108 protein-coding genes and 1 other annotated feature (2 of these 109 running past the window's edge) are annotated in these 115343 nt (G+C 37.3%); of the genes, 25 read left to right on the top strand and 83 right to left on the bottom strand.

The window, feature by feature from the left end:
* The 3 genes in view from rsmA to IGK70_RS03310 are tightly spaced (at most 18 nt apart) and all read right to left on the bottom strand, a layout consistent with a single transcriptional unit that may run on beyond the window.
* Positions 1–673, bottom strand: partial view of a 16S rRNA (adenine(1518)-N(6)/adenine(1519)-N(6))-dimethyltransferase RsmA gene (gene rsmA / locus IGK70_RS03320; protein WP_016614025.1) — the 5' portion only. 215 nt of this gene lie to the left of the window's left edge; 673 of the gene's 888 nt are visible here — the first part of the coding sequence; it begins with the start codon at positions 671–673; the stop codon falls past the left edge of the window.
* 18 nt (positions 674–691) lie between these two features.
* The gene (gene rnmV / locus IGK70_RS03315) at positions 692–1276 is read right to left on the bottom strand and encodes a ribonuclease M5 (RefSeq protein WP_002358848.1); all 585 of its coding nucleotides are present in this window, start codon (positions 1274–1276) and stop codon (positions 692–694) included.
* A complete protein-coding gene (locus IGK70_RS03310; protein WP_010827233.1) occupies positions 1273–2043 on the bottom strand; it encodes a TatD family hydrolase in 771 nt (256 codons plus the stop codon). Before IGK70_RS03310 ends, rnmV begins: the two co-directional genes overlap by 4 nt.
* 134 nt (positions 2044–2177) lie before the next feature.
* Between IGK70_RS03310 and IGK70_RS03305 the strand changes: the two genes are divergently transcribed.
* On the top strand, positions 2178–4400 hold the full coding sequence (locus IGK70_RS03305; RefSeq protein ID WP_025191095.1) for a HelD family protein: 2223 nt from the start codon (positions 2178–2180) through the stop codon (positions 4398–4400).
* 120 nt (positions 4401–4520) lie between these two features.
* Positions 4521–5126, top strand: coding sequence for a hypothetical protein (locus IGK70_RS03300; RefSeq protein WP_002383359.1), 606 nt, complete (start codon positions 4521–4523; stop codon positions 5124–5126).
* A gap of 58 nt (positions 5127–5184) precedes the next feature.
* Here the strand turns inward: IGK70_RS03300 and IGK70_RS03295 are convergent, their stop codons facing one another.
* The 9 genes from IGK70_RS03295 to IGK70_RS03255 form a co-directional block, all read right to left on the bottom strand.
* Positions 5185–5460 (bottom strand): hypothetical protein, encoded by a 276-nt coding sequence (locus IGK70_RS03295; RefSeq protein WP_002361374.1) that lies wholly within the window; start codon positions 5458–5460, stop codon positions 5185–5187.
* A gap of 99 nt (positions 5461–5559) precedes the next feature.
* On the bottom strand, positions 5560–7569 hold the full coding sequence (gene metG, locus IGK70_RS03290; protein WP_002355813.1) for a methionine--tRNA ligase: 2010 nt from the start codon (positions 7567–7569) through the stop codon (positions 5560–5562).
* A 187-nt stretch (positions 7570–7756) separates the two neighbouring features.
* Positions 7757–9148: an amino acid permease gene (locus IGK70_RS03285; protein ID WP_002361373.1), complete on the bottom strand. Its 1392-nt coding sequence runs from the start codon at positions 9146–9148 to the stop codon at positions 7757–7759.
* Positions 9149–9188: 40 nt separating this feature from the next.
* A complete protein-coding gene (locus tag IGK70_RS03280) occupies positions 9189–10052 on the bottom strand; it encodes a GRP family sugar transporter (RefSeq protein ID WP_002355811.1) in 864 nt (287 codons plus the stop codon).
* A gap of 147 nt (positions 10053–10199) precedes the next feature.
* Positions 10200–11225: a two-component system sensor histidine kinase SapS gene (gene sapS, locus IGK70_RS03275; protein ID WP_002361370.1), complete on the bottom strand. Its 1026-nt coding sequence runs from the start codon at positions 11223–11225 to the stop codon at positions 10200–10202.
* Positions 11226–11238: 13 nt separating this feature from the next.
* Complete coding sequence (gene sapR / locus IGK70_RS03270) at positions 11239–11913, bottom strand: two-component system response regulator SapR (protein ID WP_002355809.1); 675 nt, start codon at positions 11911–11913, stop codon at positions 11239–11241.
* A gap of 88 nt (positions 11914–12001) precedes the next feature.
* On the bottom strand, positions 12002–12226 hold the full coding sequence (locus tag IGK70_RS03265; protein WP_002355808.1) for a hypothetical protein: 225 nt from the start codon (positions 12224–12226) through the stop codon (positions 12002–12004).
* A gap of 273 nt (positions 12227–12499) precedes the next feature.
* Positions 12500–13372: a VOC family protein gene (locus IGK70_RS03260; RefSeq protein ID WP_048941495.1), complete on the bottom strand. Its 873-nt coding sequence runs from the start codon at positions 13370–13372 to the stop codon at positions 12500–12502.
* 64 nt (positions 13373–13436) lie between these two features.
* Positions 13437–14267, bottom strand: coding sequence for a LysR family transcriptional regulator (locus IGK70_RS03255; protein ID WP_104855813.1), 831 nt, complete (start codon positions 14265–14267; stop codon positions 13437–13439).
* 112 nt (positions 14268–14379) lie between these two features.
* On the opposite strand from IGK70_RS03255, the gene IGK70_RS03250 reads away from it, so the two are divergent.
* Positions 14380–15408 (top strand): YeiH family protein, encoded by a 1029-nt coding sequence (locus IGK70_RS03250; RefSeq protein WP_002355805.1) that lies wholly within the window; start codon positions 14380–14382, stop codon positions 15406–15408.
* Positions 15409–15501: 93 nt separating this feature from the next.
* Positions 15502–16677, top strand: coding sequence for a SulP family inorganic anion transporter (locus IGK70_RS03245; protein WP_002378096.1), 1176 nt, complete (start codon positions 15502–15504; stop codon positions 16675–16677).
* Positions 16678–16692: 15 nt separating this feature from the next.
* On the opposite strand, the gene IGK70_RS03240 is transcribed toward IGK70_RS03245, so the two are convergent.
* The 3 genes from IGK70_RS03240 to IGK70_RS03230 all read right to left on the bottom strand — a co-directional run bounded on the left by IGK70_RS03240 (position 16693) and on the right by IGK70_RS03230 (position 18147).
* Positions 16693–17208, bottom strand: a complete 516-nt coding sequence (locus tag IGK70_RS03240; protein WP_002394916.1) for a GrpB family protein — start codon at positions 17206–17208, stop codon at positions 16693–16695.
* Positions 17209–17225: 17 nt separating this feature from the next.
* Positions 17226–17720, bottom strand: a complete 495-nt coding sequence (locus tag IGK70_RS03235) for a GNAT family N-acetyltransferase (RefSeq protein ID WP_438775166.1) — start codon at positions 17718–17720, stop codon at positions 17226–17228.
* Between the two features lie 67 nt (positions 17721–17787).
* Entirely contained in the window at positions 17788–18147 is a 360-nt protein-coding gene (locus tag IGK70_RS03230; protein WP_002361363.1) for a DUF1304 domain-containing protein, read from the bottom strand.
* Positions 18148–18214: 67 nt separating this feature from the next.
* Between IGK70_RS03230 and IGK70_RS03225 the strand changes: the two genes are divergently transcribed.
* Entirely contained in the window at positions 18215–18595 is a 381-nt protein-coding gene (locus tag IGK70_RS03225; RefSeq protein WP_162783052.1) for an MmcQ/YjbR family DNA-binding protein, read from the top strand.
* A gap of 196 nt (positions 18596–18791) precedes the next feature.
* Here the strand turns inward: IGK70_RS03225 and rplT are convergent, their stop codons facing one another.
* The 8 genes from rplT to opp1B form a co-directional block, all read right to left on the bottom strand.
* Positions 18792–19151, bottom strand: a complete 360-nt coding sequence (gene rplT / locus IGK70_RS03220) for a 50S ribosomal protein L20 (RefSeq protein WP_002355799.1) — start codon at positions 19149–19151, stop codon at positions 18792–18794.
* A 60-nt stretch (positions 19152–19211) separates the two neighbouring features.
* Positions 19212–19412, bottom strand: coding sequence for a 50S ribosomal protein L35 (rpmI, locus tag IGK70_RS03215; protein WP_002355798.1), 201 nt, complete (start codon positions 19410–19412; stop codon positions 19212–19214).
* A 113-nt stretch (positions 19413–19525) separates the two neighbouring features.
* Entirely contained in the window at positions 19526–20047 is a 522-nt protein-coding gene (gene infC / locus IGK70_RS03210) for a translation initiation factor IF-3 (protein WP_002355797.1), read from the bottom strand.
* Positions 20048–20101: 54 nt separating this feature from the next.
* Positions 20102–20233, bottom strand: a sequence feature (ribosomal protein L20 leader region).
* A 213-nt stretch (positions 20234–20446) separates the two neighbouring features.
* Positions 20447–21517, bottom strand: a complete 1071-nt coding sequence (locus IGK70_RS03205) for an RNA-guided endonuclease TnpB family protein (protein ID WP_002355796.1) — start codon at positions 21515–21517, stop codon at positions 20447–20449.
* A 40-nt stretch (positions 21518–21557) separates the two neighbouring features.
* Positions 21558–22514: an oligopeptide ABC transporter ATP-binding protein Opp1F gene (gene opp1F / locus IGK70_RS03200; RefSeq protein WP_002361357.1), complete on the bottom strand. Its 957-nt coding sequence runs from the start codon at positions 22512–22514 to the stop codon at positions 21558–21560.
* A complete protein-coding gene (opp1D, locus tag IGK70_RS03195) occupies positions 22514–23572 on the bottom strand; it encodes an oligopeptide ABC transporter ATP-binding protein Opp1D (protein WP_002355794.1) in 1059 nt (352 codons plus the stop codon). Before opp1D ends, opp1F begins: the two co-directional genes overlap by 1 nt.
* Before the next feature lie 9 nt (positions 23573–23581).
* Positions 23582–24634 (bottom strand): oligopeptide ABC transporter permease Opp1C, encoded by a 1053-nt coding sequence (gene opp1C / locus IGK70_RS03190; protein WP_002355787.1) that lies wholly within the window; start codon positions 24632–24634, stop codon positions 23582–23584.
* Positions 24634–25575 carry an oligopeptide ABC transporter permease Opp1B gene (gene opp1B, locus IGK70_RS03185; RefSeq protein ID WP_002381304.1) on the bottom strand — a complete coding sequence of 314 codons (942 nt, stop codon included), beginning with the start codon at positions 25573–25575 and terminating at the stop codon, positions 24634–24636. The genes opp1C and opp1B overlap by 1 nt, the downstream gene beginning before the upstream one ends.
* Positions 25576–25665: 90 nt before the next feature.
* Between opp1B and IGK70_RS03180 the strand changes: the two genes are divergently transcribed.
* Complete coding sequence (locus IGK70_RS03180; RefSeq protein WP_002355784.1) at positions 25666–26016, top strand: DUF3899 domain-containing protein; 351 nt, start codon at positions 25666–25668, stop codon at positions 26014–26016.
* Between the two features lie 78 nt (positions 26017–26094).
* On the opposite strand, the gene opp1A is transcribed toward IGK70_RS03180, so the two are convergent.
* On the bottom strand, positions 26095–27765 hold the full coding sequence (gene opp1A / locus IGK70_RS03175; RefSeq protein ID WP_010816372.1) for an oligopeptide ABC transporter substrate-binding protein Opp1A: 1671 nt from the start codon (positions 27763–27765) through the stop codon (positions 26095–26097).
* A gap of 243 nt (positions 27766–28008) precedes the next feature.
* On the opposite strand from opp1A, the gene IGK70_RS03170 reads away from it, so the two are divergent.
* The 6 genes from IGK70_RS03170 (at position 28009) to fni (ending at position 34059) form a co-directional block, all read left to right on the top strand.
* Positions 28009–29082, top strand: coding sequence for an FUSC family protein (locus tag IGK70_RS03170; RefSeq protein WP_104855816.1), 1074 nt, complete (start codon positions 28009–28011; stop codon positions 29080–29082).
* Complete coding sequence (locus IGK70_RS03165) at positions 29079–29714, top strand: pentapeptide repeat-containing protein (protein ID WP_104855817.1); 636 nt, start codon at positions 29079–29081, stop codon at positions 29712–29714. The genes IGK70_RS03170 and IGK70_RS03165 overlap by 4 nt, the downstream gene beginning before the upstream one ends.
* 269 nt (positions 29715–29983) lie before the next feature.
* The gene (mvk, locus tag IGK70_RS03160; protein ID WP_002397947.1) at positions 29984–30928 is read left to right on the top strand and encodes a mevalonate kinase; all 945 of its coding nucleotides are present in this window, start codon (positions 29984–29986) and stop codon (positions 30926–30928) included.
* Positions 30928–31923, top strand: a complete 996-nt coding sequence (mvaD, locus tag IGK70_RS03155; RefSeq protein ID WP_002355778.1) for a diphosphomevalonate decarboxylase — start codon at positions 30928–30930, stop codon at positions 31921–31923. Before mvk ends, mvaD begins: the two co-directional genes overlap by 1 nt.
* Before the next feature lie 2 nt (positions 31924–31925).
* Entirely contained in the window at positions 31926–33032 is a 1107-nt protein-coding gene (locus IGK70_RS03150; RefSeq protein ID WP_002355777.1) for a phosphomevalonate kinase, read from the top strand.
* Positions 33016–34059, top strand: coding sequence for a type 2 isopentenyl-diphosphate Delta-isomerase (gene fni / locus IGK70_RS03145; RefSeq protein ID WP_104855818.1), 1044 nt, complete (start codon positions 33016–33018; stop codon positions 34057–34059). The genes IGK70_RS03150 and fni overlap by 17 nt, the downstream gene beginning before the upstream one ends.
* 44 nt (positions 34060–34103) lie before the next feature.
* On the opposite strand, the gene adhE is transcribed toward fni, so the two are convergent.
* The 5 genes from adhE to IGK70_RS03120 form a co-directional block, all read right to left on the bottom strand.
* A complete protein-coding gene (gene adhE / locus IGK70_RS03140) occupies positions 34104–36701 on the bottom strand; it encodes a bifunctional acetaldehyde-CoA/alcohol dehydrogenase (protein ID WP_002388933.1) in 2598 nt (865 codons plus the stop codon).
* A 157-nt stretch (positions 36702–36858) separates the two neighbouring features.
* Complete coding sequence (locus tag IGK70_RS03135; RefSeq protein WP_002355774.1) at positions 36859–37164, bottom strand: post-transcriptional regulator; 306 nt, start codon at positions 37162–37164, stop codon at positions 36859–36861.
* A 261-nt stretch (positions 37165–37425) separates the two neighbouring features.
* Complete coding sequence (gene yajC, locus IGK70_RS03130; protein WP_002409033.1) at positions 37426–37824, bottom strand: preprotein translocase subunit YajC; 399 nt, start codon at positions 37822–37824, stop codon at positions 37426–37428.
* 60 nt (positions 37825–37884) lie between these two features.
* Positions 37885–39030, bottom strand: a complete 1146-nt coding sequence (gene tgt, locus IGK70_RS03125; protein ID WP_002355772.1) for a tRNA guanosine(34) transglycosylase Tgt — start codon at positions 39028–39030, stop codon at positions 37885–37887.
* Between the two features lie 158 nt (positions 39031–39188).
* On the bottom strand, positions 39189–40295 hold the full coding sequence (locus IGK70_RS03120) for an iron-containing alcohol dehydrogenase family protein (RefSeq protein ID WP_002358821.1): 1107 nt from the start codon (positions 40293–40295) through the stop codon (positions 39189–39191).
* A 170-nt stretch (positions 40296–40465) separates the two neighbouring features.
* On the opposite strand from IGK70_RS03120, the gene IGK70_RS03115 reads away from it, so the two are divergent.
* From IGK70_RS03115 to IGK70_RS03105, 3 genes are read left to right on the top strand one after another with little or no spacing between them, the layout of a single operon-like run.
* Positions 40466–41929: an ABC transporter substrate-binding protein/permease gene (locus IGK70_RS03115; protein WP_104855819.1), complete on the top strand. Its 1464-nt coding sequence runs from the start codon at positions 40466–40468 to the stop codon at positions 41927–41929.
* Positions 41922–42644, top strand: a complete 723-nt coding sequence (locus IGK70_RS03110) for an amino acid ABC transporter ATP-binding protein (RefSeq protein ID WP_010710757.1) — start codon at positions 41922–41924, stop codon at positions 42642–42644. The genes IGK70_RS03115 and IGK70_RS03110 overlap by 8 nt, the downstream gene beginning before the upstream one ends.
* Positions 42645–42659: 15 nt before the next feature.
* On the top strand, positions 42660–43814 hold the full coding sequence (locus IGK70_RS03105) for a pyridoxal phosphate-dependent aminotransferase (RefSeq protein ID WP_002355768.1): 1155 nt from the start codon (positions 42660–42662) through the stop codon (positions 43812–43814).
* 46 nt (positions 43815–43860) lie between these two features.
* Here the strand turns inward: IGK70_RS03105 and IGK70_RS03100 are convergent, their stop codons facing one another.
* From IGK70_RS03100 to IGK70_RS03025, 16 genes are all read right to left on the bottom strand, one after another.
* Entirely contained in the window at positions 43861–44172 is a 312-nt protein-coding gene (locus IGK70_RS03100) for a hypothetical protein (protein WP_010710758.1), read from the bottom strand.
* A 15-nt stretch (positions 44173–44187) separates the two neighbouring features.
* Complete coding sequence (locus tag IGK70_RS03095) at positions 44188–45048, bottom strand: hypothetical protein (RefSeq protein ID WP_002419369.1); 861 nt, start codon at positions 45046–45048, stop codon at positions 44188–44190.
* Complete coding sequence (locus IGK70_RS03090) at positions 45038–47104, bottom strand: cellulose biosynthesis cyclic di-GMP-binding regulatory protein BcsB (RefSeq protein ID WP_104855491.1); 2067 nt, start codon at positions 47102–47104, stop codon at positions 45038–45040. Before IGK70_RS03090 ends, IGK70_RS03095 begins: the two co-directional genes overlap by 11 nt.
* Before the next feature lie 14 nt (positions 47105–47118).
* Complete coding sequence (locus IGK70_RS03085) at positions 47119–48381, bottom strand: glycosyltransferase (RefSeq protein WP_438775164.1); 1263 nt, start codon at positions 48379–48381, stop codon at positions 47119–47121.
* Positions 48378–49961 (bottom strand): hypothetical protein, encoded by a 1584-nt coding sequence (locus IGK70_RS03080; RefSeq protein WP_220421721.1) that lies wholly within the window; start codon positions 49959–49961, stop codon positions 48378–48380. Before IGK70_RS03080 ends, IGK70_RS03085 begins: the two co-directional genes overlap by 4 nt.
* Entirely contained in the window at positions 49951–51471 is a 1521-nt protein-coding gene (gene wsfD / locus IGK70_RS03075) for a glycan biosynthesis hexose transferase WsfD (protein ID WP_002385037.1), read from the bottom strand. Before wsfD ends, IGK70_RS03080 begins: the two co-directional genes overlap by 11 nt.
* Positions 51472–51484: 13 nt before the next feature.
* Positions 51485–52693: a hypothetical protein gene (locus IGK70_RS03070; protein WP_002385036.1), complete on the bottom strand. Its 1209-nt coding sequence runs from the start codon at positions 52691–52693 to the stop codon at positions 51485–51487.
* Positions 52694–52774: 81 nt separating this feature from the next.
* Complete coding sequence (gene dnaI, locus IGK70_RS03065; RefSeq protein ID WP_002355760.1) at positions 52775–53704, bottom strand: primosomal protein DnaI; 930 nt, start codon at positions 53702–53704, stop codon at positions 52775–52777.
* Complete coding sequence (locus IGK70_RS03060; protein WP_010818291.1) at positions 53704–55113, bottom strand: replication initiation and membrane attachment family protein; 1410 nt, start codon at positions 55111–55113, stop codon at positions 53704–53706. The genes dnaI and IGK70_RS03060 overlap by 1 nt, the downstream gene beginning before the upstream one ends.
* 15 nt (positions 55114–55128) lie before the next feature.
* Entirely contained in the window at positions 55129–55611 is a 483-nt protein-coding gene (gene nrdR / locus IGK70_RS03055) for a transcriptional regulator NrdR (RefSeq protein WP_002381296.1), read from the bottom strand.
* A 180-nt stretch (positions 55612–55791) separates the two neighbouring features.
* Positions 55792–56391, bottom strand: coding sequence for a dephospho-CoA kinase (coaE, locus tag IGK70_RS03050; protein ID WP_010823441.1), 600 nt, complete (start codon positions 56389–56391; stop codon positions 55792–55794).
* The gene (gene mutM / locus IGK70_RS03045; protein WP_002355756.1) at positions 56388–57230 is read right to left on the bottom strand and encodes a DNA-formamidopyrimidine glycosylase; all 843 of its coding nucleotides are present in this window, start codon (positions 57228–57230) and stop codon (positions 56388–56390) included. The genes coaE and mutM overlap by 4 nt, the downstream gene beginning before the upstream one ends.
* 99 nt (positions 57231–57329) lie before the next feature.
* The gene (gene polA / locus IGK70_RS03040) at positions 57330–59978 is read right to left on the bottom strand and encodes a DNA polymerase I (protein ID WP_104855494.1); all 2649 of its coding nucleotides are present in this window, start codon (positions 59976–59978) and stop codon (positions 57330–57332) included.
* Positions 59979–60165: 187 nt separating this feature from the next.
* Positions 60166–61077 (bottom strand): aldo/keto reductase, encoded by a 912-nt coding sequence (locus IGK70_RS03035; RefSeq protein WP_002355754.1) that lies wholly within the window; start codon positions 61075–61077, stop codon positions 60166–60168.
* Positions 61078–61145: 68 nt separating this feature from the next.
* Entirely contained in the window at positions 61146–62570 is a 1425-nt protein-coding gene (locus IGK70_RS03030; protein ID WP_220421720.1) for a helix-turn-helix domain-containing protein, read from the bottom strand.
* Between the two features lie 123 nt (positions 62571–62693).
* Entirely contained in the window at positions 62694–64838 is a 2145-nt protein-coding gene (locus IGK70_RS03025; protein WP_162783051.1) for a heavy metal translocating P-type ATPase, read from the bottom strand.
* Between the two features lie 125 nt (positions 64839–64963).
* On the opposite strand from IGK70_RS03025, the gene IGK70_RS03020 reads away from it, so the two are divergent.
* Entirely contained in the window at positions 64964–65662 is a 699-nt protein-coding gene (locus IGK70_RS03020; protein WP_104855496.1) for a helix-turn-helix domain-containing protein, read from the top strand.
* 69 nt (positions 65663–65731) lie between these two features.
* Here the strand turns inward: IGK70_RS03020 and IGK70_RS03015 are convergent, their stop codons facing one another.
* Both IGK70_RS03015 and IGK70_RS03010 read right to left on the bottom strand, forming a co-directional pair.
* Complete coding sequence (locus IGK70_RS03015) at positions 65732–67738, bottom strand: KUP/HAK/KT family potassium transporter (RefSeq protein WP_438775163.1); 2007 nt, start codon at positions 67736–67738, stop codon at positions 65732–65734.
* 333 nt (positions 67739–68071) lie between these two features.
* Entirely contained in the window at positions 68072–70717 is a 2646-nt protein-coding gene (locus IGK70_RS03010) for a calcium-translocating P-type ATPase, PMCA-type (RefSeq protein ID WP_438775162.1), read from the bottom strand.
* Between the two features lie 822 nt (positions 70718–71539).
* Between IGK70_RS03010 and IGK70_RS03005 the strand changes: the two genes are divergently transcribed.
* Positions 71540–71845 (top strand): helix-turn-helix transcriptional regulator, encoded by a 306-nt coding sequence (locus IGK70_RS03005; RefSeq protein ID WP_002355748.1) that lies wholly within the window; start codon positions 71540–71542, stop codon positions 71843–71845.
* 344 nt (positions 71846–72189) lie between these two features.
* On the opposite strand, the gene queA is transcribed toward IGK70_RS03005, so the two are convergent.
* Positions 72190–73221 carry a tRNA preQ1(34) S-adenosylmethionine ribosyltransferase-isomerase QueA gene (gene queA / locus IGK70_RS03000; protein ID WP_002355747.1) on the bottom strand — a complete coding sequence of 344 codons (1032 nt, stop codon included), beginning with the start codon at positions 73219–73221 and terminating at the stop codon, positions 72190–72192.
* Positions 73222–73386: 165 nt separating this feature from the next.
* Here queA and IGK70_RS02995 point away from each other — a divergent pair, with 165 nt between their 5' ends.
* From IGK70_RS02995 to IGK70_RS02970, 6 genes are all read left to right on the top strand, one after another.
* Complete coding sequence (locus IGK70_RS02995; protein WP_104874244.1) at positions 73387–74277, top strand: ring-cleaving dioxygenase; 891 nt, start codon at positions 73387–73389, stop codon at positions 74275–74277.
* Between the two features lie 626 nt (positions 74278–74903).
* On the top strand, positions 74904–76097 hold the full coding sequence (locus IGK70_RS02990) for a betaine/proline/choline family ABC transporter ATP-binding protein (protein ID WP_002355745.1): 1194 nt from the start codon (positions 74904–74906) through the stop codon (positions 76095–76097).
* Between the two features lie 3 nt (positions 76098–76100).
* A complete protein-coding gene (locus IGK70_RS02985) occupies positions 76101–76736 on the top strand; it encodes an ABC transporter permease (protein ID WP_002355744.1) in 636 nt (211 codons plus the stop codon).
* A gap of 2 nt (positions 76737–76738) precedes the next feature.
* Positions 76739–77659 (top strand): osmoprotectant ABC transporter substrate-binding protein, encoded by a 921-nt coding sequence (locus tag IGK70_RS02980; protein ID WP_002355743.1) that lies wholly within the window; start codon positions 76739–76741, stop codon positions 77657–77659.
* Between the two features lie 3 nt (positions 77660–77662).
* Positions 77663–78325, top strand: coding sequence for an ABC transporter permease (locus tag IGK70_RS02975; RefSeq protein ID WP_002363261.1), 663 nt, complete (start codon positions 77663–77665; stop codon positions 78323–78325).
* A gap of 71 nt (positions 78326–78396) precedes the next feature.
* The gene (locus tag IGK70_RS02970) at positions 78397–78861 is read left to right on the top strand and encodes a GNAT family N-acetyltransferase (protein ID WP_033601094.1); all 465 of its coding nucleotides are present in this window, start codon (positions 78397–78399) and stop codon (positions 78859–78861) included.
* A 35-nt stretch (positions 78862–78896) separates the two neighbouring features.
* Here IGK70_RS02970 and IGK70_RS02965 read toward each other — a convergent pair whose 3' ends face one another.
* The 5 genes from IGK70_RS02965 to IGK70_RS02945 all read right to left on the bottom strand — a co-directional run bounded on the left by IGK70_RS02965 (position 78897) and on the right by IGK70_RS02945 (position 86295).
* Positions 78897–80720 (bottom strand): APC family permease, encoded by a 1824-nt coding sequence (locus tag IGK70_RS02965; RefSeq protein ID WP_002379167.1) that lies wholly within the window; start codon positions 80718–80720, stop codon positions 78897–78899.
* Positions 80721–81017: 297 nt separating this feature from the next.
* Positions 81018–82187, bottom strand: coding sequence for a cation diffusion facilitator family transporter (locus IGK70_RS02960; RefSeq protein ID WP_002391646.1), 1170 nt, complete (start codon positions 82185–82187; stop codon positions 81018–81020).
* Between the two features lie 220 nt (positions 82188–82407).
* The gene (locus IGK70_RS02955; RefSeq protein ID WP_104855509.1) at positions 82408–85113 is read right to left on the bottom strand and encodes a YhgE/Pip domain-containing protein; all 2706 of its coding nucleotides are present in this window, start codon (positions 85111–85113) and stop codon (positions 82408–82410) included.
* A 120-nt stretch (positions 85114–85233) separates the two neighbouring features.
* Complete coding sequence (locus IGK70_RS02950) at positions 85234–85464, bottom strand: hypothetical protein (RefSeq protein WP_002355737.1); 231 nt, start codon at positions 85462–85464, stop codon at positions 85234–85236.
* Between the two features lie 78 nt (positions 85465–85542).
* Positions 85543–86295 (bottom strand): tyrosine-protein phosphatase, encoded by a 753-nt coding sequence (locus IGK70_RS02945; RefSeq protein WP_002407693.1) that lies wholly within the window; start codon positions 86293–86295, stop codon positions 85543–85545.
* 173 nt (positions 86296–86468) lie between these two features.
* On the opposite strand from IGK70_RS02945, the gene IGK70_RS02940 reads away from it, so the two are divergent.
* Positions 86469–87947: a helix-turn-helix domain-containing protein gene (locus tag IGK70_RS02940; RefSeq protein ID WP_104855501.1), complete on the top strand. Its 1479-nt coding sequence runs from the start codon at positions 86469–86471 to the stop codon at positions 87945–87947.
* 50 nt (positions 87948–87997) lie between these two features.
* On the opposite strand, the gene lepB is transcribed toward IGK70_RS02940, so the two are convergent.
* From lepB to udk, 28 genes are all read right to left on the bottom strand, one after another.
* Entirely contained in the window at positions 87998–88747 is a 750-nt protein-coding gene (lepB, locus tag IGK70_RS02935) for a signal peptidase I (RefSeq protein WP_162783049.1), read from the bottom strand.
* A gap of 58 nt (positions 88748–88805) precedes the next feature.
* Positions 88806–89132 (bottom strand): hypothetical protein, encoded by a 327-nt coding sequence (locus tag IGK70_RS02930; protein ID WP_104855502.1) that lies wholly within the window; start codon positions 89130–89132, stop codon positions 88806–88808.
* Positions 89113–90408, bottom strand: a complete 1296-nt coding sequence (locus IGK70_RS02925; protein WP_104855503.1) for a hypothetical protein — start codon at positions 90406–90408, stop codon at positions 89113–89115. The genes IGK70_RS02930 and IGK70_RS02925 overlap by 20 nt, the downstream gene beginning before the upstream one ends.
* A 24-nt stretch (positions 90409–90432) precedes the next feature.
* Complete coding sequence (locus tag IGK70_RS02920; RefSeq protein WP_104855504.1) at positions 90433–91128, bottom strand: hypothetical protein; 696 nt, start codon at positions 91126–91128, stop codon at positions 90433–90435.
* A gap of 321 nt (positions 91129–91449) precedes the next feature.
* Positions 91450–91827, bottom strand: a complete 378-nt coding sequence (locus tag IGK70_RS02915) for a type II toxin-antitoxin system PemK/MazF family toxin (protein ID WP_002355729.1) — start codon at positions 91825–91827, stop codon at positions 91450–91452.
* 15 nt (positions 91828–91842) lie between these two features.
* The gene (gene alr / locus IGK70_RS02910; RefSeq protein ID WP_002419384.1) at positions 91843–92958 is read right to left on the bottom strand and encodes an alanine racemase; all 1116 of its coding nucleotides are present in this window, start codon (positions 92956–92958) and stop codon (positions 91843–91845) included.
* Between the two features lie 29 nt (positions 92959–92987).
* Complete coding sequence (gene acpS / locus IGK70_RS02905; protein ID WP_002355727.1) at positions 92988–93341, bottom strand: holo-ACP synthase; 354 nt, start codon at positions 93339–93341, stop codon at positions 92988–92990.
* Positions 93342–93972: 631 nt separating this feature from the next.
* The gene (gene cshA / locus IGK70_RS02900) at positions 93973–95520 is read right to left on the bottom strand and encodes a degradosome RNA helicase CshA (RefSeq protein WP_162783048.1); all 1548 of its coding nucleotides are present in this window, start codon (positions 95518–95520) and stop codon (positions 93973–93975) included.
* 302 nt (positions 95521–95822) lie between these two features.
* Positions 95823–97196, bottom strand: coding sequence for a UDP-N-acetylmuramoyl-tripeptide--D-alanyl-D-alanine ligase (locus IGK70_RS02895; protein WP_002355722.1), 1374 nt, complete (start codon positions 97194–97196; stop codon positions 95823–95825).
* A 78-nt stretch (positions 97197–97274) separates the two neighbouring features.
* Positions 97275–98345, bottom strand: coding sequence for a D-alanine--D-alanine ligase (locus tag IGK70_RS02890; protein WP_002379157.1), 1071 nt, complete (start codon positions 98343–98345; stop codon positions 97275–97277).
* A gap of 140 nt (positions 98346–98485) precedes the next feature.
* Positions 98486–98932: a YaiI/YqxD family protein gene (locus IGK70_RS02885; protein ID WP_002358788.1), complete on the bottom strand. Its 447-nt coding sequence runs from the start codon at positions 98930–98932 to the stop codon at positions 98486–98488.
* On the bottom strand, positions 98929–99957 hold the full coding sequence (locus tag IGK70_RS02880) for a hypothetical protein (RefSeq protein WP_002355719.1): 1029 nt from the start codon (positions 99955–99957) through the stop codon (positions 98929–98931). The genes IGK70_RS02885 and IGK70_RS02880 overlap by 4 nt, the downstream gene beginning before the upstream one ends.
* Before the next feature lie 93 nt (positions 99958–100050).
* Positions 100051–101061: a sugar kinase gene (locus IGK70_RS02875; protein WP_220421718.1), complete on the bottom strand. Its 1011-nt coding sequence runs from the start codon at positions 101059–101061 to the stop codon at positions 100051–100053.
* A 9-nt stretch (positions 101062–101070) separates the two neighbouring features.
* Positions 101071–101814, bottom strand: a complete 744-nt coding sequence (gene dagF / locus IGK70_RS02870; protein WP_002361094.1) for a 2-dehydro-3-deoxy-phosphogluconate aldolase — start codon at positions 101812–101814, stop codon at positions 101071–101073.
* Positions 101815–101817: 3 nt separating this feature from the next.
* Complete coding sequence (locus tag IGK70_RS02865; protein ID WP_113793652.1) at positions 101818–102924, bottom strand: DgaE family pyridoxal phosphate-dependent ammonia lyase; 1107 nt, start codon at positions 102922–102924, stop codon at positions 101818–101820.
* A complete protein-coding gene (locus IGK70_RS02860) occupies positions 102914–104023 on the bottom strand; it encodes an amidohydrolase/deacetylase family metallohydrolase (RefSeq protein ID WP_002381282.1) in 1110 nt (369 codons plus the stop codon). The genes IGK70_RS02865 and IGK70_RS02860 overlap by 11 nt, the downstream gene beginning before the upstream one ends.
* An 8-nt stretch (positions 104024–104031) precedes the next feature.
* Positions 104032–105120 (bottom strand): DUF871 domain-containing protein, encoded by a 1089-nt coding sequence (locus IGK70_RS02855; RefSeq protein WP_002379152.1) that lies wholly within the window; start codon positions 105118–105120, stop codon positions 104032–104034.
* A gap of 8 nt (positions 105121–105128) precedes the next feature.
* Entirely contained in the window at positions 105129–105428 is a 300-nt protein-coding gene (locus IGK70_RS02850) for a hypothetical protein (protein ID WP_002363233.1), read from the bottom strand.
* Between the two features lie 25 nt (positions 105429–105453).
* A complete protein-coding gene (locus IGK70_RS02845) occupies positions 105454–106767 on the bottom strand; it encodes a PTS sugar transporter subunit IIC (RefSeq protein ID WP_002358780.1) in 1314 nt (437 codons plus the stop codon).
* 130 nt (positions 106768–106897) lie between these two features.
* Positions 106898–107593, bottom strand: coding sequence for a DUF4310 family protein (locus IGK70_RS02840; protein WP_002361314.1), 696 nt, complete (start codon positions 107591–107593; stop codon positions 106898–106900).
* Positions 107594–107612: 19 nt separating this feature from the next.
* A complete protein-coding gene (locus tag IGK70_RS02835) occupies positions 107613–108392 on the bottom strand; it encodes a DUF4311 domain-containing protein (RefSeq protein WP_002355709.1) in 780 nt (259 codons plus the stop codon).
* Positions 108393–108407: 15 nt separating this feature from the next.
* Positions 108408–108764, bottom strand: coding sequence for a DUF4312 family protein (locus IGK70_RS02830; protein ID WP_002355708.1), 357 nt, complete (start codon positions 108762–108764; stop codon positions 108408–108410).
* 30 nt (positions 108765–108794) lie between these two features.
* Positions 108795–109151, bottom strand: a complete 357-nt coding sequence (locus IGK70_RS02825; protein ID WP_002355707.1) for a glycine-rich SFCGS family protein — start codon at positions 109149–109151, stop codon at positions 108795–108797.
* A gap of 14 nt (positions 109152–109165) precedes the next feature.
* On the bottom strand, positions 109166–109489 hold the full coding sequence (locus tag IGK70_RS02820; protein ID WP_002386165.1) for a PRD domain-containing protein: 324 nt from the start codon (positions 109487–109489) through the stop codon (positions 109166–109168).
* Positions 109455–111374, bottom strand: coding sequence for a BglG family transcription antiterminator (locus IGK70_RS02815; protein WP_002388793.1), 1920 nt, complete (start codon positions 111372–111374; stop codon positions 109455–109457). Before IGK70_RS02815 ends, IGK70_RS02820 begins: the two co-directional genes overlap by 35 nt.
* A 369-nt stretch (positions 111375–111743) precedes the next feature.
* On the bottom strand, positions 111744–112709 hold the full coding sequence (locus IGK70_RS02810) for a Gfo/Idh/MocA family protein (RefSeq protein ID WP_010816352.1): 966 nt from the start codon (positions 112707–112709) through the stop codon (positions 111744–111746).
* A 102-nt stretch (positions 112710–112811) separates the two neighbouring features.
* Positions 112812–113153, bottom strand: a complete 342-nt coding sequence (locus tag IGK70_RS02805; RefSeq protein ID WP_002355703.1) for a type II toxin-antitoxin system PemK/MazF family toxin — start codon at positions 113151–113153, stop codon at positions 112812–112814.
* A gap of 168 nt (positions 113154–113321) precedes the next feature.
* Entirely contained in the window at positions 113322–113951 is a 630-nt protein-coding gene (gene udk / locus IGK70_RS02800) for a uridine kinase (RefSeq protein WP_002355702.1), read from the bottom strand.
* A gap of 174 nt (positions 113952–114125) precedes the next feature.
* On the opposite strand from udk, the gene IGK70_RS02795 reads away from it, so the two are divergent.
* Entirely contained in the window at positions 114126–114581 is a 456-nt protein-coding gene (locus IGK70_RS02795; RefSeq protein ID WP_220421689.1) for a GNAT family N-acetyltransferase, read from the top strand.
* Between the two features lie 34 nt (positions 114582–114615).
* Here the strand turns inward: IGK70_RS02795 and IGK70_RS02790 are convergent, their stop codons facing one another.
* Both IGK70_RS02790 and IGK70_RS02785 read right to left on the bottom strand, forming a co-directional pair.
* Complete coding sequence (locus tag IGK70_RS02790; protein ID WP_002378056.1) at positions 114616–115296, bottom strand: YjjG family noncanonical pyrimidine nucleotidase; 681 nt, start codon at positions 115294–115296, stop codon at positions 114616–114618.
* Positions 115293–115343 carry the 3' end of a 16S rRNA pseudouridine(516) synthase gene (locus IGK70_RS02785; RefSeq protein WP_002358774.1) on the bottom strand. Its footprint extends 732 nt past the window's final position, so the window shows 51 of its 783 coding nt (coding positions 733–783); its start codon lies off the right edge, out of view; it ends in the stop codon at positions 115293–115295. Before IGK70_RS02785 ends, IGK70_RS02790 begins: the two co-directional genes overlap by 4 nt.

The following is a 115343-nucleotide window of genomic DNA, read 5'->3' as shown; positions in this document are numbered from 1 at the left end:
CTTTTTCATTGGTCACTGTCACCGCTGGTGTAGCACGGCGCGTCAATTTAATAATCGCCGAGTCAACATTGGGTTGCGGCACAAAAACTGTTTTTGGCACAATAAAGGCGACACTTGCTTCCATAAAATATTGGACAGCAATTGATAATGAGCCATAAGCTTTCGTTCCTGGTTTAGCAGCAATTCGATCAGCGACCTCTTTTTGCATCATCACAACCATTTCGGCTACATCTAAAGAAGATTCTAAAAAATGCATCATAATTGGCGTAGTAATATAGTAAGGTAGGTTAGCTACCACTTTAATCGGATACTTCTCTTGAAAAACTTGGTTGGTTGTCTCGACCAAATTAGCTTTTAAAACATCCTGATGAACCACTGTCACATTATCATAGCGACTTAAGGTATCCGCTAAGACAGGAATCAAGCGATCATCAATCTCAAAAGCCACAACTTGTGCCGCGTTCATCGCTAATTGCTCTGTTAATGCACCAATTCCAGGTCCGACTTCGACAACATTTGTCTGCTGATTAATTCCCGCTGTTTCTACAATTTTTCTTAAAATATTAGGCTCTGTCAAAAAATTTTGACCTAAACTCTTTTTAAATGAAAATCCATGTTTTTTTAGTATTTCTTTGGTTCTGGATGGTGTGGCAATTTCTTTATAGTCCGTCACGCTTGTTCCTCCATGTAGTTATTCTTCGTTTGCAAGTTCTTTTAAAATACGTGTCATGCTTTCTTTCAATTCTGCTTCTGTAATCCGAAACATGCTTAACCGTTTGACTAACTGTTTGCTATTTGTATAGCCAATTCTTAGGTCATCTCCTAATAATTCACGGTATTTTTTGGCATTTGCTCCCGCTATTAAACCATATTCAACTAGTGTTTGTCTAGGAATTTCTTGATAGTCTTCATCAGCTTGAACAGGTGTTACGACTTTTTTTAATGCTTCAATAATTGCTTCATCACTAGCATGTTCAACCCCTAGGCTACCGCCATTTTTTTTAGGAACTGCGACTTTTCTTGATAAAAAAGCATGCTTTGCATCAGGAACGACTTCCATTATTGTTTTACGAATTTTTTCGCCCGAATAATCTGGATCTGTAAAAATAATCACGCCTCTCGTTTCTTGTGCGTGTTCAATTTGTGTCAAAATTTCATCATTGATAGCAGAGCCAATCGTTTCAATCGTATCCGCTGCAACTACCTCTTGAATGCGGCGTGTGTCATCTTTTCCTTCAACGACAATGATTTCTGCAACTTTCATTTTTTCTTTCATTTATCTATCCGAAACAAGCGATGAGCGTTGACTCTCGTTTGTTCTGCCACTTCTTCAAAGGTTAGTTGTCGTAATTCAGCAATTTTTTCCACTACGTATCGTGTATAGCCGGGTTCATTCCGTTTACCACGATAAGGAACAGGGGCTAAATAGGGTGCATCTGTTTCCACCAACATTCGTTCAAATGGTACCGCCATCGCCGCTTCTTGAACATCCAACGCTTTTTTAAACGTCACGACCCCACTAAAAGAAATATGCAGACCTAAATCTAAAAATTTCTTCATCCACTCAGCATCGCCACTGAAACTATGCATGATTCCACCAATATCTGAAATTTTTTCATCTTTTAAAATTCGATAGGTATCTTCTAGTGCCTCTCTCGTATGCACACTAAACGGTAAATTCATTTCCCGAGCAATCGCAATTTGACGGCGAAAAACTTTTTCTTGCACCTCTTTAGGATCCTCCATCCAGTAATAATCAAGACCGATTTCACCTAATGCGACAATTTTTGGCAACGTTAATTGTTCTTGTAATCGTCGTTCAACCTCTGGCGTATAGCTACCCGCTTCTGTTGGATGCCAACCAATGATACTATAAATATTGGCATATTCCTGACTAAGTAAAAGAGATTTTTCAATCGTTGGTTCATCAAAACCGACCACGGCCATCTCTGTAACACCCAATTCTTGGGCATGTGCAATCGTTTCTGGAATATCATCATTAAATTGTTCTGCATTCAAATGTGTATGTGTATCAAAAATCATTATGATTGCCTCCTTTATCTCCTCTCTACTTTATCATATTTCTTGAAAAATCTGAATGACTAGGCGACAAGATTCGCCATTTCCTCATAAACAGCGCTTGCATTTATGCTAAAAGTAACGTATACTATTCAGTCATGTTATTAAAAGGAGGAATCTCCATGACCGATGAAAAAATTTATGAACAACAGCATTTAACAACGGTTTATCATGAGCTGCAAGCGGCTAAAAAAGTTTACGAAGAGCAATTGGCGAACACAATGAAAGATGGCAAACATATGCTAGAGGAATTTGGTCGCGATTCTAAGCTGAATTTTGATAGTTATGCCGATAATCTAGAAACGTTTGCCATGTTGGAAATGAAGAACCGTGAAATTGATCAGTGGAACTTAAAAAATGAAGCAACGGCTAAAAATTTAGACAAAGTGAAACGCCTATTACAAGTTCCTTATTTTGGCAAAATTGGCGTGACTTTTGAAGACAGCCCTGAAGAGCCAGAAAACTTTTATATTGGCGTAAACGATTTTACTTCTTTAGAAGAAGAAACGCGCATTCACGATTGGCGCTCACCGATTGCTTCGTTATTTTATGACAATGTTTTAGGGAAAACAGCCTACATGGCACATCAACAAACCATTCCTGTACAACTTGATTTGAAAAGACAGTTAATTATTGAAAAAGATCAATTAATCAACTATTTTGACACAACCATTGCGATTCAAGATGATGTGTTATTGCATTCTTTAGAAGAAGATGCGTCTCCTTATATGAAGGACATTACGACAACCATTCAACAAGAACAAAATCAAATAATTCGTGACGAAACGCAGCCACTCCTACTAGTCAACGGGATTGCTGGTAGTGGGAAAACGTCTGCGATTATGCAACGGATTGCTTATTTACTTTATCAACATCGAGCAGAAATTACAGCGGATAATATTTTATTACTTTCACCAAATTCAACATTTATTGATTATATTTCTCAAGTTTTACCGAATTTAGGCGAACGAAATCCCTTGAATTTGACTCTTTTACAATTTTTGCGCTTCACTACCAAAGAATCATGGCCAATGGAAGAAGAAACGGACTATTTCGAACGCATTACTCGCTCTGAGGCAACGGAGCAAGAGCACGTTATTCGTTCAAAAGAATTTGCAACGTTTCTTTTAAGCAATCCTGAAAAAGCGGTTGTGCAGCCACATTTTTTCCGTCCTTTAACTTTTAAAAAGCAGACCTTATTTACTTCAGAAACAATTTTTAAACTTTATCAAGAAACACCAGCTGACTTGAGTATTCGCCAACGAATTTCAGCCACAAAAGAAAAATTAACCAGTCTTTGGACACGGTACTTATTAAAACAAGCCCATTCTAAAAAAATGTTGGATCAATTCCAAGATTTAACAGAAGCTGAACAAATTCGTTATTTTGGCACAGTGATTACCGAAGATAATGAAAAACATCTGGCTGATTTTGCTTTAAAACGTTTGAAGAAAAAATATCGCTCCATCACTGCCGCTATCAAAAATGATGCTTGGCTAGATCAATGGGCCTTTTTTGAAACGTTTTATTCTTTATTCACTGGAAAATCGTATCAAAAAGAGACAGCTGTTTTCACAGCCGATGAAATTGTGGCCCTTATTTTGGTGAAACATGCATTTATTGAAAACCTCGCCAACCAACAAATGGCTTTTATCCTAGTCGATGAAGTCCAAGATTATACAGAAGCCCAATTATTATTACTGCTGACACTTTTCCCTAAAGCTAGTTTTACTTTAGCTGGTGATGAAAATCAAGCCATTTTTAATACAGCCATTGAATTTTCTGAAGCTCATGATTTATTGGTTAACGAAACCAGCCGTTCTGTTGGAACGTATCAATTATTAAACAGTTACCGTTCAAGTAAAGAAATTACACGACTCTTCCAAACATTAGGCACTCAACCAGAGCAATTAACCATTGTGCCCATCCGGCATGATGGAGAAAAACCGACATTTATTCCTTGTGACTCTGCGTCTGACTATCTTAAAGCAATCGTCACTTCCATTGCAACTTTTGATCCGAAAGAAAGCACCGCCATCATTACTAAAACTTTTGCAGAAAAAGAACAATTAACAAAAGAACTCAGTGCTTCTCTTTCATTGGAAGAGCATCCGTCACTGCAAGTTTTATCAATTGATATGGCAAAAGGTCTAGAATTTGATAATGTAATTCTTCATAACCCAAATGTTAATCGTTATTCCGACAATAAACGAGATAAAAAAATCCTGTATACTGCTATTTCTCGTGGAATGAAACGGGTCGTTTTACCTTATACCGGCACACTTTCTGAATGGTTTACACCTTACTTGGCATCCCAGTAACTGAGACTTAAGGCGGATTTTATTTTTAGAAAAACCACTTATAATAGACGAGTAGGCACTGCTTTTTAATTAGCAGACCTACTCGTTTGTTGTCTCTTAAGTTGAGAGGAGCGTGATAAGGTGAAACAATCACCTGATTTAGAAAATTTTTTAAAAACCTCTATCCAAAAAAATGTAACTATTGAGCGAAAACAACAAAACCAAACCATTTGGCACTGGCTACTGCTTATTTTATTTGGCTTACTAACTTTTGGCTCACTGACACAGCAGTTACTCCTAATTGGCTTGTTTACACTTATTGCCGCTATTGTTAAAGGTCCCTTAATGCTCGTCTGGGGAACCATCTATTCGGCGTTAGTGGCTTTGTTTCCACCTTTTGCTTTAGTCCTATCTTTACTTTTTTTTATAATTAATTTAGGCACCGTTATGAAAAGTTGGCGGATTACTTTAACAAGTGCTTACTTTTATCTAATTCCTTTAGGTTTTAGTCTCTTGAAAACGACCGACTGGGTATCAACGCCTTATTTCCTGACAGGCTTGGCTTTGTTAAGTATTTTAGGACTGCATTTTATATTAGAGTGGCTCTATAAAAATAATAGCTTAGGCCGTTTACTCACGTGGCAAATTATTAGTGTCCCTTTTTCACTCTTACTGATCATTTTACCAAGTCGCCTAACGAAAGGCCGTTTTGGTAAAAAACGAATACCTAAAAAAGTGAAACTCTAAAATAGAAAAGCCTAGGAAAAATCGCAAATGATTTTTTCTAGGCCTTTCTTCGATTCTTTTAATTTAAAAATTCGTTGATTTTCGATTTTAGGACGTCGATAAAACTGGAGAAAGAGAGTTCATTTGTTTGTGAATATGTCCAATGAGCCAATAACAGAAAAACTAAAATAACCAGTATCGCAACCACTAAAAAGGTTCTAATTCTTGCCCTTCTTTTTCTACGTTGTACTGTTAGCCGTGCTTGTTCCCTTACTCTCATAGCTTCTAAATAATACGGACGCCATTTAGGATCATTTTTTCGTTGCTCATAAAATTTAAATTTATGATAAGCCATCAAACTTCCCCCACATCAAATCACTTTTCTTCTAGTATACAAAAAAAGTAGTAAAGATAAAAGGTTACAATTCACCTTTTATCTTTACTACTTATGCTTTTATGCAATTCCTGCACCATTTGGCATTTCTTTTGGTGCTTCAACAATTTGAAGTTTCCCTTCTGGTGATTCAGCTGAAAGAATCATTCCTTGGCTAATTTGACCACGCATTTTTCTTGGTTTTAAGTTAGCCACAATGACTACTTTTTTGCCAATTAGCGCAGCTGGATCTGGATAAAATTCAGCAATACCTGAAAGAATTTGACGATGGTTTTCATCTCCAGCATCTAAACGAAATTGCAATAATTTATCTGCTCCTTTGACTTTTTTACAGTCAATAACTTCGGCAACTTTTAATTCCACTTTATCGAAATCATCGTACTTAATTTGTTTTTCTTTCGTTGAAACCAACGTTGTTTCTTCTGGATTCCATTTAATATCCTCTTCTGTAGCACTTTCGCTTTGGGACATTTTCTTTTGAATATACGTTACTTCTGTTTCAATTTCTAAACGTGGGAAAATAGGTGTTCCTTTACTTGTTACTGTTACGTCTGTTGGGAACTCACCAAAATGAATATTTTCCATGTTCATTGTTTCTGGATCTAAGCCTAATTGTTCGAAAATTTTCCCTGGTGTTTCTGTCATGACTGGTTGCAATAAGATTGCCACAATTCGTAAGCTTTCCGCTAAATGGATCATGACACTTTCTAATTCGTTGCGTTTTTCTTCTTCTTTAGCCAATACCCAAGGCGCTGTTTCATCAATATATTTATTGGCACGAGAAACTAGCGTCCAGATTTCTGCAATGGCCGTGTTAAATTCCATTTTTTCCATTGCTTCATGATATTTTCCAATAACATTCGCCGCAGTTGTCGATAGTTCACTATCAAATGGGGTAACTTTTGAAGCATAGGCTGGTACTTTGCCATCACAATATTTATTAATCATCGCAATTGTTCGATTCAACAAGTTTCCTAAGTCATTAGCTAAATCATAATTTAAGCGAGAAACGAAATCTTCTGGTGTAAAGACGCCATCACTACCAAATGGAATTGCTCGTAATAAATAGTAACGTAACGCATCTAGACCGTAGCGTTCTACTAACATTTCAGGGTAAACAACATTTCCTTTAGATTTAGACATTTTTCCGTCTTTCATCAATAACCAACCATGTCCAAAGACTTTTTTCGGTAATGGTAAATCCAAGGCCATTAACATAATTGGCCAATAAATCGTATGGAAACGCACGATTTCTTTCCCAACCATTTGCACGTTCGCAGGCCAATATTTTTGGAATAATGAATCATCTTCTGAGCCATAACCTAGTGCTGTAATATAGTTTGATAACGCATCAATCCATACGTAAACCACATGTTTTGGATCATTTTTTAATGGAATTCCCCAAGAGAAAGTCGTTCTTGAAACGGCTAAATCTTCTAATCCTGGTTTGATAAAGTTATTTAGCATCTCATTTTTACGAGATTCTGGTTGAATAAATTCTGGATGTTCTTCGTAATATTGTACCAAGCGATCCGCATATTTACTCATGCGGAAGAAATAGGATTCTTCTTTAACTAATTCGACTTCGTGACCACTTGGTGCTTTCCCACCAATGACATTGCCTTCATCGTCACGATATACTTCAGCTAATTGTGTTTCAGTGAAAAATTCTTCATCAGAAACTGAATACCAACCTTCATATTCTCCAAGGTAGATATCTCCTTGTTCTACTAAACGGTCAAAAATTTGTTGCACGGCTGCCATGTGATAATCATCCGTTGTCCGAATAAATTTATCATAGCTGATATCTAATGTTTTCCATAATTTTTGAACATCTGCTGCCATTTTATCAACGTACTCTTTTGGTGTCACATTCAACTCAGCAGCTTTTTTTTCAATTTTTTGGCCATGTTCATCCACACCTGTTAAATAAAATACATCAAAACCCATTAAACGCTTGTAACGGGCCATTGCATCGCAGGCGATTGTTGTATATGAATTCCCAATATGTAACTTCCCACTTGGGTAATAAATTGGGGTGGTAATATAAAATGTTTCTTTCTGTGACATACAGAAAAAACCTCCTTTAGTCATTTTCCTAAACCCTCAGGATTTACTCCTAAACAGTATACCATAATTAGACATTATTAAACTATATTTCTTGTCGGTTTTCTCTTGAAAATGAAGAAAATGCCAGAAAGAAAAGAGAGAAACACCTGTCTATTTGACAAGTATTCCTCTCTTTTTTCGTTCATTTTTATTCTTTTGTCTCAAAACGAACGATACTATGGTGACGTCCATAAAAGAAATAAATAGCCAAACCAATCACTACGGCTACGCCAAATACTTGCCAAGTAGCTAAAGACAATTGGAACATCAGAGCGGCGCAAACCACGATTGAAATTAATGGTAGAACCGGCACAAGCGGTACTTTAAATTCACCTGCTTGCGGTTCTCCTTTCATTGTCCGTAATTTGATAATTCCTAAAGCGAGAAACATCAGATAAAAGAGTGTCACGATATTTGTAAGTTCAGCCAACATCTCCATTGGAACAACACCAGCAAAAACCATTGCTAAAAATCCAGCTACATAGGTTGCATTCTTAGGTGTGTGCCGCTTCTCATCGATTTTGCTCATAAACTGCGGCAATAATCCGTCTTTACTAATCGCATAAATCACACGGGCTAAACTGTACATCATCGCAATCGTCACTGTTAATAAGGTTAAAATAGCACCAACTGAAATGATTGTCGCAATTGCGCCATGATTAATGAAGCGCATCGCAAAAGCCACCGGATCCTTGACCCCTAAATCCGTAAATGGAACAATCCCAGTTAAAACTAACGTAACAACAATATATAACAATGTTGAAATAATAATGGAACCAATAATCCCTTTTGGAATATCTTTTTTCGGATTCTTCACTTCCTCCGCGGCCATGCTGACCGCATCAAACCCTAGAAAGGCAAAGAAAACTAAAGCAGCACCACTGAAAACGCCTGAAAAACCATAAGGAATAAATGGTTGCCAGTTCGTTGGTTTCACATAAAAGATTCCCACGAGAACAAATAATAAAATAATCCCAAACTTCACGAAAACCATTAAGTTATTTAAACGTAACGCTGTTTTCGCTTCTAAAGATACCCAAAAAGTTACGGCTACAACGACCAACATGGCAATCAAATCAATATATGTACCATTTGTTGGATTATAAGCGCCACTTAACGCTTGCGGCAAAGAAAAACCTAAGCTATCCAAAAAGCCATGGACATAGCCTGACCAACCTGAAGCAACGGATGAAACCGCCAAGAAAAACTCACAAATAATCATCCAACCAGTCATCCAAGCCACAATTTCTCCAAAGACCACATACATGTAGGCATACGGCCCACCAATGACCGGAATACGTGATGCAAATTCTGCATAGCATAAACCAGATAAAATAATCGCGGCTGCTGCTACCAGAAATGATAAGACGAGCCCTGGACCTGCATAGCGTTCCGCTGCGACACCTGTCACAACAAAAATCCCTGTTCCTACTACAGCCCCAATTCCTAGAAAAATTAAGTCCATCGTCTTAAGATTTTTTTTCATCCCACCACTGTCATTGACAGGCACAGTGATTTCTTTTTTTCTGAAAATAGACATGTGTTTACCCCCGTAAAAAAAATAAGCGTAAATAAACTATTTACGCTTTCATATACCCTAAAAGAATACCACCTAGAATAACAAAAATGCAACCAAAAATAACATAAAACATTTCTTTTTTTGATTTTCTTTCGCCTAAAAGGAAGATGCCCCCAAGAGTCGAAATAATAATCCCCATTTGTGATAAAGAGAAGCTAATAGCTAAGCCAATTTCACGCATGGTTAATAACATACAAATATTTCCTAAGCCCCAAAGCAGACCCGTCGTCATATTCATCCAAACAAAACGATCAACTTTGACTTTTTTGAAGGCAAAGAAACTAGCCCCCACTAACATACCAATACTTTGTGGCAAAATAATTCCCCACGGATCTAAACCAGTGGCATTAATAATGATGGTATAGACACCATACCCAACTGTTGAGAAAATCAAGGCCCGAATCCCTTTATTAAAATCTAACATACTGTTTGAGGTTTTCGGTTGACTGTCATCATCTTGTCGAGCTGTTAAATACACCCCAAAAACTAAAAAGGCTAAAGCGATAAAGCCTACAACAAAGTCTTTTGTTTTTGTCCATTCATGGAAAAAAACAGCCCCTGCAACGGTATTAACAACTAACTGCATCCCAGTTGAAATTGGTAAGCCAACTGAAACGCCCATATATTTCATGCTATGAAATTGTTGATTCTGTCCCAAACTCCAGAATAAACCAGATATAAATCCAACAATTAATGTGGCTGTCGTCAACGTAGGCTGGATGACAAAAAAGACAACAATTGAAAATAGTAATGCGCCGATTGTCATACCTAACGTTTGTTGATTGGCGCTTCCACCAATTTTACCGCTGACTAAACCAATACTGCCCCACGCAATCATGGGCACTAAAGCGATAAGTAAACTCATAATATTCTCCTAACAAATTTATTTCATTTCATTCTAACAATAAAAACGTTTTCTAAACAACTAAGAAGAGTAAGAGAAGTTAGCAAGAAAGTTTTAATAAATAAAAAAAGGCCTATCACCTCTTTAGTTTGCTGATAGACCTACTTTTTATTTCACTTCATTATAATAACTGAGGGAAGGGAAAAACAATGTCATCGTCGTACCTTGCCCTTCTGTCGATTCGACTGTTAAATCATGACCTAACTTTTTCGCTAAGCTATGGGCCAAATACAGGCCAAGACCAGTCGAATGCTGTTCACTTTTCCGCCCGTTTTCACCAGTAAATCCTTTATCGAAAATGCGTCGTTGATCTTGTGTCGGAATGCCAATCCCAGAATCTTTTAAAGATAAATAAATACCTTGTTTATTTTTGGAAATTAGGACCGTAATCGTGCCGCCTTCTGGCGTATACTTGACTGCATTACTTAATAATTGGCGGAAAATAAAAATGACCCATTTTCGGTCGGTTAAAACCGCTTCATCTTCCCCTTCAATTGAGAATTGCAATCTTTTTTGGATAAAATAATTTGCTTGCGTACGAACAACAGATTGCACAATTTCTTTTAAAGAATATTCTTGGAGTAAATAATCTCGAGAAAAGCTGTCCAGTCTAGCATAATATAGGACTTGCTCGACATATTCATCAATTTTACCTAACTCATTTTCCAATAGATAATATTTTTTCTCTGGAATATCATCTTCGACAGATTGTACCAGTAACGTGATAGCCGCTAGGGGGACTTTGATTTCATGAACCCAAGAGTCAATGTAATCTTTTTGGTCCTGTTGGTTGTTAATTGCTTGCTGCATGGTTTGTTGGTGCTCTTGCAATAAACCGTTAATATACGTTTGGACAAGTAGTTCTTCTTCTTTTTCTGCTGTATTCAAATATTCTTGTAAAGAAGGCGGCTCTTTTTCCGTTGCCAACGAAAGCCACCACTTACGTTTTAAATAATAATCAATTGTTAAAAATAGCGATAAAAAAACACTTTGCAGTAAAAAGATATAGCCAACCACTGTCCAATCTAAGCGGACATTAGGAGCCAACCATAAAATAAAACAAGTTAAGAACAGAAAAAATAACCAACCAATTAGTAATAACCAGCGATCTTTTAAATACTTTAGAATGGTCATTGTCTACTCCTATCTAGGGCACCATATAACCGACGCCCACTTTGGTTTCAATATAGCCAGCAATGCCTGCTTGCTCAATTTTTTTTCGTAAACGATTGATATTTACCGTCAACGTATTGTCATCCACAAAACGTTCATCGTCCCATAAAGCGCGCAATAGTTTTTCACGTGTTAAAATTTTTCCGTGCTTTTTCATTAAAAGATACAGTAATCGGTATTCATTTTTACTTAAATCGATCATTTCGCCTTTGATTTCCATTCGTCCATTGTCCACATTTAAAGTAATGCCATTATGTGAAAGCACTTCACTATCCGTATCGGAATAGTTATAAGAGCGGCGCAACAAAGCATTGATTTTAGCAATTAAAACATCTATCTGGAACGGTTTTGTAACAAAATCATCCGCGCCCATGTTCATCGCCATAATCATATCCATATTGGTACTACGACTCGAAATAAAAATAATTGGTACTTTAGAAACTTCACGAATTTTTTGACACCAATAGTACCCATCGTAAACAGGTAAATTAATATCCATCAAGACTAATTGGGGATTCTCCTCTTGAAAATCATCCAATACATCATTAAAATCGGTTGTTCCAATCGTTTCAAATTGCCATTTTTGTAATTCCTCGCTAATTAATTCTCGAATGGTTGTTTCATCTTCGACAATCATGATTTTAGCCATGCAATCCCACCTCTTTTATTTCTAAATTTTCATCTTTCTTATCCTAACAAACTTCATTCTTTTTGGATATAGGACTTTATGATGATTTTTACACTATTTCAAAAATAGGCGCTAATAATTCCCATTCTGATAACATGATGAATTTGCCAACGAAAGCAAAAATACCATCTAATAATAACACAGACATATTAATTCCTAATACAATAGAAGCTTTTTCGACAATTGGCATGGACTTTTTATTTTTCAAAATAAGATATAAAACAAAGTTCGTTCCATAAGTAAAAACTGTTAACAACACAATTAACTCAATCATTTTACCACTTCCTATTTTGGACTTTTCATTTTTCCTTCAATAATTTACTACTCTTAATTATAGCATAATCTTATAAAAAAATCGGCAGAGTCCTAACCATTAAGTAAACAACAAAATAGAAGTAGCCTCTTTGGAACTCGCAAGAATCGAGCCTTTTTTAAGAGTTGAAAGTCTTGATCCTTAAAAGACAAGCCCTTCAACTCTAGTATGTTCCATGTATTGGAATTGATACCAACGTAACGAAGTGTAGTCGATCAGACAACCTCAGTTTTTCTAATGATTATATTTGTCATACACTTCTTTTAACTGGTTTAAATCTATTTTTTTCATTTGGTACAATTTTTTGGTCACTTCATTTGCTCTAGCTGGATTTGAGTCAGATAAATAACGTTTCAGTTCAGGATTGCCTGTTTGCCAACTGACCCCAAATTGATCTTCCATCCAGCCACACGGCCATTCTTTCCCTTTAACAGTCACTTGTTGCCATAGCCGATCTATTTCCTCCTGATTTTCACAATCAATATAAATGGAGAAGGCCATGGTAAAATCAAAGTCATGTTTATCTCGTGCATCCATTACTCGAAACGGTTGCTCCTGTAATGTGAAAAGTGCTTGCGCAATGTTCCCATCTTCATATTCAACTTTTTCAATTATTTCGCCTGGACCGAAAATCGCCAACCATTCTGATAGAGCTTTGGCTGCTTCGCCATATTTTTCATTAGCAAACATAAAGGTTGGTACAATTGTTTGTTCTTTTCCTGAAAAAGACACTTGCCAAGAGACACCAAATTTGTCCACTACCCAACCATATAAAGGACTAAAAGGATATTCCCCAAAAGGCATCAATATCTGTCCATCTGTTGTTAAATTTTTCCACAACGTTTCTGTTTGTGATAATGTTTTACATTCAACAAAAAATGAACTAGCTGGCGTAAAGGAAAATTCTGGTCCGCCATTTAAACCAATGATTGTTTGGTTCGCCAAGGTAAATTCAATGGTCATTAATGATGTTCCTTGAGGTTGGTGCTCCTCATTAACGTAGTTCGTTTTACTTAGAATCGCACCTTTTTCAAAGATTGTTGTATAGAAGTTAGCAGCTTCTTCCGCTTGTGTGTCAAACCATAAACAAGGTGAAAATTTAGGCATTGTGGTTCCCTCCTTCGTTTTCTTTAGTGTAGTCAAAGATTGATAAATAAACAAAGAGAACGTTTTAGTATTTATTCATTTCCTTCTGATAGAATCGATAAATTGCTTGTTTTACTTTTTGAAGCAAGGAGGATTTTAAATGTCCTCGTGTCAAAAAATAAAAGGAACGCCAATACTTTTCACCTAACGTTTGGAAAGGAATTTTTTCAGTAATCGCCTTTCTTGAAAGCAACGATTGCCCCATGCCCAATTCCAACATTTTAACAATCATTTCATTATTTTTAACCGTCATGAGTGTTGGGCTTTGATTACTTTCTTCTAAATACTGTTGGGTATAATGAAAGACCCCAGAATCCTTTTCACGTACCAACCAATTCTGATTGGCAGGGTCCCCAGCTAAAACCAATTGATCCTGAATAATTTCTTCACGAGAGGCGCCTTTCGTAATTAATGGTTTTTCGATAAAGCCAAAATCAACTTGATGTTTTTCAACTTTTTCCACTACTTCTTCTGAATTGTTCATTTCTAAAACAAAATTGATTGTTGCATACTGTGTCTGTAAATGCTGCATCAGTTGCGGCAAATAATAAACTGCAAAAGTATTAGACGCAGCAATTCGGCAAGTTTCTTTAGGTAATCTCGCCTGATGAAGAGCTGTTAATGTTTCTTGCCAATCATCAGCTAAATTTAGCAAACGATTATACAAGACTTCCGCTTGCCTAGTAGGGACTACATCTTGTCGACCATTTCTTAAAAACAATGAACAGCCTAATTCTTCTTCTAATTGTTTGATTTGATTAGAAACGGCTGGTTGTGAGATATATAGGCAGGTAGCTGCTTTGGAAAAGTTCATTTGCTCATACACAATTTGAAAAGTCTTTAATAATTTAAACATAGGCATCCTTTCGATAACTTTCTATTATAAATATTATTTTAACTATTTATTTCTCAAATGTAAAAAATTTCGTTATACTGGAAGTAATGAACAAGAAAGAGAGATTTTTTCAATGAAAAATTCAGAAAATGATTATATCCAATCTTTATTCCAAATTCTTCCCGGCTTGCTAACAGCTTTCCTTGTCGCCTGCCTTAGCAAGTTTCTTGCCATCTGGTTACCTAGCTTAGGCGCCGCAACGATAGCTATTTTACTAGGAATCTTTTTGGGAAATACCTTTGTTCGCGGTGCCAATTTAAATCGCGGAACCAAAGTAGCCGAAAGTAAATTACTAGAATTTTCTGTTGTTTTATTGGGAACCACCGTGACCTTTCAAACGATTGCCCAAATTGGCTTACAAGGTGTCGCATTTATTCTCATTCAAATGTCGCTGACCATTATTTTTGCCTATTTGATCGGTAAAAAACTGGCTTTTTCTGATAATATGTCTTTATTGATGGCTGGTGGTAATGCCGTTTGTGGATCTTCTGCCATTGCTTCGATTGCTCCAGCAATTCAAGCAGATGAGGAAGAAAAAGGCCAAATCATTACTTTAGTAAACTTATTAGGAACCGTTTTAATGTTGACCTTACCCATTTTAAGTGGGATTCTCTATGGTACCAATTTGTTGGCTCGTAGCGCACTAATCGGAGGAACTTTACAATCAGTTGGTCAGGTTGTCGCCAGTGCCAATATGGTCAATGAGAACGCAGTTCAACTAGCGATGCTCTTTAAAATTATGCGGATTGTCCTACTCGTAGCAGTTGTCTATTTATTTGGACGTTTCAAGCAAAGTAAGACGGCAGAATCAGAAGCTGAGTTGGTAGAAGTCACCAAAAAAAGCAGCGCCCTACCTTGGTATGTAGTTGGCTTTTTCATTGCCTGTGTCTTTAATAGTTTGATTCATTTCCCCGTCGTGATCAGTGAGACTGCTCATTTCTTTAGTTCTTGGTTTGAAATTACTGCCTTGGCAGCAATCGGGTTACGACTCGATTTTAAAAAGTTTTTCCAAGAAGGCAAACGTTTCTTAATCTATGGTTTATCAGTAGGAACTGTTCAAGTCGTCCTAGCCATTTTGTTGTTGGCACTGCTACAGTTCTAATAAAAAAGTTTGACGTTAACACGTCAAACTTTTTTATTTCAGCTTATTCATGCTATTATGAATAAGGTTTTATTAACTTAAAGGAGTTTTTCGATGTTATTTAGTATTAAAAAAAGCGAATGGTTAGGTAATGAACGAAATGATCTATTTGCGGGTCTCGTTTCTTCTGTCGCCATTTTACCAGAAGTAATCGGGTTTGCGATTATTGCTGGTGTTCACCCGCTTTCTGCAGTGTTTGCTTCAGCAGTTACTTTACTTGTGATTACTTTTACGGGCGGCCGTCCGGCAATGGTCTCGGCGTCTGCTGGTTCAATGGCCTTAGTCCTTGCAGGCTTAATTCAAGCACATGGTTTGTCATACATGCTTGCTGCGACTATTTTAACAGGCTTTCTACAATTTATTTTAGGTTATTTAGGTATCCATAAATTAATGCGCTTTATTCCCAAGACAGTGATGTACGGATTCGTCAATGCGTTAGCTATTTTAATTTTCATGGCGCAAGTACAACAATTGCCTCATCAAACACTGTGGTCCTACGGTATGATTATCTGTAGTATCTTACTTATTTATCTATTACCTAAGTTTATTACAATTGTGCCTCCTGCTTTAATTGTTATTTTATTCATGACTATCCTGTCCTATTTTTTAAAAGGTCATTTGCAAACGGTAGGTGATCTTGGTGAAATGAGTCAGTTTCATCCAGCGATCCGTTGGCCTAATGTACCCGTCAACTTAGAAACGTTGCGGATTATTTTACCTAGCTCTGTTGCCTTAGCAATGGTCGGGTTAATTGAATCTTTATTGACGATCCCCATTGTGGACAAAATGACAGCGAGCCAAAGTGATAGCCAACGAGAAGTTAAAGCACAAGGATTCGCTAATATAATTACCGGCTTTTTTGGTGGCCAAGCTGGCTGTGCGATGATTGGCCAAGCGGTCATTAATGTTAAATCTGGAGGACGAAAACGGCTTTCTACTTTGATTTCAGGTATTACCCTCCTTCTATTCATTTTTGTTTTTAAATCCGTGATGGTAGCCATTCCTACAGCTGCATTGATTGGGATCATGATGACAGTGGCAGTCGACACCTTTGATTGGGAAAGTTTGCAGCTTTTCCGAACTTTTGAAATTACTGAAATTGTTATTTTACTCGTGACAGTGGGTGTGATCGTCTATACGCATAATTTAGCGATTGGAATTATTCTAGGTGTTCTTTTAAGTGGTCTTCTTTATCATTTTTTCAAAAAAGAACCAAAAAAAAGTTGCTAGCTTTAGCAACTTTTTTTATTTTTCCCAATATTTCTTCAACGCTTCTTTTTCTATTTTCTTAATGAACGCATCTTTGCCATCCATATATTTATCAATGCTATCGGGGTGTGCTTGGGCCAATTGCTTTTTTAATGTACCATAGGTTGTAGCAATTGACGGATTTTCTCGTAAATAATTTCGAAAAGCAAGATGGCGCAAAATTTCTTGCGTATTGTCAAACTGATAAATATGCACATGATGTGTTCTTTTTATCGGGCCTTTTCGTAAATAACGACGTCCTGATAGCCCAAATTCCCCCATATATTCATAACCGATTCTTTCAAATTCCCCTTGTAACAGGTCTACTTTTTCAATTTCTTCAACAATGACCAAAAAATCAATAATTGGTTTGGCTGCTAAATTAGGCACAGAGGTACTACCGATATGTTCAACTTTAAGACAATTTTCCTTTAGAATCTGTTTCAACGCTTGGGCTTCTTCTTCAAACTGTTCCACCCAGGCTGGTTGGTATTCTGTAACGATTACTCGCATGGTTTCTCCCTTCTTTTCTATATCCGTTTCATATGTAAAATAGGAAACGGATTTCCTTGAGGATCTTCCTTTGATTCACCAATTACTTGAAATCCTTGAGATTGATAGAACTTCACTGCCCCTTCATTTTGTTTATTAGCATCAACAAAGACAATTGATTCTTGCTCTATTAACTTTTGGATAATTTCTCCACCATAGCCTTTACGAAAATAGACTGGGTCAATAAATAACATTTCCAACGTTTGTTGATTTGTTCCACTAAAGCCCACACATTTCTGTTCTTCATTTAACCACATACTTAATTGAACTTGTTGAAAATAATCAGGTAAAACCACTTCGATTTTATCAATATCTGCCTGACTCAAAAACAAATGGGTAGCTTCTACTGAAGAACGCCATAGAGAAATTAATTGAGGATAATCAGTTTTTTTTACTTCTTTTCGGTTCAGCATTTTTAATTCCTCCCTATCTAATAAACAAAGTATACCACATTTTGTCTCTCTCAATTCCATAAAAAATAGTCAAATCAACCGTGTTTTTTCTGTCGATTTGACTGTCTCTCTCTATTAACTCTGATGGCTAAACAAGTAAACTAATCAAAGCCACGATAGCTAAACCGCCTTGTGTTAAAATGATTTTTTTATCACTAGTTAAGCTACCGTACGCCGCCACTAAAATAATATAAATCAATAAAAATTTTGTCATCTCCATCGTTGCTTGCGCAAAATAGACACTATAAATAAGTCCTGCACCGATTAGTCCATTATAGATTCCTTGATTTTTAAACAATGTAGTGACTGATTTTCTTTGTAACTCTTGCCTATCCATTTTAAAAACACGGCTTGTTGTCTCAGATGTTGGTACAATCGTTTCTAAATACATAATGTAGAAAAATTCTACAGCCACCAAGGTTACTAAAATTGTTGAAATTAATGTCATCTGCTCCCTCCTCCCATTCCTTTGAACGAAGTAATTTTATGTAATTTTTGCTATGATGTAAATAGATATGCCTAGCCTTAACGAAAGGAAGAAACCTATGACTTTTCAAGAAACTATTAGCGCCTATATACAAGAACGTTATCAGATAACGCCCGATTTTCCTTTTAAAAAACACCCAGACTATCTCGTCTTTCGTCATCCTAGAAATGCGAAATGGTTTGCTTTAATTATGCCACTGGATGCACAACTGCTCGGCGCTACCGAGAATAAGCAGCTCACTATTTTAACCGTTAAATTTGCGCCTGAATTGATTGCCTTATTAAAGAACCAACCTGGCTATTTTCCTGCCTATCATATGAATAAAGAGCATTGGTTAAGTCTTTCTGAAGAAATTCCGCTCTCACAAATTTTTTCATTTATAGATGAAAGTTACCAACGGAGTTATTAAAAAAAAACGAGCCTGGAACAAAAATCACTTTGGATTTTTGTTCCAGGCTTAAAAATTAATAAACGGCGGGAACAGAAGCAACTCCTTCGGAAATAAGCCGAAATTCTTCAAAAATTAAAGAACAATTTTCGGAAATTCCTTCTTATTTCTCGGAGTTAAGCACTTCTGTCCCGACCTCGTGAAAGATTGTTTAAGCTTATTTGCTTAAAGCATCTTTTGCTTGTTCAGCTAACGCTGTAAATGCTGCTGCATCGTTAACGGCTAAGTCAGCTAACATTTTGCGGTTGATATCAATCTCTGCCAATTTCAAACCGTGCATTAATTTAGAATAGCTTAAGCCATTCATGCGAGCTGCCGCGTTGATACGTGCAATCCATAATTTACGGAAGTCACGTTTCTTTTGACGACGGTCTCTGAATGCATAGTAATAAGAGTTCATTACTTGTTCTTTTGCTGATTTAAATAAAGTATGTTTTGATCCGTAGTAGCCTTTCGCTAACTTAAGGACTTTTTTACGACGTTTACGGGTTACTGTTCCACCTTTAACACGTGCCATGTTGAATTCCTCCTAATATCTTGTTTCTCTTGACGGTAATCTAAAAGTCACCGAGTTGTTTTATTTCATTCTTGCTAATTGTTGGCGGATACGTTTGTAATCGCCTTTTGCAACCATGCTTGCTTTACGCAATTGACGGCGTTGTTTTTTAGTTTTACCGTGGAAACGGTGAGATGTAAAGGCACGGCCACGTTTTAAGCCGCCTCCACCAGTACGTTTTACACGTTTTGCTAATCCGCGGTGTGTTTTTTGTTTTGGCATGACTAATTTTCCTCCTCAAAATCTTTGCTTCAAGTGAAAGACTCTAACAGTCACAACTGTCGAATATCCTTCTTGTAGAAATTACCAAAAGTCCGAATGCTCGGTCTCTTCGTTTACTTGTCGTTTTTCGGTGCCAGCGTTAGAAACATGCTGCGTCCGTCCATTTTCGCTTTTTGTTCCACTGTGGCGATGTCCGCAGTTTCTTCAGCTAAGCGATCAAGAACTTTCTGACCAATCTCTTTATGGGTAATGGCACGGCCTTTGAAACGGATAGAAGCTTTCACTTTGTCTCCTTTTTCTAAGAACTTACGCGCATTACGAAGTTTTGTATTGAAGTCATTTACGTCAATTGTTGGACTTAAACGAACTTCTTTGACGTTGATCACTTTTTGTTTCTTGCGAGCTTCACGCTCTTTCTTTTGTTGTTCGAAACGGAATTTTCCATAATCCATAATTCGCGCAACTGGTGGTTTCGCTCCTGGCGCTACAAGTACTAAATCCAAGTTTGCAGATTCAGCGATTTGTAATGCTTCTGCTTTGGTTTTTACACCTAATTGTTCACCATCTTGTCCGATCAAACGTAACTCGCGTGCACGAATGCCGTCGTTAACCATCATATCCTTTGCTATGGTCATTCACCTCCAAAATTTTTAAGAGAAAATCCTAACGGAAGTCTGCTTTGTTTGCTAAATGCAATAAAAAAACAGGTTCCTATCCAGAACCCGCCAACAGTCTGCCTTACTTAAAAAAATAAGGAATACTTTATCTAGCCCAGCGATATACTCAACTAAGGCGAGAAGCGGGTGCTTCTGCTTTCATTTCTCAACTTCACTAGTTTACCTTAGTTTATCCTAGTTGTCAATATATTTCCTCAAAAAAAAACGAATCTAGCACTAGATTCGTTTGAACTCGTATTTTGATCATTAATAATTAGTGGACTGTCCCAATGTGACTTCCTAGAAACAAATGGTTCAACACATGGTGTGCATTTTCTATCCCCTAGGCGATCCCTGTAGTCCCTACAGTTCTTCTATTTATAAGGTTTCTCGTTTAGACAAGCCACGTTCTAAGATTTTTTGACTTCTAAGATACTCTGAATTTTCTGTACTTTCAGAAAAAGACAACTCTGTTTCGATCTCCTCTGACTCAATACAAATGAGTTCTTTGCCATACCATTGTGCTTTATACAACAGTTTAGCTAAAAATAAAGACCAAGCCAGTTCAGAACGATCATGTTTTGGCGGCCGCTCATTACTGTGATGGGCTTTTTCAATGCAAATAACATCGTAACTTGAAACCAATTCCGTTGTAATTTTGTTTAAAATATCCGTCCGTTGGTTGGCTATTTTTTCGCGAATTTTTGCGACTTTTATTTTTTGTTTTTGATAATTTTTTGCTTGCGAAAGATCGACACCTTTTTCCAAAGCAATCATTTTACGCTTGTTTAATTTTCGTTCTTCTTGACGTAGTTTTTGCTTTAAATGCTTTGAACAATAGCTTTTTTCGAAGCTTTCACCATTCGAAAGCAGCGCAAATTTTTCCCTACTGCTACAAATTCCCACCATTTTTTGTTGCTTTGTTTTCGTTTCAATCGGCGCTTCACACAAAATGGAAACATAATAATTGTGACTCGCACTCATAGAAATAGTTACAGATTTTATCTCCCCCAGCGGTTGGCGATGTACCTTCATTTTAATTAAAGATTTCAATTTAGGTACTTTCAAATAACGATTATCCAAAATTTTGACCGTGCCATGTTGATTGTTCGTAGTGTAGGAATGCACCGTTTCTTTCTTTTTCTTTTTTGGAAAGCCCATCCCTTTTTCCCGATAAAAATTTTTAAAGGCTCGATCCAAATAAACTTGTGCATTTGCCAAGGCTAAACTATCAACTTCTCTGAGGACAGGGTATTGTTTCTTATATTTAGCTGGCGTTGGCATTTTAAACGTTTGTTGAGGATTTTTTCGCATCTCTTTGTAGATATCAATCCGGTCTTGTAACATTAAATTATACACCAAGCGAACACAAGAAAATGTTTTTTGAATAAACTCTTCTTGTTTTGAGGTTGGATAAAGTCTGTATTTATAAGCTTTCAGAGCCTTCATCTCATAACCACCCTACCAAGATAGTTAGAAAAGAAGCTGGTTATAAACCAGCTTTTCTTTTCTTCTCTTCAATTTTTTCACGGTACATTGCAACTTCGTCTTCAGCACAATAAACATAGTGTCCATTGAGAATTTCACGGAGCTCACGATCTTTCCCATCTGCCGCTGCAGGCTGGTAAACGATCCGTTTACGTGTGCGTTCATAGTCTGGATCTGGTAATGGAATCGCAGAAAGTAAACTTTCTGTATAAGGATGAACGCCGAAATTATAGACATCATCACTTGTGCCCATTTCCAATAATTTCCCACTGTGCATTACGCCAATTCGGTCACTGATATGTTTTACCATCGATAAGTCATGTGCGATAAACAAGTAAGTTAAGCCTTGTTCTTTTTGTAAATCTTGTAATAAGTTTACTACTTGGGCTTGAATCGACACATCCAAAGCCGAAATTGGCTCATCACAGATAATAAAACGTGGATTAACCGCTAAAGCACGAGCAATCCCAATCCGTTGACGTTGCCCACCAGAAAACTCATGAGGATAACGCGTACTGTGACTCGGATTTAAGCCCACCGTTTTTAAAAGTTCATTGACTTTTTCTTCCCGCTCTTTTGGTGTTTTAGCTAATCCATTGACATCGATTCCTTCAGCAATAATATCATTGACTTTCATTCTTGGATTCAATGAAGCATATGGATCTTGGAAGATCATTTGAACATCGCGGCGGAATGCTTGCATGTCCGCTTTTGATTTAATTTTGCTAATGTCTTTTCCATCGAAAAGAATTTCACCTGCAGTTGGATCATATAAACGAATGACACTGCGACCAGTTGTTGATTTTCCACTTCCTGATTCGCCAACTAATCCAAAGGTTTCGCCTTCAAAAATATGAAAACTAATGTCATCAATGGCTTTTACTTCGTCTTTACGACCAACATTGAAATACTGTTTCAAACCAGTGACTTCTAATAGGACTTTTTTCTCTTCTGCCATTAATTACTACCTCCTGGATTTTTTTGACGCTCTGCATAAATTGCCCAACGACGAACAATCTCTGCTGGAGGCGTAACTTTTGGTGCTTGTGGTGCTAATAACCACGTTGCTGCTTTGTGTGTCGGTGATACTTCAAAATAAGGTGGTTCTTTTTCTGTATCAATTTTTAAAGCAAACTCATTCCGTGGATAGAAGGCATCTCCAGTTGGTGGATCTAATAAATCTGGAGGTGAACCTGGAATCGCATAAAGTTTGTCTTCTGTTCCTTCCATCGTTGGCATTGACCCTAAAAGTCCCCAAGTATATGGATGTTGTGGATTATAGAAAATTTCTTCTGCTGTTCCCACTTCAACCAGACGTCCACCGTACATGACAGCGACACGGTCAGCCACGTTCGCTACTACCCCTAAATCATGGGTAATGAAAATAATCGAAGTGCTAATTTTTTCTTGTAAATCTTTTAATAACTCTAAAATTTGTGCTTGGATGGTTACATCCAACGCTGTAGTTGGTTCATCTGCAATTAGAACTTCTGGATAACAAATTAAAGCAATTGCAATGACAATCCGTTGACGTTGTCCACCAGAAAATTGGTGCGGATAGTTTTTCAAACGTTTTTCAGCATTAGGAATACCGACTAATTTTAGTAATTCTAATGCTTGCGCTAAGCCTTCTTTTTTTGAGACTTTATTATGTTTGATTAATGATTCCGCCACTTGTTTGCCAATTGGCATCGTTGGGTCTAATGAAGTCATCGGATCTTGGAAAATCATTGCGATTTCTTTACCACGAATGGCTTGCATTTGTTTTTCTGTTTTATGAACAATATCTTGCCCTTTAAACAAAATTTCCCCGTTATCAATATTGGCATTACTGCTCAACAAACGCATAATACTGCGGGTTGTAACAGATTTACCACTCCCTGATTCACCTACGATGGCTAACGTTTCACCTTTATAAAGATCAAAACTCACACCACGAATGGCGTTGACTTTACCTGCAAATGTATCAAAGGAGATTCTTAAGTCTTTAACTTCTAATACTTTTTCCATAGTCATTCACCACTCTTACTCTTTCATCTTAGGATCAAATGCGTCACGTAAACCATCAGCTAACAAGTTGAAACAAATCATGATAACTGAAAGTGTTGCCGCTGGAATCCACATTAAATATGGAAGGAAACGGAAAGTTTTGTATCCTTCGTTTAACAAGGTTCCTAAAGATGCGGTTGGTGGGCGTAAGCCTAACCCAATAAAACTTAGGAACGCTTCAAAGAAAATTGCCGATGGGATACTGAACATCATTTGGACAATAATGACACTTGAGATATTCGGTAAAATATGTTTAATAGCAATTTTCCAACGAGATTCGCCCAATGTTTCTGCTGCCATGACAAACTCTTGGTCTTTTAGTTTCATGGTCTGGGCTCGCACAATCCTGGCCATTGATATCCAGTTTGTAATAACCATGGCTAAAACAATCGAAACAATCCCTGGATCAAAGACTGTTAGCATCAAGATCATAACAACTAAGTTAGGAATACCAGAAAGAACTTCTAAAATACGTTGCATCACTGTATCGACACGACCGCCGACTAACCCGGAAATCAGTCCATACGTTACCCCAATCGTAATATCTAGAATCGCCGCGATAAACGCAATTAATAAGGAAATACGTGTTCCCATAAATAAACGACTTAGGACATCACGACCTAAACCATCTGTTCCTAGATAAAAGTTTACGTTATCTGGAACGTTTGCTTGTGCATATTTATCAACTAATTGACCAGCAACTGTTGTTTTACCATTTAAACCATTCACGCTTTCCAAGCCAGGAATTCGTGGTGGTAAGTTAATGTAAGAAACATTTTGTTTCGTTGGGTTATGTGGTGAAACCCAAATGGTAATAATAGAGATAAAGATAATAACTGCTAAGAAACTCATTGAGATAACTGCAGCTTTATTCTTTTTCAAACGACGCCATGAGTCTTGTAAGAAACTTAAAGACGGTGTGGCAATACGCTCTCTTTCTTTTAGAGTTGAAGTGTTTAGAGGCTGAAACTCATCTGCCGGAATATCTTTAATCGCTTGTGGTAGATTATTTTTATTGACTGTTTCCATTAGCCTTTTGCACCTCCTGATACGCGAATTCTTGGATCAATTAAACCATAAAGTAAGTCAACAATCAGAATTACAACAACTAACATTGTTGAATACAAAATAGTTACTGCCATAATTGTTGGATAGTCGTTTGTCATAATTGATTTTACAAACTGTTCCCCAATTCCAGGGATGGCAAAAATATTTTCTACTACTAAAGAACCTGTCATTAAACCAACGGCTAAAGGTCCTAATAAGGTAATCAATGGAATTAAACTGTTTCTTAACCCGTGGCGGAATGCAACTTGCCAGCGACTCAAGCCTTTTGCTTTGGCTAATTCGACATAATCACTATGCAAGACCTCTACCATCTCGGTTCGAATAAACCTAGCCGAATCGGCCATTGGACTCATTGCCAAGGCAATAGTTGGTAAGATTGTGTAGGCAAAACCATTCCACATAGCAATTGGTAAGATTCTTAATTTCATTGCAAAAATGTATTGTAATAATACCGCGAAAACAAAGTTTGGAATAGAACGACCTAAAATGGCTAACAATGTTGCCAACGTATCTACCCAAGTATTTTGACGCATCGCTGCGATAATCCCCAATAAAATACCGACTAACGTACCAAAGATAATCGCTTGTCCTCCCAGTTGAAGGGATGGTCCAATTCGACCAGCTAATAACTTAGCAACAGGTTGGTTTTTAAATTGGAATGAAATACCAAAGTCCCCTGTAACCAGGTTCTTTAAGTAAATTCCGTATTGAACAATCACTGGTTTATCTAAGCCAGATTGTTTATTCAACATAGCGATTGTTTCTGGACTAAGTTTTTCTTGGTTGGTATAAGGCGTACCTGGTAATAATTGCATTAAGAAAAACGTAATCGTTGCGATTAACCACAAAGTGATAATCATGAAAAAGATCCGTTTAAGAAAATATTTTCCAAAACTATTCAATAATGACACCTCCGAGATTTTTTTGACTTCCTCAGTTATTTTCGTTAAAGTAATGACTAGATAGACCACAATAATAGATAGGGTGAACACATGAAAACTTTTAAATGGCCAATTATTACAGCCGTTATTTCCAGTATCGGCATTTTTCTTTACTTATTAATAAGTAAAGAACCTATCACTACCTCCTCATTATCAGATACCTTCTTTATCGTTTCGCTTTTCTTTTTAATTATCGGCATTGCTTTATGGATTATGTCCTCTGGCTTTTTCGATAACTTTCAGCGCTCAATGAAAAACGCGTTTCGTTTTAAAAAGAAAAATGAACCGAAAGAGTTTATCCCGCTTTCAGTCATTGGCGATGCACATCGCTCTTTCTGGCTAAAAACTGGGGGCATCTTACTGATTCTGTCTTTAGGCTTTCTACTATTTTACTTGGTCTAAGACAAGATAGCAAGAGGACCGTTGCCTTTTATTCCATGGCAAAGGTCCTTTTTTGTTTGCTATCGATCTTTTGTCAGGTTATTCTGAAATGTATGCCCATTTGTAGTCATACGTTGCGCCAGCAGGATGAACTGCGACATCTTTGACTTTTTCAGCACGTAAATGCGCTTCTGATTTTTGGAATAATGGTACCACACCCATGTCTCCCATAATCGTTTTCTCTGCATTTAACATATCATCCCAACGTTTTTCAGGATTTGTCGCATCTGCGCTACTTGCTGCTTTCACTAACTTGTCAAACTCTGGATTGTTATAACGTCCACGGTTATATGAGTTATCTGAAGCAAATAAGTCTAAGAAACTACTTGGATCAGCATAGTCAGCACTCCAACCACCGATTACTGCATCAAAGTCGCCTTTGTTTGAACGATCTAAACGAACAGAGAATGGAACCGGACTAACCGTTACCTTCACACCATCTAAAGCATCTTGAATTGACCCTTGAACAAATTCAACTGTTTTCTTAGAAGAATCTGCATCTGAAGAAAGAATATCCATTGTTAAGGTTGAAATCCCCAATTCTTTTTTCGCTTTTTCCCAGTATTCTTTAGCTTTTTTCGTATCATATTCAATTTGACTACCTGCTTCTTTAGCAAAGTCTTTGCCGCCACTTGGGTCTTTTGCCATATCTGCTGGTACTAACCCGTTTGGCTCGATAGAACCATCCCCTAAGATTGATTCAACTAACGCTTTACGGTCGATTGAGTAAGAAATTGCTTTACGTAAGTTCGCATTTCTAAATGGTGATTTTTCATCACGTTGATTTAGTTCCATATATTGTGTTGATGCTTCTTTTTGACTAACAAAAGCTGGGTCATTGGCCATTTGTTGAGCTAATTCACCAGAAAGAACGACATCGTCTGTTTGTCCATCTTGGAACAAGTTCAACGCGGTTGGTGATTCTTTCACAACATTCACATCTACTGAGTCCAGTTTCACTGTGTCTTTATCCCAATATTGATCGTTTTTCTTGAATGACCATTTTGTATCTGTACCAGGACCATCAAAGCCGTCTAAGACGAATGGACCATTGTAGACAGCACTTTCGCTGTTTGATGCATAATTTTTACCATATTTTTCCACAATATCTTGACGTTGTGGGAAGAACGATGGGAAAGCTAATAAGTAATCAAAGTATGGTGTTGCTTTTTCTAAAGTGATTTCTAATTCTGTATCACTGACTGCTTTAATTCCTAATTCTGATTTATCTTTTTCCCCTTTAGCAATAGCATCACCATTTTTTACAGAGGCATACAGATAAGCATATTCAGAAGCTGTCGCTGGATCAACTGTTCGTTGCCATCCGTAAACATAGTCATTCGCAGTCACTGGTTTACCGTCTGACCATTTTGCATCTTTGTTTAATTTAATTTTGTATGTTAGTCCATCTTCAGAAACTTCTGCTTTTTCCGCTGCACCTGCAGGTTGGACTTTGTTATCTTTGTCTAAACGATAAATTCCTTCATATACATTATTTAATGCAATAAAACTAATTCTGTCTGTTGCTAGTGATAAATCAGCTGTTGGCATTTCTTGTTGTTCTGTGACACGTAAAACTTGTTCGCCACTTGCCTTACCGCCACCAGACGCGCTTGAGCTATCTGACGTTCCGCCGCCTCCACAAGCCGCTAAAGTTGTTACGCTAAATAATGTAATCACACCGAATGTTAATGACTTTTTCAATTTCATAGTGTTGCCTCCTAAAATAATACAATCTGTATTTTCTGAAAAATCAGAATTTAATAATTATTTATTGCTATGGAATATATCTTACATTTTTCATATTAAAATTGCAAGTCAAAATGTTAACTTTTTTTAATTTTTCTTCTCTTCCTATCAGAAACCACTCTTTTTCTTCCTGTCTTTTATTGCAATTCTTTTGTCAGTTTTCTAAACATTATGGTAAATTAGGAAGCAAAGGAGTGACAAAATATGAAAAATTCTACGTTTTTAAAGGATTTGTTTGCTATTGATAAAGCAAATGACGAATTATTTCGGTTAGTTGGTGTCGCAATTTGTATGGCAATTCCATTATTAATTGGTTATTTTTCCAATAATTTACTCATTGGGACCTTTGGCTCGATGGGCATTTATACGTTTATTTATTATCAGCCGCTTCCTTTGCCCCAATTATTGCGCAGACTGAATATTGTTGGCTTTTTTATTGTTCTGGGCAACAGCTTAGGAATGCTAAGTCACCATGTACCTTGGTTGATTCCCATTACAATTGCCATCGTCGCTTTTCTTGCACGCTTACTTTTTAGATTGTATGGCATTGAGAAGCCTGGTGCTTTGTTAGTTATCATGTCAACCGCAATGGGAACAAGCAACAATTTTCCTTTACATAAGATTCCCATCATGGCCAGTTTTGTTTTTTTAGGAGTAGTGACCGGCATTATCATGGGCATTGTGCTTCATTTCATCGACAAGCGCCCCTACGTTTTTCAAAAACGGATGTCTCTTCAAGAACGTCTTTATATCGATCCCGCTTCTTTATTAGATGCTTTGCATTATGCGGCCATTTTATTTTTAGCAGCTTATTTAAGTCAATCGCTTCATTTAGTCAACGCCTATTGGATGACGTTTACTTGCGCAGCTATTTTACAAGGGGAAAATTTACATTCTGTGATGCAGCGAAATGTTCAACGGATTCTAGGTACGAGTCTTGGTTTGTTGCTTTCTGCAATTTTATTAATGATTCCCTTTACACCTTTACAAACAATCGGTATCATTAGTATTCTATATGCAGCTTTTGAAGGATTCATTAACAGAAACTATGCGATTGCCAGCTTTTTTATTACCCCGATGTCCTTATTATTATCAAATCTTGCACGACAGCAAGTCATTAGTAATCTTTTAAACTATCGATTAGTCGGGATTGTGTTAGGTAGTTTACTTGGTTTTGCCGGCGCTTATGTTTTCACAACTGCGCTACGTTTCTATAATCGGGCCTACTCAATTGATGAAACCTTTGAAAATCAACAAGAAGAAAGAGGCGTTTTATGAAAATAACTTATCCCATGCCACCAAATCTGCCAGAACAACTTCCTCTATTAACGAACTGTCAATTAGAAGATGAGGCAATCTTAGAAAATCATTTGTATCAGCAGATTAATTTATCGAATCAAGGAGTTCGTAACTTAGTCTTTCGGGATGCTGTTTTCGATCATCTTTCATTAGCAAATGGCCAGTTTGCTTCTTTTGATTGTAGTAATGTGCGTTTTGAAGCTTGCGATTTTTCTAACGTCGAATGGCTGTCTGGTAGTTTTCATCGAGTGACTTTCCTTCGTTGCAATTTGACAGGAACGAATTTTGCAGATAGCTATTTAAAAGATTGTCTATTTGAGGATTGCAAAGCCGATTATGCTTCTTTTCGTTTTGCAAATTTTAATCTTGTTCACTTTAATCAGACTCGTTTAGCCGAAAGTGAATTTTTCGAGGTCACCTGGAAGAAACTCCTTCTAGAAGCTTGCGATTTAACCGAAAGTAATTGGCTAAATACTTCTTTAAAAGGATTGGATTTTTCCCAAAACACCTTTGAACGCTTGACTTTCTCACCAAACTATTTATCAGGTCTTAAAGTCACCCCTGAACAAGCCATTTATTTGGCAAGTGCCCTTGGTTTGGTGATTACCTAAGAAAATTTTAAAAAAATAGCCGAATAACTGGTTCTGTCGGTTCTTTCTTATTAAATTGTTATTAATTTTTTGGAAAAACCAACGGAACCATTTTACTTGTGCCTTATTTTTAGGTAAACTATCTTAGGTTAAGCAATCTCTTTTTTTGGAACAAGAGAAACTTTTGGAATCATTTCCTATAAATCATGAAGAGATTATGACAAACGTTCTTCTAATCCAAGAACGTCTTTTGTCCTATACTCGATTCTACTCAAAAGGAATGTCAGTGAATGAATATAAAAAAACAAGGTCTCGGTCAAGCGACGGGAAAAATCATTTTAATGGGGGAACACGCCGTTGTTTACGGCGAACCAGCAATCGCCTTTCCTTTTCAAGCGACAGAAATCACAGCCGTCTTTACCCCGGCAAAAACTATGCAGATTGATTGTGCATATTTTACAGGATTGCTTGAAGACGTGCCCCAAGAGCTAGCAAATATCAAGGAAGTTGTTCAGCAAACCTTACATTTTTTAAAGGAAGATACGTTTAAAGGCACTTTGACCTTAACAAGTACGATTCCCGCTGAACGAGGAATGGGCTCAAGCGCAGCAACCGCTGTGGCCATCGTTCGAAGCCTTTTTGATTATTTTGATTACGCTTATACATATCAAGAATTGTTTGAGCTTGTTTCCTTAAGTGAGAAAATTGCTCATGGCAATCCTAGTGGTATCGATGCCGCAGCAACAAGCGGCGCTGATCCCTTATTTTTTACTAGAGGATTTCCGCCCACACATTTCTCGATGAATTTATCTAATGCCTACTTAGTAGTAGCTGATACGGGAATTAAAGGTCAAACACGTGAAGCCGTGAAAGACATTGCGCAGCTAGCTCAAAATAATCCCACAGCAATCGCTGAAACAATGAAACAATTAGGTTCTTTTACTAAAGAAGCAAAGCAAGCGATTTTACAAGATGATAAACAAAAATTAGGTCAGCTAATGACGTTAGCGCAAGAGCAACTCCAGCAATTATCCGTCAGCAACGATATGCTGGATCGACTAGTGGCTCTCTCTTTAGAACATGGCGCTCTAGGAGCAAAATTAACCGGCGGCGGTCGCGGTGGCTGTATGATTGCCTTAACAGATAATAAAAAGACCGCACAAACCATTGCACAGACTTTAGAAGAAAATGGAGCTGTTGCTACATGGATTCAATCATTAGAGGTGAAAAAGTAATGCTTTCAGGAAAAGCACGAGCGCATACAAATATTGCTCTGATTAAATATTGGGGAAAAGCCAATGAAGAATACATTTTACCAATGAATAGTAGTTTATCATTAACATTAGATGCCTTTTACACAGAAACAACTGTGACATTTGATGCCCATTATTCAGAAGATGTATTTATTTTAGATGGTATCTTGCAAAACGAAAAACAAACAAAAAAAGTCAAAGAATTTTTGAACCTTGTTCGTCAACAAGCCGATTGTACTTGGTTTGCAAAAGTAGAAAGTCAAAATTTTGTGCCTACTGCAGCTGGTTTGGCTTCTTCAGCGAGTGGTCTAGCTGCTTTAGCAGGGGCCTGTAACGTAGCCTTAGGATTAAATCTTTCAGCAAAAGACTTATCACGTTTAGCGCGACGTGGTTCAGGTTCTGCTTGTCGTAGTATTTTTGGTGGTTTTGCTCAATGGAACAAAGGCCACTCTGATGAAACGTCGTTTGCTGAAAATATTCCAGCCAATAATTGGGAAAACGAATTGGCCATGCTCTTTATCTTAATTAATGATGGCGAAAAAGATGTTTCCAGCCGTGATGGAATGAAACGAACAGTAGAAACTTCTAGCTTTTATCAAGGTTGGTTGGACAATGTGGAAAAAGATTTATCCCAAGTTCATGAAGCAATTAAAACAAAAGACTTCCCTCGTTTAGGAGAAATCATTGAAGCCAATGGGTTAAGGATGCATGGAACAACCTTAGGCGCTGTCCCTCCATTTACTTACTGGTCCCCAGGCAGTTTACAAGCGATGGCTTTAGTTCGCCAAGCACGGGCCAAAGGAATTCCTTGTTACTTTACAATGGATGCAGGTCCGAATGTCAAGGTCTTAGTCGAAAAGAAAAACTTAGAAGCATTAAAAACATTTTTAAGTGAACATTTTTCAAAAGAGCAGTTAGTCCCAGCTTTTGCTGGTCCCGGAATTGAATTGTTTGAAACGAAAGGAATGGATAAATAAGCATGATTGAAGTTACTACGCCAGGAAAGTTATTTATTGCAGGAGAATATGCCGTTGTTGAACCTGGCCACCCTGCCATTATCGTTGCTGTGGATCAATTCGTAACTGTAACTGTCGAAGAAACAACAGATGAAGGCAGTATTCAATCTGCACAATACAGCTCTTTACCTATTCGTTGGACACGCCGAAATGGTGAGCTTGTATTAGATATTCGCGAAAATCCTTTTCATTATGTTCTAGCGGCGATTCATCTAACTGAAAAATATGCGCAAGAGCAAAACAAAGAATTGTCATTTTATCATTTAAAAGTGACGAGTGAATTAGATAGTTCAAATGGACGAAAATATGGTCTTGGTTCAAGCGGTGCGGTAACCGTTGGAACTGTCAAAGCCTTGAATATTTTTTATGACTTAGGTTTGGAAAATGAGGAAATTTTCAAATTATCAGCATTAGCTCACTTAGCAGTTCAAGGAAATGGTTCTTGCGGAGATATCGCCGCCAGCTGTTACGGGGGCTGGATTGCCTTTTCAACCTTCGATCATGATTGGGTCAATCAAAAAGTAGCCACTGAAACATTAACTGATTTGTTAGCAATGGACTGGCCTGAATTAATGATTTTTCCGTTAAAAGTACCGAAACAACTACGTTTACTAATTGGTTGGACAGGTAGCCCTGCGTCCACTTCAGACTTAGTTGATCGAGTCCATCAATCAAAAGAAGAAAAACAAGCGGCTTATGAGCAGTTCTTAATGAAAAGTCGGCTTTGTGTCGAAACAATGATTAATGGCTTTAACACAGGAAAAATTTCTGTTATTCAAAAACAAATTACTAAAAATCGCCAATTACTCGCCGAATTATCTTCACTGACTGGTGTGGTAATCGAAACAGAAGCCTTGAAAAATCTTTGTGATTTGGCTGAATCTTATACAGGAGCTGCGAAATCTTCTGGCGCTGGCGGGGGCGATTGTGGGATTGTAATTTTCCGCCAAAAATCTGGGATTTTACCATTAATGACTGCTTGGGAAAAAGACGGAATTACCCCACTGCCACTTCACGTCTATACCTATGGTCAAAAGGAGTGTAAGGAGAAGCATGAATCGAAAAGATGAACATCTATCATTAGCTAAAGCGTTCCACAAAGAAAAAAGTAATGACTTTGATCGTGTGCGTTTTGTTCACCAATCGTTTGCTGAATCCGCTGTTAACGAAGTGGATATTTCCACTTCGTTTCTTTCTTTTCAGCTTCCCCAACCTTTTTATGTCAATGCAATGACAGGTGGTAGTCAGCGTGCAAAAGAAATTAATCAGCAATTAGGCATTATTGCCAAAGAAACTGGCCTTTTAGTTGCGACAGGATCTGTCTCGGCAGCGTTAAAAGATGCTAGTTTAGCGAATACGTATCAAATTATGCGAAAAGAAAACCCAGATGGACTCATTTTTGCCAATATTGGTGCAGGCTTGGGTGTGGAAGAAGCAAAGCGAGCGCTTGATTTATTTCAAGCGAATGCCTTACAAATCCATGTAAATGTGCCCCAAGAATTGGTCATGCCTGAAGGAGATCGTGATTTCACTAATTGGCTAACCAAGATTGAAGCTATCGTACAGGCCGTAGAAGTGCCTGTCATTGTCAAAGAGGTTGGCTTTGGCATGAGCCAAGAAACCTTAGAAAAACTCACCTCTATCGGCGTTCAAGCAGCGGATGTGAGCGGCCAAGGCGGAACGAGTTTTACACAAATTGAAAATGCCCGGCGGAAGAAACGAGAACTTTCTTTCTTAGATGATTGGGGGCAATCAACGGTCATCTCTCTTCTGGAATCACAAAATTGGCAAAAGAAACTAACTATTCTCGGCTCTGGCGGTGTGCGTAACTCTCTTGATATTGTCAAAGGACTCGCTTTAGGTGCCAAAAGCATGGGAGTTGCTGGGACTATCTTAGCTTCCCTTATGAGTAAAAATGGTTTAGAAAATACCTTAGCCCTTGTACAGCAATGGCAAGAAGAAGTGAAAATGCTTTATACTCTTTTAGGAAAAAAGACGACAGAAGAATTAACGAGTACCGCACTTGTCCTCGATCCAGTTTTAGTTAATTGGTGTCATAACCGTGGTATCGACAGCACTGTTTTCGCAAAACGTTAAAGAGACCAGAACATTAATGTTCTGGTCTCTTTATTTGAGTTCTTTTATCCTACATAAGCATCTAAGATAATTTGTTTTAGTTCACTAATTAATGGTTCTTTCGGATTTGCAGTTGTACATTGGTCTTCATATGCAAGTTCTGCCATACGATCAACCGTTGTGTCTAATGTTTCTTGTGAGACACCTTGGGCTTTCAAGTTCATGTCAATTCCGACTGATTTACCTAAGTCTGCTACTGCTGTTGCTAAAGCTTCTACTAATTCTGCGGTAGTATTTCCTTTTAAGCCTAAGAATTTTGCAATGTCTGCATAATCAGTATCGGCGCGGAAGTAATCATATTTAGGGAACATTGCGTGTTTTGATGGATCTTTCGCATTGTAACGAATAATATGTGGTAATAAAATCGCATTTGTACGACCATGTGGAATGCCATATTCCCCACCAATTTTATGAGCAATAGAGTGACAAATACCTAAGAATGCATTAGCAAATGCCATTCCTGCCATGGTTGATGCATTATGCATTTTTTCGCGAGATTCCATATCTGGACGTTTCACTGAATTTTCTAAATGATCGAAAACTAACTTGATTGCTTGTAAACTTAAACCACGTGTGTAATCTGAAGCCATCACGGAAACATAAGATTCAATAGCATGTGTTAAAACATCCATACCTGTATCTGCAGTGACTGAAGCTGGCACAGACATTACGAACTGTGGATCAACAATCGCTACATCTGGTGTTAACGCATAGTCTGCTAACGGGTATTTCACGTGTGTTTCACTATCAGTGATAACGGCAAATGGTGTAACTTCTGAACCAGTTCCTGAAGTAGTTGGAATACAAACAAATTGTGTTTTTTCTGGTTTGGCAATTTTATATGTCCGTTTGCGGATATCTAAGAATTTTTGTTTTGCACCAAAGAACTCTGTATCTGGGTGTTCATAGAACATCCACATGCCTTTCGCCGCATCCATTGCAGAACCGCCACCCAAGGCAATCACTGTATCTGGTTGGAAATCAACCATCATTTTGGTACCTGCATAAACAGTATTTGTTGATGGGTTTGGTTCAACATCAGAAAACACTTCGATTTTCACATCATTTTTACGTTTTTGTAGCTCTTTACGTACGATATCTGCATAGCCAAATTGAACCATACCTGGATCACAAACTAACATGACACGTTCAACATTTTCCATTTTTTGTAGATATTGTAAAGAATTTTTTTCAAAGAAAATTTTTGGAGGTAATTTAAACCATTGCATATTATTTCTCCGTTTCGCTACCGTTTTAATATTAATTAAGTTAATGGCTGATACGTTTTTAGAAACAGAGTTTTTCCCGTATGAACCACAACCAAGTGTTAAGGATGGAATCATTTCGTTATAAATGTTACCGATACCGCCTTCTGCTGATGGAGTATTCACTAAAATACGACAAGCTTTCATACGTAAACCAAAAGCAACTTGTAACTCTTCATCTTCTGTATGAATTACTGCTGTATGTCCTAAACCACCTAAGTTTAACATCGCTTCACATAGTTCAAAAGCATGCTCTGCATTGTTTGATTTCATCATTGCTAAAACTGGCGATAATTTTTCTCTTGATAATGGATATTCTGGACCTGCACCTTCTAATTCAGCGACTAAAATTTTTGTGCCTTTTGGTACGCTAATTCCTGCTAATTCAGCAATTTTTTCTGCAGAGTTACCGACAATTGCTGGATTTACTGCGTATTTGCCTTCATTCATCACTGCATCTTCTAGTTTTTGTAATTCATTCGGTTTCACGAAGTAAACATTGTGTGCTTCAAACTCAGCTTTGACAGAAGCATAAATTTCTTTATCCACAATGACCGCTTGCTCAGAAGCACAAATCATTCCATTATCAAATGATTTTGAAACAATTAAATCATTAACCGCACGTTTTACTTTAGCCGTTTTTTCAATATAAGCCGGTACGTTCCCAGGACCAACGCCTAGTGCTGGTTTACCTGTTGAGTACGCAGATTTTACCATGCCTGCGCCACCAGTTGCTAAAACAATGGCAATCCCTGGATGATTCATCAAAGCAGATGTTGCATCAATCGATGGTTGTTCAATCCATTGAATACAATTTTCTGGTGCACCTGCTGCAATCGCCGCATCCCGTACAATACGTGCCGCTTCTGCCGAACATTTTTGTGCGCTAGGATGGAAAGCAAAAACAATTGGATTTCTTGTTTTTAAGGCAATTAGTGATTTAAAAATAGTTGTTGACGTTGGGTTCGTTGTTGGTGTGACCCCACATACCACGCCAACTGGCTCAGCAATTTCCATCAAGCCGGTTTGTTCGTCTTTGTTAATTACACCCACAGTTTTATCATGTTTAATATTATTCCAAATGTATTCAGATGCATACATATTTTTGATTGCTTTATCTTCATAGATTCCACGGCCAGTTTCTTCGACAGCCATTTTTGCTAAAGGCATATGTTGGTCTAACGCCGCCATCGCCATTTGATGGACAATGTGATCTACTTGTTCTTGTGTAAAATCTTCCATTGCTTTTAAAGCGACATTCGCTTTTGTTGCTAATTCATCAATCATTGATGAAACATCAACTGTTTCTGTCTTTTCTTTTTTTACTGTTTTAACCATGTTCATCCTCCTAAGAGTTTCATTTTAAAAAAACTTTGTTAACTATTTCACATTCACATCATACAACATAAAATGAATCTTGTAAATAGTTTTTGTGATATTTTTCACAACTATTTATAAATTTTTTATCACAAAAAAAAAGACCTATTCTTTTTTTCTAGAATAAGTCTTCAATATCATGCCAGTCCCTTAAAGGATTTTTTGATGTCTGTGCCAATAATTGTTGATAGTCAAAAAATTCATTCGGCTTAACCTTCTGAATGTCTTTGCGACAGTCTTTGACAGATAAATGGGTTTGTTTTTTCCAACGATAGGTGAGTAAATAAGTCAATAAATCTTCTTCGTTGATGGAAGAATAACCTAGTTCACGAAAATTTTGGCACTTCTTTTTAATACTTTTATTGAGCATTTTTTGTTGTAACCAACTTAATTTTTCCTTTGTCATGGGCTCTTCTCCTTCCAACCAAGCGAAAGATTGCTCACTTTTTAACTATCTTTCACCACTATAAAAAGGAACCTTTTTTGTAAACTTAATAGTTAAAAAGGACTTAGGGCGTAAGTCAAAATGACCTACCTTCCTAGTCCTACATTTTAAGATAAACGACACGAGCGGAATAGGAATTATCTCTTCTTATTGGCTTTCTCGTGTGACTACTGGTCACAGTTTCGCCTTTGAAAAGCCTGTTCCGCTCTCTTTAACCATTAAATGAATCAGTTGATTCGTTTAGTCTTTCTTTTCTTTTGAAGGATCTGATGTTTCAGGAACTTCAGTTACTTCTTCTGTGACTGTCTCTTCAACTTCTGTAACTGGTACACTAGTTACTGCTGAATCATTTGTAACAGCAGTTCCAGGTGTTACAGTTCGAATTGCTACACGGTCAAATTCTAAGACAATACCTTCGCAATCGATTAAAACTGTTTTTTCGTTGATTTCACTTAAAACACCATGTAAACCACCAATTGTGACAACACTATCGCCAATTTTCATTGCGTTTAGTTGTTTTTGACGTTCTTGCTGTTGTTTCTTTTGAGAACGTGTCATGAAAAACATCATTCCTCCTAAAAGGACTAATGTAAAAATCATTGTAAATCCGCCACCCATTTGTTTCACCTCACTCTGCATTATTCACACTACTAACTGTATCAAAAAAATGCTTGAAGAACTAGTTTTTTCCTCTAATTTTTAGAAACTTTTTGCATTCGCTTTATTAAAGCCATATTCTTCAAAAAACGCTTGTCGGAATTCTAATAAATTGTCGTCCATAATTGCTTGACGGACATTTTTCATTAAGTCTAACAAGAAGTATAAATTATGATACGATGTTAAACGGATTCCGAATGTTTCATCACATTTAATCAAATGACGAATATAGGCCCGCGTATAATTACGACAAACATAACAATCACATTTCTCATCAAGCGGACGAAAATCCCTTGCATACTGGGCATTTTTAACAACCAAGCGACCTTGTGAAGTCATACAAGTACCATTGCGCGCAATACGTGTTGGTAACACACAATCAAACATGTCAATCCCACGAATCACTCCATCAATTAATGAATCAGGGGCACCCACACCCATTAAGTAACGTGGTTTATTTTCAGGAATTAACGGTGTCGTAAAGTCTAAGACTCGGTTCATTTCTTCCTTAGACTCACCAACAGATAAGCCACCAATCGAATAGCCAGGAAAATCCATACTCACTAAATCTTTAGCACTTTGACGACGTAAATCTTCAAATCCCGCACCTTGAACAATACCGAATAATCCCTGTCTATCAGGATTCGCATGGGCTTTTAAGCCACGCTCAGCCCAACGAGAAGTCCGTTCAATCGAGCGTTTGACATACTCATAGCTTTCATCAAATGGTGGACATTCATCAAAGCTCATCATAATATCTGATCCTAATTTATTTTGAATATTGATCGCTTTTTCTGGAGAAAGGAACATTTTTGAACCATTTAAATGATTTCTAAAATGCACACCTTCTTCTTCGATTTTCCGCATATCACTTAATGAGAAGACTTGGAAGCCACCTGAATCAGTTAAAATAGGTTGATCCCAGTTCATAAATTTGTGTAAACCGCCTGCTTCTTCGACTAAATCTTCACCTGGGCGTAACCATAAATGGTAAGTATTACTTAAAATAACACCGGCACCCATTTCTTTTAATTCTTCTGGTGACATTGTTTTAACTGTCGCAAGTGTACCTACCGGCATAAACATTGGTGTTGGAAATGTGCCGTGAGGAGTAATTAATTCACCTAAACGCGCACCTGTGTGTTTATCTTTTTTGATTAAACGATAACGAATGGCTGGTTCCGTCATTCATTTCCCTACTTTCTACTATAATTTGTCCTCCCATCATCATACTTTTTTTTTATTGAATTTGCAAGGATTTCTCAAGGTTTCTTTTTTCAAAAAAGGGTCCTTAAAAAACAGCAACTAGTTCAAATAATTCAAATGAGCTAGTTGCTGTTTGGCACTTATTTTGTCGCTGTATATTTTTCTAAATCTTGCATCGCTGTTTTCACAATTTCAGGGGTAATTTTTTGTTTCATATAATGAATCGTTTCGCCTTCTATACAAGCACGTTCTGCTACTTCTTGATACTCGGCTTCAGTTAAGTCCATCTCCATTTCTTTTAAAGAAATAGGCAAACCTAGTTGGTGATAGAAAGGAATCAATTCAGCGATTTCTTGCCATTTTTCTTCAATGGCTAATTGAACAAACACACCATACGCCACTTTGTTTCCATGTAATTGTCGATGGCTAGCTGGCAGCAAAGTTAGTGCATCATGAATGGAATGGGCACCTGCTGTCCGACCATAATCATCGCCAAAGCCACCCACCATTCCACCAATAATTAAATTCGTTTCGATGACATCAATAAACGATTGATTTAATTGTTGCTCTTCCATCGCTTTTAAAGCATTGATACTTTCATTTAACAAAATATCGCGACATTTTTCCGCGGCAAAATGAGAAACTTGAATAGGTAACACTTGGACATCTAACTGCGAAATAATCGCATCTGCTTCGTACCATTTAGCTAATGTATCCCCAATACCTGCCACCATTAAGGACCGAGGCGAATGTAATAACACTCTTGGTTCTACCAACACCAAAGCGTTTGCTTGCGGAAAAACGTCATATCGTTCCATTGCTCCATCTTCTCGATACATTACACTCAATGGCGTGCACGGTGCACAAGTAGCTGCTAAAGTGGGCAAAATAATTACCGGTAACGCCATTTTGTGTGCTAAGGCTTTGCCCAAGTCGGCCACTTTTCCTCCACCAACAGCGACGATGGCCTCTAAATGATTGTCCAGCACTTGCGCTTCTAACTCTTGCACACGTTGATCTGTACAAACACCTCCATAGTTTTCAAAAACAGCTGTTACTTTTTGAAACGTCGGAAAATACGGTTTTGCCGCTTGCCATGACTCAGTCCCGTGTAAAATGAATACACGATGAATATTTCTGCATAATAGTTGTCCTTCTAATAATTCCCACGAACCAATTTCGCAAAGATACTCTTGTGGTGTCCCTCTCACAATTAATGATTGTTCCATCTTGAAAATTCCCTTCATTTTTGACTTTTGAAAATTTTTTTGAAAAAGTTGTATTTTTTCAACTCTACTACTTTTCCTTTTACATATTCTATGATATGATAAACCACATCATAACACAATAAATTTTTATACATTTATTCGCTTTTTTTGAATATTTATAAAAATAATACAAAAAGGAGTTTACGCAAATGACCAAATGTAAAAAATGGCTACAGACGATTTTACCAATTTTATTCTTGTTGCTCTCATTATTACCTATTAAAGAAACTTTTGCAGCCGAAAACGATCCAGTCTATGACAAAATCATCCAAAAGGGAGAACTAGTTGTCGGCTTATCCGCAGACTATGCCCCTTATGAATTTCATGCAAAAGTAGATGGTGAAGATAAAATTGTCGGTTTTGATATTTCTATTGCTCAAAAAATTGCCGACGATTTAGGCGTTAAATTAAAAATCGAAGAACTAGGCTTTGATGCTCTGTTAGGGGCCTTAAAAACTGGCAAGATTGACATGGTCATCTCTGGCATGTCGCCAACGCCTGAACGATTAAAAGAAGTAGCTTTTTCTCAACCATATATGAACGTTCAACAAAGAGTCATTGTTCGGAAAGAAGACAAAGATAAATTTCATTCCACTAAAGATTTCGAAGGCGTTCGTGCAGGTGCCCAAAAGCAAACGACACAAGAAGAATTAATTAAAACCGAATTAACCGGTGCTGTCCCTACTTCTCTTCAAAAAATTCCAGATTTAATTATGAATCTAAAAAATAATAAATTAGATGCAGTCGTTATGGAAGAACCGGTTGGCGAAGCCTATGTTTCTCAAAATGAGGATTTAGCTTTTGCTGATGCTACCTTTGAAAAAGGCTCAAAAGATACTGCCGTTGCTTTTCCTAAAGATGCGCCCGTTTTGACGGAGAAAGTAAATGCCTCTATTAAACAAATTAATGATCAAAAATTAATGGACGGTTATAAAAAAGAAGCCAATCAATTAATGTTCCAAAAAGATCAAAGCTTTTTACAAAAGTATGGAAAGTTCTATCTTAACGGTGCAGGCTATACCATTTTCCTAGCTTTCATTGGTGTTTTGTTTGGTGCCATTTTAGGGGCATTACTTGCCTTAATGAAGTTAGCCAATTCCAAAATTTTACGTGGCATTGCCATTGCTTATATTGAATATGTTCGTGGCACTCCTTTGCTTGTTCAAATTTTTATTGTCTATTTCGGGACAGGCGTTCTTGGTTTAGACTTATCAAAAGTAGCAGCTGGTTGTATTGCCCTTTCTTTAAACAGTGGTGCATATGTAGCAGAAATTATTCGTGCTGGTATTCAGGCAGTTAATAAAGGACAATTGGAAGCTGCTCGTTCTTTGGGAATGAATCAAAACCAAGCAATGCGATACATCATTTTCCCACAAGCTATTAAAAATATTTTACCAGCGTTAGGCAATGAATTTGTTACAGTAATTAAAGAATCTTCCGTTGTTTCAGTCATTGGTGTTTCAGAACTAATTTTCCAAGCTGGCAACGTTCAAGGAGCAAGTTTTAAACCCTTCTTACCTTACTTAATTGTATCGTTAATTTATTTCGTCCTAACCTTTACTATCTCACGTCTATTAGGTGTTGCTGAAAGGAGAATGAGTACTAGTGATTAACATTAAAAAATTACAGAAAACATTCGGAAAAAATGAAGTACTTAAAGGAATTGACTTAGAAATTGAAGCTGGTGAAGTTGTCGTAATTATTGGCCCTTCTGGTAGTGGTAAAAGTACTTTTTTACGTTGCCTGAACTTATTAGAAACACCAACTGGTGGCAGCGTTGAATTTGAAGGAAAAAATTTATTAGATAAAAATACCAACATTGATCAACTTCGTCAAAAAATGGGAATGGTATTCCAAAATTTCAATCTTTTCCCGCATAAAAATGTCTTGGAAAACTTAACGATTAGTCCTGTTAAAGTAAAAAAAGAAGCCGCTTCTGAAGCCACAGAACATGCTCTTTCTTTACTGGAACAAGTTGGTTTATCAGATAAAAAAGAAAATTATCCCTCTCAACTTTCTGGTGGGCAACAACAACGGGTAGCGATTGCTCGTGCTTTAGCCATGCGCCCTGACGTGATGCTGTTCGATGAACCAACTTCTGCCTTAGACCCTGAAATGGTGGGCGAAGTGCTATCCGTTATGAAAAATTTAGCTATTGAAGGGATGACAATGGTGGTGGTTACCCACGAAATGGGCTTTGCAAAAGAAGTCGCGGACCGTGTCATTTTTATGGATGCAGGAATCATTCAAGAAGAAGGCACACCTGAAGAAATTTTTGATGCGCCACAAAACCCAAGAACACAAGATTTTCTAAGAAAAGTTTTATAAAAAGGAGCACCTGGTATGGATCGCAAGAATATCGCAACACGTTACCAACAACCTACTGAAAATTTACTCATGGATATTGCAACATTGGCGAAAAAGACCCCAAATTTAATCGATTTATCGATTGGTGACCCTGACTTAATTACCGATGAGCGGATTATCGAACAAGCAGCTAACGATGCCAAAAATGGGCATACAAAATATACCGCTTCTGATGGTAGCGAGGCATTCATTGAGGCGGTCATTCAGTTTTATCAGTCACATTATCAATTATCTTTTCAACCGAATCAAGTCCGGGCCACAGTTGGCGCTCTGCACGGAATGTACCTTGCCTTACAAGTGATTCTAAATCCTGGAGATGAAGTGATTATTCATGAACCTTATTTCTCTCCTTATAAAGACCAAGTCCTTTTAGCAGATGGCGTTCCGGTCTTTTTACCAACCTATGAAGAAGATGGTTTCCAAATTGATGTAGCTCTTTTGAAAGAAAAAATCACGCCTAAAACCAAAGCGATTATTCTTAATTCACCGAATAACCCGACAGGCGCTGTTTTCTCTGAAGAAACTTTCAGAGAAATTGCACAGGTAGCGATTGAACACAACTTATACATTCTTTCAGATGAAGTTTATGAAGCCTTTTGTTTCCAAGAAACGTTTACTCCCATGGCTACGTTTGCTCCAGAAAATACTATCACTTTTGGTAGCTTTTCAAAAGCCTTTGCAATGACTGGTTGGCGTATTGGTTATATGATTGCCCCAGACTATATTAACGAAGTAGCCAAATTAATTAATGAAGGCGTTACGTATTCTGCGCCTACGTTGTCACAGCAAGCAGGAATCTATGCGTTACAACATTTTGACGAATTTGTAGACCCAATCGTTGAAGTGTTCCAAACACGTTTAGAGTATGTGGCCCAACGAGTAGCAAAGATCCCTTTCCTTTCGCTTCATCCAGTCAAAGGAAGTATTTACGCCTTCATTAATATTCAAAAAACTGGACTAACTTCCGTTCCTTTTGTGGAAAAGCTTTTAAAAGAGACACAGGTATTAGTGATTCCTGGAAAAGCATTTGGTGAAACAACGGGCGATGAGTACATTCGTTTAGCCGCAACACAAAATTTAGATTTATTAAAGGAAGCGTTCGATCGAATTGAAAGAATGACCTTTGAATAAAAAAGCTTCTGCATTAGCTAATAATCATAGCTAATGCAGAAGCTTTTTAGATTTCTTCTATCAATTCAATCGCTTGCCCACCAACATGCGGTGGAATCGACATAGTCATCGGTGGCAAGCCCACGACTGTGAAACGGACTTTGGTCCCTTTTTTCAAGTGAGACAGTGGGATACTTTCCTCTAACTGTTCAACAAGTATGTTTAAAATTACCCCATGAGAAAATAAGGGCACAATAGATTCTGGATCACTTTCTGCTTGAATATTTTCTAAATGTAATCGCATTGATAATGGCTGCGTCTCATTTAACACACTGGCCTCTGCTAAATTCCCTGTAAAAACAGCAATTTTTTCAGTCATTTGTTTGCCTCCTTTTTAAACATCATATTGAAGAGAATTAATTCCATCCCCTAAAAATTCTGAAGCGTTGTTAAATTCGGCAGGATCATATTTGGTATAGGAAACTTGTAATGTCAAAGTAATATTCCTTAAGGTTTCAGAATGGGCAAATTTCTCTTGAGCTTGTTGTTTGAATTCTTTTCTAGTAGTGTATCCGTCATCCCCATCGCGGAAAATTAATAACGCCCAAGTTGGCGGTGTGCCGTCGATAAAGTATGGTAAGAAGCGATCATCCGTTGTCTCTTTAATCGCCGCTGTCACGATTTGTAGCAATTCATTTTTTTGTTCAGGACTTAATAAGTTACGAATACTTTCCCAATAGGCCACTCGGATCACGACTAAATATAACGGCGCTTCATAACGTGTAGAAATATCAGAAAATAAATCGAATCCTTCCTCGTACATTTTTGCTGTTCTTAAATTAGTTACTGCATCTAACGCATTTAACTGAGAAGTTTCTTTACGTAAGCGAATATTTTCTTCTTCAATCGTACGAATTTGATAAGTCACAGCATAGATTGTTAAACAGTAGAGCGGCGGCATGATTAGCCAAAATAATGAGCCATAGCTAAACAAATCATGATAGACATACTGATATACAACATAAGTCAATTGTAGAAAAATAAATATAAGCGAAAATGTTAACCCCGCTGTAATTCCTACAAAATAGGTAACAATAATTAAGATAACTGAAATTAATAGACAACTTAAGTCCACAAAGAAATCATTCGTTCCTAAGGCCATAAAGATGGTTGTGCCGACAACCAAAACAATTCCTGCCAACAAAGTTAAATCCAAAAGTAAGGTCACTCGTTTTTGATTCACTCTATTCCCCACCTTTCAAATTCTTCTTCACGATGAAGAACGCACTTAATCCAATAATGGTCATACCAATTAAGAAGACAAATAGATAAATCATTAATTTATGATTATTGACAATTCGTTTACCTAATGATTCGTTGCTAACGTTGCTTACACGTTTTTTGAAACGATAATCATAGCGACGATAGTTCGGATCGACCACAATGGCATCTCCTTTGTACATAGAAGTATTCTTCTCTGTATTCACTTGTGTAGAGGCTAAAAAGACACCTTGTGATTTAGCTCCCGTTAAGATTAACGCCGCGGCTTTCGCATTATATGGAGAAAACATTAGCTGCGCCGTACCGATTTGTTTACCATAATCTTTTTCGATACTCAGTTTCTCGTTTGAAACAAAACGTGTGAAATCCTTATCATAATGGAAATATAACTGATCGTTTAACTTACGAATCATCGGATTATCCTTAGGCGTACCAAAAATAATCAAGTTATGATTTTCTAATGCCGCATTTTTAGGCGCTTTTTTATAATACGTAATCTCACCGACATTACTTTCAGCATAATTACCAATTAAGTTAAATAAATTAGTCAACACTTTAAAATAGTTGTCGTCCATTTTTTCTGGTAATAAAATCGCTAAATCAGCAAAAGAACGGCTTCTGATAAAAATGTTCGGATAGTTGTTAAATAATATGTCATTCAGTTCTTCTGTTTGAATAAACGCATTCGAATTATTTTCAATAAAGGCCCATGGAGTCTGACCATTTAGTAAAACTTCTGGTGATTTAACGTTCAAATCAAAAGCAACTTTTAAAACAAAACTATCAGCAATTTCTAAGTTCTTTGGAAATTCGAGATTTAATTCATCACCGTTCGCACGAGCAGCGGTTAATTTCTTGCTGCCAATTGGTTTATCATTGGCATAGACCGTCACTAAAGAAGAATCAAAATCTAAGTTTTCAGCATATTTAAAATGTAATTTCACGCGACTTCCATTGGCATTGTTTCGATCCACTGGTAAATTGACAAAGTACGTTTGTTCTTGGTGATAGGCTCCTTCTAGTTTGTCCCCCGTTGAGGTTAATGGATAATTTCCATCAAATTCTAAAGTTGAACTAAACGTATCGGTATTCTCATCAACTGTTGTCTCTTCTTTATCTGTTTGGGTCATTAATTCATAGTTTGCTAAATAACGTCCCGCACGAACAAGTAAGTCCTCATCTTTAGAAGTAGCTACTAAAACATGCTTATCTGGTTGATTGAAAAATTTTAAGACAGCCTGGTCCTCCACACGTTTGCTATCGATTTGACTTTTATACTGATCTGGTAATTTATCATAGCTGGCAATAATCAACTGATAGGGTGCTGACTGTTCTTTGTTCAAAGAAGCCATTGGCAACAATTCTTCTGAAGTAGTAATCAAACGAGCAGCGCCAGCTAACGCATGGGTCGCTGCAGCTAATTCTTTTTCCGATGCATTTTCTGGTGTCAAAATAACACTGTGTTTATTCGCAATCGTGTCTGCTCCCACAAAATGATTATAAAAAGAATGAATCGTATTCTCTGGTAATTGTAAATCGTATTGGAAGTTTACGTTAGATCCTTCATACATCGTTAACCAATTTGCTGGAGTTTCAATTAAATTATACATGTCGTTTCCTGCCTGATTAATAATTTGGCCTTCAACAGTCAATGTATTTGTCTCTTTAATCAGTTCCAAAGGGATTTCAATCGTCTTTTGTTGAATACCAGTCGTATTTTCAGGACGCCAAGAATAAAACTTCACACCATTCACTGCCACAGTTAAATCTGAGGTCTGATTATTTTTTAATTGTGTGATTTGGTAGGTCATATTGAATGATGCTTTTTTAACGTTCCAATAATCAATTTTTGTAAAATACATGGTGCTACGGACAGAAGTACCTGTTAAAGAGATTGTTTTATTTTGAAAAGGTTGTGTAAAGGTATGGTTGTCTTGTTCTTTGTTTTCGGCGTATACGGTCGGACTTGCGACACCAATCAGAATTGCCAGAAAGAACAACCCTATTAAAGTGACTGTTTTTTGTTTCATTGCACGTTTCCTCCTTATTTAAATCGTTCAGTTTTGTACCATTTTGTTTGTGTTTGTTTATGAAAAACATTTTCTTTAATATACATCACCATGCCATAAGCGGCGACTACTAGCCACATCTGACTGTATGTAATATACATCAAGGCAATAATTAAGATATTCTCTAAAGTCATTTCGCCTTTTTCGGTCGTAATACTGACAAAAGTACTGAAAATAAATAACAAAATCGCTAACAACCACAAGGAATTGCTAAATCCTTGCAGGGTCGTTGTTAAGTAACCAGACATTGATAAAACTAACATGATGTCTGACAAAACGAGCGATGTCATTAAGAGAAAATAAATGGACAAGAAATATAAAATATCAAAACGGATCCGACTCGCTTTAGGATTAAACAATAATTTAGCATTTTTAACAATGACATAAATATTGCCTTTGACCCATCGCGTCCGTTGTCGGAACCAAACTGACAAAGTTTGTGGCTCTTGCTCCCACGTCACTGCTTTTGGTTGAAACTTAATTTTATAGCCCATCATATAGATGCGGAAACTGATTTCTGTATCTTCGGCTAACGCTTTGTCATCCCAGCCGCCAATGGCTTCAATAATACTACGACGAACAATGAAATTTGTGCCAGGAATCGTGCATAACTTAAATAATTGAAAACGACCGGCTTGTGCCATCCATTGAAAGGCCAGTGTTTCGATATTAATAAAGCGTGTCAACAGGCTTGCATTGCGATTTCTCGTTCTAAATTTACCAATAACCGCGCCGTATTCCTCACTAGCAATTAACTCTCCAACTAAATAACGGAGTGCATTCGGTTCAGGTGTATTGTCCGCATCATAAATGGCAATCACGTCCCCCTTGGCTTGCTTGAAACCAATGTTTAAGGCATTAGACTTACCTTTCCCACCTGTTATATTGTCTGTATTAATAATCTGCAAATTTCGATTAACCGCCTTTTTTTGGACGTTCGCTAAAAGCTCAGCACTATTATCACTTGAGTTGTCATTAATCACAATAATTTCATAGCGATCTTGCGGATAATTAAAATTCAATAACGCTTCAACTGTCCGCACAATGACAATTCCTTCATTATGGGTCGGCACCATAATTGAAACAAACGGCGCGTCTTCGTCCTCTACAGGTGGTGGTGCGACAGGATCTGTTTTTAAATAATAAACATAGCCAAAAATAACTAAGAGAATATTTACAATTAGTAGACTCCAAATAATGATAGTTGCTGTTAACATTACAATGTCAGCAATGGTCATTTGTCTTCCTCCTTATTAATATATTTCGACCGATAATTCTTTCGTCCAATCATAAACAAAATAATCAGGATGATTAAAGTCAGTGTAACAACGCCAACTAAAATATTATTTGTGATGCTAAAAAAGAATGAAAATAAGCCTGTAAATCGTTGTTTTTCAACTGTTGAGGCCCCTGTATCAGCCAAACCATTGACAATTTGATTGTTTAAGAAGAACCGATTATTCCGAAATTCGATTTTCTGCGTTTGTGTTTGAACAGTGAAATGTTGATCCGCTTCTGAAACACTAAACACTATTGGTGCTTCCTTGACTTCTTGAATTAGATGATCCACTTCTTTTTTAGAATTTGGAAATGAAAAACTAATGGTGGTCAGCATTGGAAATCGATAGTCATTCGGATTATCTTTATCCGTCCATTCAATCCCTGATAAATAATCATACGGTAGATCAAACAAAGCATTCTTATAAGTGATTGATTTTCCCGTTTGGTTTCGATAAAAAACGCGTTCAATCGGCGGATTTTCTCTTAGAATCACTGTATCACTGATTGCTAGACCATCCTCTTGGTATTGAATATCTTGATTCCAATATCCTGGAGCAGAAATGCCTACGGGATAAACATGTCTGTCGACCAATAAACTAATCTGCTGCGCCATCAATTGTTTCAAGGCACGTTGGTCATTTAAATCAACATTGTTAACGACCGGTGTTTCTAAGAAAATAACCCCCGTCGAAGCAAACGCACGTAACGCGTTCGTAAATAATTTATAAGGTAAAATCGTATTGTTTTGTGAAACGCTCGTACTGGATAAAATATAAGGATACGTGGTTTTAACTAATTCTTCTTGCAAATAGGTTGCCACAGACATATCTCTTAACGGGTTAAAATCAGAAATCGTCAAAAACGGCCGTGACATTTTTTCACTTTCCAGCCATTGACTAATTACGTCCAAGCTTTCTAAAAAAACAGCGCCTTTGCGTTCAAACATTGGTAGAAAAGCATGCCCATTCTCAATTACACCAAATGGATATTCTTCTGGTGCTAATTCTTGTGTTTTTAATCGACCAACTGTCTGACCTTGCGTATTTTCCAGCACAACTGATTGATCTTGAAAAGGCAATACTTGAGAAAAGCGGTTTTTTTCATCTTCTAACCGATATTGACGATGACTTAATTCTTTCCATGTACCGCTAAAATATTGTTTTTCATCGTCACGCATGTTTCGACCAATGTGTAATTGTTTACCTTTAAAATGAACTCGATCTGCTAGAAAATCAGAGGCAATAACGCCGGCTTGTTCAGGCCAATTCACCATAGAAATCAAACTGTCATAGCCATCATTTAGCAATTCGCCAGGTACATAATCTGATACCGCCACACTCTGAACTTCTACTCCAAAACTCGTCAACACTCGTTGTAAAGCATCCACATCATTTTCTTTTTTCCCAGCAATATTCAAGCTGTCATAGACAAGTAAGACATGTTTACTTGGTGCAGCCAGCGCCGGTTTGGCAAAGCCACAAAAAACGAAAAAGAGTAAGAAACACACCCAGCCAATAAGATATTGTTTATTTTTCAATTCCCTCTACCTCCCCAATGACTTGTGGTGTTGTATCTTGCCACATTCGTTTACCAATAACATCAGAAACAATTTGTAACAAGAGAAAATCTAAAAATACTGAGACTAAAAACAAATGACGTACTAAGTCACTATCCCCATCAATAATAATTGTTGAAATGAAAACAACTAATAAATTAAGATAAATCCCTGTCATTAAAAAGAAGCGAAAAACTAATCTGGGTTCGTTTCTCTTGAGTCCTCTGTATAAACCAACGCCATATAAACCAAACAGAATCACGCCTAATAATAGATAGAAAGCAAAGTTTTTAGGGAAAAAACTGGCTTTAATACGGTTATACACCATAAAAAATTTAGATTGTTCCAGTGGTGCACGCCCTGTCGTTTTCTCAAAATTCCCCACATTATTAGGCTTTACTAAGTAAACATTTGGGACCGCTGAATTCAGTCCTTGCCATAATTCAGATGGATAATTTAAATAATTCAATAACACCCATCCAAAACTCGTTTTATCAAAAAAATCTTTTTTCATTTGTTCAGAAGTTGGTGACACAGGACTGTATTCTTCAAAGTAGGAACGTCCCTTTTGCAACCCATATTGCGGGTTGATTCCGCCCTCTGACATCCGTTTATCTGGAACCTTACTATCCTTCATTACACCGCGCGTCATACTGTGGTAGACATCACGTTCATAGATATCGTTAGGAACGATAAAAGCCGCTAACGTTGTAAAACCAATCAACGCAATTAAAAAGGCCGTCATTGACAATCGTTGATAACGTTGTGACAAGTAGACAAAAAATCCTAATCCAGCAATAATTACGCCAATAATCAGCAAATATTCTTGGCGTGTTGTTCCTATTAAAAGTACTACTGCTTGTGCCAAGATAACTAAAACTATTCTTCTGAGCCAAGTTCGTGGTTTCGTCACCCGATAAAAATAGACTGAAAATGCTAAGACACTCACAGAAAGTAAAAAACTCGTCGCTTCTGTATAAAAGGAATTAAAATAAATCGTATAGGAGGTATCTCCCAAGATGAAAATAACCAACAAAGAGATAAGATAACTTTTTTTCAAAGACACGCCTTCGGTTAAGCCTCGTACCAGAATATAAATTGACACTAAAAAACAACTAAGATAAACGAAACCTAAGAAACGAATATCGAAAAGTGTTTGACTATAAAAAAGTTTATTAAGCCAAATGGCAATGGTGATGAAAAATTGTTGAGTGGAAACAAAGTGCGTCGTTGTTTCATTAAAATAACGCATAATCGAAAAGTCCTTAACAAAATAGGCCACATTGTCGTAGCTATCACCATTGACACGATAAAGACTATTTGAATTTAACACACGAAAATACTCGCCATTATCTCCCAAACCATTAATCGGATAAACAAATAACAAAATGCTTGTCACTAACCCAATCCCTAAAACGGCCAAAAGACTTGGAGAAATATAACGACTCAACCATTCAAAAGCCGAGTTCATGTATTTTTTGATCTTTTCCATGCTTTCACCTCATCTAGAAATCATAGGCCAAAAGAGCCATTAAGTTATTATAGGAATAGACTTGTTTCGTAACTTTATCACCAAATCCTCCATAAATCGGACTGCTTGAATCCATAATTTGAAAATTATTAAGTACTGTAATTGCCGCACGATACAACTCTTTGTCATTTTCGGCAACACCAATTAAAGCCGCTATCGCATAACTAGCTGCAGATTGATTTTTATCCACGGGCGATCCATTTAAATCATACGAGTTAAAAAGCGTTCCTTGCTGAACTTGTTTTCGTACAAAATCAATACTAGTCTGTTTCGCCATACCCACTTCACTTAAATGGACAATCGTTAATAAAGATTCAATAATATTAAGTGTTCCGTTGTTTTCGTATTTATTTGTTTGATGATTAAACTTCGTTTGATAAAGAGGTAAATCATCAGAAATATAGCCATCGTCTATTAATTGGTAATGATACTGCAAGTAGTCTGCTGAAATCCCAAATTCTTTGTATAGATAACCCAGCGTAATTAAGTCAATATAAAACAAAGAAGTTTCTGAAGACTGTTGTTTTGATTTACTATCGTAAAAATCAATTAGAATATTATCTTTCATAGAGGTTTTCATAAAACTCTTGCCTAATTTTTTAATTTCTTGATCGTACTGATCTGTTTTAAAATGCCCCCCTGCTTCAATTAATGAACGAATGATCCGTAAATCATCAATCGAGGCATTGACATTGTATTTATTGCCTTGTTCGTCAATTCGGTAACTAAATTGGACGCCGTCGTAAAAGGTGTCTTTCGTCTGCTTGTAAAAATTATCAAAACGTCCCTGCGTATCAAAAGCTAAATTACGCAAATATAGACCTGAAGACTCACTTAGCAGCTCATGTCCTGTGGCGACATCTTTGCGTTCAGCATCTGGTAAATAGTTGGTTAAAAAACCGCCGTCTGTTTTGAGCCGGGTTTCAATAAAAAACTTCAACAAATCTTTGCGTTCAGCGGTTTCTTTTGTGTGAAATTCATGTTTTGTTAAAAAATGTTGTTTGTCTGTCGACATTAAGCGTTGAATTTTTGGATTCACTTTTTCCACCTCTACTTTATAGGATTTTTCTCTAAACAAAAGAAAATATCCTCCCAGAAGCACCACGAATACCCCAATAAAAATCCAAAGTTTTCTCTTCATTGTTACGCCTCTTTTCCTCACTTCTTTATTGTCAGTGTACACAAAAGTACTTGTTTTTGCGAAACTTACGCTACCTCTTCAAACGCAAGAAAAAAAGCAATCCATAAAAATAAAAGGATTGCTTTAACCGTTTCGTCGATCATTTCCTGTCATCGTAATCTCTTTTGACAGATAACGCACACGTTCCATAATTCGTCTGGCTTTTAGCGGCTCTTGTTCTCCTCGTTGCGTCACGGTTAAATGCTCTTCTAAAGCTTTTAAATCTAGATTGGAAGAGAAAAAAGTAACTAATTGTTCTTGCATTCGGTATTGCAAGATTACGCTTAAAACGTCGTCACGAATCCAACTAGTCATGGATTCCGCACCAATGTCATCAATCATTAATATAGGGGATTTTTTTACTGCATCGAGCTTTTCACCAACTTGATCGCGACCAATGGCTTGCTTCATTTCTACTGTAAATGTTGGAAAATGAACAATTGTCGTAGTAAATCCACGTTCTGCTAAAGCATTAGCCATCGCACCTAATAAGAAAGATTTTCCTACACCGAAGGGACCTTGTAAATAGAGCCCTTTATGAAATTCTTTTGGTGTCGCAGGATATTCTCTTAAAAATTGCATTGCTTCTGCTAACGCTTTGGCTCGACCTTGAGAAGATGGATCGAAATCTCGTAAATTTGCTTCTCGGACATCTTTTGGCATGTCCATTGCCCTTACTCGATTACGAATTTCTTCTTCCTTCTGACGGGCGATTAAATCAGCCGTTGGGACATACGTTACATCAATGTAATGAAAATTCAACATTAATCTTGGCTCATAGCCTGGAGCAATCATTGCTGGATCGTTTAATTGAAATTTCTTTTTTTCTTGAACAAATTCATACAGCTTAGCATAACTTTTACGAATATCTTCATCGGTTAAACGCTCTCGGTTTGCTTGTATAAAGGCTTGAACATCTTGATCTTTCAATACTTCGTTAACCAGCTCTTCATATCGTTCATTGATGTCACGCTTCTGGATAATTTTTGACATTTCTTTTCCTACGTCTTCCATCATTGGTCACCTCCTTGGTTTAAAAATTCTTGAATTTGTCGATCTAACTCGGCTTGTTCTTCTGGGGAAAGTTTTGTTTCATCGTTTGGCTGATCTGCCCATTCTGGCAATCGCTCTTGTCGAACAGTTTGGCGTTTCCCTGAATAATTTTGTTGTCGCTGTTTTTGTTTGGTTTGGCTTTGTTTTGCCAATTCTCTGACATGTTCAATTGCTTTTTCTGGTGAATGAATGCCACTTTGTCCCCATTCATTCGCAATTCGATTCACATACTCCGCTTTTAAAGTCGGTTGTTGTTGAATATTGTAAACATAGTTAATCAAAATATTAATCACACTAGTCGGTAAGCCTGATTTAGCAACCAAATATTTCACTAATGAACGTTCTTGTGGTGTCGTATAGCCGCCTCGACTATTTTTTAAAGCTTCTAAATATTGAATAGGCGGATTCTTTTCACTATCCATAATCATTTGAATATCCAGTTCAGAAAAACCATTCATTTTTAATGCGTTATATCGATACGTTTGTTGCTCTTCCACCGTCAATTGTACTTGCTTGTTTGTCACTACGTTTGTTGGTTGTGGTTTTTTATCAGGATCAAACGCTTGATGAATCGTTCGCACTAATTCCTTAGGCAAAATTCGACTTGTATAATAGTCAAATGATTTCGAAGCAAAGTCTACCATATCTAACTCATTGATGCCATATAATTGATGAAAAACATAGACTTCTTCTTGAAAACTAGCCTCATCTTCAGGCAGTTGTAAACCTAAACGGTGCAAACCTTCCACAAAATAGTGCCAATCAAAAGAATCCGTTGATACAGAAATTTTCTTCGATTTTTCTTGTTGAGAAAAAGTTTCTTGAATCGTTGTCAATCGGTTCGCTTCGGAAACAATTTGTTCTTCTTTAAAGGCATAAACCTCTTGAAAGCTAGCGGAAACATTTTGATAGCCCTCTGTTTTGGTAGGATGCGGTTGGAACTTTTGCACTAATTGATCAAATTTCCGTTGTCCAACCCGATTAAATAACACTAAAGCTAACACTTCATCTTTAAAAAAACGAGCGGCTGTTTCAGGTGCTTTTAAATAATATAAATAACAATCTCCTAATTCCCGATCTGTTTTTTTATACGTTTCTAGCAACCCAATGCCTTCTAATTTGTAGCAAGCTTCTTCTAATTGTTGACAACTCAAGTCCAGCAAACTAATTAAATCTGCATGAAACAGCGAGCCATTCTCCTCTGAGTCTGTTGTTTCAGATAACAAAAGCCAATATAAACTAAACGCATTGGCGCCGACAATTGGTTGATATAAAAAGGTTAAAACCTCTTTCTCTTGATCAGAAAGCGGTGAATCAATAACCGCTTGAAAAATATTTTTTGGTTGGATTCTTTGCCGATTTCCTTTCAAAGAAAGACCTCCTTTTTAATTTTCTGAGTCAGGAGAAGAAGATTTTGCTTTGTCGACAATGTCCTGTAACTCTTTCAAAAACACGCTCATATCTTTGAATTGTCGATAAACACTCGCAAAGCGGATGTAGGCAATTTCATCTAGATTGACTAAATCTTCCATTACATATTCACCGATAAGCGTTGTAGAGACTTCATTTTCCCCTAAACTACGCACTCGATTTTCAACATTATCGACAATTTGAACCATTTGTTCCATAGCAACGGGTCTTTTTTCCGCAGAGCGAATGAGCCCCCGCAAAATTTTATCACGATTAAATTCTTCACGATCCCCATTTTTCTTGATTACAAGTAATGGCGCCGCTTCAATTCTTTCAAATGTAGTGAACCGATAACTGCAATTTTCACATTCACGACGACGGCGAATTGCACGTCCATCATCTGCTTGACGGCTATCAATAACACGGGAATTATTATGATGACATCTTGGACAACGCATAACGTTCACCTCTTCTATTCTGTATAATTTTTGTTGCCTATATTATAACATGAAATTGCGCTATTACTAGGTCTTTAGAACTGGTTCTTAGTTGAATCTTTGCCATTCTTTAATAAAAACAAAGACTTTCACTGTTTTTTTCTGAAATTTTCAAAACATTTTACGCCATTAAAAAAATATTCACTTCTTTCCAGTTTGTTCCTCTAGCCACTTCTTCACTTGTTGTTCCGTTTCTTCTCTAGTTCCTTGGTTATCAAACACGATATCTGCTCGTTCTTTTTTCATTTCAATCGGCCATTGGCTAGCAATTCGTTGTTGCGCTTCTTCTTCTGTTAATTGGTTTCGGGCCATCAGACGCTCTTTTTGAATCTTTTCTGGTACATATACCACAGCAACTTGATCCATAATCGCCTCATAATGAGCTTCATAAAGCAGAGGAATATCAACAATAACCAGGGAAGCTTTCTTTTTAGCTTCTTCAATTTGACGTAAAATTTCTTTTCTTAAAAAAGGTTTCAGCGTTTCATTTAACAGCTCTCTTTTTTGAGGACTAGCGAAAATTAATTGTCCTAACTTTTTCCGATCCAATTCACCAGTTGTTAATACTATTTCTGGTCCGAAAGTTTCAACGATTGCGGCTAAGGCTGGTTGCCCTTTTGCAACAATTTCGCGGGCGATAATGTCGCCGTCAACAATTGGATAACCCGCTTTTTTTAAAAGAGCAACAACCGTACTTTTACCTGTCGCAATCCCTCCTGTAATGCCTAAAACTTTTGTCATTTCAATCGACGACCTTTCAATTGTTGGCATTGTGGACAATAATGCGTACCACGTTGTGCCACTTTTGTTTTAACAATTGGCGTACCACAACGATTGCAAGGTAAGCCTGTTTGCCCATAGACATTCAACGCTACTTGAAAAGTCCCTGCTTCTCCTAACGCGTTTAGATAGGTGCGGATGGTGGTTCCACCTGCTTCAACAGCGCGTGCCAAGACGTCAATGATTGCTTGATACAACGTAGCAACTTCCGCAGGTTTTAAGGAATCTGCTGGTTGTTCTGGATGGATTTGCGCTTGCCAAAGTGCTTCATCTACATAAATATTCCCCAAGCCCGTCACTAGCTTTTGATCTAACAGCAATGGCTTAATTGCTTTATGATGCTTTTTCAAGCCTTGTTGAAAAGTAGCTAATTGGAAAACGTCTGGTGTTGGCTCTGGGCCCAAAGCTAAAATCCCTTTATATTGATGACCTTGATTCTTAGGAACCAATGTCATACGGCCAAATTTCCGTACATCTAAATAACGTAATTGCGTGCCATCTGTAAAAGTAAACATTACATGGGTATGTTTGGCAATTTCATCATCAGCCTGATGAAACTCATATTTTCCTTCCATCCGTAAGTGAGAAATCATATCATTATCAGACAATTTAAAAATCAGAAATTTTCCTCTTCGCTCAATCCCTTCAATCGTTTGACCAGCTAATTGACCTTGAAATACATCAACTTCTGGTGATTCAATAATTCTTGGCCAAAAAACAATGACTTCTTGAATGGTTTTTCCTACAACAAGTTTTTCAAGTCCTTTTCGCACTGTTTCTACTTCTGGTAATTCTGGCATTATTTTTGCTCCTTTATATAAAGAGGTCTGAACGCTTAGATACCAACGTCCAGATCCTACTTATCCTTATTTTATTCATCGTTCTTAATGGGTAAGCTATTATTTTGCTTCATACCATGTTTTTCCCCAACTGCTATCGGTGATAAGTGGCACATGTAAGGAAACTGCGTGCTCCATCACTTCTTTGACGAGTTGATTTAATTGTTCTAATTCTGATTCTGGTACTTCAAAAACTAATTCATCGTGCACTTGTAATAACATTGTCGCTTGTAATTTTTCTTCTTTTAAACGACGCGCCATTTCAATCATCGCAATTTTTAAAATATCTGCGGCACTTCCCTGAATCGGTGTATTAATCGCTGTACGTTCAGCGAACGAACGTAGATTAAAGTTTCTTGAATTAATATCACTTAAATAACGACGGCGATGATACAATGTTTCCACATAGCCTTTGTCTTTGGCATCGCGGACAATCTCTTCCATGTACTGTTTCACGCCTGGATATTTTTCAAAATAGGTGTCAATATATTGTTGCGCTTGCTTTCTAGTAATGCCTAAGTTTTGAGACAAGCCATAATCACTGATACCATAGACAATTCCAAAATTCACCGCTTTAGCTTGACGACGCATGTTAGGTGTGACATCTTCTGCTTTTTTAACACCGAAAACTCGCATTGCAGTGCTGGCATGGATATCTTGTCCTTCCACAAACGCTTCTTTTAAATGTTCATCATTAGAAATATGCGCGAGCACACGTAACTCAATTTGAGAGTAATCAGAAGAGAAAATCAACCAATTATCCTCTCTTGGTACGAAGGCTTCTCTAATTTTTCGGCCTTCTTCTAAACGGATAGGAATGTTTTGTAAATTAGGATCTACTGAGCTTAGTCGTCCTGTTTGTGTCAGTGTTTGTACATACCGAGTATGAATTTTATTATCTGGCTGAATTACTTTTAAGAGTCCTTCAACATAGGTTGATTGAATTTTGGCAATTTGACGATAAGTTAAAATATCTGCCACAATTGGTGCTTGTTCTTTTAGTTGTTCTAAAACATCCACCGCTGTTGAATAACCAGTTTTCGTCTTTTTGATCACAGGTAAGCCCATTTTTTCAAATAAAATAACGCCTAATTGTTTAGGTGAATTCAAATTAAATTCTTCGCCAGCTTCTGCATAGATTTTTTCTTCGATTTCTTTCAAGCGTTCTGAAAATTCTACTTGCATTTCTTTTAAGCGCGTGGCATCAACACGGATCCCAGTTATTTCCATATCGCCTAAAATACGAGAAAGTGGTAATTCCATTTTATAGAATAAATCAGCTTGATTCTTTTCTGTTAATTCGCTATCTAATTTGCTTGTTAAAAATTGAATTGCTTTAATCTTACGTGCTAAATGACCAAAGAAAACTTCTTCGTCCTCTGGCAAGCCTTTTTTGGCCCCTTTTCCATAAATGGCTTCATCAGATTGAATCGCATCATATCCGTAATGTTGTGCTACACCTTCAATATCAGCGTTATTGTCATTGGTATCAAGTAAATAAGCAGCCAATAAAACATCAAAGGCAATCCCTGTCATTTTTCCTACATAGCGATTTAGTGCAACGTACGTCCGTTTTGCATCATAGACATTTTTTTTACGTGTCTCATCCATCAACCAGTCGATAAATGGCTGACTTTCAAAAACAGCTAAATTATTCGTGGTATAAATCTTCTTGTTATTGCCCCAAGCAAGGCCGACAATCGGTGACGTATGATAGTTGTCTTCCATCATCTCAACATAAAGAGCCATATCGTCTGTAAACATTTCATTGGTTAACTGATCTTCAACTACTTCAAATAAAATATCTTCCATTTCAACAGGTTCTTCTGTAATGTCCAACTTAGCTAAAAATTGTTTAAAGTCCATTTCTTTATAAAAAGGAACCAATTTTTCTAAGTTTTTTCCTTCATATGCCAAGTCTTCCACATTGACTTCGACTGGTGCATTGACTTCAATTGTCGCTAAACGTTTAGAAAGAAAGGCTTGCTCTTTATCATTAATCAAGTTTTCTTTCATTTTGCTTTTTTTCATTTCATCGATATTCTCATAAACCCCTTCAACTGAGCCATATTGTTTTAACAGCTTAATCGCGGTTTTCTCACCGATTTTCGTTACACCTGGAATATTATCCGATGTATCGCCAGCCAACCCTTTCATATCAATAATTTGCTTAGGCGTTAACCCATCATATTTTTCAGCAATATGCTCAGGCGTATATGATTCAATATCGCTAACTCCTTTAACAGTGATATCTACTTTGACAGTGTCCGTCGCTAATTGTGTCAAATCTCGGTCCCCTGATAACACGACAACATCAAATTCATCTTTATCAACTTTGTTGGCTAATGTACCAATAATATCATCTGCTTCATAGTTAGGTAGTTCATAATATTTTACGCCTAAACCTTCTAAAAGTTCACGAATATACGGCATTTGTTCTTTAAATTCCCCCGGTGTTTTTGAACGTCCGGCTTTATATTCTGAATAAAATTCTGTTCTGAATGTGGTTTTCCCTGCATCAAAAGCGACTAAAACATGAGTAGGCATTTCTTTTTGCATTACATTTTCAAACATATTGTTAAATGCATAAATAGCATTTGTATGCAAGCCGTTCTTATTTTTGAATCGTTCTAATGAGTTATGTAGCGCAAAAAATGCACGAAAGGCTACACTGTTTCCATCAACGAGTAATAATTTTTTTTTGGTCATTTTTTTCCCCTCATCTTTAGCAAACTAGTTTCCTTTCTATTTTAACAAAAAACTACAGAATTTGCAGTAGACGGCGATTGCAGAATGAAAGAAAAAGGTATTTGACATAGTTCCTTAGTGACAACTATATCAAATACCAAAATCAATCAGCAATACACGCTGGATCTTCACAAGTATGAGAATCTTTTTACGGCAAAACATTTCCTGCTGCACGATAAATATCGTACCAATCTTCGCGACTAATCACAATGTCTGCTGCTTTAGCAATTTCTTCAATTCTACCAAGATTCATACTTCCTGCGATGACTTGCATATTAGCAGGATGGCGCAGAATCCAGCTGCTGGCTAAGCCAGTTGGCGTTGTTTGATATTTTTCAGCCAATTCGCTTAATTTTTGATTTAACTCAGGGAATTTTTCATTTCCAATAAAGACACCTTCAAAATAACCATATTGGTACGGTGACCATGCTTGAATAGTCATTTGTTTCAACCGTGAATAATCTAAAATACCATGATCATAATCAATGCTTCCTGATATTTCCATATTTGTTTGTAAGCCTTGATCCACCATGCCAGTATGCTTGATGCCAAATTGTAATTGATTAGCTAATAATGGTTGTTTAACAGCTGTTTTTAAAAGTTCAATTTGTCCTGGCGTTTGGTTACTTACACCAAAATAGCGAACTTTCCCTTGTTTTTCTAATAAATGAAAAGCTTCAGCTACTTCTTCTGGTTCCACTAAAGTATCTGGACGATGCAACAATAATGCATCGACTGAATCTACACCTAAACGCTGTAAACTCCCTTCGACCGCTTCTAAAATATGTGCTTTCGAAAAGTCAAAAAAGCCTTGACGAATTCCACATTTTGTTTGTATAAAAATATCTTCACGACGAATGGTACTTTCTTTTAAGGCCTTACCAAAAATGGTTTCGCAGTCGCCGCCACCATAAATGTCGGCGTGATCAAAAAATGTAATGCCATGATCATAAGCAGTTTCAATTACCTGTTGAGGATTTTCAGCACCATTTAAGCGCATACATCCTAAGATAACCGAAGAAACTGTTTCGTCACTTGTACCAAATTGCAGTTGTTTCATTTTAATATCCTCCTCATCCATTCCTCTTACTTCTTCATTTTAACACTATTTAGACAAAATTGGACTTCTTACGGTAGATTCGCTTCGACTTTTTCAAAAAAAGCAGGAGATAATTCCTCTGGCAAATAAACCACTGTCTTAGAAGAAAGCGCTACGTTCATCTGAAACAAATGATTGACAATTAAGAGGTGTGCTTGGTGAAGTTGATACGTTGGTTTTCCATGAATAATTGTAATATTCTTTTTTTCACTGAAATAGCTTTTTATAGATTGCCCCAACGCTTGTTCCTTTTCTGGAGGAAAGTCCGTCAATAGGCAAATAATATATTTTTTTTCATATAAAATCGGGTCAAATAAATCTAGGATGTGATAAAAATAGCAACTCGTCAATTCCCTTTCTTTTACTGAAGTAAAGACTGGATACAGGCGTTTTAAAAGCCTAATAAGTTTTTGTAATCTGTGCCAAGTTTGTTGATAACGTACAGCGAGTGTTTGTTCCTGTTTATGAGCTGGCAACCATGCTTGTCCGTCTAATAAACTATTCATATGCGTACTTAAAAATCGACATAAATGAATTTCTTGATAACTAAAATGATGTTGTGTAAAATTTCTCCTAATTTCTTTCATAATAAAAATAGCTGTTTTTAAGCATAAACTTTCTATTTTCATTTGCTCATGAATAAAATACTTTCGCGCTCTCTTGCCAAAACAACCACCAAAATGTGCTTCAAGAATCACAAATAACGCTTTTTGTTCTTTAAGAGATATAAAAGAAGTGCTCAACACTTCCACACGAAATAAATAAAAAAAAGCACTTGTTTGTTGAAATAAATTAGCATTTGGCACTGAAATTTCACGCCCACCTCTATATCGTTTCTCCCAAATATAAATTAGCCAACTAAGATGATTCTGTTGTGCTACATTTAAATCCAACTCAAAAAAGGTAATGATTTTCCGAGTCATTTCTCTGTTTTCTTCCAGACAGCTTTCTTGAAAAAACAAATAAAAACAAAGGATTAACTGTCGAATTTGCCATTCATTGCCAGTTAAATCGTAATGTTTTTGACGTACAATAATATCAAAATTAACTAGCCAACGTCGAATATTAGAAAGTTTCTTCCGAAGAGTTGATTCCTGTAATCCCAATACCTGGGTCAATTGCGCATAATTGATTCGCTCTTCAATTAGACAACGTAAAATATAAAATTCGGGAATAAAATAACAAAATTTTTGTCTAAACCGAGCCAAGCCACAAACGCATAATTTACGATATTTTACAATTCCTTTGGTCGTTGTATAAATCTTACAAAGCCCTTCTATCTTAAACGTTTCCTGCTTTTTTTCAAAACGTTGAATGTAACAATGGATGGTTTTGTCGCTCACCTTTAGTTTTTCTGCAGCCATCAAAACAGAAAATGTCTGCTCTTGTTGCAGTAAATCCAACAATTCCAACATATTTTTATGTTCAAAAGACAATAATTCCTTGAAATCCATATATCGTCCCCTTTCACTCCCTTGTTATAAGAATACGTCAAATAAGGCAAAAATTTTTTTAAGAAGAAAAAAATAGAGAACAAAAAGTATTGATTACTTTCCGCTCTCTACAATTATATCGAATTATTTTTTTGAAATATGCAGTGTCATAGCATTTGCTGCTACAATAATTGTACTTAATGACATCATCACAGCACCTACAGCTGGATTTAAAACAATCCCAATTGGTGCAAGGACCCCAGCCGCTAAAGGGATGGCGACAATATTGTACCCAGCTCCCCACCAAAGATTTTGGATCATTTTACGTCGTGTTTGTTTGGCTAAATCTAAGAACCTTAAAATATCTTTAGGATCACTATCCGTCAGTACAACATCTGCCGAATCAATCGCTACATCTGTACCAGCGCCTATCGCAATGCCGATTGAAGCACGGGCTAAACTTGGTGCATCATTAATACCATCTCCTACCATCATGACCTGATGTCCCTCAGTAAGATATTGTTGTACAATTTTTTCTTTATCTTCTGGTAAGAGCTCTGCGTAGTATTCCTTCATTCCTAAATAATTAGCAACTGCACAGGCAGCTGTTTGATTATCCCCTGTTAACATGACTGGCGTAATTCCTTGCGCTTGTAACTCTGCAATAAATGTTTTAGCTTCTGGTTTGACTTTATCTCCTAAAGCAAGCAGTGCGACTAATTGACCAGCGATGATTAAATAACTCAAGGTATTTCCTTGCTCTTGATAGTTTGTTTTAATTGTTTCATCGAAGGTTAACTGTAACCGTGCAACTTCTTTTTCATTGACTATTTTGACTTCTTGGTTTTGAACAGTAGCAACCAGTCCTACGCCTGATAAAGCTTGCAGATTATGGGCTTCATAAGGTTGAACGGCTTGTTTATTTAAATAGTTCATGATTCCAATTGCCAACGGATGGTTTGCATTTTTTTCTAATGCTCCAATATATTTAAGTGCTTCTTCTCTAGTGAATTGCTTACTCATTAATTCTAAGCCAGTAACTGTAAATTGTCCTTCTGTTAAAGTACCAGTTTTATCCAGCAACACATATTCAACCTTATTGGCTTGTTCTAATGCATTCCGATTTTTTAAAAGTAAGCCATTTTTAGCAGCAATGGAGGTACTTCTAGCAATCACTAAAGGAATTGCTAAGCCTAACGCATGGGGACAGGCAATAATAAAAACTGTAACCATTCGTTCAAATGCTAGCGACAAATCTTTCGTCGCCATTAACCAACCGATAAATGCTAACACACCTACGAATAAGGCAATATAGAATAACCACTTGGCTACATGGTCTGAAATGGATTCTAGTTTTGATTTTTCCGATTGCGCTTGTTTAACCATCTCCATAACTTTTGACAGGTAACTATTTTCACCCGTGCCAGTTACCGAAATTTCAATCATTCCGTTGCCATTGACAGCTCCACCAATCACGGATTCGCCAATGTTTTTTTCTACTGTTTTTGATTCCCCTGTAACCATCGATTCGTCGACTGTTGTGCTTCCTTTCAAAATTTTACCGTCTGTCGGAATTTTATCTCCCGAACGAACAATCAAGCGATCGCCTTCTTGAACATCTTGCAAAGGAATTTCTTCTTCCCCATGTTCAGTCATTCGTTTGACTGTGTCAGGTAACAGTTCAGCCATTTTTTTCAAGGCATCACCAGCATTAGAAATAGCATTCATTTCAATCCAATGGCCTAAAAGCATAATAACAATCAGAGTGGCTAATTCCCAGAAAAAGTCCATCACGTGGGCCTGATTCGTAAAATGATTCATGTAAAACGCATATAGGCTGTAAAAATATGATACCGAAATCCCCATCGCAATTAACGTCATCATTGCTGGACTCTTTTGCTGTAATTCCATTTTAGCGCCACTTAAAAATGGTTGTCCACCATAAAAAAATAGCACAGTTGCTAAAATTAAGACCAACCAATCAGAACCTGGAAAAGTAAATTGAAAAGGTAATTGAAAACCCATCATTGGTGAAAGAACAATAATCGGAATAGCTAAAATCAATGACAGCCAGAATTTTTGTTTAAAATTCCCCATATGCATTGAATGGTCCATTCCCTTCATTCCTTCATGTTGGTGTGACATAGCCATTTGTTCATGCGCCATATCATGATTCATGTGATTCATTTTATCGTGGGACATTGTTGGCTGTTTTTCCTGGTGTTGTTCATGATTATGTTTTGCTGACATATGATCCCTTCTCTTCTTAAGTATTTTCATCTTAAGCATAGCACAAGATAAAAATTGTTAGAAATAATTACTTTTTTTAGTTTAGAAAAAAAAAGAGCCGAATTTTGCGTATGTATATTTTAAGAACACCTTATCCTCATATTTATTACAAAAGGAGTGTTTCAATGGAAATTACTACAAAGCAAGTCGGGGCACGCATGCGTGAAGCTCGAAAAAACAAGAAGTACACTTTACGTTATTTAGCCAATAAAATTGGTTTATCTAGTGGAAGTACAATTAGTAACTGGGAACTAGGTTTGAATTTACCCAATAAACGATACTTAAAAAAAATCGCTAAAGCCTGCGATACAACAGTAGATTGGCTACTTTATGGTGATTTTGATCGATTTGTGCGCCAGCTATTGAAAGAAAATTTTCAAAATAAACAACTGCTAAAACCACCTTTTTTTACTCAGTTGATGGTACGTTTATCTGAAGAACAGCTATCCTATCACGATTCATTAAAAATTATGATTCAAGCGCAAAAGTTACAGCAGTCCTTTTATGCTTTTCCATTAACAGTAGAAGCCCCCTCTCATTCCCAAGAGAGTATTTCTATTTATGAACCAACAACTACAGAAGAACAGTCTGACCAATCTTATTATCATCCGTTTATTTTGTCGGAACTACATGAATTATTTACACATTCTCAAAATCCAGAATTGGATTATTCTCTGATTATCGCTTTTCTTCCTTTGTTAAAAGTAGATCAATTAACTGAGCCTCAAAAAGAAGTCTTACTGGCTATCTTTAAGCGGATGAATTCCTTTAAAGATCCAACGCTTTTAAATGAATTCTTTGTGGAATTACAGTATTTACTCTGATTCTACAAAAAAGATTGAGCCATGTATCTCAAGGACCTAGGCTCAATCTTTTAGTTAAATTTCTTCTATTTATGAACGATTCTTTCGTTCAACTAAGTGCGTTTTCCGTTGTGGGCCAATGATTAAAGGAACGGATTCATATTTGACTTCACTGTATTCCAAGCCAAACCAACTTTCAGGAGAAGTAGTTAAGTTTTTGATAGCTAATTTTGCCTGCATAATTTGTCGATCCCATTTTTTCAGTTCAGAAACGTTAGATAATTCTTCTTGAATTAATACAAATTGGAAATCGCCAACTTCTCTTCCTGGCGTTAATGAATAACGTTGTGGCTGTTTTGGCAAGCGGCCTGTTTTCATCAAATCATGAACAATTTGTCTTAAATATACATTTACTTCTTGAGAAATATGGAAGCCTAAATATAGCTGAACTTGCACAATAAAATCAGTTCCTAACATGTCAACAGAATACTCTTGAGTAAAGGGTTCATCTGTTACCTGAACATTGACAAACCAATAAACATTCGCTCGTTTTGGTTGTTTGTCCAAAATCGAATAAATAATATTACGATTAATTTCGCCATCCACTCGATCGGAGGTTAAAAAGACCACGTTGGTTTGATACATTGGTACAGATGTATCTTCTTTCAAAGCTTTAAGTTGTGGTACATATTTTTCCAACGACACTTGTTCCGCCGTTGCTTCCTTAATCTCGTTGCCGCGTTCCCAAATAATCATGATGCATAACAAGAAGACTGCCATTCCCACAGCAACATATCCACCATGGAAAAACTTCGCAGCACTTGAAAAGAAAAAGATAACTTCAATGGCAGCAAAGAACAAGGAAATTAGATACGCAGACCACGCTGGAATTTTATCCAAAAGATAAAACAACAATAAAATGGTTGTCATTAACATCGTAATCGTAATCGATAGACCATACGCAGCTTCCATGTGTGTCGATGTTCTAAAAGCCAGCACGATTGCTGAACAAGCTAACCATAAAATTAAATTCACCGCTGGAATATACATTTGACCGATATTGCTCCCAGGATAAATAATTTTAAGTCTTGGTAATAACTTCAATTTAATCGCTTCAGAAACTAAAGTATACGAACCTGATATTAACGCTTGCGAAGCAATCACTGCGGCGATTGTTGCAAAAACAACGCCAAATACGAGAATACCTCGTGGAATCATTTGGAAAAATGGGTTAATTTCAGCTAATGCCTGCATTTCAGGGTTTTCTTTGACCGTTAACAACCACGCAGCTTGCCCTAAATAATTAAGAATCAAACAAATCTTAATATACGGCCAGCTAATGCGGATATTCATTTTTCCTACATGCCCTAAATCAGAATATAAAGCTTCAGCACCAGTTGTAGCCAAGAAAATATTCCCTAAAATAAATAGACCTAATTTATTTTCTGGACTGACTAGTAATTGCAAAGCATAATATGGATTTAATGCACGAATAACCGTCCAATCTTGGCTAAAATTCATTAAACCAATGATGCCTAAAAAAGTAAACCACAAGAACATAATCGGCCCAAAAGCTTTCCCGACCAATTCTGTTCCAAATCGTTGAACAGAAAAAAGAATTAAAATAATCGTCAACGTAATAACCACTATAATCGTTTGGTCATTGCCAAAACGTTCAAAAAATGCCGGAATCCCCCGTAAGCCTTCAATCGCTGTCGTCACTGTCACAGCTGGGGTCAAAACGCCATCAGCCAATAAAGCGGCGCCGCCAATCATTGCGGGAATAATCAAATACTTACTTTTTTTACGAACCAATGTATAAAGAGAGAAAATCCCACCTTCTCCATGGTTATCAGCATTTAAAGCAATAACAACATATTTAATCGTGGTTAAGATAGTTAATGTCCAAAAAATTAATGAGACCGAACCTAAAATAAACGATTCAGAAACCCGTGCCAAGCCACCATTATCTCCTACAATGGCTTTCATTACATATAAAGGGCTCGTTCCAATATCTCCATAGACAACGCCCATGGCAACTAAGATCCCTGCCATCGTAAATTTCCGACGATCAACCCCCTCTGCTTTGTGTAACACAATACTTTCCTCCTACAAAAGAAATGACTTCGTTTAGTTTAACCAACAGCTCCATAAAAACTTTTAAAACTCTTTATTATATAACGTTTTATATATCTTTTTCATTAGTCAAAAAGCGCTTTTTGACTAACGATGCTACTCACTATAATACGTTTTAAATCGTTTAGCAAGTCTTTTTATTAGAGAATGTTCATCTTACATAAGAAACCCACCTATTTTGAAAAAAGGAAAATCAAAAATAAGTGGGGCAGCAGTCGAAACGACTGCTGCCCCACTTGCTAACTATTAAGATAATTCCCTGAACAAAAGTAGCTCCTTTTATTCCTGTTAAATTTAAATCACTTCTTCTTCCTCTTCAACTTCAGAGAAATGGAACTTAATCATTTCATTGACGAAAATTGGCACAAAGGATAGGAAAATTGCTAACATCCAATGATTTAAACTAATATGCACTAATCCAAATAGTTCTTGTGTGAATGGTAATAAAGCAATGGTTGTGGTAATTAGTAATGCTAAAACGACCATTTCAAAGAGCGACTTGTTGCTTGATAATTTTACACGGAAAACAGAGTTCGCACTACGAACATTAAAGACATGTAAGATAGAGGAATAAGCTAAGATTAAAAATGCCACTGTTTGTCCAACTTCATAGCTGTTTGAAACATAGGCTGAAACACCTGGTACAAAGGCACCTAGGTAAAAACCAAACAAAGTAATGACTGTGAACACTGCTGCATTAATCCCAATCTTTTGCCATAAGCCTCGTGCAAAAATCCCTTCGTTTTTAGGGATTGGTGCCTCATCCATAATTCCTTTTTCCGCTGGTTCTTTTCCTAATGCAAAACCAGGTAACCCATCTGCAACCACGTTAACAAACAACAGTTGAACTGCAGTAAATGGCGCACCCCAACCAAGTAACATGGCAATTAAAACAATAAAAATCTCAGAAATATTACAGCTTAACAAGAAGTTAATGGCTTTACGAATGTTTCGGTACACGGCACGTCCTTGCGCAACCGCATCAACAATAGTTGCAAAGTTATCGTCCGTCAAAATCATATCTGAAGCGCCTTGGGCCACATCTGTTCCAGTAATCCCCATTGCGCAACCGACATCACTAGCTTTCAAGGCTGGCGCATCATTCACGCCATCTCCGGTCATTGCTACAACAGCGCCAGAACGTTGCCATGATTGAACAATTCGAATTTTATCTTCAGGGGTTACACGTGCATAAACGGATAAATCTTTAACCCGTTTATCTAATTCTTCATCACTCATTTTTTTCAGTTCTGAACCAGATAAGGCTTCACTTTTATCTTTTAAAATCCCTAATTCTTTAGCAATTGCACTGGCAGTTACCACGTGATCACCAGTAATCATGACTGTTTTAATTCCAGCTTTTTTCGCACGAGCAATGGCGCCCTTACTTTCTGGACGTGGTGGATCAATCATGCCAATTAAGCCTAACAAGCGAAGATTTTTTTCTAAAGCCTCCGATGTAATTTCCTTGGGTGGTTCATCATATACGGCATAACCGACAGCAATAACTCGTAACGCTCGTTTTCCGAAACGATCATTAACAATAGCCGCTTGATCGACATCCCCGAAACCAAAACGAGGTAGTAACACATCAAAGGCTCCTTTAGTAATTGAGATGTGCTTTTTCCCCCATTGATGGACCGTAGTCATCATTTTTCGTTCTGAATCAAAGGAAATTTCACCAATACGAGGATATTTTTCTTCAAGTTCTTCTTTCGTATGATAATTTTCTTCGACAGCACGAACAATTGCCGCTTCTGTCGGATTCCCTGTAACAGTTAGTTCATCGCCTTCTTTTTCCACAATAACATCTGTACATAAAGCAGCCATTTTCAATACTTCCATGGCTTCATCGGTCATGGCATCTTCCGTATCCGTTACTTCATCACCACGATGCCATACTCGGCGGACGCGCATTTTATTTTGTGTCAGTGTTCCTGTCTTATCAGAACAGATAACATTCGCAGTTCCTAGCGTTTCTACTGCTGGCAATCGACGAATAATCGCATGTTTCTTAGCCATTTTTTGAACACCATATGCTAAGGTTAACGTTACAATCACGGTTAGTGTTTCTGGTACAGCTGCCACCGCTAAGGAAACGGCTGTCATAAACATTTCAAGAAGCGGTTCTCCTTGCAGTTCACCAATAATGAAAACAATTGCTGCAGCCCCTAAGGCTAACAAACTAATACGTTTGCCTAATTGATTCAAGCGTTTTTGTAATGGTGTTTTTTGCTGATCGCTGTTATTCAGTAACCCAGCAATTTTACCCATTTCTGTATTCATTCCTGTTGCAGTTACTACTGCTCGTCCGCGGCCATTCACAACGGTACAGCCTTTGAAAATCATATTTATTTGATCTCCTAAGCCATCATCGTCATGCCCCACGTATGTAGGATCTTTTTCAACAGGTTCACTTTCACCTGTTAGTGCTGACTCTTCTACGCGCATTTGAGAAGCTTGAATAAGTCGTGCATCGGCTGTAATCATTGAACCAGCTTCAAGAACTAGAACATCTCCTACTACTAGTTCTTCAGCATCGACTTCGATTACCTTGCCATCTCGTAAGACTGCACTACTTTGCTTGTTCATGTCTTGTAAAGCCGCCAGAGATTTTTCAGCATTTCCTTCTTGAACAATGGCTAAAACAGCATTGATAATCACAATTGCAATAATTAAGATTCCTTCAAAATATTCGCCATGTTCTGTTACGATTGCTGTATAAAACGAAATTGCCGCAGCAACTAATAAAATAATCGTCGTAAAATCAGATAAACTGTGAATGAATTTCTTTAACACAGAATCCTTCTTAGCCTCTTCAAATTGATTGCGGCCATTTTCTTTCAGCCGTTGTTGGGCCTCTTGTTGTGTTAAACCAGTTTCAGTATTGACTGAAACTTCTTTTGTGACAGTATCGACAGTTTGCTTGTAAGCTTCCATCCTATTCCCCCTCTAATTTTTTCTTCCTATATAATAGTGTCTCTATTAAATATAACATGATTTTTTTTGAACACGCAACTTTTTTCATCTTTGGCTTAGCGTTCTCTCATATGTCCAGAAAAAACTGGTATTTTCGTTGTTGCTACAGCAATGTTTCTATTTGATTATGGGAATTTTATGAAAAAGGAAACGAATTCAGCCAAAAAGCAATGGACATTTTTTTCATTTTGTCTGATAAAAAAAAGTTTATTTCTATATATTCAACACAAAAACAACAAAAAAATACAACGTTATTTGGTTCACACGATTATTTATTTTACATGTTATAAAATAACCAGAAAAATATTATATTTAATCTTATTAATAAGTGTTATAACTTGCAAACGCTTCCAAAAGGTGCTATTCTTTAAGTGTAAGGAGGACATGCAAATCAATTGGTTGAAGATTTTCTCAGTAGATAAAAATCGGTAAACTCAAAGTTGTTAGAATTGCAAGATTCACCTGTAAACAATACGTGTAGAGTAATTGTTAGTGATAACTCGTATCGGAAAATAGGGAAAGGTTATAGAAGGATGGAGTTTCTATAAAGCATTTACCCTATCTGTTATCACCTAACGCAAGTTATCCACCATCCAAGCGTCGAAACTGTATGAAAACAAGGTTTTAGTTTCACCACATCACGTTCACCTTTTGCTTTACATGTATCGCGAAATGTAAACACTTGTTCAACCAATTGATGTCCTCCCGTTAACAAGGCCGAGCTTAAATTTAAGCTCGGTTTTTTCTTTTAGGCAATAAAATATATTTGTATCAAATAATCATATGTGTTATATTCAAGGTGCACATTCTATTTTATCTTCTTTTAAAGGAGGGAATGCTATGCGAAAAAAGAAAAAATCTTCGTTTGAAAGTTCAATTCATGTTTATCGTGCTATGGCTCGTATGACCCAGCAAGATTTGGCCAATCGAGTCGGTGTCTCTCGACAAACAATTATTCAACTGGAACGAAACAAGTACAATCCTTCATTACTTCTTGCGCATGACATCGCGAACGTCTTTGGCGTAACCATTGATGATGTGTTCACCTTCAAAGAAACACTGAATGACGATGTAGAACAAGAAGCCTAAACAGTATAAGCTGTACTTAACAAGACAATTTTTCTGATTGTACTTGGAGTTGCCGAGGTACAACTTAGTACCGGCAATACGAAGAAAGCACTTCTTCGTATTGTTGTTTCAATAATTAATCTTTGCTTACATAAAAAAAGAACGGCGCAACCGTGGTTGCGTCGTTCTTTTTATTCTAAGATTGTCTACTAAGCATTTTTGCTCTAGTAGCGTTTTGGTTTCTAACTTTATTATTTACAGGGGAAGAAAAAATAAAGCACACCTTTACTGTGATTCCAAAAATCACGTGTTTATCATAATATATTTTTGTTTCAATCCCAAGTATTCTGCTCACAAAGTGTCGCTTATTTAATAAACATTGCATCGCCAAAACTAAAGAAACGATATTTTTCCTCAATAGCATGTTGGTAAGCAGCCAATGTTAAGTCTTTTCCTGCAAAGGCACTCACAAGCATCACTAACGTAGATTTTGGTAAATGGAAGTTCGTTGAAAAAGCCTCTACAACTTTAAATTGATACCCTGGTGTGATAAAAATATCGGTCCAGCCACTGTCAGCCTGGATTTCACCATTAAATTTTGTGCCAATTGTTTCCAACGTACGAATAGAAGTTGTTCCAACCGCAACAATCCGACCGCCTGCTTGGCGTACTTCATTTAATTGCTTAGCCGCTTCTTCAGTTAAACGATAGAATTCGCTATGCATATGATGTTCTTCTATATTATCAACGCTCACGGGACGGAATGTTCCTAAACCGACATGTAACGTTAAATAAACGAGATGAACACCTTTTGCTTTGATCTCTTCTAATAGTTCTTTTGTAAAATGCAAACCCGCTGTTGGTGCTGCAGCTGAACCATTTTCTTCAGCATAAACCGTTTGATAACGATCTGGGTCATCTAGACGTTCTTTGATATATGGCGGCAATGGCATTTCTCCTAACGATTCTAAAATTTCTAAGAAAATACCATCATATTTAAATTCAATGATTCGACCACCATGTTCCAACTCTTCTTTAACCACCGCTTTTAGGCGACCATCGCCAAATTGAATTTCCGTGCCGACTTTTGCACGTTTCGCAGGTTTAATCAAGGTTTCCCATGTATCGCCTTCTGTATTTGTTAAAAGTAAAACTTCCAAATGACCGCCTGTTTCAGGTTTTTCTCCATATAAACGGGCCGGCAGTACCCGGGTATTATTCATGACTAATGCATCCCCAGGCTGTAATTCATCAAGAATATCATGGAAATGTTTATCCTCCATGTCTCCTGTTTCTTTATTTACAACTAATAATCGTGAACTAGCGCGATCTTTTAGTGGGGTTTGAGCAATTAATTCTTCTGGTAAATCAAAATCAAAATCTTCTGTACTTAGCATTTCCGTCACTCTTTCTACTAGTTTTTATCTTGGTTATTCTAACACTTTTTCTTGTTTCTGGCTATGTCAGCCTTCTGAATCAAACTAAATAGTTGTCAAAAAATGTCAGAAGCTCTATACTTACTTTAAGTAAGTATACATAGTTATTTAGAGGAGGAACTCAAAATGCATGCTCAATTTCATCATGTTTCACTATTAGCGCGTCATAGTCAAGAAAACCAATCATTCTATACAAAATTGTTAGGCTTACGTTTTGTCAAAAATACCGTCAATCAAGACAACAATCGCATGCCTCATTATTTTTATGGCGATTATCAAGGCACGCCGGGAAGCTTAGTAACTTTTTTTATCGTGCCCTTATTAGGCAACCGCTATGAAGAAAAAAATTATTTAGCCACGATTGGCTTAAAAATTCCCCAAAACAGCCTTTCCTTTTGGGAACAACGTTTAACAGAAAACAAAATTCCATTTAACAAAAAAGAAAAGAGCCTCCATTTCAGTGATCCAGATGATACGCATATTATCCTGACAGAAGTTCCTGAAAATCCATTAAAAGAAACACTCGTTGTTTCTAACGACATTCCAGCAGCGGTTCAAATTATCGGTTTGGCCTCTACTGAATTTCATGTACCAGATTCTGAAAAAACCTTGGCCTTTTTTGAAACATTTCTTGGTTGGCAAGCAGTTGGCAATACGATTATTTTAAGTGAGACGGAAAGCTTTTCTGTTCATCAAACAACGTCGGATAAAACAAGTCGAATGGGGCGTGGTAGTATGGATCATATCGCTTTTTCTGTGGCTGATGATGAAGCATTACAAGAACTACACACGCGCGCTTTAGCACAAGGCTGGGAGATTGAAATGTATGTAAGTCGTGGATATTTTAAAAGTTTATACATTCGTGAACCAGGCGGGAATCGGGTTGAATTTGCTACTTTGGCTCCTGGCTTTACATTGGATGAGCCTCTGGAACATTTAGGGGAAACATTGGCTTTACCGCCTTTTTTAGAACCAAAACGGACTGCAATTGAAGCCAACCTCTACAAAGACATGTAACCAACGCTTCAGAAGACAGCGGAAAACGGACGTAATAATCGGTGACAAAATTACGTCCGTCTCTCTTCCCCTATGTTTGAATGTTTGAACAAGAGAATAAAAAATGACCTTCAGATTTTTCTGAACGTCATTGCACATTCCATAAAAAGCATCCTTCGTTCTTCCACTTCTTACTTCTTAAAAAAACTGGTAATTTTTTCAAAAATTCAGTAAAATAAAAGTGATCAATGGTTTCCATTGATTGAACGGGCAACTTGATGGTCCACTTGCACAGGTGACTATTCAAGGCTTCGTGATTTAGTTGCCGCTAAATCATGAAGCGCCTTTTTTTATTTTATTCCCTTGTTCTCTTTCCATTCTAATGAAAAACTCAGCTCCCGTCAACTTGCTATAAAGGACACTTTTCTTTGTTATAGCGGCTTTTTCCCCTTCTCAGAATACTCTTTTTAACATCTTGTTTCGTTCAGACAACTTTTACTAAACAATAGTTGTCTTTTCTTTTTTTTAGAACGAATTAAAAAATTTTTACCGCCTTCTTTTTCCCATTAAAAATAGATTACATTTGTCGAAATCGCATTTTTATAGCATACTAGTAATAAGATACATTTTCAAAATATTTAGTTGAGGTGAGTAAGTTGATAGAATTTCAGCATGTATCAAAATTTTATAAAGGCGGAAAAGTCGCCGTCGATGACATTAATTTGTCTTTCGATAAAGGTGAATTTATCTGCTTCATCGGAACAAGTGGTAGTGGAAAAACAACATCAATGCGGATGCTTAACCGCATGACCGACCCTTCAAAAGGAAAAATTTTAATTGATGGCCAAGATATTCAAAAAATCAATCCTGTAGAGCTACGTCGCCAAATTGGCTATGTCATTCAAAATATCGGCTTGATGCCTCACATGACCATTCGTGAAAATATCGTTTTAGTGCCTAAATTATTAAAAGTACCTGTGGAAGAACGCAATAAGATAGCCGAAAAAATGATTGATTTGGTTGAGTTACCACGAGAAATGTTGGACCGCTATCCCAATGAACTTTCTGGGGGACAACAACAAAGAATCGGCGTTGTGCGGGCTTTAGCTGCCAATCAAGATATTATTCTAATGGATGAACCTTTTGGTGCTTTAGATCCTATCACCCGTGATTCATTACAAGATTTAGTGAAAGATTTGCAAGAACGTTTAGGAAAAACGATTGTCTTTGTTACCCATGATATGGATGAAGCGTTGAAATTAGCAAATAAAATTGCCATTATGAGCGAAGGCAAAGTAATTCAATTTGACACACCAGATAATATTTTACGTCATCCAGCCAATGAATTTGTAGAAGAACTCATCGGAGAAGATCGCTTATTACAAGCCAAACCTGATTTCACCACAGTGGATGAAGTCATGTTAAATTCAGCTATTACTATCACGCCGGAAAAATCTTTACAAGAAGCGATTAAATTGATGCGTGAAAAACGGGTTGATACCTTATTAGTTGTTGATAATTCCCATGTGCTTAAAGGCTTTATCGATGTTGAAACATTAGATCAGCAACGTGGCAAAGCTTCTAGTGTTGGTGATATCTTGAATAAAGATGTCTTCTTTGTTCAAAAAACCGCTCTTTTACGTGATGCTTTACAAAGAATCTTAAAACGTGGCTTAAAATATGTGCCAGTCGTTGATGAACAAAAACGAGTGGTGGGCATCTTAACACGTGCTTCCCTTGTTGACATTGTTTATGATGTTATCTGGGGCGATGAAACAACGATTAGTGAAGCTGTAGAAGCAAAACAAAGCGAGTCCGAAACTGATAAAGAGGAGGCGTAAGCAATGAGTAGCTTCTTTCAAGAATATGGATCAGAAATGATTTCAAAAAGTATTGAACATATTTATATTTCATTCTTTGCACTTTTATTAGGGGTCGCTATCGCTGTGCCCGTTGGCGTTTGGTTAACACGTTTGCCCAAAGTAGCCAATATTGTCATTGGTTTAACAAGTGCCTTACAAACGGTTCCTTCGTTGGCTTTATTAGCTTTGATGATTCCAATTTTTGGTGTCGGCAAAACACCCGCTATTATCGCGCTATTCATCTATTCCCTTCTACCTATTTTAAGAAACACGTATATCGGAATGAAAAATGTCGATGAAAATTACCGAGATGTTGCTAAAGGCATGGGCATGACCAATTTACAGTCTATTTTTAGTGTTGAATTACCCATTGCCATGCCAACAATTATGGCCGGCATTCGTTTAGCTGCTGTCTATGTCATTGCTTGGGCTACACTGGCTTCTTATATTGGTGCAGGTGGTCTTGGTGATATGATTTTCAGTGGATTAAATAACTATCAGCCAGAATTAATCTTTGGCGGGACTATTCCGGTAACTATTTTAGCGCTTTTAGCAGATGTTCTTCTTGGATTATTAGAAAATCGTTTAACGCCAAAAGCTTTAAGGGAGGGCGAATAATGATGAAAAAGAAACTCAAGTTAAGCTTACTCTTCTTAAGTAGTTTACTTTTATTGGCAGGTTGTTCTTTACCTGGTCTCGCTTCAACTTCTGATGATAACACTGTCGCCATTACAGGTGGGATTACTTCAGAAGCGCAGATTTTAGGGAGCATTGTAGCGGATATGGTTGAGCATTACACAGATAAAAAAACAAATGTGATTAACAACTTAGCCACTACTACCATCAATCACCAAGCAATGTTAAACGGAGATGCCTCAATTTCTGCAGCTCGTTATACTGGTACTGACGTGACTACTACGCTTGGTTTACCAGCGGAAAAAGACCCTAAAAAAGCGTTCAATCTAGTTCAATCAGAATTTGAAAAACGTTATCAACAAACTTGGTTCCCTTCATATGGATTTGAAAATACTTATGTATTCTTAGTTACAAAAGAAACGGCTGAGAAATACAATTTAAAAACAGTCAGTGATTTAGGGAAAGTCGCAGACAAATTAGTTGCTGGTGTCGATACTGCGTGGATCACACGTGAAGGCGACGGTTATGAAGGCTTTAAAAAGGAATACAACTTCCAATTTAAATCTATTTTACCAATGCAAATTGGCTTGGTGTACGATGCAGTCAACGCTGGAAAAATGGACGTTATCTTAGGTTACTCAACAGATGGCCGGATTGGTAGTTACGATTTAGTCATGTTAAAAGATGACAAGCGCTTCTTCCCGCCTTATGATGCCGCTCCTGTGGTTAGTGACAAATTATTAAAAGAAACGCCGGAAATCAAAGATGTATTAAATCGCTTAGATGGTAAAATTTCTACCAAAAAAATGCAAGAATTGAACTATCAAGCAGATAATGATTTAATTGAACCTGCTGTCGTAGCCGAACGTTTCTTAAAAGAAAACAACTATTTTGAGGGGGAGTAACAGATGAATAATATGAATTTATTCCAACAATTTATCTACTATTTCCAACAAAATGGCGGCTACGTCTTTCAACAATTTTTACGTCACTTTTTAATTTCGATTTATGGCGTAATCTTTGCTGCAATTGTCGGGATTCCTATCGGGATTATGATTTCACGTAAACGTAGCTTAGCCAACTGGATTATCCGTTTAGCGAACATTATCCAAACAGTACCAGCTTTGGCAATGCTTTCGATTTTAATGTTGGGGATGGGCTTAGGCGTCAACACGGTGGTTGTAACGGTCTTCCTTTATTCTCTCCTACCAATCATCAAAAATACGTACACTGGCATGATTCAAGTGGATCGCAATATTTTAGATGTTGGTAAAGGAATGGGTATGACAAAAGTACAACTTCTTTATATGGTCGAGTTACCTTTATCTGTGTCAGTAATCATGGCAGGTATTCGAAATGCGTTAGTCGTCGCAATCGGGATTACTGCGATTGGTGCTTTCGTTGGTGCTGGTGGTTTAGGGGATATTATTATTCGTGGAACCAATGCCACAGATGGTGCTTCTATCATTTTAGTCGGTGCCTTACCAACGGCCTTTATGGCGATTATCACAGATTGGGTTCTAGGGATTATTGAACGTCGTTTAGACCCAGCTAGCAAACATTCCAATTAATAAAAAATACAGAGCAGATCCAACATTGTTTCTTTTCAATGGGATCTGTTCTTTTATCTAGGAGATCAATAATGTCTAACTATACTATTATCGATTTAAACCAACAGCCACACTTAATTCCGTCAGCTGCTCAATGGTTTAGCCAAAAGTGGCAAATCCCCGCTGAAGCGTATCAAGCAAGTATGCAGGAAATACTAACTAGCGAAAACCACGTACCACATTGGTGGGTCTGCTTGAATAAGCAGCAGGACATCGTTGCAGGCGTGGGCGTAATTGATAATGACTTCCACAATCGTGCAGACCTTACGCCAAACCTTTGTGCATTGTATGTCGAACCAACATTTCGTCACCAAGGCTTAGCAGGAATTCTTTTAACAACAGTTGGTGATTTTCTTGCTAATTCTGGATTTAAAAAGCTTTATCTGCTTACAGACCATACTACTTTTTATGAAAGATATGACTGGGAATTTTTGACAATGGTAACCACTGAAGAGCAGTCTTGCGCTAGAATTTATCAAAAACAATTACGTCAATAAAAAAAGTCTGCCATCAAAATGGCAGACTTTTTTATTTATTTTTTCAAGTGATAACTATAGGTAGCCACAATAATATTTTCCCGCCACGCTAAACGAATCCGCAAGCGTAAACTTGTTTGGTTATGCAAAATATTTTGCCAACGTTTATTTGGTACAAATTGTGGTACTAAAACCGTTGTACTGTAGTTATGCTTCGTAGCATTTTTACTAACTAAATCAACATAACGTAAGATAGGGTTTTGCAGTGAGCGATACGAAGAATGGACAATTGATAGACGAACGTCTGGGAAGTGTTTTTTAAACTCTTCCTGAATTTCTTTTTCCTTTTCAACGTTTTCATCCATTGAGACATGCATGGCAACAACATAATCACCAATGGAACGCGCATAGTTCAAGGCGCCGACATTTGCCTTGGTTACGTTCCCTACTAAAACAATAACTGTATTCCCGTCAAACTCATGTAACTGTGCCCCATCTTCTAAACGTAGCTGTTCCGCCACATTTTTATAGTGAGTATTGACCCGATAAAATGCATAAATCAACACTGGCATAATAATAAAAAACGGCCAGATGTCCCCTAATCGATAAATAAACAAAATGGCGATAATCGCGAAAGAGATAAAGGCGCCGACAATATTAGCAATTGATTTTGGCAACCAATTTTTAGTTTCTTTTCGCCATTTTACAACCATCCCCGATTGAGACAAAGCAAACGGAATAAACACACCAATTGAATATAATGGGATTAAACGTTCTGTGGAACCTTGGAAAATCAATAATAAAACAATGGAACCAGCAGCTAAAGTTAAAATACCGTTTGAATAGCCTAAACGGTCGCCACGATCCATATACATATGCGGCATAAACTTATCTTTGGCTAAGTTATAAGCCAAAACTGGAAAGGCTGAGAATCCTGTGTTAGCGGCAACCGCTAAAATTAAGGCTGTCGCAAACTGTAATAAATAATATAAAATATTTTGACCAAAGACCGCTTTCCCAATTTGGGAAAGAACTGTCACTTCTTCTTTTGGCACAATCCCATACCAATAGTTAATAAACGTAATCCCCACGAAGAAGAACCCTAAAATCGTTGCCATTAACGCTAACGTCCCAGCAGCATTTTTTGCTCGTGGTTTCTTAAAGAATGGCACTGCATTACTGATTGCTTCAACCCCTGTTAAGGAAGAAGAACCAGATGAAAAAGCCCGTAGAACTAAGGCAATAGAAATTCCTGGAACCACGGCTCCTGGTAAAGCTGTCGCATTCAATGGCTGTGCGCCAGTCACAATTTTAAATAGCCCAACAACAATCAATAAGGTAATAATTGCGATAAAACTATACACTGGCAACATTAAGAACGAAGCAGATTCTCGCAGGCCTCTCAAGTTCATTAAGGTAATCAATATCACAATCCCAATAGAAATTGCTACTTGATGCCCATATAACGCCGGAATCGCCGATATAATCGCCTCTGCGCCCGCTGAAACTGAAACGGCTACTGTTAGCATATAATCGACTAACAACGAACCACCAGCCAATAAACCGGCATTTCTGCCGAGGTTTTCACTACTAACAACGTATGCACCGCCGCCATGCGGATACGCATGAATAATTTGTCGGTACGACAATGTTAAAGAAATAAGTAAAATAATAACAAATGCAGCAATTGGCAATGAATACCAAATCGCAGCCGCCGACAAAGTAACCAGAACCACCACTATTTGTTCTGTACCATACGCAATGGATGAAAGTGCATCAGAAGATAACAACGCAAGCGCTGCAAATCTGCTTAATTTATGTTCATCATTTTCGGCTGATTTCAATGGTTTCCCAATGAACAGTCGTTTTAAATCCGCCATTTTTTTCTACTCCTTTTCTCTAGAGTGACCCGCTCACTTTTTTCATTATTTTTTATCAAACAAATCCATATGCTACGCTTCTCACAATGAAAAGTCAATTGATTTTTGTTACTGAAAAAGATAAAAAAATCACCATCTTTTTTTAATCAGACACTCATTTAAAGTCCCCCGCTTCCTTTATCTTATCAAGAGAATCCAGATAACAAAAGGATTTGCATTCTCTAAACAAAAAAGCGAGAGCTAAAAGTCTATTTGACCTTTTGGCTCTCGCTTAAAAACTTAGTTAATTATTCCCTTTTATTGTAACAAGTACGTATGATCGAAGGTAATTTCCACTTTATAACGACCAATTTTTTCATAAACTTGCCGTTGAATTTCCACACCCAGTTCAAATTCAGATAATTTTGATTCTGTAGGTAAAACCAAGTCGAACAAAATCTTCGGTTCTTCACCATGGGTAACTAAGCGGATATCATGGACTTTTAAAGACGCATCAAAAGAACGAATAATCTTTTTGATTGTTTGATGAACAAATTGTTGTGTTGGGTCATACAAATTCACTGGATCAATATGACAAACAAGGTTAACATCTAATTCTTCTTTAAACTTCGCTTCAATCGCATCGATTGTCTGATGGGCTTTATTTAAATCCCAGCGATCATCAATTTCAATGTGAACAGACGCAAACGTTTGGCTGGGACCATAATTATGAATCAGTAAATCGTGATACCCTACAATTGTTTCCATTTTTGATAAGACATTTTTCATTTCATCAATTTCTGTTTGGCTCGGACGCATGCCCATCAACTCATTAATAAATTCGCGAATTAACTGCAAGCCACTATAAATAATATATGCAGCAATTAAAAAACCAATATATCCATCAATTCGCAAACCAGTGACGCCTTCAATAAATGCAGAAACCAAAACAGCTAATGTAGTATAAACATCATTGAAGCTGTCCTTAGCAGAAGCAACTAATGCTTGAGAATCAATTTTTGCTGATACTTTTTTGTAAAACAGCCCTTGCCAAATTTTAATCCCAATTGACAAAGCTAAAACAGCAAATAAAATGGGTGTCACCTTGATTGATTCTGGATGCAGGATACGATCAACGGAGGTCGTTAGAAACTCAAACCCAATAAACGTAATCACTAATGATACAAGCATTCCACTAATATATTCAAAACGTTCATGGCCATAGGGATGTTCTTTATCCGCTGGCTTACCAGCAATATAAAAACCGACTAATGTTAAAACTGAAGAAATAGTATCGGACAAGCTATTAATGGCATCTGCCATGATTGAAACACTACCTGAAAGCAAGCCAATCATAAATTTACTAACGAATAAAAATAAATTAGAAACAAGCCCAATCCGCCCGGCAAAAGCACCGAATGCTGTTCGTTTTTCCAATTTACGACGTTCAATTTTTTTCTCATATCGTTGAAGCAATGCTTGAATCATTTTACAACCCCTACCCACTTTTTATTTCTTAAAAAAATACTATAAAACCTTTTTATACATTTGTACACAAAAAACCTCACTTTCTGAGGGAGATTTTATTATTTAGCATTGCCAAAAAGTCAAAAGCAAGAGCCCCCAAAACTTCTTTGTTAGGGTTGCCTTGAAAATAAAGAAAAACAAAAAGCCGAAAACGCTAGAGACGTTTTCAGCTTTTTGTTTTTTAATGGAATAAATGGCTCTTTTGTGCTAAAGCCGCAAATTTTTTCGATCTGTGTTCCAGATGTGGATAAAGAATTGCACCGCCAATACTAAAGACGACTGAAATCCCCACCATAATCCAAATTGCAAACCAAGCATTTGGCCAGTAAATGCCTCCTGCTGATTCCCTTAGCAAGTTCACGGCATGCGTAAACGGCAAGAACGGATTAATCATTTGGAAGAATTTACCTGAGACTTGAATTGGGTAGTTCCCACCCCCACCAGAGATGGATAGTACCAAGATTATTATCGCAATTCCTTTCCCTACATTGCCAAAGAGAGCAACGAGCACATAAACCATTATCATAAACGTAATGGCAATCAATACCGCAAACCAGACGCTATACGCTGGATTACGAACATCTACGCCTAACGCAAAGTAATTACCTAAGGTTACAATCAGTGCTTGACCAATCCCCATGACAATGAAGGTAAACATCCGTGCTGAAAATTGTTCCCGTTTAGAAAAGCGTTTTTTATCTTTTCCTTCAAGATAAACATCTGTTGTCGCAACACTTGAGAATAACACAGCGCCAACCCATAAACACAAAGCTGTATAGAATGGCGTACTTGCCGAACCATTATTAGCAATCGGATAAACAGCATGTTCTTTGACTTCAACTGGTTGTGTAAAGAAGTCACTTTCTTTATTGGCATCTAATTTTAGTAATTTAAGAATTTCGCCTAAGTCAACTTCTTTTTCACCTTTACGGATTGCATTCGCTGCTTTGTGTAATCCTGTTTTGATATTTGGCCAATCATTAATAATTAGTTCGTTGGCTTTGTCTAAGGCCGCTTCAACATCTGGCATTTTCTCATTGACTGTTTTCAAGGTATTCGTTAAATCTTTTCGGATACCTGGATAGTCATTTTGCATAAAGGCTGCCGCTTTGCTGACTTTATCTTGAATGACTGGTAAATCGTTTTTGTACAAATCAGCACCACGATTAATGCCATTGACAATGGTTTCCATATTGCCATTCAACATCGTATTCGCATCATGAATTTCTTGTTTAATTGCCGGCATTTCGGCTTGATATTTTTCTAATAAAGAAATCGCATTAGTGACCGTTTGACTTGTTGAGCTCAATAATCCTTCAAAGTCAATTTGTTGCGCTTTGTTTAGTTGGCCTTGAGCGTTTTGGATGGTACTAATTAGTTTGTTTAAAATGGTTGAAACGGTATTACTAATTCCGTTTACATCAACACTGCCCACAATACTAGAAATATTAGTTGCCATTTCGTCAATCTCATTTAAATAATTTTGTACTCCAGAGATATCACCCGCTTGGACTAAAGCATTTAATTGATTCAAGCGATTGCTAAAATCTGTTAATAAATCATTTACATGGCTTAATTGAGCAATCGCACCATCTAAGTCATGATTACCAGCATTTTCTTGGAGTTGTTTCATAAACGCAATAATGTCGTTAATTGCTTGCTGTTGCCGTTGGATATTAGTTGTGAAATCTTGTACTACTTCATTAATATGTTGTTTTTCTTCTGGCGTTAACTGTCCATCATCTAACGCTTGACGAATAGTCGCGATTACAGAAGTTGTTGTTGTAGCAACTTGCTGGATAGATTTCAAAGTCACTTCAACGCTATTCGTAATGCTTGGTAACGCCTCTTGCAATTTATTGGCGCCATCTAATGTAACATTCCCTAAATCATTGGCTTGATCACCTAGTTTACGAATATCTGGTAACGCCGTTTGGACTTGTTGAATGATTTCTAATCCTTGTTTTGCTTCTTGGATTCCTTCGCTCATTGTTTGTTCCACAGAGGCAAAGTCTTCATCAATCATAGCAATTTGTCGGCCAGCGTTTTGAATTTCTGGAATTTTTTCTTGTAACGTCAAAATAACACTAGCTTGTTCTTTGATGCTTGGCATTTTACCATTTAGCTCAACAATCTTCTCTCCTAAAGCATCAACTTCAGGTAAATATTTCATCGCATCGTTGGCTTTCGCTAATTTTTCTTTTAGCTCTGGCATCTTACCATGTAAGTCTGTGACTTGTTTTGCATACGTATCAATGGTTCCAATGTTGGCATCTGTATCTAAAATCATGCTCTTAACTTTTTGAATGCTAACCATGTTTTTATCAATATCATAGCCAATATCATTGAATGTTTTGATTAACGTACTACTTGCCGTTTTGATGAATTCTTCCGAAATTTGTGACTGAATGGAAGAAGCGCCTTTTGACGTAATTTTCGGCGCAATTGCATTAATTTTTTCGTTAATTGAGTATTCAATTTTAGGTTTATTGATATCACCAGAAGTAAAACTTAGCAAATCTTTGGAAAAATCTTTAGGTAAATAAATCCCGGCAAAATATTTTCCTGATTGGACCCCTTTGTCTAATTCCTTTTTCGAATCAACAAAACGCCAACCTAATTGCTTGTTTTTCTTCAAGTTTTTCAAGACTTCATCACCAATATTGACCGATTTATCTTGAAAAGTTGCTGTTTGGTCATCACTATAGACCGCTATTGGTAACTCTCCTGTATTTGAATACGGATCCCATAGTGCTTTAATGTTAAACCATGCATATAATGATGGAATAATCATTAAGGCAACAATCAAAAATGTTGCTACTGGGTTTTTAAAAATTCTTTTCCAATCTAAAATAAATAGTTCCCATGTATTTTTTATATGTTTCATAAAATCACCTGCTTTTTTTTGTGCCTGAATAACTTTAGCATAAAATACAAGAGAATAACAAACAAAAGCTTGAATGTTACGACACATTTTTAAAATGTCGTAAGTTCAAGCTAAGATTGTTTATTTCATATTTTTAGAAAATTCCGAAACGACTTGTTTAACTTCATCAATGGCTTCTGGTTTTAAATAAGCCAAAAGTTTTGGTGCTTTTGTCATCAAGTACATTTTATCTAATTTGCCTGTTTGTTGGCGTTCAAACATTTCTGCAAGTAGCGCTTGCATTTTTTCTTTTTTATCTTCTTTTGTTCGATCTAGTATGAACGTTAAGAATTGTTCTTGTCCTTCTTTCATTCCCTATCCCTCCTTACAAACAGATTCTTTTCTATTATAAAACTTCTTTTTTAGAAAGGATAGTCCTTTTTTTAGGATCTATGATTTTGTGTACAGACTTAGCATGTCTTTTTTGGCGGATAAAGGTAAGCCGAGTCCCTCTTTTAAATAGCCCTCTACCGAACCAAATTCTTTTTCAATCGCCTGTAAAGCGGTCGCTAAGTACTCTTTTTTCACATAAAGTAGCGTTTCTAATTGTTGAATTTCTGCTGGAGGCGTTCCATTTGCTTGATATTGCGCAATAATTTGCTCGTTAGCGGTTTTTCTTTGCTCATTCGTCTTTAAATAATCTTCTAAAATATAAGAATGTTCCACACCTAAAGCACTTAATATCAAGGCTGCGCCGATTCCTGTTCGATCTTTTCCTGCGAAACAATGAAATAAAATAGCTTCCTGTGGATAACTTAAAAAGTTTTCAAAAAATGTTTGGTAACCTTTGCGGCCCGAATTGGAAAGAACCATTTCCTTATAAGCCATGTCCATTGCTTCATCGGGTGAACCAACCGTTTTAAGCATTCCTTCTAATGAAGCAGTCTGCGCCCGAATATCGGCCAAAATATCTATATGTAGATAGTTGGTTCCTTGAATTGAATCATCTGGTCGTTCTTGCGTTTCCGCTGCACTTCTAAAATCATAGATTCGTTTAATTTGATAGTCCTCTACCAGTTTCTGTTGATCCGCTTGTGCAACATTGACGAGTTCACCACTCCGAAAAAAATGCCCTGTCTTGACAACTGTGCCTTGTTGCGTTGGAAATCCTCCAATATCTCTAAAGTTCACCACGCTGTTCATGTTCTATCGCTCCTTCATTTTAATTATTTTGTTATCATTTAAATACTTTGTTTTTTCTTTTTATTTCTTTTTCTCAACGATAATAAAAAACACCTCAAAAAAAAATCTTTTTATCAGTTGTTTATTGCCATTTTATCATAGATACAGTATTCTTAAAAGAGAGGTGAGTAACGATGCTAAAACGAGATTTTTTAGAAAAGCCTTATGATTATATGAATGATATTTTATTGTTCCTATATAATAATAAAGGTCAAGCGACACGAAATGAATTAGTAGATTTTTTCAATATTAGTTTACCAACATTGAATGAGTATCTTTCTTTTTTAGAGCAATTTTTGAAAGAAGAGCAACTTCAAGAAAACCTCACCTTAACAGTATTAGGTGACACTCTATATCTAAATAAAGCGCCTACCTTTTCCATGAAAGCAATGATCATGTTGTTCTTAGATAAATCTATTAAGTTTCACATGGTCCAGCAACTCTTCCATAAAAATGAAATAAATGGCGGGTATTTCCAACAGAATTATGCCATTAGCTCTGCTACCTATTATCGAAAAATTGTTGAATTAAATGACTTACTCAATGAGTTTAATTTATGTATCAAACGAGGAAAACTTATCGGCGAAGAAAAACAAATTCGCTTTTTCTTTTTTAATTTTTTCTGGTTTATCTTTGAAGAAAAAACAGATTTAGAAAAAGAACTGGCCAATCAATACCTAGGATTAATCGAGATATTACAAGAAATCCCCAGAATTACCTTTGACCATACAGAAATTCTTCAAATTAAGCTTTGGATGAAAATTTCTTTTCGTCGTATGGTTTTAGAACCTCTGCCAACGATTAGTCCGCATGATGCGCAACTCGATCGACCTTTATTTGAAGAAATTAATTTATCTATACATACATATATGAAAAGAATCGACCGTCCATATACAATCAATGAAGCCTATATGTTTTATGACTTTTTTTGTTCCATGCATAACTATTCTGCGAATGCTGCTTTCGCCTTTCGTTTAGCAAAACAACAACGAATTGAAAAAACGTATCTTAACGAAATGAACCGGGTTATTTTAACATACCTTAAAGCACGTGGTTATTTAGCCCATTACGCGCTACCTATTCGGCTACTTTATATTGAAAATTTACTTTTCCAATTACATGCGCAACTCTACTATTTTTCTGGATTTATTTTACCCTTTGATTATTGGACGATTCAGTCACTTTTGAAAGTCTTACGTCACCCTTTTAGTGAAAGTGAAGTTTACGAATTAGTGGAAATTGCTACAACGAACTTTGCCACAGAAGCCACTACTTCTAAGTACCAAAATCAATTTACTGAAATTAATTATACGCTTATTTTGAATCACATTGCTGAATTAAATGAAAAAAAAATAACCATTGGCGTTTATCACTCACTGAGCAGTGCTTATAGCGAGTTGGTAGCACAAAAAATACAACAGAGTATCGCTGGAAAATATCCGCTGAAAATTGAGCCTTACAACGCAGAAAACCATTATGATTTGCTTTTAATGAATACCAATAATGACCCGCTCGTTGCCCAGTATGACCATTACTATATTTTTTCGGATATTAGTAATCGTTATGACCTGCAATCAATTGAAAAAATCATTCAATTGTTATTGGGCAAATAATTTCCAAAAAAAAGCTTAAGTGCCCTACTTAAATGGCTGACTTAAGCTTTTTATTTTACTTTCCCTATTTCCTTAAACGGCGCCATTTTAAACACCACGATTCCTTCAATCGCTTGTATCTCGACAAAGCCGAACGTACGACTATCACTTGAATGCGTACGATTGTCCCCTAAGACAAAGTAATGACCAGCTGGAATCTTCTGAAACAGGCGAAGTTGGGCTGCCGCTTCTTCTGATAAGTCAAAACGACTGGCATTCTCAGGCAGTGCCTCATTATCACTTGCTGTAGGTCCTTCCGAAAGATAAAGTTTTGTCTCGTTTACCCAAATTTGATCACCAGGAACCCCGATAATTCGCTTGACGTACGTACCTGTGCTAGCCAACGGTGCTTTAAATGCAATCACATCGTACCTTGTTACTTGCTTCGTCCGTTGTACTAAGACTCGTTCCCCTGCGTTAAGTGTCGGCTTCATGGATTGCCCAGCAATTGGGTAGCTAGATGTCTTTAACACAAAAAAGAACACAAAAATGGCGAAAAGAATAGCTGGCATAAAAAATTTAACGACTTGGATGCGTTGTTTCTTTTGGTAGGCTTGCCGCTTTTTTTTAATCTCTTCAGCGGTCATTTTTCTTTTCGGTCCTCTTATTGATTGATGGTTATCTGTTTGCTCAAGCAAATATTCCATTGCTGTGTTAGTCTTTTGCTTTTTTAGCTGATATGTCGCAGGCAACTTTTGCTCCAAGAAGGCGCGCTTAATGTGGCGAATTGTTCGCATAACTGGCTTTATCCATTCTTCCATCGTTTTCTTAAAAGGAAAAGCTCCTTAAATAAACTTTTCCTTTCTTTACTCCTTTTTTCTATTTGACTAATTGCGTTCCTTTTTTTATATAACTACTACGTAACTGGTTCTCCTTCATAAACTGATTCAGTGGTTTCTGCGCATCTTGTGCCAGCTCCCAGATACTTTGATTTGCTTGTGCAAGATATTCGCTCTTCTCTGTTACTGTGTTTTTCCTAATAAGCGGTTGCCTTAGCGACTGCTCTTCCTTTGAGACAACAGCAGCCTGTAATCGTTCTGCAGAGCCACTTAGTGTAACAGCTAAAAAAAGGACCCCAAGACAATGTAGTTTCCTTGCTCCCGTTAACTTTTTACTGACCATTTTATTAATAGTTATCTTGTTCAAGACGTGTCAGTTTAGTTAAACGTTCCTCTAATTCGCGATAAATCTCAAGTACTTCTACTTTTGATGCTTCGACTTCATTCGAAATACTTTTCGCTCGGTTACCAATATTTAACATTTCTAATTCTGCGGAATTGATTAGGTGTTTTGCTTCTACTTTCGCTTCATTAACAATCCGATTGGCTTCTTTTTTGGCAGAAACCATCACTTCGCCAATTTCTTGTTGCGATTTTAAAGCCTCTTCTTGTAATTGCTGATTTTTCATTAATAAATCGTTAATTTGCTGTTTTGCGCGTAGCAGTTCTGTTAACTGCTCACTACTCGGTTCAATATTTTTTGAAACGGCTTGTAGTGTCTTCAATTCTTTTTGAACTTGTTCTAAACTGTCTTCTTTGGCCTCTACTTCTTTTCTTAGAGCAGCTAATTCCCCTTCGTAAACTTGCTTTTCAGCAAGATGTTTGTCATTGACACCTTGCAGTCGCCCTAATTTTACTTCCGCTTCATTTTTTTGCTGTAAACTATTTTGAAGCTCATTCTTTAACTCCTCCATGCGTTGTTTCACAATCACTTCTTGTTGGGCAGCCTCTTGTAAGGTTTGTTTTTCGGCTTCTACTTTTTGTAATTGTACAGTTAGTTTTTCAATTTGTTCCTGCAATGCTTGTTGAGTCATTGTGCTTTCTTCTAATTCTGTCGTTAACGTTTCTACTTGCTTTTCCATTCCTGTAATATCCCCTTTTTTCTCCAACTTTCCTTTTTCTTTTGCTAACTGGTTGTGTAATGTCTGGATATGTTGTTGCTGTTCAGCCGATTCTTTTTCTAATTCTGCCACTTGCTGCGTTAATTCACTTTCTAAACGTTCCATTTGATTATGTACAGTGGTTAATTGTTTTTCTGCATTTTGCAGATTTGTTTGAAGAGTGGTAGTCTCTGTCGTGGTTTCACTGTTTGTTTCCAGTTGCTCTTCCAATTCAAAAATTTCATGTTCTTTTTGATTTAGTGTTTCAAGTAATGCCTGATTTTTTTCTTCTAATGCTTGTTTTTCCGTTTCTTGTTGGTTCTTTAATTGCTCATTTTCTTCTTGAAGTTTTTTAAAGGCTGTTTCTTTTTTCTGATAGTAGGCGAGCCTTTCTCTTAACGTCGCCATTTCTTTTTCCTGTTGTTCTGGTTTGATTCCGCTAATTATTTTTTCTGGTTCGAATCCTGGCTGAAAAAAGACTTCTTTTTCAAGCGTATCATCCGAAATATCTTTAATTTTTTTGATTAAACGTCTTTTTGTCATTTATATGTCCTTTCTCTCGTCCTTTTAACTAATCACGACAGGCTCCAAATTTGTTTCAAGTGTCTCACGAGCATACGTATCAATGGATTTGACAAGGGTTTGCTCTTGATCTCGATAAGTAAAATTAAAATCAATCATGGTAATTTCTTTGACTGAATTCAATGCTGAAATAAGTGCTAAAATGTTGTCTTGGGCTGTTTGAAATTCATGGTAACTTAAACCAACTGAAAAAACAGACAGTGTCAAGGTTTGTGTTTTTTCACTTCTAATTATTGTGATACTCGTCTCTCCGAGGTAAGGACGCCATTCACGCGCTAATTGTAATTCATAATTCGTCAAGACAGCGGCCGATTCTGTCGAAACAGCTTGCTTCCAGGGAAACTGGTTTAAGGCTGTTTTTTTAATTGCTTGTTTTTTTATTTTGTCACCTTGAGCAGCTTGGCCCTGTGCCAAACGCTCGATTCGCTGTTCCATGTGGATATTTCGTTGATTTAATTGATAATATGTATAAACAATTCCTAACAATAATACGCTAAGTAGACAAACACTAAACAATAAATAAATCATTAAACGACTATTTTTCTGATACTTATAGAAATTTATTTTCCTCTTTAATGTCCTGTCCTCTGAATCCAGTTTTTCGACAAGTAATCGCAAATACAATTGATAGCTTACAAATAAAAATAAGCAACTACTCATTAAAAGTACAACAATCATCATACAAATATAATCTCCTTTATGTCATCACTCGACGATCAAAACTTGTAAAATCACCTGTTACGCTCTTTAAAAACTCTATATAGTATTGATTGTAACATTCCGTTTGAGCCTTGCCAACAACTTTATTTAAAATAAGATGATAAAAATTTGAATTTTATATTTATATTTTAATTTTTTAAATACAAAACAAAAAAACAAGAGAGATGCCACTTGGCTATCCCTCTCGCTTTTACTCAAACTATGTTTAGCAAACCAAATTCAATCAGTTGCTTTTTCAAAAATCCAATTCGTCTTTGTTGATTTCATAGTAGCTATCGTTCTTTATGTAGCTGAATTTGCTTTTGCTGGGGCTGAATCGCTACTAAGTCCAACACTGATGCCTAAGGCACGATCAACTTCTTCCATAATATCAAGTCTCAAATGACAAACTTTTTCTTTCAAGCGGCCCTTATCGATTGTTCGAATCTGCTCTAAAAGAATCACTGAATCTTTTTCAATGCCTGTTTCATCAGAATTAATCCCGATATGTGTTGGCAATTTTGGCTTTGCCATTTTGGCTGTGATCGCCGCAACGATAATCGTTGGGCTAAAATGATTACCTAAGTTATTTTGGACAACAAGGACAGGTCTGACGCCACCTTGTTCCGAGCCCACTACTGGGGAAAGGTCTGCAAAATAAATATCTCCGCGTTTGACCATAGTGGAACCTCCTATCTAGTTATATTCTCTGGGGATTCTTTGTGAGAAAGTACATGCAACTTCATAATGAATGGTTTCTAATTTTTCGGCTACCATTTGTAACGTATTTTCTTCATTGCCATCTTTTCCAACTAATGTAACGACTGAGCCGACAGGAACTTCTTCTGCTAAACGAATCATACATTGATCCATACACACTCGTCCAACGATTTCGCAACGCTTGCCATTCACGAGCACTGTAAATCCTTGGAGATGACGCAACCAGCCATCTGCATAACCGATTGGCACTGTCCCAATCCACTCTTCGGATTCAGTCACGTAGGTTTCGCCATAGCCAATTCCTTCGCCAGCCGCTAAGCGTTTTACATGGATGAGTTCACTGGTCAACCTCAAGGCCGGCTTTAACGCATAGCTTGGGGCCAGCTTATTACCTGAAGGGTTCAACCCATACATGGCTACACCATAGCGAATCATGTTTCCTGGCACATCAGGATGCCATAACGCTGTCGCACTATTGCTAACATGGACATACTGAGGTAACTCTTCTAAAACTGCTAGAACAGCCTTAAAACGCCCTGCTTGTTTTTCAAAATAGCTTGTATCGATTTCATCAGCTGTTGAAAAATGAGTGAAAATCCCTTCCCATAAAAATTCTTTGTGGGATTGAACAAACCGCACTGCTTGCTTAGTCTCTTCTGGGGTTAAAAAGCCAATCCGTCCCATGCCAGTATCGACTTTTAAGTGAACACGTAATGGCGTGTTACTCTCAGGCGTTAGTTGTTGAAGAGCAGCTTCTAACCATTCTTGTGTAGCTACCGTTACAGATAAATCATATTGAATCAACAAAGGCACATAAGCTAAGTCTACCACACTCAAAATTAAAATGGGGTCCTGAACACCTGCTTCTCTCAATTCAATTGCTTCATCCAATAAGGCGACACAAAAACCTGTCGCGCCACCTTTTTTCGCCGCTTTGGCGGATTCTACGGCGCCATGCCCATAGCCGTTCGCTTTTACAACCGCAAATAAAGCAGTTCCTTCTGGCAAACGTTGACATTCATTTTGGACATTTTCAGTAATTGCTTGCGTATCGATATGTAACCGTGTAGGACGATGCCATCCAACGACCATTGTACATCCTTCTTTCTTCGTTGCTTCTGTTATTCGCTTTCTAAAACAATTTGTGCAATCGCCATAGTATCTGTGTGCGTAATCGAGACAAACACTTTACCATTATGGGGCGAATTTGCTACGTACGGTGCACCTGTCTTTTCAGTCAGCACCTCAATATCTTGTAAACCAACTTTACCAATCCCTGTGCCCCATGCTTTAGAAAACGCTTCTTTACAAGCAAAACGACCAGCTAAAAATTCTATTTGACGTTTTGTAGATAACTTTTCAAAAAGGGTCAATTCGTTAGGTGTTAAAACCCGTTGAATAAACGATCCTTGTTTTTCAACAATCGGTTTTATCCGACTTAATTCTACTGCGTCAATACCAATTCCCTTTATCATTTTCCGCCTTACTTCCTATTTAATATAGTTACTCCGAATTACCTTTCATTTTAACAAAATTTCAAAATTTTTCCACTGATTCGCTAAAAAAATAAAGAATGTTTTACAAGATCCTCACACAAATTGAAGTACCATACGTTTTCTTCCTATTTACATTTTTATAAAATTTTTCTGAATTTTTATAAAAGTAAGACAACAACTAAGAAGTATCGGAAAAAAATCAGGAAACTAAGCGGATGTTCTGATATTTTATAGCAAATTTTGGCTACTTATGGGAGAATAAAAAGAAAAAGGAGAAAAACGTATGACTTTAACTTCTCGGCAAAAAAAGTTACTTCGTTGCGCCCTGTTTATTTTTACTTTGTTGCTCTACATATTTCCAATCTTCTTTAAAAATCCCAGCCTATTTTTTCTCTTGCAACTGGTGTGGATCGTGACCATTCATTTGCTACAACAAAAACTGAAACTCTTCAATCAATCTTCTTCGTTGAAAATTTGGATGATTTTGGCGTTTTTCTTTTTCTATATCATTTTGATGCCTTTTTTACTTTTTTTGAGTTTTTCTATTTAACGATTATCTACCAAAAAAGAGCGAGTATTCCGTTCATAGACGGAACACTCGCTCTTTTGATTATTTGGCGTTTTCGCGAATGACGAAACCACGTTTTTTATCGTTATGACGTTTGCCGCCACGTTGATCTTTATTTTTGCGCTCGCTATTTTTGTAATTACGGTCGCCATCTTTATGGTTTTTGTTGCCACGATAGCTGCCACCTTTACCATTGCCACCACGGTTGCGATTACGGTTGTTCCCACCGCCACCACCACGGCCATTTTTGTTAAAGCCTTTTTTATTTGAAGGCAATGGTCGTTCTGGGGTAATTTTTACAGGAACCGCATCTGCTGGATCTTTCGCTACTGTTTTTAATAATAACGCAGCTAAGTCTGTCGCTGAATATTTTTCTAATAACGCTTCAGCAGATTCTAGATATTTGTCTAAACCATTTTCTTCTAGATCACTTTCGATGGTTTCAACAGCTGCACTTAATTGTCCTTTAAATGCTTCTTTTTCGGTTGGTGGACGTAATGGTGTCATCCGTTTTTTCGTTAGGTTTTCGATGACATGTAAGTAACCCATTTCGTTTGGTGTTACAAACGTCACAGACATACCACCTTTACCAGCACGACCTGTCCGACCAATACGGTGAACATAACTTTCTGGATCTTGTGGAATATCGTAGTTATAGACATGGGTGACACCTGAAATATCTAACCCACGTGCTGCTACATCTGTTGCCACTAAGATATCTAAGTTACCATTTTTGAATGAACGTAAAACGCTCATCCGTTTTTGTTGTGATAGGTCGCCATGGATGCCTTCTGCTTTGTAACCACGCGCTTCTAACCCGCGGGCAAGTTCATCAACACGGCGTTTTGTCCGACCAAAGACAATGGTCAATTCTGGGGTTTGCACGTCTAGTAAACGTGTCATAATGTCAAATTTTTCAAAGTCTTTTGAACGTACATAATATTGATCAATTAAATCAGCCGTCATTTCTTTGGCTTTAATCTTCACATGTTCTGGTTGTTTCATGAATTTCACGCCAATATTCTTGATTGCTGGCGGCATAGTTGCTGAAAATAGAAGTGTTTGACGTTGTTCTGGCACTTGTGAGATGATTTTTTCAATGTCTTCCAAGAAGCCCATGTTTAACATTTCATCTGCTTCGTCTAAAACTAATGTTTCAACAGTTTCTAATTTCAAGGTACGACGATTAATATGATCTAGTAAACGTCCTGGTGTACCTACAACGATATGTGGACGATCTTTTAGTCCACGGATTTGGCGACCGATATCAGCCCCACCGTAAACGGCTTGGACGCGAATCTTTTTATCGCGGCCTAAACGGAATAACTCTTCTTGTGTTTGGATAGCCAACTCACGGGTTGGTGCAATGACTAATCCTTGAATAACGCGATTGTCTGCGTCAATTTTGTTAAGCATTGGTAAGCCAAAAGCAGCGGTTTTCCCTGTTCCTGTTTGTGCTTGTCCGATTACGTCTTTTCCTGCTAACGCTAACGGAATTGTTTCTGATTGAATAGGGGTTGCTTCCTCGAAGCCTGCGCGTTCTACCGCTGATAATAATTCTGGCGCTAAACCAAGTTCTTTAAATTTCAAATGATATCCTCCTAGATTTTGTTTCGGAAAGAACGATTTCTTCCTAGTTTCAGGTGTCTTCACTTTCAGTTGTTAAAAAGAAATCCATTATAGTGTGCCAACTATTTCTTCTTTCCTGATTTCACCGAAAAATTCACCTTATGGCATTAGAAAAGCCAAACGTGGTCGTTCAGCTTCACATTTATTATTAAACATAGAAATAGATCTATTTTATTTACTACGATTCAATTTTTCTCGTCATCTTCCGGCAATAGGTCATTCTATCATAGAATCCCATTTTCAGCAAGTTTTATGAAACTTATTTACTTTTCCAAAAGTGCATCGATGACTTCACGAAGTCCCATCCCGTTACTTCCCTTTAAAACCACCATGTCTTCTGGCTGTAAGACTTTTTTGACAGCTTCAATCAACTCATTTTTTTCTTCTTTTTTAAAAGAATGAATGTTAGCTGGTGCATAGGTTTCTTGCAATTTATCAGCTAAATAAGCCATTTCAGAACCATATAAAAAGACTTCTTCAATCGCATCTGGGGCTAAATGCTGCGCCATTGCTTGATGCATGGCAGCAGAATCAGGACCTAATTCCAGCATGTCTCCTAAAACAGCAATTCGTTTTCCTACTTTGGACATTTTGCTAAAACTGTCCAGAACAAGACCCATAGCTGTCGGATTGGCATTGTACACATCACTTAAAATTTCGGCACCATTCGCTGCTTTCAGCCATTCTGTCCGATTCTTTGTTAGTTCCGCTGTAGCCAATCCTTTTTGAATCTCACTATCCGTTAATTGGAAATAACGACCAATGCCAATTGCGATTAATGCATTGGTGACATTATAGGTTCCTGGCACTGGAATCGTAAACGTCATTTGTGTATCACTGATTTTGAATGAGGTTTGCTCTTTGGCTTCATTTGTGACGATTCCTTGAAGTTGACTTTCCTGGCTAAAACCAAAAGTAATCACTTGTTGCGTGACTTTTTCCACCAATGGTTCTAGCAAAGGTTCATCGCTTGGCACAAATAAACTACCGTCTTTGGCTAAACCATCTACGATTTCCATTTTTGCTTGTGCAATGCCTGCTCGTGAGCCTAAATTTTCCACATGGGCTTCGCCAATCATTGTGATGGCAGCAACTTCTGGCTGAGCCAGATTGGAAAGGAAAGAAATTTCCTGAGCATGATCCATGCCCATTTCTAAAATCAGTTTTTCTGTTTCATCAGGCATGTGTAAAATAGTATAGGGTAAGCCAATTTGATTATTGTAATTGCCTTGCGTTTTGTAAGTCACAAACTTTTCAGATAACACAGCAGCAATTAAATCTTTAGTGGTAGTTTTTCCATTACTGCCAGTCACAGCGATGACATTCGGTTGCATTTTATTTAAATAATAGGTAGCTAATTTTTGCATAGCAACCAGTGGATCAGTAACATGCAAAACAGGCAATTGTTGCGGCGCATCGACTAAATCCTGTCCCCAAAAAGCGGCCTGACAGCCATTAGCCATGGCACTCTCAATAAAACGATGACCATCATTTTCACCTTGTAAAGGAACAAAGAGATTTCCTTTCACAATTTTACGACTATCAAATTCAATGCCTGTTAAAGGAAAATCAGGCCATTGTTGCCAATCATTACTGGCTTCAACCGCTTGCGCTACTTCCCAGAAGGTTAATTTCATTATGTTTTGCTCCTCTGACACAGGGACTGGGACATGCCAAAGTCTTGTCATGTCCCAGTCTTGTGTGATTTTTTCTTCTTAGTTATTATAAAATTCTTGGCGTTGTTTAAAACGATTCAAAGCTAACTGAATCAGTTCCTCAATTAAATCACTGTATTTCAAGCCCATATTTTCCCACAGTAAAGGATACATACTAAAGTCAGTAAAACCAGGCATGGTGTTCAATTCATTCAGGAATAATTCGTTTTTGCTTGTTAAGAAGAAATCACAGCGACTTAAGCCACTTCCATCTAACATAATATACGCTTTTTTAGCGTATTCTTGCGCTTGATGAGCTACTTCTTCTGGAACATGCGCTGGGATTTGCATTTCAATCGTGTTATTGATGTATTTTGCATCATAATCATAGAAAGCGACATCTTTCACCACTTCACCAGGTAAAGTCGTACGGACATCTTCATTTCCTAAAATGGCTACTTCAATTTCACGTGCTTCGATCCCTTGTTCAACAATTGCTCGGGCATCATAACGGAAAGCTTCTTCCAATGCTTCTTGCAATTCTTCACGATTTTCCACTTTGCTAATTCCGACACTAGAACCCATATTGGCAGGTTTAACAAAGACCGGATAAATTAAAGAACCTTCACATTTTTCAAAGACTTCTTTTGGATTTCCTTTCCAGTCACTTCTTAAAACTGGCACGAATGGTACTTGTGGAATGCCAACAGTTTGTAAAAGATATTTCGTCATGATTTTGTCCATTGCGTTAGCACTAGCTAAGACACCCGCGCCTACATAAGGCATATTAATGGTTTCCATGAATCCTTGAATTGTTCCATCTTCACCATTTGGCCCATGTAAAACAGGGAAAACAATCGCTTCTTCTTCATAAATTTCCGAAGGACTGATTCGTTTTCCTGAAAATTCGCCTGTTTCTTCAGGTGTTTGTGCCCAAGTTAAATGTAAAACTTCTTTATTTTGTGGTCGTTCAGATAAAAGAGGGCCTTTTACCCATTGACCGTCTTTACTAATAAAGACTAACTGTACTTGATAATATTTATAATAGATTGCATTTAAAACGGAATATGCAGACAAAACAGACACATCGTGCTCTTCACTTCTGCCGCCATACAACAAAATAATCTTCAAATGCTTGTCCTCCTAGTTTCTTTCCTGTCTTTTAGAAAAAATTATTTTTCAAATTATCCTTACTTATTTTAGCATAAAACCCAGTTTCATAATAGAAGCAAATTTAGTGAAGGAAAAATTCTTTGCTTGCCTTTTCCTTGCTAAAGACTCCGTTCCACCAGCTCAATAAGGGCTTGTTTAAACGTTGTTCTATCTTGGTCTGTAAAAGGTTTAGGTCCTTTCGTTCGGCCACCTTTTCGCCGAATTTGGCCACTAAAATAGCGTTGTTCTAACAAGCCATCAATATTTTCTTTCGTATATTGATAACCTAGTTGATGTAAAACTGACACTCCTTTTGGCAAAACCAAGGAAGCTAAGCCATAATCTTGTGTAATTAAAAGATCCCCTTTTTTTATTAACTGCACAATTTTAAAATCAGCAGCATCCGCTCCTTTATCAACATACACAAAAGAGACATTTTCTGGATAATCTTTTAAGGAATAATGATCTACACTAGTAACAATCACCACATCCAAAGCTTTCTCTACAGCGACTTCAATAACCGTCTCTTTCACAGGTGAACCATCGCCATCGACAAAAATTTTCATTCATTTCCCTCGCTTCTTCCTTGCTCTAACCATTTGGGATGACGTTGAAAATAGTGTTGTAATTCGTCAAAAACGACTTCTTTAACCACTTCATATAACTCTGTATTTCTTAAAATGGTTTTCGTTGCATCAGTGTAGCGGGGCTTTGGTATCGTAATGGCTAAAACAAAATCAAATTCTGCTAAAAAACTATCTGCTGTCACAGATAATGAGTAATGTTGCTCCTCTAAAAATTGATTGAAGGCGGCCACTACGCCATCAAGAAAGCCCTCATAGTGGGTTCCACCAAGACTGGGATAATGCCCATTAACAAATGTTTTTTGCACTTGCGGCGCATGATTTTTACTCAAAATAAATTGAACAAGGGCCAATTCTGTTTGCTTGGCTTGAATAATCGGTGCGGCTTTTCTAGTTAATGGGTTATCTTTTTCAAATAAATAATTACTTAAACCTTTAGGGTAATAACAAAGATTTTTTTGTTCCTCTTCTTGTGTTAAGAGAATCTTTAAGCCTGGATTCAACATGGCAATCTGTTGACATTGTTGTAAAACACGCATATAAGAAAGTGATTCTGTACCAAAAATTTGCGTATCTGGCCAAAATAAGACTTCAATTCGTTCCTGGGTTTCTTCAATAGGTAATAATAATCGTTTTTTCAATTGCCCTTGATGATAAATAAAAATAGTCCGCTGTTTTTCTTGATCGATACTGATTCCTACTTGTTTTGAGAAGGCTTGTAAAACAGATAAATACAGAAAAGGCGGTTCTAAATCGACTTGCTTTTGTTCAAAAACAAGCGGTCGTGTGGAAGATACCTGAAAAGAGATTTGTTGACGCGATAACTGTATAGCAATTTTCCCTTGATTCTTTTCAATGAAAAACTCTAATAAACCATTAATTGTCTGAACAAGTAAATTCTCTAAGCCGACTAAGCCAGTCGTTCCAATGAACGCTTCTGGTCGTTTTTGAATCCGTTCAATAAATTCATCATTTTCTAAAACTGTTAAAAGATGTGCAACACTCATCCTGCTGCCTCCTTTGCAATCTGTTTCTTTTAATTATAATGAAAAAAAGACCAGAAGAAAAGTCACACGCGACTTTTCTTCTGGTTTTCTTCTTTAACGAATTAAATCAAGATTCGGATGCTCAAGAACGTGATTCACTTGTTTGACCGTTGTCAAAGGAATATCTCCTTGAATCGTATGTGCAAGGACCCCATTGACTGTGGCAAAGGTAACTGCCTTTTCTAACGACCAATTTTGGCTATAGCCATATAAAATCCCCGCCGCATAAGCATCACCAACACCAATTCGATCAAGATTAAGAAGCGGTCTTTTTTCACTCTGTTGGTACTCATTTTGGGTATATAAATACCCACTTAAGTAGTTTTGATTTTTGGAATGACTTCTCGTTGTCCCAGCAAACCATTCCAAATTGTATTGAGACATGAAACGCTGAATCAGTTCAGTTTCTTGTGCCTCACCTTCTAAATCTTCTCGCGGAATGAAACCTAATAGCTCGATCAAATCACGACGACTGCCAAAAACAATATCACAATAAGGTAAAATGCGTTCGTACTGTTGACGCATAAAGAGTGCGCTATTTGCTGTATTCAAACTAGGTCGATAATTAAAGTCAAAACAAACTTTCTTTTGACAGGCATGCGCCTTTTGAGCAAGTATCAAAGCAGCATCACGAGTTTTTTCAGTTAAACTTAACGAAATACCACAAATATGCACCATATCTACTTCCGCTAAAAAGGCCTCAAAATCGTAGTCCTTCGCCTCGCTGATGCCAAAAGCACTCTGATGGCGATTTTGATAAGTTACTTGTGTGGGTCGGATTCCATAACCCATTTCTGCAAAAAAACTACCAATATGATCGCCCTTTTCTCCTACCCATTGATCTGAAATTCCTAACTTCCTTAGCGCTGCTTTGCCAGCTTCACCAAGACGATTGGCGGGTAATTTCGTAATCAATGCTGTTTCTAGTTGAAAATGAGCCAAATTTGCTAAGAGATTTACGCCAGTCCCTACAAAGTTCATTCTTAACTGCTCTGTTTGTTCTAACATTAGATACTCTGGCGGAGTGAAACGAAGCATGACTTCACCAAACGCAGCAATTTTCATCTTTGCCACCTACTTATTCAATGTGTTTTTCATCATGGTTAGTAACGTTTTCACGTCTTCTGTTCTAGTGTCCCCTGTTTCTTGATCGATAATTGAGCTGTAGACATGAGGAATGATTTTTTTAACGCCGGCATCCACCGCAATTTGAACAATTTCTTCAAAGTTTTCTAAATCAATGCCCCCTGTTGGTTCTAAATAAAAGTCATACTTGGCACAAGCTGCTGCTACTGCTTGGTATTCTTCTTTGTGAGCCAAGCCTTTCATCGGGAAATATTTAATGGAACTGCCCCCCATGTCTTTCAACAATTTGATGGCGGTTTCGATAGGTACTTCCGCCGCTGGCGCACCAGAGCTTAACGGACCTGTCGCAATGTTGACATAGCCAACTTTGCCTGTGGGTGAAACCAAGCCATTAATCACTGTTTCGTCTTGACGAAGTAAGGCCCGCGAAGCGCCGACACCTGTGAAGACTTGGTTCACGTGTTGCGGTTGTAGAACTTCTGATAAGCGAGCCACCATTTGACTTTGATTAGGATCGCCAGCCCCCAAGCCGACAGATAAAGCGTTGTTGGTTGCTGCTTGGTATTTTTTCATATCGTCAATGGCTGCTTCATCGGTTTCATAGTTTTTTGAAAGGACGCCTAACACAACATGCCCTTCTGCTGCTTCATAACAGGCTTGGGCATTTTCTACTGAATTGGCTAAGACGTTTAAACAAATGCGTTCTTCTAAATAATTAGGTTTTAATGACATGGCTTATTTCTCCTTTGTGTCCATAATTTCTTGTAATCGTTGCACGATTTTGTTCATTTCTTCTTGATTGACAGAACGAATGTCAAACTCAATGATGCCATTGTTTGCTTGATATTCTCGCGTATAAATGGCTGGACTTTCTGCTTTTAACGCTTGGATGATTTCCTTGGCGGTTTTTCTGCCGTCCACTTTGACACTGGCTCGATAAATGTCTCGTCCGGCGCCATCTTGGACGATTTTGGCGGTTAAATCTGATAAGTTGTTGATGGCTTCAACAAACGGTTTTAAGCGCTCTTGCATCGAAGCCCCTGATTCACTGCCATGTGCCAAGTATTCTTCCACTGCTTGCGTAAAGCCTAGGATATTGTCTTTGCCAATTTTCATTGCTCGACCAATGCCTTTGCCTTGTAGGCGCACCCAGTCAATGTATTCTTTTTTCCCGACCACTAAACCAGCACTTGGCCCTTCAATGGCTTTGGCGCCGCTGTAAATCACCAAATCAGCACCTGCTTCGGTGTATTTGAAAAGATCTTCTTCTGCTGCCGCGTCAACAATTAGCGGCACCTTGTGGCGTTGCGCCACTTTAGCCGCTTCGGCCACCGTCAGCATACTTTTTTGCACGGTATGATGGCTTTTGATGTATAGAATGGCCGCTGTTTTTTCAGAAATCATCATTTCCACGTGTTCTGGACTACACATGTTGGCGTAGCCAGCTTCCACCACTTGGCCGCCGCCTTGCGCTACCATAACTTCTACAGGCGTGCCGTAGTCCACGTTGTGCCCTTTAGGTAAAACAATCTCTCGCTGTTCAATTTTTTCTGAATAGGGATGATACGCGTGGTACAAGCTGCCTTTTCCAATCAAGGCAGCCACCGATTGGGCAATCCCCGCCGAAGCCGAGGAAACGATTTGGGCATCTTCTACCTTCAACAAGTTAGCTAAAAAGGCCCCTGTTTGCACACTAAGTTCACTCATTTCAAAGAAATGTTCGCCGCCGAATCGTTGAGCTGCTAGGACTGCCTCCGAAACTTTGGAGACACCTAGAATGGTCATTTTGCCAGAAGCATTAATGACTTCTTTTAAGTGGAATTTTTCGTAACTAATTGTCATAGATTTGTCCTCCAATAATTGTTTTGATTGGGCGAATTTGCTCTTTGGCTACTCGTGTCAATCCATTAGAATCAGTCAATGTTTTTTCTTCTGCTTGAATCGTGAAAATCGTTAAATCAGCATCTTTACCTATTTCCAACGTGCCTTTTTGCGTTAAATGGAAATTCTCAGCAGGAGCCTTGGTTACCTTTTCAATAATTTCTGGCCAATCATAGCCGACCACACGGAGTTTTTCCATCGTTGTGGCTAAATCATAAACAGGACCATTTTCTCGGTTACGGATGTAGATATCTGTGCTAATTGATGCAGCTTTCATTCCCTCGCGCAACGCTGTTTCAGCTACGTGAAAATTGAAACTATCCGTACCATGCCCGATATCAAATACGACTCCTTTGTTGTACGCTTGCCAAGCGAAATCTTTTATTTTATCCGTTGCTTGGTCTAAGATACCATTTTCTTTCCCATTAAAACAATGGGTTAGGACATCCCCTTTTTCCATCAAGGCTAAAATTTCATCTAAATGAGGCGGTGCTGATCCAATGTGAACCATTAAGGGAATTTCTTGGTTCTCTTGCTGAATCTGTTTGGCCAATTCTAAAGGCGTAATGCCGTTATCGCCAATAACGGTCCTACTCATACGGGCTTTAATCCCTACAACAAAATCTGGTAATTCTTGAATCGCTTTTTTGACTAAACTCGCTTGTACTTTACTTAAATCTGCGAGTTCGTCCTGAGCAACGATGCCCCATTTAGAAATATTGACTAATCCAAAAACATTTGTTTTTGCTTGCTGCGCTAAGTCATAAAATTCATGAATGTTTTCAGCACCTGTTGTCCCAGCATCAATCACTGTCGTAACACCCTTTTTGACCCCAATTTCATCTGGATAATCATAATAAAGAGCCATTTTTTCAAAACAATGAACGTGATCATCTATCCAGCCTGCGGATACATAAGTACCTGGTTCTAAGTGGATAGTTTCTTTTGCAGAACCTGAAATAGTTGCTGCAACAGCAGCTATTTTTTTCTCTTTAATTGCAATTTCAACAGGCATACCATCTACTGTCTGTCCATTTTTTATAAGTAAATCGTAGTCCATATTCTTCCCTACTTTTCTATAAATCTAAATTTTGTCCAAGGCTTAATGAATTCTAATAATACAAGTTCTTCTTCTATAATACGCCCTACTCGGTTTTTGCGTGAGTCTTGATGTGGTTCTAAAACGACTTGTAATTCATTTTTGTATTTTCCAAATGCATCATTTCCCACAACAACATCTCCAGGTTGTAGCATTGCTTGATTATCATGTGGGGGATTAACTTCATTTTTATATTTTTTACGCACTTCTGTGGAACGAATCATCTGCTGAGTGATATCTCCACGGCGAAAATGTTGATTTTTTGTTACGATTTCTTTTTCAATTTCAGAAGTCGCTTCTTCAAAAACAATGGTCAATTCTGTTTGATAACGATTCAACTGACCCAATGCTTCTAATTCTTCGTTGGAAGCATAAGCATTTCCAATAACAACATCATCAATTAAATTTGTTGCAAATAAATGTTTAGCTTGAACAGTGACTGGCAACTGTCTATGCATTTCTAAAGTAGGTAGCCCATCATTCACATCCCAAGGACCAATTTCACCTACCTGTGATGAAATAAAAGCAGCTGTCCGAATACCTTCCTTTTTAAAACGGATGCTACATTTTTCAAAGAAATCATACGGCAATGCAGTTCCCGCTTGTGGATAAAAGTTATGACAACCATATAAGAAAGGTCGATTCGCTTCATACGTCAAAATGTTATCAAGATAAGCGACATCATTACTCATATTCAACTCAATAGCCACGCCGAATGGATTAAACGTCAACATGGCTTCTTTATTTCCATCAAACCCTGTATCCAACCGAATCCCATCAGCTCCTAATTCGCTGAAAAAAGTCAAATCATCATATGAAATTTCCAATTCATCAAAGATACTTGGAACGACATCTAAAATTGTTTCAAATCCTAAATTTTTCGCATAACTAATTAATTCTTTAAATTTTTTCTGAACCGCTTCTTTGCCATCGGTCACTTCTAACATACTCATAAAAATTCGAGTAAACCCACATTCGCTGGCTTTTTTTAAATACGCTTTATCTTGATTGATATCACTATGATCTGGATAAACTGATACACCTAATGCTCTTTTCATCTTCGTTCTCACACTCCGCTATTTTCAAATTTATTTCGAAATTTCCAAGCAATCACCGAGCTACACAAGATTGTTGTAGAGCCAACGAGCAATACTGGTTGATTTAGAAATCCGCCAATTATCATGGAAAGAGTAATACAAACTGCCGTAAAAACCAACGTCTTTACCAAACCAAATTGATAAACAACAGTAGGCAACTGCCCTTTTTCTATAATAATTTGACTAACGATAAAAAAGAAAATGAACCAAATAATCATCTTATACGCTCCTGACTTTCTTCTCTGACTTAGAAGGGGCAGGATATTCATATCAGAACACCCGCCCTAACATTTTTTAATTTTTTGCTGCTTGTTCAGCTGCTAATTCTTCTGCTTCTTTATCCAATTGTTGTTTTTCATAAACTTTGAAAAATGGATAGTAGATAGCCATTGTAATTAAGAAGTTAACAATCACTAATACTGCGGCCGAGAAACTCCAATTGGTACTCATCCAAGCAGCAATTGGTGCTGGAATTGCAAACGCTAAGCGTGCAGCCATCATCGGAATTATATTAGCGACTGTTAAGAAATAAGATAACGTTGTGGTAATTAACGGTGCCACGATAAACGGAATACCTAAAATAGGATTCATTACGATCGGCGTTCCGAAAATAACTGGTTCATTAATATTAAACAAGCCTGGTAAGAACGATAAACGGCCAAGACTTTTCAGATACGTTGATTTAGAAAACATCATTAAAACAACTAAAGAAAGCGTAGTTCCAGCGCCACCAATCCAGATAAACCATTGTAAAAACTGTTCTGTAAAAATATTAGGTAACTGATGAACGTTTGCGCCATTGGTAAAAGCTTCAAGGTTTTCTGCAATCGACATATCCCAGAAAGGACGAATAACTGGGCCCATAATCGCTGGACCATGAATCCCTAAAACCCAGAAGAAACAGATTAAGAAGACTGTTAGTAAGCCGCCAAATAAACTGTTACCAGCAAGGATACCTTTAAGTGGCATTAATAACGTACTCAAGAAACCATTCAAATCAAAACCAATTACGTGGCGAATAACCCAGAATAATAAAAGAATAACTGCTCCTGGAATTAACGCAATAAATGAATTTGACACTTCAGGCGGTACGCCATCTGGCATCTTAATCATAATATCTTTTTCAATAAAGAAGCGATAAATTTCAACAGATAACAGCGCTGTTACAATCGCACCAAATAAAGAAGCTGAACCTAAATTTGCTAAATTAATATAGCGCCCTGCTGTAATGACGTTGTCAACATCTTCAAAGACACGTGTTGGTGGTGCCGCTGTTACTAAAAAGGCCATTAATGCTAAAATTCCGCACGTCAAAGAGTCAAGCTTATAACTTTTGGCCAATGATGAAGCAATCCCAAATGTTGCATAAAGTGCAAGTAACCCCATCGTATAGCGGGAAGGAATATCTAAAATTGCTTGATAAGGTTCAATCAATTTTGTGTATGCCTCAATTGGAATATTTTGAAAAATTGTAAAGAATGAGCCCACAATTGTTAAAGGCATCGTTGCAATTAATCCTTTTCTAATCGCTGTCATATGGCGTTGCGAACCAAATTTATTCGCAATCGGCATTAACTTAACTTCCATCCACTGTACAAAACCATTCATTTGTTAATTCCTCCGTTCAACTAATAAAAATAATAATTATTTCGCATTTATAATAACATAGTAACATTATAATGTAAACGCTTATTCTTATTTGTGACAGAGAAAGTGCAAAACAAAAGGCTTTTTCTTATTATAAAGAAACTGGGAATATTGCACCAAAAATCATTGCGCCTAAAATTGCGCCCCCAGCGATTGGTTTTTTCCAAATGTAAAAACCTAAAGCTCCTAATGTAGCACCAATCCCAATAGGAATCGAAGCACCCGCCGCACTCAAAATAATTAACGGGCCTAAGAAGCGTCCTGAGGCATTACCAGCCCCCATCATCACATCCGCACCAAAAGTGGAATTTCCTTGATTGATAGTAAATTTCCGAATCAACACAATTACGCCACCAACTGCTAACCCTAGTAGCGCACCTGTTAAAAGTGCTAAGCCAAAGTTTTCTACAGGTGCTTTAATACCCATGCTGAGGAAAATTGCAGGTACGCCAATCCCGATCCCCGTTAAAATTGAGCCACCTAAATCTAAAATCCCGACTAAAGAACCTTCTAAAATTCGTGCAAACAGGAAACTTGCACCAAATGCTGCGGCAGCGCCATAAGAACCACCATCTAAACCAGCTTTTAGCATCGCAACAATTGAAACTTCATTAAAGGCGCCCACACCATAAACTACATACATATGTGTTCCTGCAAAAATTGCCGCTGACATAATCCCGACTAAAATGGGAAAGCCCCAATCAGCATACCAAAAACTTTTGCCTTTTAAACCTTCTTGAATTTCTTGTTCTTGTTGTGCCCATTCATTTTTTTCTTGCTGTTCCATCTATGAGACCTCCTTTTTTCTATTTAACGGTGAAGACATTGTGTAAATTATTTAACCATTGAGGAATAGACAAGCGGAAACTTTCGATCATTTCTAAGTCGAACCCTCGGAAGAAGCCACTTAAAATAAATAATAAGATAATGGCACCAAGCATGCCGCGTGTCATTCGGGTCCACCCTAAATCATCGACACCTTTACCGATTAAGATCCCTAATACAACTCCTGGGACAGCATTGCCCATGACTAATTGAGATAATCCGCCAAATAATGTTCCCCAGAAACCCGTCCGTTTTCCTGCATCTAAAGCCGCTAGCCAGAATAAAACAGGCATCACAGTATTGATTAAAATCGTTGCTGCAGGTACCAACACCGCAACTGCTGTTACTTGTAGCGATTCTGGAATTGCTGCAGCTGTACTATTTAAGAAAGCCACAGTCGCCATTCCTACAAAGGCCCCGACAATCCCCATTTTTTTGGGATTATGCATCGTTTTAGTGACATCTTTATCCTTTACCAATAAAATTGCTGCAGCCCAGTTAGGCACAATCCGGTGGGTCACATCTTGTGTAAAGGCCCCTGCTCCGACGGCCGAAGCCCAAGCATTAAAGAAAAAACCTAAACCAAAAGAAAAGTGTGATGCTGGATCTCCTTGTGCAGCGTTCATTTCTCCTAATGTTCTAAATGCCCCTAACCCTTGCGTTTGTGGTGCATGAAACATCCGAGCAGCGCCTGCGCCAGCTGCAAAACCTAGTAAACCACCAATAAGCAATGACTTCAGCAAAATGATTACAAATTCCATTCCTTCTTCCTCCCTTTATACGCCTCTTTTTGAAAGAAACGGAACTACTACTGCGTTCGGTTCTTTAATTGTTTCCGTTAAAAAATCAACTTCTTCGACTGCAATGGCTTGGATTTCCACTTCTACAGCTAGTTCGACATGATAAATCACTCTCTTTCTAGGAAAGAAGAAGAACAGAAATTTTTCTGTATAAACTTGTTCTTTTGCCTGACGAATAGTTACTTCTTTCGGTTCAATCCGGATAAGGACCTCTGTTGTTTCTTTTAATACTTTTTTTGAAACATCATTCAACGCACTTGCAAAAGCTTCATTCTTCTTATTACCTTTTCCAGAAACAATCACGGTTTGTGTTGACCGTTTTGTGGCATCCATAATTACCGCTCCTTTCTAAGTTACTACTTTCTATGCTCCGTGTTTCTTAATAAATGCTTCAGTTACTCGTTTACCAAGTTCTTCCTGATCCATAAAACCAAATCCAAGAACAGTTTTCCCATCGTTAATTGCTGTTACCCCTTCTTCGATTGATCGCATGCCATGTCTTTCGGGATACCCGTATTTAGTAGCAGCCGTTAACGCTCCTGCACCACCACTGCCACAGAAAGAAATGCCTAAATCAGCCTTTTCTTGTTGCATCACATCTCCTAAACGCATATCAGCGCCCATTCCTGGAACAACAACCGCGCGACCACCGGCTTGCTCCACTCCTTTTGCAACATTTTGTCCTTTTCCTAAACGATCTGCGATAACTACTGTAATCATAACTTTTCCTCCTATTAATTGTTTTGTTTAGCAACTTCAAAATGAACAGCTAAAACATACCATTCATCTTCTGATAACTGACCAATTGCTTCTGTTGTTTCTTGTGCAATTTTCAACGTTTCTGGTGTTAGTTCCGTAAATAACGTCCGATCAACACCAGCTAATGTCGTTCCTTCTCTTGAACGATTCAGCATCTCATTGAGATGGTTGATCAAAATCGTCCACTGTAATTCCGTTGGTTCAATTTGTGCTTCTGCTAATCGCGCACTGGTTTGTTTGATAATCGATTGTAGCTTTTCTGGTTCAGCACTTTGTCGAATGATCTCCTGTGCTTCCATTGCTAGTTCCATCCTCTTCCTCCTTTGGTTGTTCTAAATAATTAAGTAATGCTGAAATTTCAGCATGATTGACAGGTAACTCATTTTTAGCAAATAAACATTCAATTTGCCGAATTTCTTCTTGCCTTTCATGAGATACTTCTCTATTACAAGGAATCTCTTCGTATTGTTTATTAAACGTAATCCGATGTGTCATTAATAAAACGTGAAGTAAAAAGGCTTCTTGATATTCGCTCAGTAACTTTGTTTGAAACATTCGTTTTAACTCTTCATAAATAATATACGCTTTTACTAATAAATCTTGGCTTTGTATCCGTTCATTTTTTTCAATTACATCAGATTTCGTGGAGCGAGCGGTACCTTTCCCTTGACGTTTCCCTAATAAAATTTTATCGACCTCTTCCCGAATCAAACTTAAGTCTGTGTCCGTCAACAATGGACTAACTTTAATAAATGGGTATGTCATTTCTTCAATTGGGAAAATACTCAATACCAAATCGGGCTTTTCTGCTTGAATCACTTCAGTTGCATTTAAAACAGAAGCAAATCCTGCGAGTTCAACGTTTGGTACTTCCTCTAAAATTTTTTGTTCAATTAAACTGGTCACACCTAAGCCCGTCGAGCAAACATACACAATCCTAACAACTTTAGCTTCCTGCTGTTGTCGTTCCTGAGCTGCCAAAAAATGCAACGCAATATATGCGCAGAAAGAATCGTTGACTAACAAAACAGAACGTTGAATTAATTGTTTACAGGCACTTTGAATAGCTAAAAACAACGCTGGGTGTTTTCCTTTGATTTCTTCAGAAAACGGATTGTATTCATTAATAAATAAATGTTTCTTTGTAAAACGTAAGGACAGGTGTGCAAACAAGTTCGTAAATAATTGGCGATCATTTACAAAAGGATAATTCAGCTCTTTTGAAACGCTTTCAATCACTTGCTTTGTTAATTGAACCATATCTTGCCGTTGATGGGTTCCGAATAAATCACTATAAATATAAAAATATTCATCCGCTAATAAAGGCAAGTCATACCGTTCAAACACCTCTTGTAAAAGTAAAAGTGGTACTTCGTTCCGTTGTTCAAAGCGTGTTTTTTGTGATAACACTCGGTAAGTCCCAATTGTATGTGCCATCTGCATACGTGCTGCGGCAATTGCCACTCTCAACGTAATAGATAATATTTCGGCATAATCAAATTGATTTTGATCGAGTGGATTAATTAAATTTCGCATTTTTTTCAATGCACTACGATAACAACCTTGAAACAATGTCCCTGACCCAAATTTAATTTTAGGGATTTTTTCAGCCCCTTTTGTCTTTGTCACATAGTTCATAATTTGGTAAATATCGTATTCTGTAAGTTCTTTTTGAGTGATAAATTCCATCAGTAAGCGTACATTGCTTTCTTCACCACTGATTGTAAACCCTTGCCGCGCTTGGCGAATTAAGGTTAAATCATATGCTTGCAGCAACCGTTCGACCTGTTCCAAATCACTGACAATTGTGTTTCGACTCACTAATAATTCATCTGCTAGCTGCTGTGCCGTTAAGTACCCTTTGACTGACAATAACTGAAAAATCAATACATTGACTCGTCTTTTTTGATCAGGATAGGTTTCAAATCGATCGACATCGATAATTTCATTTTTTAACAGTAAGCGTTTAGAGTCAGGTAAATCTAGCCAGATTCCCTTATTTCGTTTTGAATAAAGTGTCTCATCGTGCTGTTCAAACCAAGCACGAATATCTTCTAAATCATACTTAATTGTTCGAACGCTGACAGTAAAGTTCTCAGCTAATTCTTGCGTGGTAATGCTCCCTTCCAAATCCAAAAGCATCAATAAAATATTTATCGCTCTTTTGGACAACAACACGGTCATGCCTTGTCACCTCTTTTCTTTTCCCTTTACACTTAAAACTATAGCGTTATTTTATCTGTTCCACAACACAAAAAAGTTGCACTTATAAAAGTGCAACACTTCTCTTTTCATACAAAAAAATCCCTTAACAGTAGTAACTGTTAAGGGATACCACACTATTTATTTGCATAAATAGACAGAGACCTTCTCCACAAAAGTATTCTGTCCGACACGTTACAAATCCGGTAACTGATAGCCGTACTATCTGGTGTCGTTGTGTTTGACAATCACTAGCCGTCAAAACGGAATAGCCGAAGCTATCTGATTGAGTCAACTCGTCGCATAAAACACACTTTAACACAGAATAGTATGGATAGCAAGTGGTGGTAATTATTCGCTATCAAACCATTCTTGATAAAAACCTTCAACAATTTTGACGGTTGCTATCGTTAATTCTTTCGTCATTACGGGGCTAGTTAACTTTTTGTCTTGTAAACATTGATTCACATGATTGATTTCATACGTAAATTCACTAGTGAATTGTTCAGACCATTTGACAGTGTTGCCTTGAGCATCTGTATAATAAGCACAATCTGTTTTCCAGAAATTAGGAATAACGATTTGCCCTTTTGTCCCACAGATGGTCATTTCACTAGGTATCTTTAAACCAACATTAATAAAAATATTGCCCAGTGTCCCTTCAGCAAATTTTAAAGCTAAATTACATTGACTATCCGTCGCCCCTTGCTGATACGTTGCGGTTCCCGTAACCGCTTGAATTTCTTTCCCTAATACGTATTGTAAGTATTGTAATGGATAACTTCCTGAGCCATGAAGCGCTCCACCACCCGCTTCTCTCGAGTAAAACCAGGGAATATGATCCACATTGGGATAGGCAGTAACTGACTGAACCCATAAAATTTCTCCCAATCCCCCTTCTTGAATCGTCGCCTTTACTTTTTGGGTAATTGGTAAAAAGACAGATTTCTGAGCTTCCATTAGAAAAACCCCTTGCTCCTGTGCGATTGCGAAGAGTTCTTCTGCTTCAGCAGCATTTAATGTAAATGGTTTTTCCAGTAGGACGGGTTTTCCTTGTGATAACGCAAGCTTAGCTGCTGAGTAATGTCCTTGATTGTAGGTGGGAATATAAATAATATCAATTGTTTCATCCTTACATAACTCTTCATAACTGCCATAAGCTACCGGAATCGCTAATTCTTTAGCCATTTTTTGAGCATTCTCTAAACGCCTTGATGCAATCCCGCGCACCTCAGCTTGCGCGCTTTCTCGAAGCCCTGCTACAAATCTTGGGACAATTTGGGCAGTACTCATAATTCCATAACGAATTTTATCCATGTGATCGCCTCCTCTTTCACTATACGAGAAAAATGAATATTTGGAAACCATTTCAACAAAAAAAAGAAACCGTTTCCCCAAAACGATTTCTTTATATGTAAATTAACGGATACCAACGCTAACTTTTAAAGCTTGATTGACCTGTTCCATCTCTTCACGAGAAAGTTGACAAACCTTGTGTAGCATTCGTTCTTTATCCAATGTTCGAATTTGTTCTAACAAAATAAGTGATGGCGTCCTGCATTCGTTATGGGGAATTTCGATGAGGACTTGCGTTGGTTGCAGCCGCTTGCTTACGTTACGGGTAATCGGTGCAACAATCAACGTTGGACTAAATAAGTTACCTTTGTTATTTTGAATAATCAGGACAGGTCGAATCCCACCTTGTTCAGAACCAACAACTGGTGAGAGATTCGCATAAAAAACCTCACCTCTTTTTATCATTCAGATTCCCTTCCCTCCTTTTCCTTTAAAAAATTATAGCATATTGTTTCTTTCAATATTTTCAACTTTTTAGCTATCCCTTAAAATATTTGATAAAACAACCCTTTAAAAGTCAAAAAAAGCTTAAACAGTCGACTCTGATATAGAGACGGCTATTTAAGCTGACTATTACATTTTTGTTAAAATACTATCCACTTTTGTATTAATTAAATCAATAGCGACGTGGTTTTCGCCACCTTCTGGCACAATGATATCTGCATAACGTTTCGTAGGTTCAATAAATTGGTGATACATGGGCTTGACGACTGTCAAATATTGTTCAATCACAGAATCCAACGTACGGCCACGTTCTTCCATATCACGCTTGATTCGACGAATAATACGGATGTCATCATCTGTATCCACATACACTTTAATATCCATTAAATCCCTTAAGCGGCGATCTTCTAAAATTAAAATCCCTTCAAGAATAATTACTTCTTTCGGTTCTTGGATCACCGTTTCTGTACTTCTTGTATGCGCAACGTAGTCATAAACTGGCTTTTCAATGGCTTGATAATTTAACAGTTGTTCAACATGTTGAATCAATAAATCTGTATCAAACGCAAAAGGATGATCATAATTGGTATTTAAACGTTCTTCAAAACTCAAATGGCTCTGATCTTTATAATAAGAATCCTGTTCTAACATCATAATTGAATGATCGGGAAAATTATTAAAAATCGCACGGCTAACACTGGTTTTTCCGCTTCCTGATCCGCCAGTAACACCAATGATAATTGGCTGACTATCTTTCATGTATAAACCTCTTTCTTTTCAAAAACTTCATTGTCTTTTACTATTATAATGAAAACTCTGAAGAATGCCAGACCTTTTCCAAGACTTTTCATGTGATTTTTATCTTCTTATGAAAAATCTGCCCACACTTCTTTCAATTACAGTATACTTATCAATAAAAGGAGAATCCTACCTATGATTAAAAAAGTCAAAAAAGAAACACTTACAACGGCGCATTACGCTCTTCTTTATGAGGCAGATCCAGCAAAAAAAATGGTGGCAGATTATATTACCCGCGGCATTTGCTTTGACTATCAGACTGAAGAACTTCAAGGAATTTTAGTCCTGTTGCCGACTCACCCACGGACATTGGAAATCGTAAACATCGCTGTCTCAGAAGAAAGCCGAGGGCGGGGCATCGGGCAAGAATTATTACATTTTGCCATTGATTTTGCCAAAAAAGAAAAGTATGATTCCTTGGAGATTGGGACTGGGAGCACAAGCTTTCAACAGCTATATCTCTACCAAAAAGTCGGCTTTCGAATGACACATATTGAACCAGATTTTTTTATCCATCATTATGATGAGCCTATTATAGAAAACGGCTTGCCTTTAAAGGATATGGTTCGCTTACGGTTACATTTAAGTTAAAAAACAACATTTCCTGTACAGGAAATGTTGTTTTTTAATGCCCAAGAATTGGTAACAACTCATCTAGCTGTTGAATCGTATAATTGGGTTGAATGGTTGGTGTTGCTGGAGCGGAGGTCGGATTGAGCCAAACAGTTTGAATTTTCGCTTGTTGACCTCCTTGAATATCTGAATGCAAAGAATCGCCAATAATCATTGTTTTTTCTCGACTAAAATTAGGAATCCGTTCAAAAACAAAATCAAAATACTCTTTCATTGGTTTTTGATAACCCACTTCTTCTGAAACAAAAATATCTTTAAAATAAGGCATTAATTTCGAATCTTCCAACCGACGATACTGTGTTTTTGCCACTCCATTTGTCACAATATATAAATCATAATGGGGTGCTAATTTTTCCAAGATACGTTGGCTATTGCCAAGCAAGTCGTGTCCTTGACTCAAATATTCTCGGTAGTTTTCTCCCATTCTAACGCTATCAACTTCTCGATTAAACGCGTCAAACAATAAACCAAACCGTGTATCAAGGAGAACATCTTTTGTTATTTTTCCTTCTTCAAATGAACGCCATAATCCTTGATTAATTCGGTGGTACGTTGACTCGACTTCAGATGTAAATGGTACATTTTCTTCTTCAAATAAGGCATGGAGCGCCTTCTTTTCAGCCAATTTAAAATCTAACAATGTATCATCAACATCAAAAAGCAATGTTTTCATTTCCGTTCCTCTTCTCTTTTCAAATTACTCGGTAACGCTTTGCTTGT

This window comes from Enterococcus sp. DIV0358 (assembly GCF_051713465.1).
GTDB classification, from domain to species: domain Bacteria; phylum Bacillota; class Bacilli; order Lactobacillales; family Enterococcaceae; genus Enterococcus; species Enterococcus faecalis.
The sequence above is the reverse complement of the archived record's forward strand: the minus strand, read 5'-3'. Positions and strand labels throughout refer to the sequence as shown.

Bases quoted from the DNA above. Each gene is read 5' to 3' on its own strand.
- rnmV (WP_002358848.1), bottom strand. From the start codon at position 1,276: ATGAAAGAAAAAATGAAAGTTGCAGAAATCATTGTCGTTGAAGGAAAA.
- IGK70_RS03310 (WP_010827233.1), bottom strand. From the start codon at position 2,043: ATGATTTTTGATACACATACACATTTGAATGCAGAACAATTTAATGAT.
- IGK70_RS03305 (WP_025191095.1), top strand. From the start codon at position 2,178: ATGTTATTAAAAGGAGGAATCTCCATGACCGATGAAAAAATTTATGAA.
- IGK70_RS03295 (WP_002361374.1), bottom strand. From the start codon at position 5,460: ATGGCTTATCATAAATTTAAATTTTATGAGCAACGAAAAAATGATCCT.
- metG (WP_002355813.1), bottom strand. From the start codon at position 7,569: ATGTCACAGAAAGAAACATTTTATATTACCACCCCAATTTATTACCCA.
- IGK70_RS03285 (WP_002361373.1), bottom strand. From the start codon at position 9,148: ATGTCTATTTTCAGAAAAAAAGAAATCACTGTGCCTGTCAATGACAGT.
- IGK70_RS03280 (WP_002355811.1), bottom strand. From the start codon at position 10,052: ATGAGTTTACTTATCGCTTTAGTGCCCATGATTGCGTGGGGCAGTATT.
- sapS (WP_002361370.1), bottom strand. From the start codon at position 11,225: ATGACCATTCTAAAGTATTTAAAAGATCGCTGGTTATTACTAATTGGT.
- sapR (WP_002355809.1), bottom strand. From the start codon at position 11,913: ATGGCTAAAATCATGATTGTCGAAGATGAAACAACCATTCGAGAATTA.
- IGK70_RS03265 (WP_002355808.1), bottom strand. From the start codon at position 12,226: ATGATTGAGTTAATTGTGTTGTTAACAGTTTTTACTTATGGAACGAAC.
- IGK70_RS03260 (WP_048941495.1), bottom strand. From the start codon at position 13,372: ATGCCTAAATTTTCACCTTGTTTATGGTTTGACACACAAGCGGAAGAA.
- IGK70_RS03255 (WP_104855813.1), bottom strand. From the start codon at position 14,267: ATGTTTAAATTATTAAAGACTTTTCAAATTGTGTATGAGCAAATGAAC.
- IGK70_RS03250 (WP_002355805.1), top strand. From the start codon at position 14,380: ATGAAAAATTCAGAAAATGATTATATCCAATCTTTATTCCAAATTCTT.
- IGK70_RS03245 (WP_002378096.1), top strand. From the start codon at position 15,502: ATGTTATTTAGTATTAAAAAAAGCGAATGGTTAGGTAATGAACGAAAT.
- IGK70_RS03240 (WP_002394916.1), bottom strand. From the start codon at position 17,208: ATGCGAGTAATCGTTACAGAATACCAACCAGCCTGGGTGGAACAGTTT.
- IGK70_RS03235 (WP_438775166.1), bottom strand. From the start codon at position 17,720: ATGGAATTGAGAGAGACAAAATGTGGTATACTTTGTTTATTAGATAGG.
- IGK70_RS03230 (WP_002361363.1), bottom strand. From the start codon at position 18,147: ATGACATTAATTTCAACAATTTTAGTAACCTTGGTGGCTGTAGAATTT.
- IGK70_RS03225 (WP_162783052.1), top strand. From the start codon at position 18,215: ATGCCTAGCCTTAACGAAAGGAAGAAACCTATGACTTTTCAAGAAACT.
- rplT (WP_002355799.1), bottom strand. From the start codon at position 19,151: ATGGCACGTGTTAAAGGTGGAACAGTAACCCGTAAACGTCGTAAAAAA.
- rpmI (WP_002355798.1), bottom strand. From the start codon at position 19,412: ATGCCAAAACAAAAAACACACCGCGGATTAGCAAAACGTGTAAAACGT.
- infC (WP_002355797.1), bottom strand. From the start codon at position 20,047: ATGACCATAGCAAAGGATATGATGGTTAACGACGGCATTCGTGCACGC.
- IGK70_RS03205 (WP_002355796.1), bottom strand. From the start codon at position 21,517: ATGAAGGCTCTGAAAGCTTATAAATACAGACTTTATCCAACCTCAAAA.
- opp1F (WP_002361357.1), bottom strand. From the start codon at position 22,514: ATGGCAGAAGAGAAAAAAGTCCTATTAGAAGTCACTGGTTTGAAACAG.
- opp1D (WP_002355794.1), bottom strand. From the start codon at position 23,572: ATGACTATGGAAAAAGTATTAGAAGTTAAAGACTTAAGAATCTCCTTT.
- opp1C (WP_002355787.1), bottom strand. From the start codon at position 24,634: ATGGAAACAGTCAATAAAAATAATCTACCACAAGCGATTAAAGATATT.
- IGK70_RS03180 (WP_002355784.1), top strand. From the start codon at position 25,666: ATGAAAACTTTTAAATGGCCAATTATTACAGCCGTTATTTCCAGTATC.
- opp1A (WP_010816372.1), bottom strand. From the start codon at position 27,765: ATGAAATTGAAAAAGTCATTAACATTCGGTGTGATTACATTATTTAGC.
- IGK70_RS03170 (WP_104855816.1), top strand. From the start codon at position 28,009: ATGAAAAATTCTACGTTTTTAAAGGATTTGTTTGCTATTGATAAAGCA.
- IGK70_RS03165 (WP_104855817.1), top strand. From the start codon at position 29,079: ATGAAAATAACTTATCCCATGCCACCAAATCTGCCAGAACAACTTCCT.
- mvk (WP_002397947.1), top strand. From the start codon at position 29,984: ATGAATATAAAAAAACAAGGTCTCGGTCAAGCGACGGGAAAAATCATT.
- mvaD (WP_002355778.1), top strand. From the start codon at position 30,928: ATGCTTTCAGGAAAAGCACGAGCGCATACAAATATTGCTCTGATTAAA.
- IGK70_RS03150 (WP_002355777.1), top strand. From the start codon at position 31,926: ATGATTGAAGTTACTACGCCAGGAAAGTTATTTATTGCAGGAGAATAT.
- fni (WP_104855818.1), top strand. From the start codon at position 33,016: ATGAATCGAAAAGATGAACATCTATCATTAGCTAAAGCGTTCCACAAA.
- adhE (WP_002388933.1), bottom strand. From the start codon at position 36,701: ATGGTTAAAACAGTAAAAAAAGAAAAGACAGAAACAGTTGATGTTTCA.
- yajC (WP_002409033.1), bottom strand. From the start codon at position 37,824: ATGCAGAGTGAGGTGAAACAAATGGGTGGCGGATTTACAATGATTTTT.
- tgt (WP_002355772.1), bottom strand. From the start codon at position 39,030: ATGACGGAACCAGCCATTCGTTATCGTTTAATCAAAAAAGATAAACAC.
- IGK70_RS03120 (WP_002358821.1), bottom strand. From the start codon at position 40,295: ATGAAGGGAATTTTCAAGATGGAACAATCATTAATTGTGAGAGGGACA.
- IGK70_RS03115 (WP_104855819.1), top strand. From the start codon at position 40,466: ATGACCAAATGTAAAAAATGGCTACAGACGATTTTACCAATTTTATTC.
- IGK70_RS03105 (WP_002355768.1), top strand. From the start codon at position 42,660: ATGGATCGCAAGAATATCGCAACACGTTACCAACAACCTACTGAAAAT.
- IGK70_RS03100 (WP_010710758.1), bottom strand. From the start codon at position 44,172: ATGACTGAAAAAATTGCTGTTTTTACAGGGAATTTAGCAGAGGCCAGT.
- IGK70_RS03090 (WP_104855491.1), bottom strand. From the start codon at position 47,104: ATGAAACAAAAAACAGTCACTTTAATAGGGTTGTTCTTTCTGGCAATT.
- IGK70_RS03085 (WP_438775164.1), bottom strand. From the start codon at position 48,381: ATGACCATTGCTGACATTGTAATGTTAACAGCAACTATCATTATTTGG.
- wsfD (WP_002385037.1), bottom strand. From the start codon at position 51,471: ATGGAAAAGATCAAAAAATACATGAACTCGGCTTTTGAATGGTTGAGT.
- dnaI (WP_002355760.1), bottom strand. From the start codon at position 53,704: ATGGAAGACGTAGGAAAAGAAATGTCAAAAATTATCCAGAAGCGTGAC.
- nrdR (WP_002381296.1), bottom strand. From the start codon at position 55,611: ATGCGTTGTCCAAGATGTCATCATAATAATTCCCGTGTTATTGATAGC.
- coaE (WP_010823441.1), bottom strand. From the start codon at position 56,391: ATGACAAAAGTTTTAGGCATTACAGGAGGGATTGCGACAGGTAAAAGT.
- mutM (WP_002355756.1), bottom strand. From the start codon at position 57,230: ATGCCAGAATTACCAGAAGTAGAAACAGTGCGAAAAGGACTTGAAAAA.
- polA (WP_104855494.1), bottom strand. From the start codon at position 59,978: ATGACCAAAAAAAAATTATTACTCGTTGATGGAAACAGTGTAGCCTTT.
- IGK70_RS03035 (WP_002355754.1), bottom strand. From the start codon at position 61,077: ATGAAACAACTGCAATTTGGTACAAGTGACGAAACAGTTTCTTCGGTT.
- IGK70_RS03030 (WP_220421720.1), bottom strand. From the start codon at position 62,570: ATGGATTTCAAGGAATTATTGTCTTTTGAACATAAAAATATGTTGGAA.
- IGK70_RS03025 (WP_162783051.1), bottom strand. From the start codon at position 64,838: ATGCTTAAGATGAAAATACTTAAGAAGAGAAGGGATCATATGTCAGCA.
- IGK70_RS03020 (WP_104855496.1), top strand. From the start codon at position 64,964: ATGGAAATTACTACAAAGCAAGTCGGGGCACGCATGCGTGAAGCTCGA.
- IGK70_RS03010 (WP_438775162.1), bottom strand. From the start codon at position 70,717: ATGGAAGCTTACAAGCAAACTGTCGATACTGTCACAAAAGAAGTTTCA.
- IGK70_RS03005 (WP_002355748.1), top strand. From the start codon at position 71,540: ATGTGTTATATTCAAGGTGCACATTCTATTTTATCTTCTTTTAAAGGA.
- queA (WP_002355747.1), bottom strand. From the start codon at position 73,221: ATGCTAAGTACAGAAGATTTTGATTTTGATTTACCAGAAGAATTAATT.
- IGK70_RS02995 (WP_104874244.1), top strand. From the start codon at position 73,387: ATGCATGCTCAATTTCATCATGTTTCACTATTAGCGCGTCATAGTCAA.
- IGK70_RS02985 (WP_002355744.1), top strand. From the start codon at position 76,101: ATGAGTAGCTTCTTTCAAGAATATGGATCAGAAATGATTTCAAAAAGT.
- IGK70_RS02980 (WP_002355743.1), top strand. From the start codon at position 76,739: ATGAAAAAGAAACTCAAGTTAAGCTTACTCTTCTTAAGTAGTTTACTT.
- IGK70_RS02975 (WP_002363261.1), top strand. From the start codon at position 77,663: ATGAATAATATGAATTTATTCCAACAATTTATCTACTATTTCCAACAA.
- IGK70_RS02970 (WP_033601094.1), top strand. From the start codon at position 78,397: ATGTCTAACTATACTATTATCGATTTAAACCAACAGCCACACTTAATT.
- IGK70_RS02965 (WP_002379167.1), bottom strand. From the start codon at position 80,720: ATGGCGGATTTAAAACGACTGTTCATTGGGAAACCATTGAAATCAGCC.
- IGK70_RS02960 (WP_002391646.1), bottom strand. From the start codon at position 82,187: ATGATTCAAGCATTGCTTCAACGATATGAGAAAAAAATTGAACGTCGT.
- IGK70_RS02955 (WP_104855509.1), bottom strand. From the start codon at position 85,113: ATGAAACATATAAAAAATACATGGGAACTATTTATTTTAGATTGGAAA.
- IGK70_RS02950 (WP_002355737.1), bottom strand. From the start codon at position 85,464: ATGAAAGAAGGACAAGAACAATTCTTAACGTTCATACTAGATCGAACA.
- IGK70_RS02945 (WP_002407693.1), bottom strand. From the start codon at position 86,295: ATGAACAGCGTGGTGAACTTTAGAGATATTGGAGGATTTCCAACGCAA.
- IGK70_RS02940 (WP_104855501.1), top strand. From the start codon at position 86,469: ATGCTAAAACGAGATTTTTTAGAAAAGCCTTATGATTATATGAATGAT.
- lepB (WP_162783049.1), bottom strand. From the start codon at position 88,747: ATGGAAGAATGGATAAAGCCAGTTATGCGAACAATTCGCCACATTAAG.
- IGK70_RS02925 (WP_104855503.1), bottom strand. From the start codon at position 90,408: ATGACAAAAAGACGTTTAATCAAAAAAATTAAAGATATTTCGGATGAT.
- IGK70_RS02920 (WP_104855504.1), bottom strand. From the start codon at position 91,128: ATGATGATTGTTGTACTTTTAATGAGTAGTTGCTTATTTTTATTTGTA.
- IGK70_RS02915 (WP_002355729.1), bottom strand. From the start codon at position 91,827: ATGGTCAAACGCGGAGATATTTATTTTGCAGACCTTTCCCCAGTAGTG.
- alr (WP_002419384.1), bottom strand. From the start codon at position 92,958: ATGGTCGTTGGATGGCATCGTCCTACACGGTTACATATCGATACGCAA.
- acpS (WP_002355727.1), bottom strand. From the start codon at position 93,341: ATGATAAAGGGAATTGGTATTGACGCAGTAGAATTAAGTCGGATAAAA.
- IGK70_RS02895 (WP_002355722.1), bottom strand. From the start codon at position 97,196: ATGAAATTAACCTTCTGGGAAGTAGCGCAAGCGGTTGAAGCCAGTAAT.
- IGK70_RS02885 (WP_002358788.1), bottom strand. From the start codon at position 98,932: ATGAAAATTTTTGTCGATGGCGATGGTTCACCTGTGAAAGAGACGGTT.
- IGK70_RS02880 (WP_002355719.1), bottom strand. From the start codon at position 99,957: ATGAGTGTTGCACATCTTTTAACAGTTTTAGAAAATGATGAATTTATT.
- IGK70_RS02875 (WP_220421718.1), bottom strand. From the start codon at position 101,061: ATGAAAATTGCTGCGTTTGGTGAAGTCATGCTTCGTTTCACTCCGCCA.
- dagF (WP_002361094.1), bottom strand. From the start codon at position 101,814: ATGTCATTAAAACCTAATTATTTAGAAGAACGCATTTGTTTAAACGTC.
- IGK70_RS02865 (WP_113793652.1), bottom strand. From the start codon at position 102,924: ATGACAATTAGTTACGAAAAATTCCACTTAAAAGAAGTCATTAATGCT.
- IGK70_RS02860 (WP_002381282.1), bottom strand. From the start codon at position 104,023: ATGGACTACGATTTACTTATAAAAAATGGACAGACAGTAGATGGTATG.
- IGK70_RS02855 (WP_002379152.1), bottom strand. From the start codon at position 105,120: ATGAAAAGAGCATTAGGTGTATCAGTTTATCCAGATCATAGTGATATC.
- IGK70_RS02850 (WP_002363233.1), bottom strand. From the start codon at position 105,428: ATGAATATCCTGCCCCTTCTAAGTCAGAGAAGAAAGTCAGGAGCGTAT.
- IGK70_RS02845 (WP_002358780.1), bottom strand. From the start codon at position 106,767: ATGAATGGTTTTGTACAGTGGATGGAAGTTAAGTTAATGCCGATTGCG.
- IGK70_RS02840 (WP_002361314.1), bottom strand. From the start codon at position 107,593: ATGGAACAGCAAGAAAAAAATGAATGGGCACAACAAGAACAAGAAATT.
- IGK70_RS02835 (WP_002355709.1), bottom strand. From the start codon at position 108,392: ATGGAATTTGTAATCATTTTGCTGAAGTCATTGCTTATTGGTGGTTTA.
- IGK70_RS02830 (WP_002355708.1), bottom strand. From the start codon at position 108,764: ATGGATGCCACAAAACGGTCAACACAAACCGTGATTGTTTCTGGAAAA.
- IGK70_RS02825 (WP_002355707.1), bottom strand. From the start codon at position 109,151: ATGATTACAGTAGTTATCGCAGATCGTTTAGGAAAAGGACAAAATGTT.
- IGK70_RS02820 (WP_002386165.1), bottom strand. From the start codon at position 109,489: ATGGAAGCACAGGAGATCATTCGACAAAGTGCTGAACCAGAAAAGCTA.
- IGK70_RS02815 (WP_002388793.1), bottom strand. From the start codon at position 111,374: ATGACCGTGTTGTTGTCCAAAAGAGCGATAAATATTTTATTGATGCTT.
- IGK70_RS02810 (WP_010816352.1), bottom strand. From the start codon at position 112,709: ATGGATAAAATTCGTTATGGAATTATGAGTACTGCCCAAATTGTCCCA.
- IGK70_RS02805 (WP_002355703.1), bottom strand. From the start codon at position 113,153: ATGATAAAAAGAGGTGAGGTTTTTTATGCGAATCTCTCACCAGTTGTT.
- udk (WP_002355702.1), bottom strand. From the start codon at position 113,951: ATGAAAGATAGTCAGCCAATTATCATTGGTGTTACTGGCGGATCAGGA.
- IGK70_RS02795 (WP_220421689.1), top strand. From the start codon at position 114,126: ATGATTAAAAAAGTCAAAAAAGAAACACTTACAACGGCGCATTACGCT.
- IGK70_RS02790 (WP_002378056.1), bottom strand. From the start codon at position 115,296: ATGAAAACATTGCTTTTTGATGTTGATGATACATTGTTAGATTTTAAA.